Source organism: Echinicola rosea, assembly GCF_005281475.1.
In the GTDB taxonomy this organism is placed as follows: Bacteria; Bacteroidota; Bacteroidia; order Cytophagales; family Cyclobacteriaceae; genus Echinicola; species Echinicola rosea.
Window position 1 is genome coordinate 3,741,254 of the sequence record NZ_CP040106.1, and the last position, 115,343, is coordinate 3,856,596.

Here is a 115,343-nt window from a genome sequence, read left to right on the forward strand (position 1 = left end):
TGGATAGAGCTGCGAAATACCTGAAACCAGGGAGAAATATAATAGCTGTAAAAGTAGCAGCAAATCCCGGAGAAGGCGCTTTTGATATGGGGCTATACAGCACCGACATTATTGGGCAGTGAAAATTTACTGATGTGATTTGCTTTTTATTCTTGTGTGATATACCATAAACTGATCCTAACCATGAAACGTTATAATATTATCTACAGTACATTTAGCAGAGGTCTCTTTTCTTGGCCGTACCTGTTAACCCTGGTGATGTGTTTGGCGCCATTATTCAGCCATGGACAAATGGAGAGTTCCAAAAACGATAAGCCAAATGTCATCATGGTCTTTATCGATGATATGGGGTATGGAGATCTCAGCGCGTATGGAAATTGTGATATAGCCACTCCAAATATGGACAGAATTGGGCAAGAAGGAGTGACCCTTAGAAGGTTTTATGTTGGCTCGCCCATTTGTTCTCCTTCTCGGGTCACCTTGATGACGGGGCAATATCCCTCAAGATTTAACATTACCTCCTTTTTGGCCAGTAGGGAAAGTAATGAAAAGAGAGGAATGGCGAATTATTTGGACGATAAAGTGCTTACGATCGCAGATCATTTTAAGGCTGAGGGCTATTCGACAGCACATTTTGGGAAATGGCACATGGGAGGAGGTCGTGATGTAGGGGAAGCACCTTTGCCAGCTGCTTATGGGTTTGATGAATCCTTGGTTTCATTTGAAGGATTGGGTGATCGATTACTCGATAAGGATCATGGGCTTTCCAAGCAAAGTGCCGAACTGGGCAGAGGAGAGATCAGATGGGTAGAAAAGCATGAAAAAACACCGATTTACGTCGATCGAACATTGGAATTTATAGAGAGAAATAAGGATAAGCCATTTTATATCAATCTTTGGCCGAACGATGTTCATGATCCATTTCATCCCAAAGAAGACCATTTGAGCTTATTTCCTAATTACGCCAACAATCATTATATTCAGGAGTACTTAGCTGTGATTTACCAACTTGACCAGGAAATCGGAAGGTTGCTGAAAGGCTTGGAGGAAATGGAGGAACTGGACAACACGCTGATTATCCTCACCAGTGACAATGGCCCAACAGATTGGGGTTATTATTATAAAGAGAACTATCAGCCACCGGGAGACGCTGGTCCTTTCCGTGGAAGGAAATGGAGCCTCTATGAAGGGGGGATCCGGGTGCCTTTTATGGCCAGGTGGCCAGAACATATTTCGTCTGGAAAAGTAATGGAATCCACCGTTCATGCTACAGATTTGTTGCCCACTTTGGTTAATCTACTAAACTTGAGCAGGCCTGAGACGTCACTGGATGGAGAAGACAGAAGTCAAGTGCTTTTGGGGACGGAATCTGATCGATCTGAACCGATCTATTGGGAATATGGCAGTCCACATGATATTTCTCCGGGAAATCCGCGGTTTAGGAGTCCCCGCTTAGCCATATTACAAGGATCTTATAAATTACTGTTAAATGATGACAGCACCCAAGTAGAGCTGTACGATGTTTCTAAAGATATTGCAGAAACCCAAAATATAGCCAATAACCATCCTGAGCTGGTGGAGAAACTTTCGGCCAAATTGCTTCGATGGAAGCGGGATTTACCCTAGGGATAACGTTGATGCTTGATTGCCCATAACCCAAAATACCATGCGACGGATTATATTGTTCATAGTGGTTTTTACGTTTGCCGTAACCAAGGAAATTATAGCAACTGAAAAGCCGGTTTTTCATAAGATCACCACTCAAGATGGCCTTTCACATAGTACGGTATATACCATAGCCCAAGACCATAAAGGGTATATATGGATTGGTACCCGTGAAGGGCTCAACAGGTACAATAGTTATGGGTTAAAGACCTATTATAGTGGCCAAGAGCCTATAGGAGGATTGAGCGCTGATAGAATTCTATGTCTTCAGCCTGCAAGTCAACAGCGTCTTCTTATAGGAACCTCAGCAGGCTTGGATCGGTATGATTATGGAACTGACAGGATTGAAAAGATTCATTATCAAGGAAAACCCCTTGGCTATATAAAATGCATTTTCGAATCGAGTGATTCTTTGGTTTATGTCTGTGCCCAAAGTGGACTTTATCTTATTAACCAACAAAACAAAGCAACTCGATTAAGTGAGGAAAGGAATACCCTGGCCATTGCCGAATATAAGACAGGTGTATTTTGGCTGATGACAAGTAAGGGCGTCTATTTGGTAAATAAGTTTGGAGAGATCATTAAGGAGTACACCGATCTTAAGCCAAACCTAGGAGCAAGGAGTAACTTTTATTGTCTTTTTAAAGATAGCAAGGGAACCATGTGGGTGGGTACCCAGGAAGGGGCTTTTTGGTATGTACCTGAAAAGGACAAGTTCGAGCAGGTAAAAGCAGCTGAAGGAATCTCTGAGGTTACGTTGGTACGAGCAATTAATGAAGATGACCGCAATGGGATTTGGATTGGTACTGAGAAAGGAGTCTTCGTCTATGATAAAGCAAAAAGAAGCCTCGAACATCATTCACAATCTTTTGATCAGTCTCCCTACGACTTAAGTGATCAGTCGGTGTATTGTGTCCTTAAAAGCCGCGAAAATATCATGTGGATAGGGACGTATTTTGGCGGGGTAAATTACGTGAAATTGCGGGAATCGGGTTTTGTCAAAGTGGTTCCTGACGGGGGAGAAAAAGGTCTTAGTGGAAAAGCAGTCAGCCAGCTTACAGAAGACAGAAAAGGAAGATTATGGATAGGTTCTGAAGATGCTGGCGTCACACAGTGGAGCAAGGATCGCCAAAAATTCACTTATTTTCTTTATCGTAAAATGGGCAATAGCATCAGTGGAAATAATATTCACGCCATACAGCAAGATCATGAAGGAAATATCTGGCTGGGGACTTTTCTGGAAGGGGTGGACAGGTATGACCCCGATACAGGTAAATTCACAAACTATAGGCACGATCCAGCAGACAGTACCACCATTTCGCATAACAATGTATTTTCGCTAATGTCTGATTCTAAGGACAATTTATGGATCGGAACATGGAAGGGAATCAATATTTATGATAAAAAGAAGGAGCGCTTTAGAAAATTCAAACCACAGCAGATAGGAGAGCGGTTCATTTATGATATGTTGGAGGATCATTCGGGAAAGGTTTGGATATGTACCAGGAATGATGGGATTTTTAGGTATGACCCGGTCACCGACCAATTGGACTGGTTTAATAAGAATCATTTTGATAACCATGGGCTCACAGCAAATAAGGTCATCCATGTCTTTCAAGATTCCCAAAATAGGGTTTGGTTTGGGACACTTAATGAAGGCTTGCTGCAATGGGACAGTGATGCCCAGCATTTTAGCGCATTTACCAAGAGCGATGGCCTGTCAAATAATAATGTGTACGGTATTCAGCAAGACCAGAAAGGTAATCTTTGGCTCAGTACAAATAATGGCCTAACAGTCATGGATCCGGTAACTGGTAAAACGAAAATCTACGATAAATCCAATGGCTTACAGGATACGCAATTTAACTTTAAGTCAAGCTATAAGGATGGAGACGGTAGGATGTACTTTGGTACTGTAAATGGAATGTATCATTTTCATCCAGACAGTATTAATGCCATAGATACTCCACCCAACATCCATTTTACTGAACTTAAGCTGTTTAACAAGCCATTGGAAGTGGGAGGGGTTGACGGGATTCTTTCTTCGCAGATTGATGAGGCACAGTCCATAACATTAAAGTACAGCCAAAATGTAATTACCTTTGATTTTGTGGCCACCAATTATTTTTCGCCAGGAAAAAATGTGTATTCTTATTACTTGGAGGGGTTTGAAAAAGATTGGAACAAGCCAAATGAAAAGCACTCGGCTACCTACACCAACCTGTCTCCCGGTACCTATACCTTCCACGTCAAGGCTGCGAACCCTGATGGTGTGTGGTCCGGGGAAAGGACGTTATTACTTACTGTGGCACCGCCATTTTGGTGGACACCTTGGGCTAAGGTCATTTACGGATTATTGGTCATTACCGCATTTTTTGGCTATCGAAGATATCTTTATCTCAGGCACCAGGAAAAAATGACCTACCAATTGGAAAGGGTAGAAAAGGAAAAGATACAGGAGCTTAACCAGCACAAACTCAATTTTTTTACTTATATCTCTCATGAGTTCAAGACTCCATTGACATTGATCATAGCAGTAATCGATAAATTTCTGGATCACCAAGTGCATTCCAGTCATCAACAGGAGGATTTTAGATTGATCAAACGTAATGCTTCACGTTTACATTTCCTCATCGACCAGTTGATGGAATTTCGAAAGACAGAATCTGATCATACCGATCTAAGTCCGAAGTGGGGAGATGTGATTTTATTTTTACAAGATACCTTTTTGGCTTTTTTACCGCTTTACCATAAAAAGGATATTACCCATCATTTCAGGACAAATTGCCAGGGAATTGAGGTGCTTTTTGATGCCGATAAGCTTGAAAAGATCATTACTAACCTAGTATCAAATGCCGTCAAAAGTACTCCGAGGTTTGGTGAAATTACCATGGAAGTGGAAATGTCACCATCGGATATTCCAGGTCAGGCCTTATTTAGTATCCATGTGGTAGATAATGGCAGGGGCTTGACAAAAGAGGAGCTGGATAAAATTTTCATGCCTTTCTATAAAGGGAATAATCCTGCCCAAGCTGAAACAGGCTCAGGGATTGGTCTGGCCTTGGTGAAAAGCCTCACCAAATACCTTGGGGGAACCATTAGTGCAGAAAGCACTGAAGACCAAGGGATGCGCATTACCGTAAATCTTCCATTTCAGACGACTTCGGATAAACAGCAAGCGTACACTAAGGTTGAAGGGAATAAAGGGCTCCTGATCGATGAAGATTATTATTACTTGGAAGTACAAACAGATAATGCACAAGTTCAAAATACTGAAGGGGAAGTGACATATGAATTGATGATTGTGGAGGATAACGAAGAGATGCGGAAATTTTTGTGTTCCTATTTTTCACGATTTTATAAAGTAACAACAGCAAATGACGGGGTTACAGCCTTGGAAATAATAGGGAAGCGCGTCCCAGATGTGATTATTTCGGATGTGGTCATGCCCAAAATGGGTGGAGATCAACTTTGTACTACCATTAAAAATAATATTGATACCAGTCATATTCCGTTTATATTGCTCACGGCAAAATCTACGGTGGAAAATAGGATCGAAGGGCTGGAGGTCGGGGCAGATGCCTATTTGCCAAAACCCTTCAATTTGCAAGAGCTAAGACTTATGATTAAGAATACGCTGGAGTCCCGTAACAGCTTGAAGCAGCATTTTCTGAAATTTGGAAGTGTGGACAATTATGATCATCCTGTAAACAATAAAGACCACGAATTCCTTACCAAACTGATTGAGATTGTGCATCAGCACTTAGAAGATCCGGCTTTTAATATCGCTGAATTCAGTAGGGTAGCGGGTGTCAGTAGAACCCTCTTGCACATGAAACTTAAAAAATTGGTCAATCTCAGTGCTACAGAATTTGTGAAGGCAATCCGGTTGAAGAAATCCACCAATTTATTGATAGCAGGAAACAATGTCTCTGAGGTGGCCTACAAAGTAGGCTTTAATGATCCCAACTACTTTAGTAGGGCATTTAAAGAGAAATACGGTATTCCCCCATCAGAATACAAAGAAGAGAATGAGCCAAATGAAAATAGGCTCGGAGACTTATATGCATTTATAAACGATCAATCATCACTAAATTCATAGTTAATATTATGGTTCCAAAAACATTGAAAGGATACCTTGTAATGCTTTCCAATTTGGCGTTCCTGCTATGGTTACCACTATTTGCCAAAGGCCAAGACCGTCCGAATATCATATTGATCGTAGCGGATGATCTTGGATTTGGGGATGTGGGATTTAATGGGAGTGCATTTGCGACGCCCCATATTGATGATCTGGCCAATAAGGGCATGATTTTGAACAGGTTCTATGTAACACCGGTTTGCTCACCTACTCGGGCGGGACTGATGACGGGGCGTTATCCGGATCGTTTTGGATTGAGGGAAACGGTCATTCCTCCTTGGAGGGATTTTGGGGTGGATACTTCAGAGGTGTTTTTGCCTGAAGTGCTTGGTAAGTCAGGATACCGTCATCGCGCAATGTTGGGAAAATGGCATTTGGGTCATTCCAGAAAAGAATATCATCCCCTCAGTCGTGGATTTACCCATTTTTATGGCCATTTTAATGGTGCTATCGATTACTTTACACATGAGCGAGAAGGAGAACTGGATTGGCATGATGATTACGAGAGTAGCTATGAGGAAGGATACGCTACCGATTTGTTGGCAAAGGAGGCGGTGTCTTGCATTCGAAAATACAAAAGCGATGCCCCATTTTTTATCTATCTCGCGTTCAATGCGCCACATAGTCCGCTACAAGCCAAGGAAGAAGATTTGATTGCTTGCGGATTTGATCCTGATCAGCCAAGATTCCCCCATCAGGAAGCCTATGGAAAAGAAGGCAGGGGAAACACAAAAGAGCAAACGTATCATGCTATGGTGATGGCGTTGGACCGGGGGATAGGAAAGGTCATGGAAGCATTGGAAGATGAAGGGATCGCTGATAATACCCTAGTGATTTTTCATAGTGACAATGGTCCCGCACCAGGCTACGCAGGAAGTTCAGGTGGCCTGAGAGGTCACAAATTTCAAGAATGGGAAGGGGGCGTAAGAGTGCCTGCTGTGGTCTATTGGAAAAATCACATCAATGCAGGTCAAAAAAGTGAGCAGGTCATGGGCTATATTGATCTATTACCTACCCTGGCGGATATTGCAGGCTTTGATGGAGGATTTCCGAATGCACTAGATGGGAGGAGTATGCTCACTATTTGGAGTGGACAACGGGAAACAATTGAACGGAATTTCTATCTGGGATGCGGTGCTGCAGTGGGAGATCGATGGAAATTGGTCCTAAAAAATGGGGGAAATCCAAACATGGATTTAAAGAGTGATGCAATATTTGACCTATGGAGTGATCCTGCTGAAGCGAAGAATAAAAGCAATGAAATGGGAGAAGTATATCAAACTTTAAATTCATGGATTGAGGAATATGAGTCCATCAATCCGCCTATGGAGGTACCTGCATATCATGTCGGAAGAAAAGGATTTAAAGCACCCAAAGAATGGAATGTTGATGACTTTTAGCGGGGCAGTGATGTTTTGGAGTATTTGGCAAACTGAATTATAACATGTTATAGTACTTTAAATTTGGTGATGACCAAGCACCATTCCTATCATTGAAGCATATGTAAGATTTTATGATGGATTTGTCATATTTTGGATCTTTTGAATTCAGTAATATAGCACTAGCATTTCGCTTTACTAAAATGCCAAGAATAACCCATTATAATCTGAACAAAACATGAATGCTAAACACCGATTTTTGAGCTTATCAGTAGCCGTTTTGACTCCGGTTTTATCCTTCAGTAGTTGCCAAAAAGCGATCAAAGATGAGCAGGAGGAACCAAAGCGGCCAAATATTATATTGATCATGTCAGATGACATGGGATATTCAGACTTGGGGTGTTATGGCGGTGAGATCAATACGCCAAACCTCGATAAACTAGCAGCGAACGGGCTCCAATTTACCCAGTTTTATAATACAGCGCGGTGTTGCCCAACACGTGCAAGCCTGATGACGGGGCTTTATCCCCATCAGACAGGGATCGGCCACATGACCAATCCGCCTCAAAGTGATCATCACGACTACGAGCTTCCAGGTTATAGGGGTGCTTTGAGTCAGCATACGATTACCCTTGCGGAGCAATTGAAGGGGGCGGGGTATCAGACCATGATGACAGGCAAGTGGCACTTGGGAATGGAAGAAGAAAGGATGTGGCCGCTGCAGAGAGGCTTTGATAAATTTTATGGTATTTTGGCAGGAGCGGCTAATTTCTATTCGCCGACTTTTCCAAGGGGTATTACCGAGCAAAATGATACCACTGCTATCCATGATCCGGACTACTACACGACAGATGCTTTTACGGATAAGGCTATCGAGTTCATTGACAAGGGCCAACAAAAAGAACCTTTCTTTCTTTACTTGGCGTATAATGCTCCCCATTGGCCTATCCAAGCACCGAAAGAAGATGTGGACAAGTACCGGGAAAGGTATAGGAATGGCTGGGGGCAATTACGGGAGGAACGATATAAGCGCATGAAGAAGATGGGATTGATCCGTGAGGATTGGCCGCTATCTCCCCAAGATTCCAATGGCTGGGATTCACTTGATGGTGCAAAGAAAGATGAAATGGCCTTGAGGATGGCCATTTATGCAGCCATGGTGGACCGGATGGATCAGAATATCGGAAAGCTTATGGACTATCTGGAATCTCGCGGTGAGCTGGACAATACCGTGATCATGTTCATGAATGACAATGGCGCCTGTGCTGAAGGTGGGCCTTTGGGCGGCGGGCCTGCGGAGCAACTTGAAACGAAGAAAGGGTATTTTCTGACCTATGGCCGATCTTGGGCAAATGCCTCCAATACACCCTTCAGGGAATACAAGCATTGGATTCATGAAGGCGGGATCGCCACCCCTTTTATTGTCCATTGGCCGGAGGGGATCAAAGACACCCGGAAGGGCACCCGAGTAGATGCTTATGGCCATCTTCCGGATATCATGGCCACCTTTATTGACTTATCGATGTCCGAATACCCCGCTACTAAAAATGGCAAGGCACTTCCCAAGCTAGAAGGTGAAAGCCTACTGCCTTTGATCGCCGGGAATGGTGAGATGGACAGAGATAAACCGATATTTTGGGAACATGAAGGGAATAAGGGTGTTCGGGAGGATAATCTCAAACTGGTCATGAAATGGGACAATGAGGCAGAGCAGCATTGGGAGCTCTACGATATGGAAAAGGACAGGACAGAACTTCATGATCTGTCTGGAGAAATGCCCGATAAAGTAGAAGAAATGGCTGCGCTTTGGCAAGAATGGGCTGCAGCAAACCAAGTGGAGCCATGGGACAAGATCCAAAAGATACTAAGCTCGAAGTAAATGGCCGAAGATGCTGCCCAATATGGAATGAAGTCGATTTGGGTAAATTGGGTCTAAATCATCATGGCAAAAGCCATTACCTATTTTCTCATTTTCCCAAGATTTCGACCTTTGCCATTTTGGTGAGGGCTACTTTTCCTTTGGTGTCATATTCCAACTCGATATAGTTGATTTTGGCATCTTTATCAGGTACGGAATAGGGTAATGAAGACATGCCCTTGGTCATTACGCCCGAGGCTTTGGCGTCGTATTCTTTTTTTTCGCCACCTTTCATGACAATGGTGATTTTTTTAAGCTGTAATGTGCCTTGAATGCATTTGAGCTTGATCTTATCGACGTTTTTCTCTTCGCCAATTAACGTGACTCGGTCTGTTTCATTTTTAAACGAGACGGTTTTCTCTCCCAATTTGGTCCAGCCTTTTTCTTGACCATGGACATTTAATGCCAAAAGAAACAAAATCGAATAAACTAAAAGATATTTCATAGGACAGTAAATTGTTGATTTTATCAGGGAAATCACTTTTAAACTATTAATAACCTGAGCTCGACTTATTTTTAGTATAAAAAGCGTCTTTGCGACCCATTTTTAGGTGGATGTGGGTTGGAAAAGGGTGTGGCAACTCGCCGCGGCGAGCTGCCACTGCCTCCACCCGCTCAGGCCTACCTCTAAGCCTCGCAGTGACGGTTTTATAATCGAACTGAGGTTAATAGAGAGATGTCAGCCTGGGCGGAGTCGAAGGCTAGACGTTGGACCTCGACTCCGCTCGGACTGACGCTTTTTACCTGAATTAAATAACTTCATAAGATAAAAAGCGATTTTCCTAGTTTATTTTATAACAATTTACCAAAATTAAGTGAATTATCTAAATGTATTTTAGTCTAAAAAAATTGTTTTCTTTACTGAAGTTTATTGGTAAACATTGATAAAGTAAGGCTGTAATTTATGATTTGACGGATGATTATGGGAAAAGGTGCAGGGGTTTTCCGTATCCATAATTGTAAGATGGATGAAGCGCAATCCCTATATGACATAGGATAAAAAATGTAGTTGTGGAGATTTATGAGGGGGGCTTGGCACGCATAAACTCCTTTTGGGGCAAAGCTTAACAATAACTTCTTTTACTATTGATGGAATTTGAGGCTTGCTTATATAATTTCGTGGTTTTGAAATTGGGTAGAAGAAGATTAGCCATTACAGCTGATCGGATTATCCTGGGCAGTTGGATGCTAAAAGTGAAACTAAATAAAAAATGGACAGCTGTCAGCACACAGATATTGAATTACTAAAAGGCTTAAAGCAGGGATCATGGGAGGCTTTTGAAGGATTGTATCAAAAGTACTGGCAAAAAATCTATGCTGTCAGTAGGTCCGTTACCAGGGATGAGGAATTAAGTAAAGATTTCGTCCAGGAGATCTTTTTGGACCTTTGGAAAAGGAGAAGCCAGCTGGAGATAAAAAACGTGTATGCCTACCTTTACCAAGCCTCAAAATATAGATTGATTGCCCATATTCGCCGACTAGAGCAAGAGGAAATTTTTTTAGATGAATTTAACCAAATGCTTGCTCATAGCCCCATTGAGGACTATTTGCATTACAAAGAACTGGATGAGCATATCAAGGATTGCCTTGAAGTACTGTCCCCAAAGTGCAAGATGATTTTTTACCTCAGCCGATACGATCAGCTATCCAATCAGGAGATAGCCCAGCAGTTGAAAATATCAAAAAGTACCGTAGAAAACCATATCAACAAAGCACTGAACCATCTCAGAAACTCCCCTGAAGTGAAAATGGCCTTTATCATTGCAGCATCATTGTCTGTAGCGGTATAGTGTCAAGTCAAACCTAAACCTACGTGTAATCCAGTGCGTCTATTGGCCGATATCTGTGTTATAAAAATACTTGCTTGGCTACGGTTAAGGAAGTCATTTTGTGCCATGATCTTGTCCAAAACCCACCACCGCCTTCCCCATCATTTAAGTGTTGACTTGACACTAGTGTTAACCTATTTTTACCATTGTTATTTAATCGTTAAATCCGTCTAAATGACCATTTTTTTATAGGTGCAGTCCTCATTAAACACCACTATCAGGTCAAAGGACAACATGAATGGTGGATAAAAAACAACTCAATGAATTATTGACACGCTACCTGAGCGGTAAGACCAGTGATGAAGAAAACATGCTGGTGGACCGGTGGTTTGAAAAGACCTTTTCAGAGGAGGCCACGGAATCTGATCAGGACCTTTTGATCATTAAAGAGGAGATATTGGACCGAATCAAAGCGAATAAGGATAAGGTGAGCACTGGAAAGCAGTTTTACATAAACCAACTTTCTCTATGGTGGAAGGCTACTGCAGCCATTCTTGTTATGCTCGCTGGCGGATACTGGATTTATACGGTCCATTCACCCAACGAAAAATGGCTCACCCAATCGACAGGAAATGGTGAACAAACTAGCATCACCCTTCCTGACGGTTCCCATGTCATGATCAATGTGGCTTCAAGTATCCGCTATCCTGAGGAATTTGGAGATAGCAGCAGGGAAATAGTGCTGTCCGGAGAAGCTTTTTTTGATGTCGTCTCAGATCCAGATAGACCTTTTAGGGTGGTGACTGAAAAGGTCTCTACAGAAGTGTTGGGTACACAGTTTAATATCAATGCCTATCCTTCTGGGACATCTCAGGTCAGTGTGTTTGAAGGAAGTGTAAAAGTTCATGCTGCCAATGATCGGGATCAGTCAGAACTCCTAAGGGTAAACCAGGCGGTATCCATTGGCAATAATGGGGAGCTCTTAAAGCATCCCGTAAACCTGAAAATGGTCGGTGCTTGGAGAAAGCAGATAAGCTATCTTGATGGCACATCACTTAATGAACTGGCTACGCTCATCGATAGGTGGTATGGTTACAAGGTTCATTTTGTGCCAAAGGCTCTGGGAGACTGTGCATTTTCAGGCAAACTAAAAATGGGAGAGCTCGAAGTTTTGCTCAATCAAATCAAGTTTATAAAGGAAATAGATTGGCAAATAACAGCAGAGAACAAAATAGTATTTAACGGAAACCCCTGTAACTAACATGCCTATGTAACACGTTGTCTAACCTCACATCCAAAAAAGCCCATACCTGATTGCAGCAGGTACGGGCCAGATCGATTTCATTAACATCAGTTAACAATTACAAATTTATGTATTCCATTATCTTAAAACAATCGATTTTGATATCGAAACGACTATTTTATGCCTTTATGGTTCAGTTATTTGTGATGCAGGTGCTTGTGGCCAGTTCATCCAATGGCCAGGAGCCGGAGCAAATCACCTTTTCCCTATATGCCAATGAGGCGGCATTTACGGATGTATTTCATCAGGTAGAGCTCAAAACAGACTTGGTTTTTCTCTACGATAAACAAATTGCCGAGAGCGATGACCGGTTTAGCCTTCACCGTGACCATATTAGCCTGGCAGAACTGCTGGGGATGCTGGAGCGTAGAGGCCTTGAATTTAGGAAGGACGGTGATAATATTTCCGTAAAATCGATGGCCGACAGGTATGCCAAAAAGGAAATTACGGGCAGGGTGACCAACGAAAACGGAGAGCCTCTCCCTGGAGCGACCATTCTTATTAAAGGTTCCAATGTAGGAACCGTTACGGATATAGATGGTTACTACCGTATCCAAGCCGAGGAAGCGGGGGTGTTGATATTCAATATGCTCGGATATAAAAATCTCGAAGTGACCATTGATGGGCGAAGTGAAGTCAATGCGGTCCTTCGGGAAGAAAGTACCGACTTGGACGAGGTGGTGGTCATGGGCTACAATACCATCGAGAAGCAGCATGTGGCTTCGTCCATAGCCGAAATGGACATGAAGAGGGCTAAAATGCGTCCTATTTTTAAGTTGCAGGAAGCTTTTAGCGGTACGCTACCCGGCGTGACGATGCTCCAAGGAAGCAATCTTCCAGGAAGTGTACCCGGGACGATAAACATCCGTGGGATCAGTACCCTCCAAAATGCCGATCCATTGGTAATCGTGGATGGTATGGAGCAGTCCCTTACGGACATAGACCCCAATGAAATCAAGAGCATCAGTGTGCTTAAAGATGCTGCTTCTGCTTCGATGTATGGATCCAGAGGGGCGAATGGGGTCATCATCATTACTACCAACAGGGGCACGACCGGGCAGTTTAAGGTGGACTTGCATTCTTGGGCTGCCGTAAATGATCCCATTGATTTGCCAACTTTCGTAAATTCTGCTGATTATATGCGCCTGAATAACGAAGCACGAGGATATCAAGGGCAGACACCGCAGTTTACTGAGGAGGATATTGCCAATGCGGTCAATGGGAATTCTACGAACACCGACTGGCTCGATGAGGTAATGGAAAGAAGGGCGCATTCCTATAACATGTCCGCCAATATCTCCGGTGGTGGTGGAGTAGGTACCTTTAACCTGATGCTGGGGTACTTGAAAGAAAACGGTCTCAATACATATGAAGGATCTGAAAGGTTCAGTGCACGGTTCAATACTGATATCCACATTGATTATAAATTTGTACTTCTTGCGGATTTTTATGCGCGGAGATTACAGGTAAATAGGCTGCATGCCAATTCCGATGGGCACGGACTTTATAAAATCGCCTGGAGGATGAACCCCACCCAGCCTGTGTTTTATGATTCTGATCTTCCCGACCATTATATTCTCCACAATGAGATGAACCCTGTGGCATCCATTAACCACGGCGGTGAGCGAAACAATCTATACGATAGAAGTACCATCAACTTACGGCCACGCTACCATATTAACGATAACCTGCACATCAATGGCAACATTTCCTATATGATCAATAAATCCGCCAACAAGTATAAGCGGGAGACTTTCAAATTTTTTGATGGAGACGGTATCCCCGTGACCACTTGGGCGAATGATGTGGATTCGGATCAGGGCGTGAGTGTCAGCCAACTCACCGCAAGGGCCAATATCAATTATGAGCGGGACCTGAGAAAGGAGCAGGATAAGCTCTATCTCGTAGCCGGTACAGAAATCATGAACTATAACTATACCGATTACAGGGAAATTGCAAAAGCTTCCTTCTATTCAAAACTCAATTATTCCTTTGATGACCGTTACCTTTTGGAAGTAACTGCCCGGGGTGATGGTAGCAGTAAGTTTGCTCCAGACCATCGCTGGGGATTTTTTCCATCAGGGGCTTTGGCATGGAATGCCCACAACGAAAGGTTTCTGTCCGGGGTCACTCAGAATGGGCTGATCAGTAACCTGAAAATCCGGCTTTCCTATGGGCTAATCGGAAATGAAAATGTGGATCCATACCTGTGGCAGGAGGTAGTCAATAACTGGGGATGGACGATGAGGGTACCCAATCCGAGCTTTAGCTGGGAAAAGCAACGTCAGGGCAACATCGGAGTGGATTTGGCGATGTTTGATAACCGTTTCCGCTTTACTGCAGAAGTATATCAGAAGCATTCCTTTGACCTGATCTATTCTGAGTTTCCTGTACCACCTTTGACGGGATCACATAGTTTGGAATCAGCCGTCAATGTTGGAGAGGTAGAGAACAAAGGCTGGGAACTATCGGGATCTTGGAGTGATAATATCGGTGAACTGTCCTATACCGTGGGCGGGATGCTGTTTGAAAACAACAATAAAGTGCTCAAGGCAGGGTACAATGAATCGGATACCTTGATCTTTAAGGACAATAACGAAAAAATCTGGTATCGCGGAATTGCCTTGGACAATTACTATGGCTTCGAAAGCGATGGGTATTTCCAAAACGAGCAAGAGGTGGAAGAAACTTCTGCTAAGCTTCCTAACACCCGCCCAGGCGATATCCGTTACGTGGATCAAAATGGCGATGGTGTCATTAATGATAAGGACCGTGTAAACCTCGGTGATCCCTTTCCCCATATGAACTATTCGATCACCCTGGATCTGCGGTACAAGCGCTGGGATTTTAGCTTCCTCGGCCATGGTGTAGGGAGAAGGACCGGTAGGCTTGGAGGACAAGAAGGATTTCCAATCTTTATGGATGGAGAAAACAATGACCTTGGTGCTCCCCGCCAATACTATATGGACAATAGATGGACGCCGGACAATCCCAACAGCCGTTTTCCACGGGTGTGGACCGGAACCACTCCTAATTCCGAACTCAGCGATGTCTGGCTTGGTGATGCTTCCTTTTTCAGGATCAAGACCTTGCAGCTAGGATATACCTTCCCTCGGATCACTAAGGGAGTCAAGAACATGCGAGTGTATATCAATGCCCAAGATGCCTTCACCTTTACCAACTGGGAAGGACTGGAGCCAGAAAGAAACGGAGGCACTGGCAATTACCCAAGAATGGCCAGTTACAGTTTGGGCGTAAAATTCACAATTCTCTAATCAAGAAAAGACTATGAAAAAAGTAATTTATATCATCGTTTCCGTTTTCATTCTATCAGGGTGTGAAACCTTTCTGGACAAGACCGATCCAACGGCTACCTCTTTTACGGAATTCTTCAATGATGAAGACGACCTAAGAAGGGTTACCTATAGTAGTTTTTATGACGTCTTTACCCATCACAGCAATAGAAGGAGCTTACTGTATATGCTGGATGGCCGATCTGACAATGCATACGCCAGGGATTTTAGCGACCACCACCAGGCCATCGCCAATGGAACCCTGAATGCCAGTAACGTTGGGATGGAGTATTATTATGCGACCTATATGAAGCATGTGGGCCGGCTCAATACTTATATCGATAATATCAGCGAACCCTATGTAGAAGATGAAAGCATCAGGACCCGATATGAAAATATCCTGAAAGGTCTGAGGATGTGGCATTACTTTAGGCTCACGTTCTATTGGGGAGATGTTCCCTTTACGCTGGAGCCGGCTGACCTTGATGAGGCCAGGCAGCCTGCGATGCCCAAGGAGGAGATTTTGGAAACCATCTTTCCAATGGCAGAGGAAATAGCCAATCAGCTTCCCATGGATGAATACACCTCCAACAAATACATGTTTAACCAATTGTCCCTGAAAGCAGTGATCATGCGTTACGCCCTTTACCATGGTCGGTACGAGTTGGCTGCGAGACTGGCCAAAGAAATTATGGACAGCGGAAACTATAGCTTGCACCCAAATTACGGGGATCTTTTCCAGTATGAAGCAGCCTCCAACAACAATGAATTTATCGTGCACTTGGATGAGGAAAGCCACAGCGGTAGCACTTCTTATTCCTTTAGGGATTTGGGACCGCACTTCCGTACAGGTAATGGCCAGTCCTATTGCGTGCCGTTAAAATCCTTAGTGGACAGCTACTGGACCAAGCAGGGCCGACCTATCGAAAACTGCCCTCTTCATACCAAGGAAGAATATGAGCTGGATCCTAACCTGAACAGGGATCCCCGGTATCAAGCCTCTATCATGGGACATGGGGATGAATTCTACGGGGAAACCATCGATATCTACAATTCCAATAATCCGATGTTTTATGAAAACCAAAGAGCAAGTAAATCCGGTTATTGGTTTAAGAAATTTGTGTCAGAAAATGATGCTTTCCGAAATGGTAACATGGAATACGGTTTATTGCGGTATGCGGAAGTCCTGTTGACTTATGCAGAAGCCAAGATCATGTTGGGTGAGGTGGATGCATTGACCAAAGAATGCATCAATCAGGTCAGGGAGCGAGCTGGACTGGATATGAGTGTGGCCGATGTGACCCTTCCTACGTTCAGTAGCTTTGGCCAAGAGGAATGGATAGACTTGGTACGGAATGAAAGAAGGATTGAGTTTGCAGGAGAAGGCTTGCGCTACGCAGACATCCTCCGGTGGAGAATAGCCGAAGAGGTGCTGAACCAGTCGGCTTTAGGTCATACCCGGATAGAAAATGGACAAGTGACCAGTCTCAAAATAGAGGACAGGACCTTTTCTAACCATCAATACCAATGGCCATTTCCTGAGAGTAGTCTAAAAGTAAACCCAGGATTGCGTCAGAACCCTGGATATTGATAAGCAAGTAAGAAGAACGGTTTGGACTTATAGATTAAGCATCAGCCAGGGCCGATGTGAAGGTAACCGAGGAATGGGATGGATACGTCTGTTCCCATTGATCCCCAAATTAATGTTGTTTAATTTAAGCGAGGAGAGGGTATGTGTTTTATCCTTCGACTCCACCCATGGTGACACTCAATGAGTACCTTAACTAACCGGCATTGAATCCAGTTTTATGAGAACACAAAGCCCCTAAATGGTTTTTTTAGAGGGCTTTGTTTTTATTGGTGTTCACTACTTTGCCCAAGGATCATAAGACATCCAGTCCACCTCCATTTCATAAGGTTGTAGGGGTTTTTCGATAGACAGCGGATTGGTTTCCACAGGCCAAGTGGCGGTATGCCAAAAATTCATTCGGTAATGTGTTCGGTGCTGGGGTATGCCCACTTTGGATCCTTGATAGTCCCACAATATTACCTTGTTACCACTATCGGGATGAATTATCCACCAGCGGATGCGGTCCTCAAACCAGTCAAAACCATAGGTATAAAAAGCAGATGAGGCATCAAAGTCAGGAATGGCCATAATGGTTTCAGGTTGGTTTTGTTTGCCGGTTAAAGCCTTACGTGTACCTGTATGGCCTTCTCGATAGGTGGTTTCATAGATTATTCCTTTGGTTAGATTAATGGTTCTCCCAATTCGTTTTAACTTTCCTTTATGGCCTCCTGTCCACGTACCAATATAAATTACCGTTGGATCAGCAGGGAGCCACTCGAAATCAATTTCACTCAGCCCGGCCAAACTGTCATCATGGTAGGTGAAATACCCCACGACTGCTCCGATGTTCGGCTGAGTATCACTTACTTTTGGAATTTTCAACCGTGCTGAATAGCTTCCAAAATGCGTGAAGTCTTTGGAGATAATCTCAGGACCCCGACCTGCCCCGGCCTCATCCTCAGGGTCTATTTTAAAAGAAAGAATACGAGTCCCCGGCTCTGATGGGGAGTTTACACCCAGCTTGTATTTAAAACTCGCTTCGGTTCCCGTGGAGCCATACCTAAAGTAGTTGGAAACTGAATCCTCAAAATGCTCAACAAATGAAGAATGCTTATCATCCGTTTGGGAAAAGGCAAGAAAGGGAATGGAAAATAATAGTGCCAATAAGATGTGTTGTTGCATTATTGTTCCCGGTTGATTATAGTGGGCAATATACAAAGGAAGGCTAGTTAAATTATCGCCCATCCGAAGAATAGTTGGTCTTGCTGATTTCTGTTGGGGAAAGCTTGAGTTTTTGGGTAGGGAATTACGTAGGTAAGTTCAACTTAGTATGGTTTTTAACCCATCATAACCTTAAACCCGCATTATGCCCTTTGTACCTTTGTGTCATTTTTATGTATCGGTTTTTTCCATTAAGAAAACTGGCAGCTCGCCAACTTTTCCGCTTGATTCCTCAAAATAGAAAATTATTTTGGGTCACCGAATAGGTCTCATTTTCTTTGAAATTTTATGTGGTTTTTGCTGTATAAAAAACAAAAAACCCTTCAAATCATACGATTTGAAGGGTTTTGGTGGTAAATGTACCCGTTTTCGTCGGGGTGGCAGGATTCGAACCTGCGACCTCCTGCTCCCAAAGCAGGCGCGATGACCGGGCTACGCTACACCCCGATATTTTTTTGTTCCTCTTTTGGAACAACTATTTCTCCACGCTAATTCGATCCTTTGACCTTCCCGATCCTAATCGGGTCGCGATGACCGGGCTACGCGATCAAGATGGTATTGGCATTAAAAAAAGGATTCTATTTAGAATCCTTTTGTAGAGAGTGGGGGATTCGAACCCCCGGTACGGTTTGACCCGTACGACAGTTTAGCAAACTGCTGGTTTAAGCCACTCACCCAACTCTCTATTTGCCTTGAAACACGTCCTGTTTTCCCTAAAGGCGTTGCAAATATAAAGGATAATTTTCCACTAAAGCAAACCCCATAATGTAAAATAGTGGGATGTTTTGGATGTTTTTCCACACATTACACTTAAGTTTCTGTGATTCAATAAGAAAAAATTATGCGTTTTTCTATAAAAAAAATAAATCGTGATTTTTCCATTCAAATTCCACTAACAATAGGGAAGTGATTTGTCGCTACCCATTTATCCTTTTTGCCTTATGGTTTTATCATTGACATCATTTTACTGACCCCTATACTCGCACTATCTTCAATAGGAATTAATTTTTGGACATGACCTATATCTGGGATTTTGACATCAATGATATACTTGGGGATTTCTTTTGAGGCATACTGGATCAAACCAGCAGCAGGATATACAAGCATGGACGTACCGATTACTGCAAAAATATCCGCCTCCTGAGCAGCCCTGGCTGCCGGCTCCATCATGGTTACCATTTCACCAAACCAAACTATAAATGGCCTTAGTTGGCTTCCTTTTTCGCATTTATCGCCAAGTTTGATTTCCCAATGATTCAGGTCATATACCAATGAAGGATCCAATGTGCTTTGCGATTTACACAGTTCACCATGTAGGTGGATGACCTTGGAAGAGCCAGCCCTTTCATGAAGGTTATCTACGTTTTGGGTGACAATGGTGACATCAAAATCCTTCTCCAGTTCAGCCAGACCATAGTGTGCTCCATTGGGTTGGACTTCTAAGGATTGTTTTCTACGTTGGTTGTAAAAGTCGAGGACCAATTTCTTGTTTTTCTGCCAGCCTTCCGGAGTGGCCACTTCCATGACATCATGGCCCTCCCATAATCCATTGCTGTCCCTAAAGGTTTTGATCCCGCTTTCTGCTGATATACCAGCACCTGTTAGTACGACCAGTTTCTTTTTTGCCATAAATAATGTGTCTTACATGCTTCTTCTACTTTCCATAAAATAAGCTAATTTATTTTCAGTGTCGTCGGATTAAATTTCAATTACGCTGAAAACGTAGCTTTAAAAGAAAACTGATAAGATTTACGCGATTTCGTAAAACTACCCGCTCTTTGAATGGATGATAAGAAAGCCCTCATTAGGGAATCTAGGGGCAGATTTAGATGATTTTTTTCAATCCTAAAACCTTTACCCGGACGACAATTATTTGTTTTTAGCTTATTTATGAGGTTATCGGGCGTTATTAAGAATTGGGTATCTATTTAAAAACGGAGGCTAAGCACCCTCCCAGCTTCTATAAATTACATATTTTGATGTTAAAGCACCAAAAAATAGCGGGCATAATTTGCACCAATAAGCAGTTGACAGATTTGGTAAATAGCAAACAACAAAAAAATCCGGATCGAAGTCGATCCGGATTTTTCTACTTTTTCTTTTTAGCATACCTGCCTTTTTTCTTTTCAGGCTGATTTTCTATGATCTCAATGGTTTCTTCATAGCTGAGATCTTCGGCGACTTTATCCTTGGGGATTTTGAAGTTCTTTTTGGCAAACTTGATATAGGGACCCCAGCGACCATTTAGGATTTGGATATCCGGATTTTCATCAAATGTCTTGATGTGTTTTTTTGCATCGGCTTCTCGCTTATCCTTGATGAGCTGAATGGCTTCTTCTTCGGTTACACTTAAAGGATCATATTCTTTTCCCAGGGAAACAAATTTGCCATCATGCCTTACATAGGGGCCAAAACGACCGATGGCAGCCACTATTTTTTTGTCTTCAAACATGCCAACGTCCCTAGGTAATTTAAAGAGTTCGAGCGCATCTTCGAGTGTAATATTCTCGATAAATTGCCCTTTTCTCAGGCTGGCAAATTGCTTTTCCTCATCTTCCTGATCTCCTATTTGTACGAGTGGACCAAATTTGCCCAGACGCGCAATGATGGGCTTACCTGTTTTAGGGTCTTTGCCCAGCTCTCTTGAGGAGCTTACATTGGCCCGCTCTACTGTCTCTGCTTCTTCTACCGTATTATGAAATTTGCTGTAAAAGTTTTCAATCATGTTGTCCCATTGCTGGGCACCATGGGCGATGTCATCGAATTCCTTTTCAACTTTCGCTGTGAATTTGTAGTCAATGACATTTGGAAAATGATCCACCAAGAAGTCATTCACCACCATGGCTATGTTGGTAGGGAAGAGTTTGTTTTTATCCGAACCGTAGTTTTCTGTTTTTTCTGCTTTTGAAAATGTACCATCTTTAATGACCATTTCGGTATAGTTCCGTGGCTTACCATCCCGGGATTCCTTAATGACATAATTTCGCTTTTGGATAGTAGAGATGGTGGGCGCATAGGTAGAAGGACGGCCAATACCCATTTCTTCTAGTTTTTTCACTAAAGAGGCTTCCGTATATCGGGCTGGAGGCCTGGTGAAGCTTTGACGGGACTTCATTTCCGTAAGGTCAAGATCCTGTCCAATGGTCAGTGGAGGTAGAAGCCCCTTGTTTTCATTACGTTCTTCTTCGTCCTCATCATCTGTACTCTCCAGGTAGACTTTCAAAAATCCTTCAAACTTGATCACCTCACCGCTGGCACTAAGGGTGAGGTCTGAGTTGCTGATACCGATCGTCACGAGGGTTTTCTCCAATTGGGCATCAGCCATCTGGGAGGCGATGGCGCGCTTCCAGATCAATTCGTAAAGGCGCTGCTCATTCCTCTCTCCGGATATTTCTTCATTCGCAAAATTGGTAGGGCGTATGGCTTCGTGCGCTTCCTGGGCACCCTCGGACTTAGAAGTGTACTTTCTGGATTTATGATATTCTGCGCCAAAAGCAGATAGTATCTGGTTCTTGGCACTTTCCATGGCATCTTGGGACAAGTTGACGCTGTCTGTCCTCATATAGGTGATTTTACCGGCTTCGTACAGCCGCTGAGCCAAGGTCATGGTCTGGGCCACCGAAAAGCTCAGTTTTCTACTGGCCTCCTGCTGGAGTGTAGAGGTGGTAAAGGGGGCTGCCGGAGTTTTTTTAGTAGGTTTTTTCTCCAGATTTTTAATGGAAAAGCTCGCCTCAAGGCAGGACTTTAGAAATTCTTCCGCTTCTTCCTGCGTTTCGAATTTCCTCGGGAGTTCTGCATTGAGTTCTTTGCCTTTTACATTAAATAGTGCAGTAACCTTGTATGAGGATTTGGATTCAAATTTATCGATTTCCCGTTCTCGCTCTACAATAAACCTTACCGCAACGGACTGAACCCTGCCTGCTGAAAGCCCAGCTTTTACTTTCTTCCAAAGCACCGGGGAGAGTTCAAACCCTACCAGCCTGTCCAATATCCGTCTTGCCTGCTGCGCATTGACCAGGTCAATGTCAATGCTTCTGGGGTTTTCGATGGCTTTGGTAATGGCATTTTTGGTGATTTCTCTAAAGACAATTCGTTTGGTCTTATCCTCATCGAGCTTTAATACCTCCTTCAGGTGCCAAGAGATAGCCTCTCCTTCACGGTCATCATCACTCGCCAAGTAGATGGTATCAGAATCTTTTACCATTTTCTTTAGTTGCTTGATGACTTCTTTCTTGTCCGAAGTTACCTCATAGGTAGGTTGGAAGTGGTTTTTTATATCTATAGCCTTGTCTCCTTTGGGAAGATCCCTGACATGTCCGTAGCTGGAAGTTACTTTATAGTCTTTACCAAGATAGCCTTCTATGGTTTTGGCTTTGGCCGGAGATTCGACAATGACTAGATTTTTTGGCATAATGGTTTTCCTTTACTGTAAGTGCCGAGTGCTGTCCTCAACAAAATCCAAAAATAGAAGCGATTATATTCTCCTCCAAATAATAATCAATCTCATATTGCTTTTGGCACGGTTATTTTATTGTAATTTTGTATTAATTTTTAATCTTAATGCTTACCCAAATGACTAAGGTATTAACTTTATTGAGACACGGCGAATCGGAAGTGGGACTTGGCCAGAAGGAAGACTTCTCAAGAAAATTAACATCCACTGGAAAATTAAAACTGGAAAGGCTCACAAATGTTTTGGCTACGCGAAGTTTGGAATATAGTGCCGTGGTTTCGAGTACTGCCACTAGGACCCGTAAAACTACCGAGATCGTCATCAAGGCTATACAGGTCAAAGAATGCACGTTTCTTGATGCACTTTATTTGGCAGATGTCCAAACAATCGTTGATTTATGCGGAAATTTGCCGAACGAATGCAGTAAAGTGATGATAGTGGGACATAATCCAGGGTTAAGCGCTTTTCTTTCATTTCTTACTGGAGAATACCAACCGAGCTTGCAGCCGGGCATGATGGCCATGATAGATTTTGATGTAGATGCCTGGGAGGTTGCCATTACAAGAGGGATGGGAAACTTGGTAGAAATTTTGCAATAATCAAATCTATATTGAAACGAACCATTTTTTGGTTGATTATACTAATGAAAAGAGAAATTGTAAATATTGTTTTATTGTTTGGGCAAAAACCAAATTTAATGTAAATTATAGTTAAGATTAACTGTCGTTCAAAATGTATGTGACAGCATATCTGACAGTTATAAATTTGAAGTAAATTATGACCACGAAAAAACAAACAGTAATTGATGGATTTGACCCTAACGGAGTAGCCTCTGAGGGAAGTATTTTTGGATTGCCATTTGATGAGGAAACTGCCTCAATAGTTGTTTTACCTGTGCCATGGGAGGTGACTGTCTCTTATTCCCCCGGCACTGCGGAGGGCCCAAATGCCATATTGGAGGCTTCTTCACAAGTAGATCTTTTTCAAGATGACATCACGGATGCGTGGACCATGGGTATCTATATGCTGCCTATTCCAGAAGAAGTATATAGCAATAATACCAAATATAGGATATTGGCCGGAAATTATATTGATTGGTTGGAAAGGGGATCCCCAGAGGAAGAAATGGAGCGTTTCGGCGCAGTACCGGCATTGATCGATAAGGCCTGTGAAAGCATGAACCAATGGGTGTATCAGACAGCAAAAGACCAACTTAATGCGGGCAAGTTGTTGGCTTTGGTAGGAGGGGACCACAGTACTCCATTGGGTAATATTAAGGCCTTATCCGAGCGCTATGCGGGATTTGGTGTCTTGCAGATTGATGCCCATGCTGATTTGAGAAAAGACTATGAAGGATTTAAGTATTCGCATGCCTCCATTTCGCACAACTTTCTGAAAATTCCTCAAGTAGAAAAACTCATCCAAGTAGGAGTAAGGGATTATTGTGAAGAAGAATCCGATAGAATAGCGGATGATCAAAGAATCACGACTTTCTTTGATCACCATATCAGAGAGCAATTGTATGAAGGAATCACTTGGCGGACAATCTGCGATCAAGTCATCGCTTCTCTCCCCAGGGAGGTGTATATTTCGATAGACATTGATGGGTTTGATCCCAAACTTTGCCCCAATACAGGAACACCCGTTCCGGGAGGAATGGAGCTTGATCAGGTTTTGTATTTGATGAAACTAATTGTCAAATCAGGCCGCAAAATCATCGGTTTTGACCTCGTGGAAGTAGCTCCGGGAGAAGGAGACAGCCAATGGGATGGTAACGTGGGAGCTAGAGTGCTTTATAGAATGGCCAATCTCATGGGAGTATCTCAAGGAAAACTTTGGTGGAAATAGTCTTTTGTCCTACATCAGTCGCCTGTCATCCGTATTGATACATGATGACAGGTGACTATTGTACCTGGAATGGTTGGGCAAAGATAATTGGCAGGTGCTTTTCTGCATAATCCTACCGCTGAACGCAATCATCCAACATGGGACAGCTGAAGCTCAACAGGTTGTTGTTAAAGTGGAAAATAATTTACAGAAAAGCGTTGCATAAATTCGTCTTTGTTTATTTATTTGTCATCCCAAACGAGGATATAGTCCCAAACATGCGGACGTGGCGAAATTGGTAGACGCGCTGTCTTCAGGCGGCAGTGCCTTAGGGCATGAAGGTTCGAGTCCTTTCGTCCGCACTAAAAGTCCCTTTCTTAATTAAGAAAGGGATTTTTTTTGATCAAGCGGAAAAGTTGGGAGCCGCCAGTTTTCTTAATGGCTAAACCAACAATATAAAATGCCCCAAAGTACCAAAGGGACCAAGTGCATGTTGGAACTGCATTGAAAGATTACACTCGAAAGCTAGCCCCAAAGGAGCGACATGTTTATAGCCATGGATGAAGCCCGTGGTAATTTGCCCGTCCAATGTTTTCAGTTTTAGCTGTATTTCCCTCCCTATTCCCCCACAAATTCCCGCTAAAACCCCTTCGTACGGATGGAAGAGGCCCATCGCTTTAACAGCAGGAAATTTTCTTTCATAAGACCATGTCAACATTCGTACCCCTAGAAATATTGCTTGATCCTAAGTTCGTGCTCAAGATTTACATTAGATCCCAAAAGTAAACCTGCAAAAAAAAAGGTGCCATTTATATGGCACCTTGATAATTTTTTAATTCGTACTGATTAAGCTTAATTATTGACTTCTTCTTCGATTTCTTCTGCTTTTTTCTCTACATCATCAGCAGCGTCATCAACGGCTTCACCAGCATCTTCCATCGTATTTTCTACGGCGTCACCGGCTTCTTCCATTTTGTCTTCTGCGTCATCATTTTTGTCATTACCACAGGAATATAGAGATAGCATTCCTGCTACTGCGAATAATGCTAATACCTTTTTCATAGCTTCAATAGTTAAAGATTAGTGTTTATATTCATTTGCCTGAATATATACAAAGCTTGTACCAGTTTTTTATATCAACAGATAAATATTAAAATTATTAGGGGGTAATTGCTTTATAAAAACCTATTAATGAATTAAATACCGTGTATATGGTATTTTTTAATAGAATGAAATCACGTAAATTAGAGATAACATAACCACACGTTTAACACCGCACTTTTAGCTCAGGGTGGATCGCTTTTTCAATAATTTCGAAGTGTCCTGCCCTCAAAGTTTATGGATGTCATCCATTTTCAATGACGTATCCTTTTTGTATAGTTTTCACCAAATCCAAGTTAATATGGTAACCCGTTGGAGTTTAATGGAATACGTGGCCGACCGGTATGGAAAAGTCCAGCCTGTATTTGAAGAAGCAGCCAAAAAGCTACAAAAAGTAAAGGCGAAGGAAATTCCCCTCTTAAGTTTTGAAGATGACCTGGAGAGGGTGAAACTCCGTATGGCACGCGAGGAAGGGGAGATGCCCATTATTATGGAGCGGATAAACGGTGGAGTGGACTTCCAAGACAGCTATATCCTAGAGATGCTTTCTGTCCTGTCCAAGGCGGTCTGCCGAATCACCCAGCATGGGCGTCCAATAGGCACTGGCTTCTTGATATCCGATAATGTCATCATTACCAATAACCACGTCATTGACAGTCCTGAGCGTGCACGGGGGATGTTGGCGGAATTCAATTATGAATTGGATAGGAATAAGGAAATAAAAAAGAGCTTTTCGTTTAAGCTGGACGCAGAGCGGTTTTTCCTGACATCTTCTTATATGGCCGACCCTGAAGTACCCTATTCAGGTTTGGATTTTACGATGATCGCTTTGGCGGAAAAAAGTCAAGAGGATATCCCATTATCCACTGTTAAGCCAATTTACCTCGACGGAATAAGGGGAAAGATCATAAAAGGGGAATCCTGTGTGATTATCCAGCATCCAAGGGGGATGCCAAAAAAGATTGTCCTCAAAAACACCGCGTTTTTTTCGGAGACCAGGACCAGAATAGTCTATGAAAGTGATACGCTGCCGGGTTCTTCTGGATCTATGGTGGTGGCACTGGGCACAGGAGAAATTATCGCACTCCATCATGCCGGACTTCCCAGGACAGATAGTCAAAACAGAATCCTCACCCGGTCAGGGGCTGTTGCCACTGCCAGTACACCGGACGAAGAAATCGATTGGATAGGAAATGAGGGGATCAAAATCAGCAGGGTCATCAATGCCTTAAATAACCTTGACCTGCCTCCTGAAATGCATGAGATAAAGAAGAAATTATTGCATAAGACTACTTTGAGCCAAGAAGAAATCTCCTCGGATTCGGATCGTAAGGAAGCCTCTTTTAAAAAATATCCCGTTCCTGATTCAGGGAAAGAACAAAAGCCTCAACCTTCTATGAAACCATCTGACCGAAAGCGACAAGATTATATATTTACCGCAAAAAATAATCCGGAAGTATTGTCCACCATCAGTACTCTATTGAGTGCGCGATACGGTGAAGAACCCATTATCAAATTATCTATGCCCGCTTTTGCTGCCGCGGGCAGGGTCGAATTATTCACGCTAAATGTCCCCGTGATGGGCAATATTGAAGATGAGGCCAGAAATCTATCGACGATCCCGGGAATTATCAATGCGGAAACGGACATCCCCCTTCAGCTCAATACAGGAAGTGACCAAGGCGATTCTGCGCAGTCTAAATTTGAAGGAATAGTCGAAGACGGATATGGCAAACCCAATGAAGATGAGTTTCTAAAAAAATACCGGGACGAGCGACAGAGTATCTATGTCGTGGATAAGACTCCGCAATATCATCGCAAGTGGAATTGGTACGCCACTTCGTTTGATAGCGTTCTGGCAGATAAAAAAGTACCTTCTCCAAAGGGGCTGGGCATTAAGATCGTACAATTCGACACGGGGTTCACCGATCATGCCAAGGTCGCAGGTGGTTTTGATAAGGAACTTGATATGGATTTTGTCGATCAGGACGATGATGCAGCAGATAGCTTTACTTCAGGAATATTAAAACATCCTGGCCACGCTACCCGTACCGGCAGTTTGCTCATTGGCAATGAAGTCACGCTGATTGCAGAAAATGGAAATTGCGGTTTGCTTGCGCAATTTGACTTCAAATTGATTCCTTACCGTATATGCAAAAGTGTCATATTGATACGAAGACAGCAGGAGCTTGCTGATGCATTGAATTTATGTATTGCACAGCGCTATCCGATCATTTCGATGAGTTTGGGGCTTCCTCCGACGATGGCCACTGCAGCAATGGCCAAAAAGGCTTATGATGCTGGGATCATCTGGTGCTGCGCTGCTGGCAATGTCGTGCAGGTGGTCGTGGCACCGGCTGTGTATCCTGGTACCATTGCCGTGGCGGCATCAAATCCCATGGATGAAGAATGGGAAGGATCTAGTCGTGGCAGTACCGTAGATATTACGGCACCTGGCGAAGATGTATATGTGCCGATTTTTCTGGAACCGAAAGATGGCCAAAAGGCCGGTGAATCATTTTCATATGGAAATGGTACCAGCTACGCAACTCCTCATGTAGCAGCAGCGGCAGCACTTTGGCTGGCAAAGTATGAGGATATTTTGAACAATGGCAATTATAGGGGGTGGAAGAAGGTGGAAGCTTTTCGGAAAGCCCTGGATGTTTCGGCCAGAAGGAAGAACCGTCTCCCCAAGGTGGGGTTTGGCCATGGCATCCTGGATGTGGACAAGCTCCTCAAAACAACTCCAGAAAAACCGGACAAACTGATTTATGCTTATGAAAACATGGATGAAGGTAGGCTCGGAGAAGTGACCCAAGCTTATGGAGAAATGGCTAAGACGCTTTGGAATAAAATCCATGGATGGGCTTTTGGTATCGCCAGGGGCGGTCAAGAATCTTATGCTTCCAGTCATGAAGCTGAACTTTCCGATTACTCCAAGATGCTGGAACGGACCTTGGTGACCGGCAAACACGGTTCATTGGAATCATCGGGCGACTTATCCCAAGGAGAACTATTAAAGCTGTTTTCCAAAGTACACCAAAAAATTGAATCTGAAATAAAGAAATGAGCCATGCAAAAGCTATATGATTTCCATTTTCACTTGTTGTTTAAACATTATATCGCAGACCCGAAATTAAAACTTGATTTCAATAAGAATTTTCAAACCACTGGAGTAGCAAAAGTGCTGAATGATCTTGTGGGGGGTTCTTTTGACAGCCAGTCGTCACCATCACAGGTCAAGGACAGTTTGCTCCGCCTTGGCGTAGTTTCACTCAGCAGCGTGGAATATGCATTTGCCGAGCGGATTTTGCACATTTGTGACAAGGATTTCTCTTTCGTCCTTCCCGTAAACGACCGGATTTTTGATCGTGTAAAGCATCACCAGACCACTTATTGGAAGGATTTTTTGGAAATAGTGGAGCAGCATAAGAAGAGCTTTGATAAGCTATCCAAGGCTCCTTTTAACATTGAATTTTTGAAACGTAGTGATTTTGAGGGGAAGTCTATACATGAAATAGAGGCATTCCTTAATGCAGGGGACAAGCGATGTTTTACCTTGGCCATAGAAGGTGGCCATAACCTGTCCGATGTGCCCGCAGGCAATGAGGATGGGATCCTTTCGGAAACCCCCCATGTTCAAATGAAGACCGTTCAGGAGATGAAGGAGATGGATTTTATGTCCATTAACCTTTGTCACCTCAGCGATATTCCAGAACAACGGCTCGGAGGCTTTGCCCAAGGGGTCAATAAACTTTCACAGATAGCTTTCAGGAGTGATCACTTTATTCCTACCGTAGGGCTTGGATTGACAGAGATAGGTAAGAAACTGATTCGACAGTGTTTAGTACATCCTTCGCGCCCAGTACTGATCGATGTCAAGCACATGAGCTTATATACGCGCCTTGAGTACTATCGGTATAAGGACCAACTGGCAAAAGAGGATGCAAAGGTAAGGCGCTTGCCAATACTGTCCAGTCACACGGGTTTTACATTTACGTCCATTGACCATTACCTAAACCGCCAATCATATAGGTCATATGTACATGACAGCACAACTGGCAGGGAGGTGTCCATAGCGCCAGAAAACAGAAAAATTGGCCGGACCGACGACAAAATTAATAAAGGACTGTATGCCAATCCATGGACGATCAACCTGTTTGATGAGGAGATCATAGAAATCATGGCTGCTGGCGGCATGATGGGGATTAGCCTCGACCAACGCATCTTAGGGGCCTCAAATCCGGCATTGGATTCGGTGCGAGACAAGTATTATGAGAAGGAACAGGTATCCTACCATGAGTTCAAAAAATTGTATAAGGAAGGAAAGCTGGCAGGAGAAGAGGGGATATTCCAGAAGTTTGGACTTGTTCCGAGCAAAGAAGAGCGTCATATGATGCTACTGTGCCTGCATATCGTGCATGCGGTAAAACTGGGCTATGAAAAGCTGCCTTGGCATGAAGGAACCTCACCCTGGGACCATATTTGTATTGGTTCGGATTTTGACGGCCTGATCAATCCGATTAATGGATTTGAAGACATCATCAAGTTGGGAGGGATTCATAAAGCCCTTAGGCAATATTTACCACTTGCTGATAAGTATCATATGTTCAATGAAAATTATAAAGCATTGAAATACAATGGGAAAGGGTCGGTTGATGCACGTTTTTTAGAAGAGGTGATCGAAAAGTTTACTTTTACTAACGGATTGAGGTTTACGGCTCGCTTTTTAACTAACTGGTCCGAAGGGGAGTTGGAAAAAGTGAATAATCCTGCTACATCCGAAGCCGAACAATAGCAAAATGTAATTTACCTATTAAGGGGGCAAAAAAAAATGAGCCAGCCATTCGGCATAAAGAATGGCTGGCTCATTTGGCATATGGATTTCGAAAGACCGCCTGGTTTTTATAGATTATTTGGGAGCCTTGATTTATCCAATCCTATTACAATTCCCAACCTAGGCCTGTTTGAAGGACGTAATCCGCCTTGCCAGCACCTTCGACAGGTTGGTTATCAAAGTTCAGCGAAAATCCTACTTTAACGTACAAGTCCAACGGGAGATCATACTTGGTGTCAATATTGTAGTCAACACGCCATCTACCACCTTCGGTAATACCCGGATAGACCGTGCCACGGGTAAGCAGCGTCAAGTCACCAATATCATAGAGGTTCAGTTCAGCACCAAAGTAAGCTTCCATACTGTTTTTTCTAGGATCCTCAGTGGTATATACTTCATTAAGGTACGATACTCCTGTTTCTACACCGAAGTACGAGTCATTGGTGTGTACGATATATTTACCGAGACCAGCTGAGAAGGTACTCCTGACATCTATCAACTGTTCGGTATTGGAGAGATAGCCGTAGTTGGCAGGAACATAAAAATCCTTGGGGAGAAATTTTTTGTAATTGAGGTTGGCATCTTCCCTTCGTGTGGGCTCTACCTCATCCTGATTAGATCGGATAAGGTTATAACTTGCATTGGCCGACCAGCTGGAGGCCACATAGCCCAGTGCGCTCCTGATGCCCGCTTGCGTGAAGTTATTGGCTTTGGTAAAACTATAGCTAAAATCCACAGATGCAGATAATCGGCTCCAAAAATCGTTTTCATATGTTTTGAAATAAACGATTTCCTCTATCCTTACTTTCATACTATCACCGGAAGTCAGGTGAAGGGTAACATGTGTAGGATCATAGGTCCAAAGCGAACCATTGTGCCGTTCTCCAGACATCAAAGTGATGAGATAGTTTTGCTTGGAATATACTTCCTGTACTTCTTGCCATTCGATCTGAAAATCGCTGTCACTATAATCTGTTTCTATCGTGATCACACCTTTGTCGAGTGATTTTATCTCACCGACAATGACATTTTGATTTTTGAATACCAGCGAATCCCTAATATCGGCGATGGAGGTCTGATAAACACCTATCAAAAGAATAAGAAGGGTAAATAACTTTTTCAAAGCAATACGTATTTAAATTTTACTAAATCGGTAATATTGAATTATTGACAGTAATCAAACTGTACCTGAGGGCTATTTATTGGGGTTTTTTCTAAATCCCGGGAAGCGGTAGTTTAGGTTGAGCAAGAATTGACTTCTCTTGCCAAAAACACCGAGTTCACTTCTTAACATAATATTCTTGTTGAACTGGTACTGAGCACCCAGAATTAGATTAAAAGGGGCGGCCACTTTCTTGTCAAGCGTGTAATCAATGACAGCATTTCCGGGATCTATACCATTGGAGATGTCCTCCATTTTGTCAATGATCTGATTGGCCACGACACGCTGCCCAGGGGGTAAGGTAGTCGCCCAGTCACGCATATAATTGATCAATCCCCCTTCACCAATTTCAGGGAAGATTTCCTGAATGTTGATGCTTCCTTTGGTGTCATTGGAAATGGATTGATAAAATACCCCTGCCCATACGGAAAGTGATTTTTCGGGATCAGAAGGATTCAGAATGGAATGCCCCAACCGGAAGCTACTGTTAAAAGCCGGGATGGGCTCCACGACCACATCCACATCGACGAAGTTGTAGTTATTGTCCCAAGCCATCCAAAATGGACCAACGGCACCACTGAGTGTAGCCCCCAGCCCAAATGAAGTTGCCTTGAAATGTTGATTAGTCTCTAGACCGATGGGATCCAGTAAACTGACATTTGTGTCGGTAGTCCCTCCGCCGATCATCCCGTAAAGGTTTAAGAAAGGCAAAACCCAAATGTCCGGACGGATCGTGTAGGCGTTGGTCGCTGCTGTAGTGGGGCCAAAGGTGATGAAATCGCTAAAGTCCAACTGTTCACTTCCATTGAAGCCCAACAAAATGGACTGGATGACAATTTCCTGTGTTTGAGTGAAATAAATACCACTGATTCCGTATCCATAAGGGAGATCATAACCTTTTTTATAAGCTTGTTTTCCCAAGATTGGAAATGTATATGGCCATTCAAGGTTTTTTAAGCTATCAAAATAAGGCTTGTAATACGGATTTTCTGATTTATTGATTCCTTGGGCAGAAACAGCGTTAGCTGCGCAAATGAAGAGGAGAAATAATATTCCAAGTTTACACCATTTCATGATCATTGGTTTAGTTTACTAATAGTTAATAGGCTGTCTTGACGGCATCTTTCTCTGCTTTTCCGGCTCCAATGGGAATACCCACGCTTAGGTATAAAGAGCGGTTGTAGAGGTCATTTGGCATGGATTTATTGATGTTTACCATGCCAAGGTAATACCGGATGCCAAGGTTCATTCCATGTCCTTTCATAAGGCGGTATCCGATTCCTCCTGTCATGCCAAAATCCAGCCTTTTGATATTGTCTTTGATCTTGTGTTCATATAGCAAATCATTTTCGTCCAAAATACTGTCCGAAAATTCATCATACGCTTTGTGCAGCCACCCAAGTTGGGGACCAGCTTCTACGTAGAAATTGCTGTTTTTAAATCGGTATTTGAGCAATACAGGTACATTAAAATAACCAAGTTTCCGCCGGACAGTGGCCGTGGACAAAAGGTTATCCAAATCTTGGTTACCCAGCGCATAGGGGGGGATCCCTTTGGCGCCCATGGTGGATTTTACGATTACTCCAGTATGAAGCTGTAGCTGATTTTTCAAGTAAAAATCAAAATAAAACCCTAAATGCAGTGCATTGGTCATATCCGAAGCGGCAGGGCCTTGGAGTTGGGTGAATGCAATGCCTCCGTCCAGGCCAAACTCTATTTTGTCTGAATTGAGCTTATCACCAAAGAGTAGGGAAATGAGTACTTGGCCATGACTAACTTGAAACAATAGACATAGTAAAAGTGTAAGAAATAGTTTTTTTATATATTCTACTGCCATCCAGTTGATTTAGTATGTTATGTTTTAGTTAGTTATTTGAATAACCTGCTTCATTTCAGTTATGACCTGCCAATATGAAACAGGTTTGTGCCCCTGATTTTCTAGCTAAAGGTGGGCTATAAATCACCTGTTTTTGCATCTTCTTTCATGTCTTCATTGGCAAAAATGGCCATCTCTACCCGTCGGTTCTTGATACGGTTTTCTTCGCTGTCATTGGGATACTTGGGCTGGGTTTCTCCATACCACTTTTCCACAAGCCGGGACCTGTCCACACCGTTTTGTGCCAAAAAAGCTGAAACGGCTTTTGCCCTTTTTTCCGAAAGCTGCATGTTAAATTCATCCGATCCCGTATCATCGGTATGTCCTTCGATCAGGATATTGGTGTCGGGATATTTCTGGAATACCGGAATGGCGTTTAGAAGGTCTTCTTTGTAGCTGTCACTAAGGTTGGAAGAATTGATGTTAAAGACCAAGCTTGCATCAAAAGTGACGTTGATCCCTTCGTTTACCCTTTTTACCTCAGCAGTAGGGATGGCCTGTTGGAGCTCTTTGGCTTGTTGGTCCATTTTTTTTCCGATCAGGTTACCCGCGGTGCCGCCGATAGCTGCTCCAGCGAGTACACCCCAAATACTTCCCTTGGATACAGCTGCTCCCACCGCTGCACCACCTGCTGCGCCAATGGCCGTTCCTTTTTGTTGGCTATTCCAATTGGCACAGCTCGCCATAAGCAGGACAATGATTGCGTAAATGGTTAACTTTTTCATAATGAGTGTTTTATTTGTTGTGAGTTCATTGGCAAATCATAGCCGAAAACATGTCCATGCTCATGTCCTTCCAGCCTAAGTCCAGCCCTTTTTGGATATCTGAGCAGAGGGTGGATTTTTCCTCATCAGTCATTTTTTTTCTTAATTCTTGCACCTTGGTAGTACCATATTTGTTTTCCATCTTTTTTAAACCTACTTGTGTTCGGCTTTGATAGACATCAAGCGGCTCATGGCCAAGGGCCAAGGCCTGATCGTATGTGGTGTATGCTTCTTGGTATTCGTTGTAGTAAAGGTATAAATCGCCCTTCTGGATGATGATGTCGGTGTTTTCAGGTGCCAGGGCCATGGCCTTGTCCAAATAATACATGGCAGAATCCTCCTCGTTCAGCTGACGGGCATATACCCTCGCCATTAACGCGTAGTTATTGGCCCTTTCTGAAGTGTTTTGGTTTTTTTCTGTCAGCTGGATTACTTTGCCAAGCTCCTGTTTTGACCCTTCCACATCCCCTAGATTTTGTAAGGCGATGCCTTTTTGGAAGTGTCCTTCCAGACTTCGGTCCTTGGTGACATCAAGGGCATAATCAGCTTCTTTGATGGCGCTTTCGTATTGCCCTAGGTTATTATACGCTTCGGCTTTGTTTATAGCTCCTTGTTCCTTGGCATCTTTGGTTTTACAGCTGCCGCTAAATTCATCCAGTTTTGCCAAAGCCTCAGCATATGCCTCATTATTCAATAAGGTTTTGGCCTCATCGAGCAAGGCCCTGCATTTTTTTCCCATGGTAAATGTCTGGGAATAGCTGGTATGGCTTATTGCACCGCCAACAAAGATGAGCAATGCGAGAAAATATCCTTTCATACTGTTTTACATTTAGTTGGAAAACGCCATTTTTATGTTAAAAATCTTTGGGATGCGTTCCTGTTCGCTGATGTTAAGCTCATCATTGATCTGCATCTTGGACATCAGCTACCTCGTATTTATTTTTACCATCTACCTGAACGGGCTGGTAATAGGTGTCGCCGTATTTGACATATGTCTGATCACCTACCTTTACTTCTTCGGCTCCTTCAGGGAGGTTGGTCACCACTGATCCTGATGTGGGAGGGACGACCGTATATCCATCATCTGATTTTTCATAGTATGTGCCGCCGTAATAGTAATTATTGGTGGTTTCATTGATGACTACTTGTTCAGATCCACTCGGGATGGTTTTTACAGTGGCACCTGATGGAGCCTCCACTACCGTATAACCCCCGTTGTTTTCTTGGTAAAAGACCCCTTGATCGTAATGGTATTTTTCATTCTCAATGGATATCACGATCGCGGTAGCTGCCAATGAGGCTATAAAAAATCCCCACGGATGCCAAACAGGCCCCCAATAATAAGGGACGAAAGGATGGTAGAAGTAGGGTCGATAACAGTAAAAGCTGAATCCGCCATATCGATAGGGAGGTCTGTTGTATGGCCTAGGATTGCGGATTACCACTGTACTGCGCCTGTTTACATTCCTACGGACGTTTCTATTGACATTGATATTGGTGCTATTGTCAATGTTGATGCGATTATTATTGCCAGTCCTGTTATTGCTTTTGATATTGGAAACCCGGGTATTATTGTTTCTGTTATTCGTATTCCTTACGTTACTATTTCTGTTATTTTGATTTCTAAAATTATTGGTTTGGCTTCTGTTGTTGGAAAAATTCCGGTTTTGGAGATTGGAGGGCCGTGAGGGGGAGCGATGTGCTCCTCCGTTGATACTTCTATTTCCTGCAGGTCTGGACATAGCTCCCCCACGCGAGGAGCCTCCACCATGTCGTAGTCGCTGGGCTTCCGCCATGTCTGGAATCCAGAGCATGGCAACGATCCCACAAAATAACATCAGTTTGGATAAATTTTTCATCTTATAATTCATGGTGGAACAGTTAATGAGGTTTTGGAAGTATTGCGATCAGTCTTGCCCCGGGAGGTGGCGTGAATTCAAAAATCGTTGCTGGGAGATCCGGATTGATTTCCCAATCGCTGAAGGTCGCCTCATATTGAGGAGCCAAAGCTTTTTCCTTGTTTGTAATCAGAAACTTCACTGGCAAATTCATGGCATCATTAGCAATCCAAATTTGGACGCTTTGTTCTTGATTACTGGCGGCGATGTGAAAACAATCCTTGCCGTTTACATACTTGGTACCCAGGTAAACCAGCGTATCAAAGTGTGTCAAAAGATCATCGGTAAAGGTGGGATAGAAAAAATCTGCTGCGGGAAACTCGACACCATAATTATAGTTCATGGAGTCTATCATGGTGATGATATCGTCAGGAGCATGAACCGTGGTATAATTATTTTCACTATAAGAATAGTGGGTGAAGAATTCTCCATTGTAAAAAAAGCCACGATGGCCTTTGTGACCTTTTTGATGGACGAGCATTTTGTCAGGTCCCTGCATGAACACTTCATTGTCCGTGTATTCCTTCGAATATTTTACTTTAGCACTAGGGATGTCGCTAGAGGTGGACAACTTGTAGCGACAAGATTCCATGTCTCCGATCACCGCGCTCATATGATCCAGAATAAATACGGCGACAGAATCAATATCACTTTCCTGAGCAAAACTGCTCAGCGGAAGGATGAGGTAAATTGCCAATATTAGTTTTTTCATTTGAAATATACTTTATGAGGCAAAAGTTGCCCATTGATGGAGAATTCAAGCCATAATCTATATCTACCATTAAGTTACTAACTATTTGCCCACTGGACTTATCATAAAAATGTACACCTGCCAACTTTTATAGATTTTGGCATCCAGAATCTAGGAAGGGGTCAGAAGAAGTGTTTTATATAATCAGTGGGATTGTAGCCTGTGTGTTTTTTAAAAGAAGAGATGAAACTCTTTCTGTCCATAAAGCCACTTTGTTTGGCTAGCATATCCAGGGTCATGTCATGGTATGCCCTTTCCTTGATGATGTTCTGGCTAAAGAGTATTCGCTTGACATTTATAAATTCCTCAAAATTCACCCCTTTCTTTTTCATATAGTTACTCAGGCAATTCCTTGACACTCCAATTTGCTCAGCCATATTTCCGAAGGTGATATCCTTCATTAAATAAGGGTGGTGTTTGGAAATGTATCGTTCGATGTGTTGCTCTTCAAGGCTTAGGTTAACCCCAGGTCTATCTAGGTTTTTGGCCAGAAGGTTCAGGTGCATTTTGTCTGAAAAGTCCTTGGGTTTGATATCCCTGATTCCAAACAATAGTAAAGGCTGGAAGAATAATGAAAGGCATAAAAGAAAGCTGCCTACCATTGCCATAATTTCTGATTGGAGCAAAGGAGGTAAGGGGATTCCGGCTATGTTAACCAAGAGATAGGGTAAGAATAGCAATGTTTGGACGGATAAGAAAAGAATGGTCCACCGCAACCAATGGCTGTTAATGTGAATCAAACCTTGTTTGCTGATGGACAGTAATTTAAATACCAGGTTTATTTCCATGATCCAGTAGATAATCATCTGTAAATGGATCAGCAAAAACGGAAGGTCGGATGAAATGGCATTGCTTCTATTGCTATAATGTAAGCCGATTATGCCAATCGTAATAGGTAGTACCAAATGGATCAAAATGGATTTTCCGTAATGGGAAAAGGCCAAAGTGTAAAAATAGAGGTAAGTCAATGGCATGAACAAAGCCATGCTGATAAGCATTACTGTATTAAGAAAGTAGTAGTCGCCTGGCTCCAAGTACGTGAAAACAATGAATTGAAACACATGCCATATAGAAAGTGCCAAAAATGCAAGCGAAAGTATCCTTTTGGGATTCCTTTGTTCTTCGACCATATTCGGATACCACCAGAGGATACCCGCTATCATTATGGCAGTGACAGCCACCACAAATGAAACGATGGAGTACATTGTTAAGAGTTCTGGCATGTTTAACTATTAAACAAACTAATACAACACTAGTATTAATTAACGATGTCATGTATGTATTTACCAGGAAGGTTATACTTTAGCTCTGGTGAATGATCCAGAAAACATCATTTACCTAAATTTAAGGATATGTAAAATTAATGTTGACTAATAAAAAGTAATTGATGCAAAGAATTATAATGTTGTGAAAATCAATGATTATTTATATTCTTTTATAAACTCAGATGGAGTTTTACCAACCCATTTTTTAAATGCAGAGGTAAAGGAATTGCGATTGGAAAAACCACAATCGTAACCCAAAGCTTCCAAAGTAATGTTTTTCCATTCACCGTTTTTGATTTTTTCTTTACAATATTCAATGCGGTATTTGTTTAAAAAATCATTGAAATTCAGGCCCTTTTCTTTATTGATAAAGGAACTGATAATATAAAGGGGGACATTCAAGTCGTCTGAAAGGTCTTTAAGATTATAGCCTTGATTAAGATAAGGGGTGTTGTTTTGGATATGGTCGGATAGTTTTGAATCTAATTCAATGATCCTTGCCTCACTTAAAAATTTTGAAGAATAACTACTGGATTTTTCTGCTTTCGGACTTTTTAGGGGTTGTACTGAGGTCTCCTTGATGGGGGAAAGCACTTCTGAAAACCCATAAAGAATCTCTGGTTTACAGAATAGATATCCCGCACACAAAATTACACACAAGGCACCGCCTACTTCACTAAAATTGGCATATGCGGACATCTGAAAAGGATTGTAGCTATTTATAAAATAGGGATAGAACAGTAGGAACTGAATGCTGCAGAAGAAAAACAGCCAATTGACCGCATGGCTGTTTTCCTCCTTTACGTCCTCATCACCATGTTTGATAAACGAAATAATCACCCACACCTGAAGCAGCCAGTAGATACCAAATGCAATATGATAAATAAGGATATTTGCTTCATTAGGAATCGAGATCAGTGAATAGGTAGATAATTCTCCAATACCTCCATGAAGTATTTGTTCCTGAAGTAGGTTAAGCTGTTTTTCGTAAGGTAAAATTAAATAGGGGATGTTGTTGATTAGGAATAGAAAAAACGGGGCAAAATGCAATGAATCTTTGATTTTGGGATACTCTTTATTTAAAACTCCCCTCACATATAAGTAGGCCATTGGCATGAAAAGAAAACAAATGATACTGCCTACGCTGTAGGCAGAGGTAATATTGAGTATAAATTCGCTTTGGATAAGGGTAGCATATACCAGACTGCAGGTCAAAACGAAAAATGACCAACTTAACAGTTTCCGTGATTTATTCCGCTTATTGGGAAAAGCCCAAAGGATGATAATGGTAATCACTCCCACAGTAATGGCGAGTAAGTGGGTAAGAAGGATAGGGGTAAATTCTACGTTCATAAGTTCTAAAAAGCTAAGTGTTAGATAATAACAGTGGTATCATTAATAAATTGCAATTCTCACCGAATATAATCTCTCATAATAGAGAAAAATTGGCTATTTGTACTAATTTTCGCGTTGTATTTTATCTATTTTAAATATGCTTGATCACGTATATTTAATTTCCTTTCAAGCACAATTTGTAATCGGCTCTTTATGCTTTTATATAGTTAAAAATATCATTTTTTTTAATTTTATATACTTGAATATATTAATAAATACTAGTTATTGAAAATTTATTCGGGTTATTGATTATACGGCTAAAATTTCTTCGCAAATATACAACACTGTTAAGTTATAAAAAATATTTAAATTATTAATAATTTATGAAATAAAAGAATGAACCGAATTTCATGTTTAATTGGTGAAATTTGTATATGTAAAGGTGTTTTTGGTTTTTTTGTCTTTTAGCAAACAGTTGTTTTTTACCTATTTTGAGCGATAAGCTATGTTTTTTGCAAAAATTTAACGAATTGTTCCAAACCCGCGAAGAACTAATTTTTGAAATTCAAATAATAAAGAAAAATTGTTATACAGCTTTCTTTGGTTGCTTCTTTTTCATTTACTACAAGTTATTTTCTGAAAAATGGAGAGATGAATCATCCATAAAAGAAAAGTTGTGAAATAAAAACTACAGGTTCTAGATACAGAATTAATTTACAAGGATAATGAGATCATAAAAAAGGAGCCTAGTCTCACTTTTTTACAAAAACTATTTACGCTTATGAATGTGGTACGCCATACGTTAATACTTTTCACGGTACTTTTTGGCTTGGTAAGCATTCCTTCTGCTAATGCCCAGGTCATTACTACGGACATGCAAGTCAGCATGGTCGTCGATAATGTAACTCCCAATGTCGGCGAAAGGGTCGTTTTCACTTTAACAGTCCAAAATGATGGTAATTTACCGGCATCTGGGGTAATTGTGAACAGTACGTTACCTAATGGACTCACTTATGTAAGTGATAATGGTGCTGGAGATTACGATCCTTCATCAGGGAATTGGGGGCTGGGTATCATGGAATCCGGTGCAAGTGAGTCCCTGGAGATCACAGCTGAAGTGAATCCTGCGGGAAACTATACCACATCAGCCTCGGTAAGTGCTAACCAGAATGATAATTTCCCAGGTAATAATACATCGAGTGTTACACTATCTCCAATAGCAGTGGCTTCTACTACGCTAATTCAGACAGTGTCCGATGATTCACCGCAGTTTGGGGATGAGGTTACCTTTACGATCACGTTACGAAATGATGGTCCTTCCACCGCAACAGGTGTGGTGATGGAGGGTGTATTGAGCAATGGGCTGGAGTATGTGTCGAGCAATTCAAGTTCCGGCAGTTTTGATCTCGGGGAGGCAAGCTGGACGGTGAACGATCTGGCGGCAGGAAACCAAGCGGTGCTGAATATAGTGGCCCTGGTGCTGCAGCCCGTCAGCGAGGACTTTACCTACCAACTTGACGCTACCATTTCTTCACAGAATGAAGAGGATCCGATTTCTGATGATAACAGTGCTTCACTCAGCATATCCCCAGTAGCAAGTCCATCATGGTCAATTACCAAGTCGGCAACAGATCCTTCTTATGCTGCAGTAGGAGATGAGGTCCGCTTTGACATAAGTCTAGCGAATACCGGAAATGTAAATATTGAGGAGATTCAGTTGATGGATGGCTTGGTGGATGGGCCACCGGTGCTTGTCAGCGGAGATGATAATGATGATGGGGTATTGAACCCGGATGAGTCCTGGACGTACGAAGCAGCTTATACCGTTACCCAATCCGATATCGACAATGGAAGCATAACCAATGCTGTAAGTGCCTCTGGAAATCCTCTTCGAGGCGATCTTAGCGATACTTCAGATGAAGTCACGGTGGATGCGGAACAAGACCCAAGTTGGACCTTGACCAAGACAAGTAGTACCATTCCAAATGAATATACCACTCCTGGCGATGACTTGACCTATGAAATAACGGTCGAAAATACCGGAAACGTATCCATCAGTAATGTGCAGGTAAATGATCCTTCCGTAACCGGTGGCCCCACATTCGTTGCGGGTGATGAAAACGGGAATAATGTACTGGATGTAGGGGAGTCTTGGACCTATTCGGCCACCTATGATGTAAGCCAAAGTGATATTGATGCAGGAGGTTTTACCAATACCGCTACTGCCACTGGAGACCCCGCAGGAGGTGTGTTGGATCCAGCTACTGACAGTGAAACCATCTCGGGTGTACAAACTCCTTCCTGGACGCTCTCCAAAACCAGCTCCACGAGCCCCAATGAATACACTAGCCCTGGCGACCAACTTACCTACCAGGTATCCTTGGAAAATACGGGGAATGTCTCCATTGACAATGTAGAGGTAAATGATCCTTCTGCTACCAGTGGACCGGATTTAATTACTGGTGATGATAATGGAAACGGCGTATTGGATGTGGGGGAATCTTGGACGTATGAAGTTGGCTATACGGTTACGCAGGCAGACATTGATGCAGGTGCATATACCAATACCGCCACTGCTTCAGGTACGCCCGCAGGAGGAAGTCTGGATGACATCAATGATAATGAAACCATTCCTGCGGTTCAGACACCATCATGGACGATCAGCAAAGATGCTACAACGACCACAGGCTATACCAATCCCGGTGATGTCGTGAATTATGAGATCACCGTTACCAATACCGGTAATGTCTCTATTGATGATGTAGCAGTCCTCGATGCACAAGCTTCCAATGGGCCAACGTACAGTTCTGGGGACAGTGACAATGACCAGGTACTTGATGTAGATGAAGTTTGGATTTTCTCTGCTAGCTATACGGTGACTCAGGCAGATATAGACAATGGAAGCTATACGAACACGGCTTCTGCTTCCGGGGAACCTGCGGGAGGGGATTTGAATGATATTTCAGATGATGAAACTGTCCCTGCCAATCAAGAGCCGGCCTGGACCATTGAAAAAAGCACTGAAGAAATCAACTATACCCAAGTGGGGCAGGTATTGAATTATACCATTGAAGTGACCAATACCGGTAATGTTTCCATTTCAGGCATTGACGTAACCGATCCGCAAGCCAGCAGCGGGCCAAGCTATTTATCCGGTGATGATGGATCGGATGGTGTCATGGCTCCAGGAGAGACATGGCAGTTTTCAGCTACCCATGAGGTAAGCCAGGAAGACCTTAACAATGGTTCCTTTACCAATACCGTCACTGCAGCAGGAACACCCGCAGGAGGTGAACTCGACGAGGTCAGTGATGAAGTGACGGTACCAGCTGTAAAAGATCCCGCCATCCGAGTGCTTAAAGTGGCCGATAAAAGTGGTTATAGCCAAGTGGGAGAAGAAATCACCTATACCATTTATGTGCAAAACAGCGGAAATGTTTCCCTTTCTGATGTCACCGTGACTGATCCACTTACGAATTATTCCGATAATATTGAGGTGATCAATTCTGGAGAAACCATAGAATTCACCACCACCTATACCGTCACTCAAGAGGACATTGATAATGGAAGCTTAACCAATACTGCAGAAGTCATCGCTACGGACCCTGATGGAAATGAACTCCCAAGTGAAGACAGTGAAGTCATTAATGCATCCCAAACGCCTAAAATTTCATTAAGCAAAAATACCAGCCAAACAAGCTATAGTACGGTAGGAGAGGTGATTACCTATGAAATTGTAGTAGCCAATACCGGAAATATCACCATTGAAGATCCAGTAGTCGATGATCCACAGGCAACTACTGGACCAACGTACGTCTCCGGAGATGATGATGGGGATGGAACCCTTGATGTAGGAGAATCTTGGATATACACCGCCACCCATGAAGTCACTCAAGAAGATATCGACGCAGGAAGCTTTACCAATGCCGTTACGGCAAATGGTGACCCGGCTGCAGGTACACTTCCAGAAGAAACCGCCAATGAAACAGTGGATGCGGAGCAGTTACCGAATTGGACCATCGATAAGACCAATACAAATCCCTCCAATTCCTACGCACAGCCCGGTGATGAGTTGACCTATGATATTGTGATAGAAAATACCGGGAATGTCTCCATCAACAATGTGAGTGTTTTTGACCCCAAAGCTACTTCCGGCCCTACCTATGTATCAGGGGATGATACCAATCCAGATGTCTTGGATGTAGGTGAATCATGGACTTATTCAGTCACTTATACGGTTACTCAAAAAGACGTTGATAATGGTAGTTATACCAATACTGCTTCTGCCAGTGGAAACAGTATCGGTGGTACATTGCCGGATATTTCTGATGATGAAACCGTACCTGCCGAAATATTACCTAGCTGGACGGTCACCAAAACAGCCGGACAGCCTACTTACCAGACCGTAGGGGAAAACGTCACCTTTACCATAGCGGTAGAAAATACCGGAAATACCTCTATCCTTAATCCCGTAATAACGGATCCAATGGCTACTTCCGGCCCTACTTACCAATCGGGTGATTCGGATGGTGACGGACAAATCGATCCAGACGAAACCTGGACATATCAGGTGACTTATCAGATTACCCAAGAGGATATCAATAATGGCAGTGTGACCAATACAGCCACTGCGTCAGGAGATCCGAGCAATGGAACATTGGATGATGCCACGGATGAGGAAACCATCGATGCGGTACAAGTTTCCGAGGTGAACATTGACAAGTCGGTATCACCTGCCACGTATGATACCCCTGGTGAAGAAATCCAATTTACCATCGTGGTATCCAATACCGGAAATTTGCCAATAGACAATGTGGTGGTTACAGATCCGCTTTTAGGTATAGATGAATCTATCGGTACCCTTGAGCCAGGTGAGAACAGGACCATTACCATTCCTTATACCATTACACAGGATGATATTGATAATGGTAGTATTACCAACACTGCCACTACCAATGGGGATGACCTGGATGGAAACCCCGTGGATGATTCGGATGATGCTACCGCAAATGCAGATCAAAATCCAGCCGTTTCTATTGAAAAGTCACTTGTAGACCAAGGGTACACTGGTGTGGGGGATGAACTAAACTATACCCTCTCGGTTACCAATACCGGAAATGTCACCTTGACCAATGTGGTGGTAACGGACCCCCTTACAGGCTTAAATCAGACCATCCCTGAGTTGGCTCCAGGGGAGACGGTAGAAATTCCCGTGACCTATATTGTGACTCAAGCGGATGTGAACAATGGCTCTGTGACCAACACTGCTGAAGTGACGGCTGATGACCCTACAGGACAGCAGGTCGATGACGATGAAGTGACCATTAATGGCGGGAAGACTGGCCAAGTGAACATCATCAAAACCGCTGATGAAAGCGCTTTCTATCAAGCTGGTGATACCCTGCATTATAATATAGCTGTGATCAATACGGGTAATGTGGACATTACCGATGCCACGGTGACTGATCCATTGACTGGATTTACTCAAGATATTCCGCTCCTTGAGGTGGGAGATACACTTCAGTTTACAACAGCGCATATCGTCACCCAAGAAGAGGTAGATGCAGGTTCAGTGGTCAATACAGTAGATTTTGATGGTACCGATCCAGATGGGAATGATGTGGAGGATACAGATGAAACGACTACCAATGGTGCCAAAAATCCAGAACTGACCGTAAACAAGTCTGCAAATCCTGATGACTTTACCAGCGCTGGTGAGGTTATTACCTATACCATCACAGTGACCAATACGGGTAATGTTACGGTGACAGATGTCGTGGTAACGGATCCGTTGACTGGAATGAATGAAACGATCCCAACACTCGCTCCGGGGGAAACGATGACCTTTACCGAGGAATATACGGTGACCGAAGCGGATGTGACCAATGGATTCATTACCAATACGGCCACTGCAGAAGGCCAAGACCCTGACGGCGATGATGTGATCGATGATAATAGCCATACCATTCATCCTTCTGGTGAAGATAGGCCTGAATTGACCATCACCAAAGAACTTGAAGAATACGGATACAGTGATGACGGACAAATCCTACATTATACCATTACGGTAACGAATTCCGGAAATGTTCCCCTTTCAGACATAACAGTTACGGATCCGTTGACAGGACTGAATCAAACGATAGCCACCTTGGCCCCTGGTCAAAGTGAGGAGTATGACGTGACCTATACGGTCACACAGGAGGATGTCGATGATGCGGTCATATCCAATACCGCCTCAGCCGAAACCGACACTCCAGTCGTGCTGGCAGACAGTGACACCAAGATCATATATGGTACGCAGACACCTGATATTGAACTTAGAAAAGGGGTGCGAGAAAAAGGGTATAAGTCGGTCGGAGATGTATTGAACTATGCCATCCTTGTAAGAAATGAAGGCAACGTGACCCTCAGCAATGTAGAAGTGACGGATCCGTTCATGGGGATTGACCAGACTTTTACCACTTTGGCTCCTGACGAACTAGAAAGGATTGACTTCACCTATACGGTCGTGCAGGAAGATTTGGACAGGGGATATGTAGAAAACATAGCCAACGTTACCTCTACCGCTCCCATGGGAGAAATCTTGACAGATGTGGATACAGTCAGGGTATTTGCTGCCCAAAACGCACAATTGAGCTTTGAGAAATCCGCTGCGCAAACTTCATATGCGGCTGTAGGCGATGAAATCAATTATACCATAACCGTTAGCAACACCGGAAATACTTCTTTCTTTGATTTGGTGGTTACGGATCCTTTGACCGATTTAGACACCAATATTGGTACTTTGGCACCAGGGGATGAGGAGCAGTTGACGGCTACTTATACTGTGACGCAAGCGGATTTGGACAATGGGAATGTGACCAATTCAGCAGCAGTGGATGGGGTGGATTATGATGATAATCCAGTAAATGAAACCAGTACGGTGGTCGTGCCCGCAGTACAAAATCCTCAATTAACCGTTACCAAAACTCCTGATATCGAATCATTTGACCAGCCTGGTCAATTGATCAATTATGACATTACAGTTACCAATAGTGGTAACATTACCATCAGTAATATCAACGTCACTGACCCCCAAGCATCCAACGGGCCGGATTACCAATCAGGTGATATTAATGATGATGGCATCATGGAAGTGGGAGAAACCTGGAGCTATACGGCAGATTATACCACGGTTCAGGAAGATGTGGATAATGGCGGATTTACCAATACAGTGACTGCTACGGGAACACCCGCAGGCGGAAATCTCAATAACGGAACGGCGTCCGCTACAGTGCCGGCCGTACAAAGCCCTTCATGGACCATCGACAAATCCAGTACTACTTCACCTAATACCTACAGTACTCTTGGTGATCAGCTGACGTATGAAATTACCGTGCAAAATACTGGTAATGTTTCGATCGGAAATATTACTATTTCCGATCCTGGTGCCGATAATAGTCCTGTTTTGGAAGGGGGAGATGATGATGGGGATATGGAACTCGACGTGGGCGAAACATGGATTTTTGAAGCTGCCCACACCGTGACGCAAGCCGATTTGGATGCCGGTAGCTATACCAACACGGCCACTGCGTCCGGAAATCCGGCAGGCGGCAGCTTGCCAGACATCAGTGATGATGAAACGGTGCCGGCTACTTTAGATCCTGCATGGACCTTGACAAAAGTCAGCACCACCCAGCCAAATTCTTTCAATGGTCCAGATGACTTGCTGAATTTTACCCTGCAACTGGAAAATACCGGTAATGTGACGATCAGCAATGTCCAATTGATGGATGATCAAGTAAGTGAAGGGCCGGTTTATCGAGGTGGCGATACCGATCAAGACGATCAGCTGGATGTGGGCGAGATTTGGAATTATTCCGCCAAATACTGGACCATACAAGCCGATGTGGACAATGGTGAGTTTGTCAATGTCGCCACAGCAACAGGGTCCGTTAATGCAGGTACCTTAGAGGATGCTGTCGGTGAGGCTACCGTTCCAGCGGTGATCAACCCCCAATTGACCATTGATAAATCCGTAGAGGAAAGAGGGTTTACCGCACCAGGTGAAGTGCTCAATTACACGATAACCATCACCAATTCAGGAAACCAGACCATTTCCGAAGTTCAGGTAGTAGATCCTTTGACAGGCTTGGAAGAAAACATTCCGGCCATGGCACCTGGAGATAGCTTCACTTATAATGAGCTATATACAGTGACCCAAAATGACTTGGACGTAGGTACCATCGAAAATACAGCCACAGCAACGGGAACTGTTCCCGATGGAAGTCAGATATCCAGTGAGGATACCGAAGTGATCAATGGGTCCCAATCACCTGCTCTGGACCTAATCAAGGGAGTTTCTGAAAATGGATACATCAACGCTGGAGAGGTGGTCCACTATACCTTGGTGACGCAGAATACAGGCAATGTCACTTTGTTTGATGTCACCATCGTAGATACCTTGATCAACCAGAATATTGAAATTGGACAACTGGATCCGGGAGAAAGACAACGTTTCGAGGAGCCTTATACCATTACCCAGGAAGATGTGGACAGGGGGGAAATCGCCAATACGGCCACGATAACAGGTACCGATATCAACGGCAATGAATTGACGGATTCAGATTCGGAACTGCTTATAGGAACACCATTGCCTGGCATGTCAGCTGCTAAGGCCAGTTCTACCCCAAACTATGATGCAGTCGGAGATACCATTCACTATACATTTACGGTTTCCAATACTGGGAATGTCACACTCTCCGATGTTTTGGTGGATGACCCAAATGCAGAAGTTACCAGTACAAATCCTATTTCATCAATTGGCCCAGGAGATCAGGTCGTATTGGAAGGGGAGCATATTGTCACTCAGGCGGACTTGGATGCCGGGAAATATACCAATCAAGCCACCGCAATAGGTGACGATCCTTTTGACAACCCGATCAGCGCCACTACCAATAGGGTTACGGTGCCCGCTATACAATCGCCGCAATTGACGGTTACCAAAGCTACGACTACTGCAAATTATGACGAAATAGGGGATGAAATTGATTATACCATTTCCATAGAGAACACAGGGAATGTCACCATAACCAATATTAATGTCACCGATCCTAACGCCACGTTCTTGAGTGAAACGACCATTGGCCAGTTGTCACCGGGAGAATCCATTACCCTAAATGCTGAACATGTCGTGACGCAAGCCGACCTGGATGCCGGTGAGTATGCAAATACCAGTAAAGCCACTGGTAAAGATCCAAACAATAAAGATGTCACGGATAATTCCAACCAAGTCATCGTTCCTGCCATCCAGCAACCAGCAATGGAAGTGGTGAAATCATCCACGCAAACTACTTACAGTGCTGTTGGGGAAATTATCCCTTACACCATCGTGGTCACCAATACCGGGAATGTCACCATGCATGATATAGAAGTGACCGATCCGAAGGCTGAAATTATGTCTGGTAGTCCTATTTCCAGCTTGGCACCAGGTGCTTCTGCTGAAATCATTGCCCAGCATGTGGTGGTACAAGCCGACCTTGACCAAGGAATATACATTAACCAATCCACTGCTACAGGAAAAGACCCAAAAAACAATACCTTATCGGTGGTGTCCAATGAAGTCACGCTGACTGCCATTCAAACTGCTTCCTTCATTATTCGTAAAGCCACCACTACGCCTACTTATGATGCAATAAACGATGTGATCCTGTATGAACTTGAAGTGGAAAACACCGGTAATGTAACGCTTCATAATATAGTGGTCAATGATCCAAATGCCGAAATAACCAGTGGAAGTCCTATTGTCACCTTAGGGCCAGGAAAAATCGCTAAGCTTACTGCAGAGCACACCATTACACAGGCGGACTTGGATGCGGGCAGCTATACCAACCAGGCCACTGCCTCAGGATGGGATGTCAATGATGAGCAAATCACCAACACTTCAAATGAGGTGACGGTAACGGCCATTCAGTCACCAGAGATTAGTATTACCAAAACAGCTGATCCAAAAAATTATGAAACGGTAGGAGATGAAGTAGATTACACGATAGTCGTTGCCAACACCGGAAATGTGACCTTAAGCAATGTGACTACTGTCGATCCACTTACTGACTTGGACCAATCCATTGTAAGTTTTGCTCCTGGAGAGACCAAAACTTATTCCACTTCCATCATCATAACCCAGGAGGATATTGATACTGGGGAAATTACCAATACGGCTTCTACCACTGGCATTGATCCAAACGGGGATGAAGTAAGTGACAGTGATGATGAGGTGGTTACAGCGATCCAGTCTCCGTCCATTGTGCTGACCAAGGAAGGCGATAGATCGACTGTTTTCGAAGTAGGTGAACGAATCAACTATACGTTTACGATTACCAATAACGGTAACCTGACCCTTGCCGATGTGGTACTAACCGATCCGCTTACGGGTTTAAGTGAAAATGTGGCGAGCTTAAATCCAGGTCAAACTTTAACTTTTAATGATAGCCATGTGGTGACCCAAACGGATTTGGACAATGGTCAGATTCCGAACACAGCCACTGTCAGTGGTACAGCCGCCAACGGTACACTTGTCAATGATTCCGATGATTTCTTAGTAATGGCCGATCAGGTCAAAGCCATTGAGGTGACCAAAGCGGGAGATCGATTTACGTATGATGAGGTGGGACAGGTGATTCATTATGAGTTGACCGTTACAAATACCGGAAACGTTACCCTATTCAATGTCACCTTTACAGATCCACAACTTGATTTTGAGCAAAACCTAGGGGAATTAGCGCCTGGGCAGACCAAAACATACAGGGCGTTGGAATATGAGATTACACAAGCTGATTTGGATAATGGCAGCTTCTTGAATACTACTACGGCCACTGGAGAGGCTCCGGATGGAGAAGAACTCAGTGATGAGGACTTCTTCAAAGCTGATGCATTACAAGCTGGGGTGATCGGGATAGAAAAATTCGGAACACCAAGGTATTTTACCAAGGCCGGTGATCAGATCACCTATACCGTTAATGTGATCAACCAAGGTAATGTCACCTTAACCAATGTTCAAGTCACTGATCCCATTACCGGATTGAATGAGACCATTCCAAGTTTGGCGCCTGGGGAATATGAAACGTTCAATACCCTATATTCCGTAAGCCAAGCGGATGTCGATAATACCTCAATGCTAAATACGGCCACGGCCACAGGTGAAATGCCAGATGGCGATGAGGTCAGCGATTTTGATGAATTCCGCGTGTATGCCTACAGTGCGCCGGCCATAGAAATCACCAAAGAGGCGAATGTCAACACGTTTACAGCTGCAGGGGATATCATCGAATATACCTTGATCATAGAAAATGTAGGCAACCAGACGCTCACCGATGTAGAAGTGACGGATCCTTTGACAGGCTTTGGCCAAGATATCGATACCATGGAGCCTGGGCAGGTGGAAACTTTCAGCACCAACTATGTTACCACCCAAGCAGATGTGGATAGGCGGGAATTGATCAATACGGCTACTGCAACAGGAACTGCACCAAATGGGGATGCAGTTTCCGATGAGGACCGCGCAGTGGTGGTACCGCTGTGGTCTGCCAGTCTGGATCTTCAGAAAACAGCTGACCCGATTTTGATCCGTCAGGCTGGGGACGAAATCACCTATACCTTTGTGCTTACCAATACCGGTAATGTTACGCTTTCAGAAGTTAGGATAGCTGATTCATTGATTGGTGCGGAACAATTGGTAGGTACCATGGCACCAGGAGCGTCCCAGACTTATACGGTCACTTATCAGGCCACTCAAGAGCAGATCGATAATGGAAGAATCACCAATGTGGCCATAGCCACTGCAGTGGCTCCAAACGGCCAAAGTGGAACCGTAGAGGACCGTGCCATTGTCTTGGTACGGCGATCTGGGGATATCCAAGTGACCAAGACTGCCGACATTGGTACCGTCAATGCTGCTGGAGAAGTGATCAATTATGCTATTGAGGTGACCAATATTGGTAATGTCACCCTTTTGGATGTGGAAGTAACCGATCCGCTTACAGGCCTTACTGAAACCATCCCTAGCTTGGCCCCATCACAAAGCGAACAGTTTAACACGACCTATACCGTTACCCAAGACGATATGGATGCAGGTGAAATATCCAATATCGCCATGGCCACCGGAACCACCTCTTATAACCAAGAAGTAAGCGATGAAGATGAGGAAAAAGTACTCGCAAAACGGTCTGGGGAAATTACAATAGAGAAACTTCCCCAGATTCCGTCCTTTGCTTTGGCAGGAACCACTATCCCTTATGAAATCACTGTAAGCAATAATGGAAATATAACCCTTACGGATGTCATCGTAACCGACCCTTTAACAGGCCTTAACCAAACAGTGGGTACAATGGCCCCCGGTACCAGTCTTACCTACGAAACCGAATACTTAAGTACCCAGGCAGATTTGGACAATGGTGTGGTGACCAATGTGGCCACTGCCCAAGGCAGAACCCCCAACAGTTACCTTTTGATAGATAGGGATACAGCGAATGTACCAGGTGAGCAAACAGCAGATGTTACTTTGGTAAAAACTGCTGATAAAGCACAGTATGTTACCGTAGGTGAAGTGATTAACTATACCTTGACGGTGACCAATACAGGCAATGTTTCCTTGACCAACGGAAGCCTGACCGATCCACTGACAGGAGTAAACCTCAATGGAGGGGAACTGGCTCCTGGTGAAACCAAAGATTTTAAGGCTTCCTATACGGTTACCCAAGAAGACCTAAACAGGGGCACTATCACCAATACGGCCATTGTCATGGGCAATGCCCCTTCTGGTGAACGCGTGTCGGATGAGGATACATTAGTGCTCAATGGCGTACAGGATGCTGCTATTGACCTGACTAAAGCAAGTGACATAGACACATTCGATCAAGTAGGAGATGTCATTCGGTATGTGCTCACCGCAAGCAATACAGGTAATGTGACACTCTATGAAGTAACCATAACGGATCCTTTGACAGGCTTGGAGGAACCAATAGGTTCACTGGAACCAAATGAGCGGAAAAGCCTCGTTACACGATACACCATTACCCAGGAAGACTTGGATGGCGGACAGGTAGTGAATGAGGCCCTTGTTATTGGTTTGGCACCGAGTGATGAATCAGTGACGGACAGTGCTACCGTGACGGTAACTGGTGTACAATCACCGGCGATCGACCTGACCAAAACCTCAGCTGTCAATAATTACGATGCAGTAGGAGATGTGATCAATTATTCCCTAACCATAGAAAATACCGGAAATGTTTCGTTGACTGCTGTCCAATTAGAGGATCCACTTGTGGACATCGATCAGCCAATGGACGATTTGGCTCCTGGGGAATCCACGTCTGTGTCCGCAACTTATACGATTACCCAAGATGACCTTGATGCAGGTGCTGTGATGAACACCGCAATGGTAATGGGTGAAAGCCAATTGGGAGATCCTGTTTCTGATATGGATTCGGTAAATGTACCGGCCATTGTCCAGCCTTCTATTCAACTGGAAAAAACTGCCAATGTGGTAAGCTATGACGCGACAGAGCAAGTCATTTCCTATACCTTGACCGCTACCAATAGTGGAAACGTAACCCTTGACAATGTTATCATAAGTGATCCACATAATGATTTCGAGCAGAATGTCGGTACGTTGTTGCCAGGTCAAGACACTACCCTGACCAGTACTTATGTGGTGGTTCAGGAAGATTTGGACAATGGAAGCATCACAAATTTGGCCAGGGCAAATGGAGAAGATCCATTCGGGCAAGCCGTCAGCGATGAAGCGACTGTTGTCATTCCTGCCGATCAGGTGTTAGCATTGGATATTGACAAAACTGTTACTCCAAAAACATATTCCTCTGTAGATCAAGAGATAACATATACCTTGACGATTGTCAATGAAGGGAATGTTACCCTGAGCAATGTGCTTACGGATGACCCCAGGACCGGCTTTAGTCAAGTGACTCCAAAATTGGCTCCGGGAGATACCGCGACATTTATAGTGCCGTATCTCATTACCCAGTCCGACTTGGACCGTGGACGTGTTGACAATGAGGCTACCGCTGAAGGAACTGCTCCTGATGGCAGTAGGGTAGATGATTCCGATATGGCGACCATTGTTGCGAAGCAATCCCCAAGTATTGAGATCCAAAAATCCGCTGAGCCTAGAAGTTATATTGCCCCTGGAGAGGTCATTTCATACACCTTGGTAGTGACCAATGATGGTAATGTCACCTTGCAGGGAGTGAATGTAAATGATCCCCTTACCGATTTCAACCGTTTTGTGGTGGCATTGGCACCTGGGGAATCAAGGACATTCACGACCAGCTATACGGTCGATCAAGCAGATATCGATGGAGGAATCGTAGAAAATACAGCCACTGCGGACGGCAAAGCACCAGATGGAGAAAGAGTTTACGATACGGATACGGTGCGGGTATATGCCCTTAGAGCAGGAGTTATAGAAATAGATAAAACCGCTAGTCCAAAAATATTTGATGCTGCAGGCGACGTAGTTACTTACACTGTCACCGTTACCAATTCCGGTAACTTGACCTTAAGCGATATTGTCGTGACTGATGAGAAAATTGGATTTAGCGATGCGCTTCCAGTGCTAGCTCCTGGTCAGTCCCAAAGCTATGCAGTGGACTATAGTCTTACCCAAGCCGATGTCGATGGATTGGTAATGGTAAACACCGCTTCGGTAACGGCCGTGACCCCCGATGATGTGGAAGTGGAGGATAGTGATCAAGCTACGGTGGTCGCCAGAGGAGAAGGAGCAATAGAGCTGACCAAAACCTCGTCGGTAAAAGTTTATTATTCTCCTGGACAAATCATTACATATACCATTGAGGTAGAAAATATTGGAAATGTAAGTTTATCGGATGTATCGGTGGTAGATCCTTTGACTGACCTTGAAGAGCGTCTGGGTACCTTGGCACCTGGTGAGGTGGTGACCATTACAGAAGAATATACCATTACCCAGCAGGACATCGACAATGGCAGGGTTCTCAATACAGCCAACACAGTAGGTACTACTCCTTCGGGAAGGTTGGTGCAAAGTGAGGATTGGGCATTTACGGAGTCCTTTAGGTCCCTGGACTCTGGACAGATCCTGGTAAGTAAAGAGGCGGCCCAAAAGACCTATGATGAAGCGGGTAATGTGATCGAATATGAAGTCATCGTTGTCAACTCCGGAATTGTCACCCTTACCGATATCCATGTCACAGATCCGCTGACGGGAATGGAGGAAACCATTCCTACCTTGGCGCCCAATGACTCCCTTGTTTATACCACAAGCTACACCATTCTCCAAGAGGATATGGATGTCGGAGAAGTGACCAACACGGTCCATGCCGACGGAACAACACCAAACGGAAGGGTAGTAGAAGCTATTGATGACGCTATTGTTCGAGGTTTGCAGGCTTCTGCAATAGAACTGGTAAAAACAGCCAGCCCTAAAATTTACCATTTGCCAGGCGATGTGATTACTTATTCTTTGATCGCCCAAAATACTGGTAACACTACGTTGGCAGATGTGGAAATAACGGATCCATTGACCGGATTTACAGCTACCGAAGAAAGCCTAGCCCCTGGAGATTCGGCAGTTTACAGGACGACTTATACTATTACGCAAGCAGATATTGATGCAGGAAGGGTAGTCAATACAGCGAATGTCACGGCCTTTGATCCGGCTCAGGTAAGGATTTCCAGTGAAGATGATGCACGGGTATTAGCCTTGAGGCTTGGCAGATTGGATGTGGAAAAAGTAAGCAATACGCCAAATTACTCTGCACCAAATGATGTGATCGATTATACTGTCACCGTCTTAAACACAGGAAACGCTACGCTTATCTCTGTGAATGTGACCGATCCATTGACGGGAATGGCAGAAATTATTCCGCAACTGAATCCAGGGGAAAGTATTTCCTTCAATACTGCCTATACCGTCACCCAAAATGACCTAGACCGAGGTGAAGTGGCCAACACCGCCACGGCTATAGGATTGTCACCGATAGGAAGGAAAATAGAAGTTAGTGATGATGCTGTGGTACCTGCCGTGGAAATGGGTGCCATATCCCTATCCAAAACATCAGATGTACCGGATTATGACCAAGTTGGTGATGTCATTACCTATACGTTGGAAGCGACCAATACAGGAAATGTGACATTGAACAGCGTAAGCATAGCGGATCCACTGACGGGGCTAAACCAAGGAATAGGCAGGTTAACTCCGGGTCAATCTGCGGTCCTCGAAAGTGCTTACACGGTCAAACAAAGTGATTTAGACAATGGACAGATCACCAACACCGCTACTACTGCTGGCAATACACCAGCTGGAAATACAGTCAGGGATACGGCCAATGCTGAAGTAACGGCTGTCCAACTTCCGGCCATCAGCCTTACCAAAATCGCCAATAAGGATACGGTGGCTCAGGTGGGAGAAAGGATCAGCTATACCTTTACCGTAACCAATACCGGAAATGTATCACTGCACGAGCTTTCATTGATCGATTCCATGACCAATTTCTCTGAAACCGGAGCATTGATGGCGCCTGGACTTAGCGTGACCTTGGAAACATCCTATGAGGTAAACCAAGCCGATCTCGATGCTGGCATAATTCAAAATATCGCTTTCGTGGAAGGTTTTGGTCCTGATGAAATCCGTGTGGCATCTCAGGATACTGCTTGGGTGCAGGTCAGCCAAGTACCAGCTATATCCATTGTCAAAACAGCTGATAAGGATACCGTTTTGGAAGCGGGTGAAACCATCCAATATTCTCTAAACATTACCAATACCGGTAATGTAAGCTTGGAGGATGTCACCGTAAATGATCCTTTGACAGGTTTAAATGAAATGATCGGAGTATTGACTCCTGGTCAAACCACAAATGTACAAAGCAGTTATACCGTAACGCAGACGGATATGGACACAGGCAGTATTGACAATACTGCAGTGGCTTCGGGCTCGTCCTCTGCAGGCATTACGGTTGCTGATGAGGATTCGTATCAGGTAATTACGGCTCAGCAAGCTGCTATTTCACTGAGCAAAACGGCCACTCCAACAACCTATGATGAGGTGGGAGAGGTGATCACCTATACCTTGACCGCTACCAATACGGGCACGGTAAGTCTTACTGGAGTGACCATTGAGGATCCCAAAACTTTCTTCGTGGAAGATATAGGCAGTTTGGAACCCGGTGAATCGGCCATTACTGAAACCACTTACACAGTGACGCAGCAGGACCTCAATACAGGTAGTGTCAATAACGTGGCGAATGTAAAAGGTACAGCCCCATCAGGTGATGATGTCCAAGCTGAGGATAGTGCTCTTGTGACCGCTAGACAATTGCCACAAATTATCATTGAAAAATCTGTGGATAAGCAGGAAGTCTCCGAAGCTGGTGAGGTGATTACCTATACCTTGGTCGTTAGCAATGCTGGAAATATTGCGCTTACAGCAGTAACGGTCAGTGATCCAATGCTCAATTTAGAAGAAGTAGTGGGCAATTTGGCCGTTGGAGAAACCGTCACCTTAACGGCACAATATACGGTGACCATTAACGATCTTGCATCGTCTACAACATTGATCAATACAGCTACTGCAACGGGTGAAGGCATTAATGGTCAAATGGTGGAAGACACTGATCAGGCAGAAGTCCAAATCGGATGTGTTGACAATACCTTGGTGACCGGACGCATCTTTAATGAGCAGACGGATGCTCCCCTGATCAATGTACCGGTTATTCTGGTTCCTGAAAACAATGCTCCAGGTGAAGGTTTGATGGTGCTGACCGATGATTCGGGGCAATATAACTTTGAAGGAGTGGGATCAGGTCGCTATACGTTAATGGTCTTTGATAGGAACATTAATAAAACCCAAAACCTCTATCCTGTCAATGGTAATTCCAGAAACATTTCTGTGCAAGTCTGTTCTTACCTAACGTTTGACTTCCCATACGCAGCAACAGGCATTCCAGTAATCAATGGTTACGTTTGGTATGACCTGAACAGTGACGAGATACAAAATGAATGGTTCGATGCCAACGGGGACGGTGAAGTCACACAGAATACACTTGTGCCTGGAAGTGTTGTCAATATCAGCGATTGGGAGTGGTTTGACTTTAATGGGGACGGCAGCTATGAGGGTCCAGAGAATGAAGGAGAACTGAACAAAGCAGGCTTTGGTAATCCTCAAGGAGCCAATATCGAGATAGAAGGGCCAAATGGTTATTACCGTAAGGCTACTATAAATGCCTATGGTTTTTGGCAACATGCCTTGGAGAATGCTGATCCTTTCGGTGAATACACCATTACCTTGGTTCCTGACAGTACTTTTGCCCGAAACGGCATAGGGCTAGCTGCCACAGGACTGGTGACAATGCTGCCTAATAGCGGGGCAAGACTCTCTGCGGTCCAGGAAAATTTGATCTGTGAATTTACCACAGAGCAGGTACTGGCTAAAATGGTAACACCAAGTGACGTTCCGGATTTTGATTATGGTTTGAGCTGCCGATTGGAGGAAGAAGAGATTATTGCCAATGATGATGACTTTGGAGAATTTGTCCTTAGTTATGATGGCGTATTGGGCGATGTGCTGGACAATGACTTGTTTAATGGTGAGTCTGCGAGGCCAGAAGATGTCACAATAGTGGTCACCGATAATGACGGACTTTTGGGGCTCAATGTGGCCGCTAACGGAAACCTTACGGTGGTGCCTGGTGTCAATGAGCCAAGAAGCTATGAATTGGCTTACGATCTCTTGGAAACTGGTGATGAAGAGAACTTCGATTCGGCGATCATTATTTTCACCTTGGTGAACGATGAAGTGGACTTGACCATCACCAAAACGTCCTTTGATGCCGAAATTTATGAAGGCGATGAATTTGAATATGAACTGGTAGTGACCAATAACCATGATACCGACGCTACCAATGTGATCATCAGCGATGTGCTTCCAGATGAATTGACCTATTTAGGTTCTGAAATCACCACAAGCAGTGCTGATGTTGTCGTCAATACGAATGTGAATGGCCAGCAATTGGCCTGGGCTATGCCAGTCCTTCCTATGGGTGGCGTGGTGACCATTACGATACAAGTGGAAGCGGGGAATCCAGCGACCATTACCAATACAGCTGAAGTTACCTCCTTCGAAGATGATGTTAATCCAGAGGATAATACTGCCACGGACATCAATGAGATCAATCCGTTCAGGATACCAAATGTGATTACGCCAAATAATGATGGGGACAACGACACTTTTGAAGTCCTTGGTCTTGGCAAATTTGATACCAACAGGATTACGATTTTCAATCGGTACGGGGACCATGTTTTGGAAACAGAGAACTATCAAAACGACTGGGATGCCCCAGGGCAAGTAGCAGGTACTTATTATTATATCCTTTTATGCTATGATGAGGATGGTACCGAGCATGAGTTTAAAGGCTGGATTCAGGTTATAAAAGATTAAGCGATGAAAAATATTTTAAAAATAGTGGTGTTTTGTGGGGTCATCATGTCGGCAACTCCTGTTTTTTGCCAGCAGTTGCCGCAGTTTAGCCAATATATGTTCAATGGCCTGCATATTAATCCAGGGTATGCAGGCTACAAGGGAGAGTCCTACATCCAGTCCACGTATAGGAGCCAATGGGTTAATTTTCCCGGAGCTCCCAAGACCTTTACGGTGACGGGAGATTTTAGTGCAAACGAGGGCAGGATGGGATTTGGCTTTTCGGTTTTGAGTGACCGGCTGGGGCCAGTAACCACCAATGGGGTGTTGCTTACGTATGCCTACCGTATTCAGACAGGCATGCGCTCGTTTTTAGGATTGGGCGTAAGCGCTGGAGTATCAGAATATGCCATCGACGGCTCCATGCTCGATCCCAATGACCATCCGGATATCGATCTCCCAGAAGGCAGGGTCAACCTGTTTACCCCTAATCTGAATACGGGAATTTTCTTTAATACACCACGGTTTTATGCGGGATTGAGCATGTATAATTTGGTGGGCAAAAAATCCCTCGAAAGGGAAGACGTTGCTTTGGCCTACCATGACTTTCATTATTATTTGACAGCTGGAGTGATCCTTCCGCTGTCGGAAAAGGTCCAGATAAAACCTTCATTCCTGATCAAAGAAGTCAAAGGTTCTCCTACCAATTATGACCTGAATGCCATGTTCCTGTTTTTCGAACGGGTATGGCTTGGTGGTTCCTATCGCTCCAATATGAAGCTTGGAAAAGATAATCTTCCTGAAAATCTAAGTAATAGAAATTCTCTCGCCATGATCATTGAGTTTTTTGCGACCAATAACTTACGCATTGGATATGCTTATGACCATAACCTAAATGTCTTGGATTCCTACAGAAACAATTCCCACGAAATATCCATTGGCTATTATATCACGCCAAAAAATACAAGGATGCGTAATCAGCGTTGGTTTTAGTATAAGCAAAAAAATGGCTCTATATGGATTATAGTGGGTAAAGATATTATTCCGGTTAAATTAATGTTGATTCATGTTCCTTTTCAGTGGGCAATTTTCTATTCTGCCTTGAGGTATTTGACGTTAAGAAATCAAAGAAATGGGCTGGAAAAAGCGCAGGCTTGTTTGACGTGAATCAGTACAAAAAATTGGTATGCTGCACAAATAGAGGAGTTTGCCTGCGTGAGTGCTGGCTTTGATTTTAGTCATATAGCTCACCGCAGCGGGTTTTTTTGGTTACGTTTTTCACCTGAAGGAAAAAAGTAACAAGGCAACAAGATGAAAGGCAAGCTAGAATTTGACATGCAAAGTAATAGTTACCCATAGTAAATCCTATAGAACCAAAAAAATACCAGTTGTATCATTGTAGGAATAGGCTTTATTTATTTGGTAAAATATTGATGTTTAATGGTTTTATTTATTTGATCTATGGTAATTATTGATTAAATTTTCTTGCAATTAGGAGTTCGATTAAAAAACATCACGCAAGCCTGTTTGAATCCAAGTAGGGTGTTGGATGTTATTCTCGGCAGTTTGCCACGGAGAGCTGGCATGCTCTTTCTCTTCGTTCACTACATCAAAAAAGGAGCTTGTTGGACACCAGACAAGCTTTGGAGGGCAGTTTAACGTCCTTACAAGTGGGTAGGTAGCAGCCTTCTCGGTTTTATATGAGAGACAGGCAGGTTTCACTCCACTTGCGTTGAGCGTAAAAGGTGGAATAAAAATCGATTTTATGATCGAACTCATGTTAGCGCACGGTCTAGGGACTTTTCCAACTATTTTTCTTCAGCATCTTTCAATGAACGATTACTATGAAACGTTTTATAGGACTTTTGGTCATTGCTATGGTATTGGTGTTGATTCTGGTCTTTATTACCAATCCTGAATTGATTTCCAAAATCTGGCTGTACTTGGTAGGTTTTATCGGGTACATTGTTGCCTTAGCGGAAAAAGGATTTCAGTCCATAAAAAAAACCTTTAAGAATGTAGAAAAGACAAAAGAGGAGCCAACACAGAAAACCGTTACATCCACCTCGCTGGCGCCCATAGATCCTTTACCCGAAGTGGCACACTTGGAGCAAAAAATCCAGCAGCTAGAGGCCAAAATGGATTCAGCAAATATTGAAGGGCAATCCCTGGCAGGAGGTACAGTGACGGTATTGCGCTATATGGATGATGGCGAGACAACGCTGGGATTGCTATTTCTCCGTAATAAATTCTTTGCCTATACCTTAGAAGATACCTTCAGAATGGAAAAGGTAAAGCACGAGACTAGGATACCAGCGGGAAAGTACCTGCTGGATTTTAACCGGCAGCTTACGCCGATGACTGAGCGGTATCGAAATCGAATGCCATGGTTTGATTTCCATTTGGAGATCAAGGAAGTGCCTGATTTCAGTCAGATTTACATACATATTGGCAATACGCATTCCGACACGAGCGGGTGCATTTTGATTGCCGATGGGGTCAGTGCAGGGTTGCCAAGGTCAATCGTCCAATCGACCTTGGCCTATGAGAAGTTTTATAAAATAATCCACGGCTTGTTGCAGTCCAATGAGCAAGTAACCATCCAGGTTCACGACGAGGACTGGATCGAGAAAAGTAAAATTGCCGCCATATGATACAGTTTATTTCCAAACACCGTCTTCCAATCATTCAGATCATAGCCATCATTGTGATGATCTTGCTCTTGGGTATATTTGTAGCTCCCATTTTTAAAGGGTTTATGTCTTTGGCTATTGGGATGATCATTGTCATAGGGATGGGGATGATCTATGGGGTCATTGTACGGTACTTTAGATCTCCGGATGAAAAGCGAAGGATCTATCGGAATAAATACCACGATGTCTTCTTTAAAGGAACGGTGATTTTCGCCATTTTGCTGGCAGTATTGGGGGTTGTTTATGGCTTTATCTCCTATTTGGAGGGAGGAAACCCCTACCGAATTGTAGGTTTGCTGATCACGGTAATCTGGATAGCAGTTTTCATGATCTACTTCGTTTGGTCAGTCTATTTTTACAATATCAACTATGGTCTAACAGACGAGGAGTGGGAAAAAATAGCCAAGGCCAAAGAAATGAGTGCGTATGGTCTTCAGGAAGTAGAAGCGGGGATTGCTGAGCCCTTGTATAATCCCTACCGAAGCCAGACGTTTGGGCTTCCCCCGGGCACGGTTAGGGGGATGATTGCATTTACGCTTTTGATCGGCGGGATGTCGCTGCTAATCAGTAGCTATGGAATGGATTACGTCTCTAATGCAGAAATGGCGCTAAGGGCAAAACAATTTGAATTTTTTGAGACCGCTTTCTTGATGATGATCGCCTTTTATTTTGGTGATCGTTCCCTTAAATATTTGCGTGATAGATGGAATGCGCCATCCAAAGCAGATAAGCAGGACGAACGCGACACTACAGCAAAATCAAATGCACCGATGACTGCTTCCAGTGTACAGGCCTTTGATTTTCCTTCTTCCGATCCTGTTGGCCTTGATGACCAGGCCTTTCGAGAGGAGGATTTGGTTTTCAAGGAAATAAACCAGCCACAAAGTGTTTCCAAACCGTTGACAGGCTTAAAAAAAGCCTTGCAGAAGGGAACCGAAATGATGGAATCCATGGGGTCGGCCTATGTCCAGATCAGGGACAATACCACTCAGAAGGTCCTTGCTGACGAGGAAATAAGAGATGCCTTGGAAGGTTTATGGCAAGATAAGCAACTCAAACTGGCTTTTCCTGTCATCAAAGCAGTTGTCTCCGTAGAGTCATCCGGAAGGGGACACCTCCAGGACGGCAGGGCAAAAATCCTTTTTGAAGGACATAAATTTTGGTACTGGCTTTCCAAGGTCGGTAAAACAAAGGATGAATTGGAAGAGCTACAGCGGCAATATCCTGATATAGTCTATCCTAATTGGACACGGGAACATTACCGCTTGGGCACTGATGAATACGATAGATTGGAAAAAGCAAAAGAAATCTGTCAAGGCATTAACGATAAGGCTGCTGTGTATGCGACTTCTTGGGGCTTATTTCAGATTTTGGGCGAAAACCTTGATCATTTTATCAAAGCCAGAAATTATAAGGATTGGAAGGATTTTGAGCAAAAACAACATGAAGCTGAACTGTTTCATTTCTTGGACTTTCTGACCTTTATCCAAACCAAAAAGCTTAACGGCAGACCCTTGGCCAGTTTTATTTCAGAAGAAAATAAAGGAAACTATGACTGGTCCTCTTTTGCATATGGCTATAATGGCCGCGGCTATAAGCTGAATAAGTACGATGAGAAATTGGCAGCCGCCTATCATAAATTCAAGTCTCAAGGGTTATGACGATCCTCCGAAAATATTGTCTTGTAAGATGCCTTTTGGCGATGGCGTGGCTATTGGTCGGGTGTAAGGAAGACCATCGTGCCATGGTTGTCGGAAAAATACAGCAAGCCAAGGACCTTGCCACTACGGAGTTTTTGATCGATAAAGTGGTTTTTGGTACAAAAACAAAAAAATTGCTTTTTATCAACATCAGCGAATCCCGCTTTTTGGCCTATTCCAAAGCCACCGTAAAAACCGGCGTGGACCTTGGCAACCTCAGGCCCGAAGACATTACCATCAAAGGCGAAATGATATCACTAAAGCTTCCGCCCATAGAAGTAGTGAACTTTTCCTATCCTCCGGCATCTTTTCATGAAGATTCGCTTATTTCAGATACCAAGGCATTTTTAAATACCATTAAGGTGAGGGATCAAGAGGAGTTTTTCAGGCTGGCCGAATTGGACATTCGGTCCAATTTACAGTATATGGGGATCGTAAAAACCTCTCAGCAGCATACCAGGAAAATGTTTGAAATGCTGCTAAAGTCATTGGGGTACCGAGAGATTTACATCGCTTTTAAGAGTGATGAATTGATCATCCCGCAAGTAAACTTATTGGTAGATCAAGATCAAATCGTTTCACCATGATCGGGCTACTATTAAAAAACTGGCGATTCATTATCGATGTCTTATTGGTCATCGGATTGGTGGTTTTGCTTTTTTGGTGGAATCCCATGAAGATTTTTGGAGGGGGACTTAAGCTTGAAGAAACGGCTAATTTGGTCACCGAAGTAAATCAAATACAGGAATTGGTCACTGCTGAATATTACGGTGAAGTGATCACCTCTATCGAAGAAGCAAGGTTAAATCCTTTAGCGGAGGACAAAATCAGAAATGATGTACGATTACTATACGATGACTTGCTGGCGGCCCTCCAACACCTAAAGGATTACCAAGATATTCCCAAAAGCCAACGTGTGGACGAATACAGGGAAGGGGAGAAGACTAGCAATTGGAGAAGGAAAGTGAAGCATGAGGTTGACAGCCGCAATATCCTTGATAAATTGGAGTATTTGGAGCTTATGGTAGAAACTCAATCCGATCCCTATTTTCGGCCTCTGATGGGATTTCTGTGGAGAACGATCTATAACCAAGAAAAAGGAGAGCTGCCCAATGACCGTGATGAGGAAGCAACCTTATACGCCATTTATCGAAATCCACCTATCCGCAGCATGGCTACACGTGAACTGGACGAGTTTATGGAAGACTATTATTTCCATCTTCAGGAGTCCATCAGCCGGAGGGAGTCAAGAAAAAAATTGACTATGATCGGAAGAGGATGGGTAAAGGCTGGTTTTGATTTTAGTGATCTGGGCCCTGAATCTGTCGTCTATTACGAGGAAAGCGGCATTGTTCACCTGATCGGGATTGCTCCCAAAATCCTTAATGCCGATATCAATCCTTGGTTTATTCCCGAAAAGGGGATTCCCGGTTTTCAGATTTTGGACGAACGGGGTCCAGTAAATTTTCATGATGCCAAGAGGGTCAAGCAATATTGTATTGATAAATTAACGGTACAGGCTTACCAGGCCAGTATCCTTAAAAATGCCCATGACCAAGGCCAAGAAACCTTGAAAAATTTCTTTAGCCTTTTGACGGATAAGGAAATCAATCAGGTAATCTTTCATAGCAGCCCATTTACGACTTTTGCGAGGGAAGCGGCGAAAGATGAATGGATTAGCTATGCTGAAGCTTACATGTTGGACTCTCTATTGGAATTAGAAATCGGCACCATAGATTCCTTAAACCGTACTGTCCAAAACCAGTCCGTAAATAAGGGTTTTGCAAATGAACACCGCCAGATAGTACAGCATGCCCTCCATGACCTCGGTCAATATCCCTATCAGGATGGAAGGCATAATTTTGGTTTTCTATCCAAACTGTCATCTGATATAGCGCAAGACAGTTTGATCGACAAACAGGAAGAACAATTGATCCAAACATTGCGATATCAGGTGGCTTTTGATCACCAGGAAATGAAATTTATCCAAAGGGATTCCACGGAGAGGTTGGGCTATTGGATTGAGCATCCACTTCAATATTTAAAAATGTATAACACCATGCTCAGGGATTGGGAAGGGAATGGGGTCATCCCAGACAAGTTTGATACGGTGACCGTAAGTGCCAAGGATTTTGATCCTGAAATGTACCTTGATACGGTCAAAATAATAGATTATTTTAATATTGACCAAGAGTCAATAGAACTTGTTTATAGCTATAAAGCCCATTCTGAGACATTTTACTATAGCCTATATTATCCTTTAGAATTTGAATTATCAGCGTTGGAAGGCTTTATTACCTCCAAAGATGTTCCCTATGATTCAGTAGCTTACTCATCATATTCACGTTTATCGGTGGTAGAGGAAGGATTCTGGATAGTTGATCAGCGGTTAAACGAGCAATATGCCTTTCATATCAAGGTGTCTCCTGATCAACTTTTTCCAAAACATTTGACAGATAGACTACTAGGGCAGCAATTTCTCTATAGATCGGACACGGCGTATTTGGGATTTGGTGGTACAATGGGTGCTGAAACCGATAGTGCTGCGATCACTCGGGATCCACTTTCCATAGAACAGGTGAACACGGTTAGTGACTTTTTTGCTGCGTTATTGGATGCGAGAAAGAAAGAGCAAAATAAAGGTTTTGTGCAAAAAACTACCGATTGGCTTAGATCAAGGACTTCTTCCACAGCCCCAAAGACTTTATTTGTAGGCAGAAAAGGTTTCCGATTTCAGGAATAATTGTCCAAGTGGAATTTTAAACTTTACCATTATCCATTATCTTTCATATCAAAAACCAATGAATAATGTTTCCCGATGACAGCTATCCCTGAATGTTTTTATAGAATCAGTGTTAAGGCATTGATCTTTGACGAGCAAGGCCGATTTTTATTGATAAGAGAAGACAATGGAATGTGGGACCTGCCCGGTGGCGGGCTTGATCATGAGGAATCAGCTGAACAAGGTATCGAGCGTGAAATGCTAGAAGAAATGGGGATAAAGCCCTCATTTATTGCACCACATCCGAGCTTCTTCTTTTCCTTTTCCAATCCAAAAGGACTTCCCGCAGCCAATATCATTTACCGGGCAAGAATCTCACATCACCATTTTAGGCCATCGACAGAGTGTGAAGCTTTGCGTTATTTTCATCCAGCGGATATTGGGGATGTAAAGGTCTATCCCAATATTCCCATACTAATTGGTTTATTACAAGCCTGAGTTCTATCATAAAACGATATCAATTCATTGTGAGCCCTTTGTTATGAATGGTGTGTAGTAAAAGGGCGCGGCGAGTTGCCGCGACTCCTTCCCACCATCATGGATTAAGCGTAAATGTTAGGGACTGCGAGTTTTCTTAATGGTAAAATCAAGGATAAATAATTGCCACTAGGTCCCAAATTCACCAAATGTATGTTGTAACCTCCACAGATAGGAATTTTAAATCGCTTGTTGGCATATTATTGTTCCGATAAATAGAGAACTTTTTATCACTCATAAATCCAGCTTGATCCAAGGTTAGGCTTCTTCTATTTGGACAATTTTATCCTAAGTGCAGCATTTAGTCCTACGATAAGCTCGTCGTTTTCATCAAACCGTTCCCTGTAAAATGAAAAGGCTGGATCGATCACATCATAATCTTTTGCATACCAGATCCAAGAAACACTTGGCCCGACCACAAACTGTACATGAGAACTGAGGTTAGCCCCCAGGTTAAAGCTCGCCCTGGTAATGCTGTTTTCAGCGTTGAATTGGAAGAGGTAATAAGCTTCTGGGTTTAAGAAGAATATAGATCCCAGAGCAATATTGCTTCCCAGTCCAGCCCCCACAGCAAATTCATCTTCAAAATCAGGATTAAAAGATCCATTGACAGTAGTATAAAAAGCCGGTATGCCTATTTTTACGGACAGGTTATAAGGAAAGAGTTCATTATAACCCATCTCAATGGCCTGGTATCCTCCGTGCCTAACGATGGATAAAAAGCCGATTGGAAGTCCTCCTTTTTTGAGTGAATCAGCCACATTTACAAAACCCAACTGCAAGGTACTGAGGTTTCCAGTAGTGTTTACAAAACCAATTTGCGCTCCAGTAACCTCTACTGGATTAGTGTTCACGAAGCCCAGCTGGGCACCATTCAGCTTTCCGGTGGAAGTATTGATAAAGCCAGCTTGCAACCCAGTAGAGGTATTTGCCTGCGTATTGATAAATCCCAACTGAGTGCCGTTGACGGTATCAGTACTGGTGTTGACAAAGCCTGCCTGCATGCCGTTTACAGGGCCATTGGTAGTGTTGACAAATCCGAGTTGTAAACCATTTTGGTAATCACCAATGGAATTGACAAATCCAATCTGAGCACCAGTAAAAGCCTTCAGATTGGTGTTGATAAAACCAATTTGGGCGCCTTTATGGTTACCATGCCCATTATTCACAAAACCGATCAATGGATAATCAAAGCCTTCCGGAGCTTGATTGTACATTATGGTATAAATAGGAACGGAGTCGTTTTGCCCAAATGTCCACTGACTGATCAGTACCGATACTGCTGCTAATATGATTCGAATAGTTTTCATGAATATTGATTTTTATTGCTTTGTATCTAAGACACGCCAAGACGACATTACCCTGAGAGGTTTTGAAAAAAAGTATCAAGAAGGAAAAAAAGCAGCCTTCTTGGCGTAGAGGTTATTTTGACGGCTTGATGGCTTGCTTTATTGCCACGAGGACACGAAGTCACCAAGAGGGGAGTTGGGAGGTATCATGCATTCGGCGCCCTTATTTCAAAAAACCTTCGTGCCTTGGAGCCTTTGTGGCTTGCTTTATTGCCACAAAGACAGGAAGTCACCAAGAGAGGGAGTTGGGAGGTGTGATGCATTCGGAGCCCTTATTGCAAAAAAACCTTAGTGCCTTGGAGCCTTTGTGGCTTGCTTTATTGTCACGAAGACACGAAGTCACCAAGAGAGGGAGTTGGGAGGTGTGATGCATTCGGCGCCCTTATTTCAAAAAAACCTTCGTGCCTTGGAGCCTTTGTGGCTTGCTTTATTGCGATGAAGACACGAAGTCACCAAGAGGGGAGTTGGGAGGTGTGGTGCATTCGGCGCCCTTATTTCAAAAAAACCTTCGTGCCTTGGAGCCTTTGTGGCTTGCTTTATAGCGACGAAGACACGAAGTCACCAAGAGGGGAGTTGGGAGGTGTGGTGCATTCGGAGCCCTTATTGCAAAAGAACTTCGTGCCTTGGAGCCTTTGTGGCTTGCTTTATTGCCACAAAGACAGGAAGTCACCAAGAGAGGGAGTTGGGAGGTATCATGCATTCGGCGCCCTTATTTCAAAAAACCTTCGTGCTTGGAGCCTTTGTGGCTTGCTTTATTGCGACGAAGACACGAAGTCACCAAGAGGGGGAGTTGGGAGGTGTGGTGCATTCGGCGCCCTTATTGCAAAAAACCTTCGTGCCTTGGAGCCTTTGTGGCTTGCTTTATTGCGACGAAGACACTAAATCACCAAGAGGGGTGTTGGGAAGTGTGATGCATTCGGTGCCCTTATTGCAAAAAACCTTCGTGCCTTGGAGCCTTTGTGGCTTGCTTTATTGCGACGAAGACACTAAATCACCAAGAGGGGTGTTGGGAAGTGTGATGCATTCGGTACCCTTATTGCAAAAAACCTTCGTGCCTTGGAGCCTTTGTGGCCAAGCTTTAATAGCAGACGAAAACAGTGAAGATACCACTAAGCTGATCCGGTGAACGCCCCCTATTTTGTCTATGAGGTGAATCTAAAATCGTAAAAGTAAGTGGTATTGCGTTAAAAACTCAATGTTCGTGGTTCAGCAGCACAGCTGTCGGGACAACTGGCGCCAAGTGATTGGCTGCTAGATGATGACGAATTGAAGTCCTACACTCAACCCCATATACCAAGCCTGGACACGAGTGCTGTTGGAATTATCTTCGATTACCCAGCCGGGGATGTGGTTTTCCTCGGGGTTTTCCCGCATCAAAAAATTCAAGGAAGGGCCACAAAATAATTTGATATTTTTGTGCGGCGAAAAAGCAGGGAGCAACTTCATGGAAGCAAGGTTTAAGGTGGTTTCTGGAGGCCCAAACGAGGTTCTCGATACCAATTCCCCGTCCAAATCAAACCATTTGGTATTCACAAAATGGAGCCCTAAACCGGCGTCAATTGCCCAATTATAGGTGCGGTCTTCCATCGCATGGGCGAGGCCAAGAATCCCATAACTATAGGTTCCGCCAGTCCTAAAGGTAAACATGGAATACTTCGACTCATCAAAGCCAAGTGTAAAGCTCTTTTCACCCGTTTTGATAATATTGATAAGTCCAATGGGGTAGGCGCTGGAATCCGCTATATTCAGGAGGGAGGTAAGCTGGAAGCCTGTGACATCCTTACCTATATTGATCAATCCCGAAATCTGATTGTCGGTATGTCCTTCGCTGATGTTCATTAAGCCGGCCATTTGAAGGCCTGTTGCGGAGCTCGCCTCATTGTAGAGGCCGGCTAGCTGGAAGCCGGTAAAGGCCCCTGTATGGTTATAAAGTCCTGCAGCCTGAAAACCAGCGGCTTTTCCCAATGCCCGGTTGGAAATTCCGGCCAGCTGCACTCCGGAAACATCGCCTCCCACAAGGTTAAATACACCTGCTACCTGCAAGTAGTTGGCATCTTTACGGTTAATGTTAAAAATCCCCCCTAATTCCACGCCGTTGGTACCAGCAGTATATCCACCGATAATATTGAAAGAGGCATGGTTGATGGTTTGGCTATTCATCATGCCGTGGGTACTCAGCCGCGGAACCAACGACACCTGAGCAGGCATTTCTGCAAAGAAGTTTCCGATATTCAATCCCTGCATGCGCTGCCTTACACCGATCATCATTCTACCAAAAAACGTGTCCTGAAGGTTTTCTTCTCTAGTACCATTAGGATAATAGCGCAATTTTCCTTTTTTCGGGGAAGCCTCAATGTCATGAGGCGGCAGCAGCATAAAAGTGGTGTCCCGGTAGTCTTCCTTGCTCACTGTGACCATCACCGAGGAGTTAGGATCCTTCAGCTTTAGCTCAAAATAGCCATTTTTGTCGGTTATGGAAGAAGTAAGCATGCTTTGCTCATAGACACTGGCATAGGCGATCAATTCATCACTATCCAAATCTTTGATACGGCCCTTTAAGATCCAGTTGTTGCCGACCTGTTGGTCATCACCTTCTTCTAGATACAGTCGGTTTGGTGCATAGCGAATGACGATATACCCAGGTGTCTCAATAAATTCATACCCGTCTCCAAGCATTTGGTATAAGAGCTTTCTGACTGTTCCTGCATAGTTTCCCACCTGTACCAGGCTATCCTCGGGAAGGATGTTACTATTGTAGGAAAAAAAGAAGTCCTGGTCCTGAGAGACGTCCTTAAGTGCTTGGCCAATGGTGACTTCTTTCCGGTCTTTTAAGGAAACCTCCGTGTCCAAGTTACTTTGTGCTAAAAGTGTATGAATGCAGCCAAATAGCACCAAAAAAAGTCCTAAACTACATTTCGATAGCCTAAATACAGCCATATTTATTGATCATAGATTATTTAATAATGATTCTGTCAGGTTTTCTGATTACCGTTAGGCCAAAAGTAGCTTTGAGCACTTCGAGGTTGTTTTCCAACGAATCGTTTTTGAAGGTAGTCGTTAATGGTAAATTACGCAAGCGTTCATCCAAAAGGACAATATTGGCTCCATATGCCTCATTCAATACCTCTATCACACGCCAGAGCGGAGTCTGGTGAGCTTCAAAATAATCTCCTACATAATAGTTGTATAATTTGTCCTCGACAGCACTGCTGGTCAAAACCCCTTTTACCTGATTGATCAGCAGACGGTCGCCAGGTTTTAGGATACGGACTTCGTCCTCATAATTCACTTGCACGGATCCGGACTGAAGGATGACTTCGATCTGTTCCTCTTGTTTTTTGATATTGAACTTCGTGCCCAAGACAGTAACGGTAGCTTTTCCTACCTGTACTTGGAAAGGTTTACGTTCGTTTCTGGCGATTTGAAAAAAAGCCTCGCCGTCGATCAATTCGGCATTTCTAGACTTCTTTAGGATGGACTGATTAAATGATAATTTACTGGACTTATTTAACGTGATGACGCTGCCGTCATAAAGGGTATCGGTAACAGGCTTTTGGCTGGCAGCCAAGTGGAGATTGGATAGTAGTGCGTTGTCAGGTTCCATAAAGCGCACGTAAGCAAATGCTGCTACCAAGAAAACGCTTACCGTCGCGGCTATTCGGTACCACGAAGAGAAGCTAACTTCCTTTGGCTTATGGGATTTTCTTTTCTGGAAAGTCTTCCAAGCATCTTCTGTACTGATATGCTTGGAGGGCTTCAGGCTGAGGCTTTTTTCCCAAATGTATTGGACACGCTGATACCGCTTCCTATGATCGGGATGTGCCTGGATCCATTCCTGGATCTCCTGATTCTCCACTTGATCAGTCTCCTCAATGATATGTTTTATCAACTTACTATCTTCCATAAGATCAACTATTGGTAAACAAGATAAATAGGATAGGAAGGAAGTCTGCCAGTTCTATCCTGAGGTGCTTTAATGCTTTGCTCATATGGGTTTCCACGGTTTTTACGGATATGCCTAGCCGATCAGCGATTTCCTGGTATTTTAAGGATTCATACCTGCTCAATAAAAACACCTTTCGACACTTTTCGGGCAAGTCTTGCAGGGCTTTTTTGAGGACTTCCATTAGTTCACCTTCATGGCCTTCATCCAGTTGGATGCCATTGTCATTGGCTTCGTGCAGGGTGATATTCTGGTGCTTTTGTTTCACTTTTTGATGCCTAAGATGATTCATGCTATCCCTATAGACCATTTGGTAGAGATAGGCCTTGAGCGAAGATGTAATAGCGATATTTTCCCTTTTTTCCCATATTTTCAGAAATACCGTCTGGACGATCTCCTCTGCTTCATCTTCATCTTTCACCAGCATGCAGGCATACGCGTACAATGCCTGAAAATGACTTTTGAACGTCGATTCAAACAGTTCCTCATCTATCGGTGCACATATCGTATTTTCCGAAGAATATTCCACCTGGTCAATTGATTAAAAGTTTAGCTAAATTTAATCGTTTTCTTCCTTTTGTATAGGTAGGACACATGAAAAAGAAATTACCCTTACCGAAATTCTAAAAATAATTGAATTGAAAGGATGTTCTTGGCACATAGCAGATGCAATAAACACGCATGTCCTAGCCGTTTTTAGCCAATCTTCCCTACCAAATGCTATATGAATAGGGTAGCTAATCATAGTTTTCCCACCATGGATTGATTTTTAGTTTATCCTCTAATGTCCAAATTTCTCCCAATTCCGGTGTAATGACTGGTTGGGACTTTTCTTTTGCAGCGTTTACAAAGCGTTCGATCGGTTCTTTCCAATCGTGGGGAGCGAGGCCAAATCCACCCCAATGGATCGGTACTAAGATTTTGGCCTTGGCATCTATTCCTGCCTGCACACTCTGCTCTGGAAACATGTGTATCTGTGCCCAATGTTTGTAATATTGTCCACACTCCACAAACATCAGGTCGAATGGACCAAACTGTTCTCCTATGGATTTAAAATGGGTATCATAGCCTCCATCACCACTGTGATAAATGGAATGATGGGCAGTTTTGAAGATAAATCCTCCCCAAAGTGATTGGGCTCGGTCAAATGCTCCTCTACCCGAAAAATGCCGGCTTGGGGTATAGGTAATGTCGATGTCACCCAATTTGACACGATCCCACCAATCCAACTCCGTAATCAAGTTTTCATCCAATCCCCACTTTACCAAGTGCCTGGATACACCCAAGGCTACAAACCAGTTTTTTACGCGCGGAATAAGTTTTTTTATGCTTACCAGATCTAAGTGATCGTAATGATCATGGGTAATTAGAATAGCATCAATAGGCGGTAATGTATCGATCAGCTCCAAGGTGCCGTTGCTGAAGCGTTTTGTTCTTATCGGCGCGATGGGAGAGGCATCATCACCAAACATGGGATCAATTAAAATGTTCTTTCCTGCAAGTTGGAGCAACAGAACGGAGTGCCCGTACCATACGAATTTTGGATTTAGGTCACTTTTTTCGAACTTCGCTTTATCAAATTTTTTAACGGGTAATACCTCTTGGGGCATTTTTGATTTTCTTTTGGAAAAGTTGTCCTTGAGTACTTCCGGGAGGCTCCCAAGGCTAAAACCCATAAGGGTGGGAGAGAGGTTATGGAATTTTTTATCCTTCCAAGCAGGGGAGTTTTTGAATTTTTCTAAGTCTTTTTTGCGTAATGATGCCCCGAATTGTGCTTTTAATGACATATTTATGCTTATTTTAGGAAAAGTAATGAAATTGATCTAAGTTCATGAATTATAAACTAGAACCACAAATTTTAGTTTTTTCTCTAATTGCCGTTTTCTTATACGCCAACAATTTTTAATATGTTGTATAAAGCTTTAATAAAGAAAGGATATCGTCCGCTGACAGACAATATCAGGGAGCTATTATCCATGATGGGATTTGACGTGGTGTCTTCTAATTCGGAAAAGAACCAAGACACCGGTGCCCAAGAAAAATTAGATTTGGTTGTGGATATGGTAGATGAAGAAATTCCTTATGAGGAGTTTATGGAGATATACGGTGGGTATAATTCAACTGGAATACCTACTATCCTCATCACAGATACAGAATTCAACAGCAATATTGTGAACAATTTGCCGGATGGAAGTGACGTTTGTATTTTGTCAAGGCCTTTTACTTACGAAAAACTCAAAAAGGCAGCGATGCCTAAAGAAAAGAAAAATGAATAGGGGACCTTATTAAGTTAAAATAACAGTTATATCTTTTTGATCAATGGATTGAATGCCTTGGAGCCAACCATTACTTTATCGCCTAAATTTAGGCTTTTGCCTTCATCCATATCACATACTACTTTTACCAATTCACTTCCTATTTTGATATGAATAATATACACAACATCTTCCTTGTGAATGGCGATGACTTCTCCATGAAACTGGAACTTGGCACTGGTGAGACCGTTACCAAACAGCTCCTTCGGTGTGCATTTACGCTGTATTTTACCATTGTTCATTTCGATGACACTATCCGATAATTTAAGGATTTCACCCACATCATGACTTACCAAAATAGTAGTAAGGGCATACTTTTGGTGAATGGAGAGAATATATCCCTGGAGTTTTTTTCTCATGGCGTGGTCCAGGGCGGATAGGGGCTCATCCAACAATAGAATATCAGGCTTTACTGCCAGTGCCCTGGCCAATGCCGCACGCTGCTGTTGTCCTCCTGATAGTTGTGATGGACGAAAGTCCGCGAATGGTACGAGGTCCATGCTCTCCAGCAGCTCCATCAAAAAGTCCGTGTCCTTTGGATCAGCAAGGGCAAAGACGATATTTTCCTTTACGGTCATGTTTGGGAAAAGGGCATAATCTTGGAACAAGTACCCCAGTTTACGTTTTCCGGGAGGGACATGGAGATTCTTTGCGGAATCAACCCAACACTCACCTGCTACCGTCATGTATCCATCATCTGGTTTCATTAGACCACTGATCAACCTTAAGGTAGAGGTTTTTCCTGATCCAGAAGGACCAAACAAGGTGATAAACTGTCCTTTGGCTATAGCAAGCTGGATGTCCAGTACCATGGCTGCACCATCAGATGCCAATGTTTTTCGGAGGTTTAAATCGATCATTTGGTGAATTGTTTGAAATAGCCGCCGTTGTACAGGTAAACGCAGAGAAGTGTAACAAAAGACAATAACACTAAAATGATGGAATAGTGGTTTGCAGCAGCATAATTTAGGCTTTCCACCTCGTCATAAACCGCAATGGAAGCTACTTTTGTCCTTTCAGGAATGTTACCTCCGATCATCAAAACTACCCCGAATTCACCCATGGTATGGGCAAAAGTAAGAATACATGCGCTAAGGACAGCGGGTTTTATATTGGGCAGCAGTACCCTTCTGAGGATGGTCCATCTACTTTTACCCAGTATAACCGCAGCTTCTTTCATACTGGGCGAAATGCTCGACAAACCAGATTGTAGCGGCTGCACCATAAATGGCAGACTATAAATGCAGGAAGCAACCACTAATCCTGAAAAGGTAAATACAAGTTTAAGCCCAAAAACATCGTCCAGCCAGCTTCCAAAGGTATTTTGAGGACTGAAGGCCACCAGCAAATAAAATCCCAAGACCGTTGGGGGCAATACCAAAGGCATGCTGACAAGGGCTTCCACGACAGGTTTGGCCTTGATACGCGTTTCCGATAGCCAATATGCCAGTGGCAATGCAACGATAAAGAGCACTAAAGTGGTGATCAAGGCTAACCTTAGGGTCAATATAATGGGAAACCAATTCATGCAAGCGGAGCTAGAATAACTTCATTGGATTTTACCATAGCGGTGATCGTCATGCCCGGTGTCAATGCTTCCAAAACAGCAGATGTGCTGCTGATAAGGGCCACAAGATTGCCGCAAGACGTGTTGATGGATAACCTGCTAAGTAATTTCCCTTTTTTGATCTCCAGGATTTTTCCTGATATCCTGTTCTCAATGCTCAAACCTGAATGTCCTGCAGTTCCAATAATGGTTTCCGTTTCTTTAAAAAGTACTTGAATAGGTGTACCTTCTTTAAGGTAAGGAGCAGAAGCAGGGGTGTCGATGACCAAAGACTGCATTTCAACTTGTCCCGCTAACTGTATCGTCACAATGGACATTTGTCCACTACTGATGATTTCCTTGATATGTCCTGTAAGTTGATTCATGGATGACACCGCCAATTTACAAAGAATGGACGGAAGAAATATTATGATCAGCGTGGCATTTGATAGCCATATTCCTTTAATATTTTTTGGGCTTCCTCCGTAAATAGGTATTCATAAAAGTGTATTGCTCCACTATTTTCACTTTCATTTCGTTTGATGATCACCGCAGCTTGCTTGATGGGGCTGTAATCACCCTCATTCAAAAAAAACCACTTTCCCTTTCCGATCATCCTTGGAGATTTGACCACGGAAAGTGACGTGAACCCCATTTCAGCGGATTTGGACAATATATACTGGTTGGTCTGTGAGATACTTTCCCCAAATACCAGTTTATCGTTGAGCACTTCCGCCAGCTTGTTCTTTTTCAGCACCTCCATCGCTGCCAAACCATATGGTGCTGTTTTGGGATTGGCGATAGCAATATGGCTAATGTTCGGATCAGACAGCATTTCTAGGCTGGGGCTGAGCTCATCGTCCAGCGTCCACAGGACCAGTGCCCCATGGGCATATATTTTTGGAGGAGCGCTTGCCAGTCCAGCGTCATGGATGGCTTTGGGGTATTTTACATTGGCCGCAACAAATATATCGTAAGGTGCACCCCCTTTGATCTGCGCGGTCAATTTACCGGAACTGCTGACTACCATTTGACAGGCAATACCCGATTCGGCTTCGAAGGCTTTTATCAGTGCTTCCATGGCAAATTGCATATTGGCCGCTGTGGCAATGGTGACTTTTTCGTTATTCCCAGCTTGACAACCGGTCAAGGCCATCACGACCAGCAGTAAATAGTGAATGGGTTTCATGGATTTGCCAAATTAATGTTCTTTATTCCTGCTTCATAAATCAGTTCTTTGTTTTTTTCAATCAAGCAAGTTATGTCACCCTTAGAACCATACTTCCGATCATTTCATGCAAAAATACGCTTTATCCTAGGCGGGCAATAACTAATGACCAAAATTTCGACTACAAAAATAAAGTTCATCTGCACTATAATGGTGGATTGCCCTGGGGCTTCTCAGGGTAAAATCAATAGGAATATACTATTGATGGTTAAGGTACATTTCCAGATCAGCCAGTCGGTTATTGATTTCGGTAATTGCTTCTGAATTAAGCTCATCGAGGAGCTGTGTTGATGCTTGTGAAATCGCTTCCCGCTCCAATTTTGCAGAAATGCTGGCCAGCTGCTCCATGCACAGTGAATTGGCCGAACTGTAAAGCTTATGGGCAATTTTGGAAAGATCAGGGTTTTCTGATCCAGGAAGCATTTCCAATTTGTCTTTTGTTTTTAAAAGTTCTTTCTTACTTATGGTTAGCAATTGCCTGAATATAGGGTCTTTCATGTCTTTGAATCCCATCACTTGCTGTAACTTTTGGATGTCAAATAGCGCAGGGGCTGAAGAAGTAATGGGGTGTTCGTTTTGCTCAGTGGAAGCTGTGGAAAAATTCCATTTTTCCAAGAGACGGATAAGGTCTGCCTCTACAAATGGCTTTGCAATAAAATCATCCATTCCCGCTTCGAGGCACCTTTCTCGTTCTCCTTTTAAGTTTCCCGCAGTAAGGGCAAAGATCAATATGTTCTCATTTTTATAAGTTTCCCTGATTACCTTTGTGGCTTCATAACCGTTCATTTCAGGCATTTGTACATCCATCAAAATCAAATTTGGCAGGCGTTCTTCCATCCGTTCCAAGGCTTGCTTACCGTTGTTTGCTTCCATTACAGTGGTATCAGGGGAGATATTATGAATGACGGTTTTTCCTAATAGCAGGTTGATGGCATTGTCTTCGACAATTAAAATGGTGTTTTTCCCGTTGAGCAGTAGACTTTCATAGTCATTTTTATTTTTAGATGGTCTGGTATTACCATGGCTGTTTTGTTGTACTTTGAGAAGCGTGTCATACATTTCCTGCATTTTGATCGGCTTGATCAATCGCAGCGGAATGTTCAGCTCTTTGGATGCTTCACTGATTTTCTTATCCTCAGAAGAGCTGTGAAGAAACACGATAGGCTGCTTTTCAAAATTTCCCCGTATTTTTCTTGCGGTATCGATTCCATTGAGATAGGGCATTTGAAAATCTAAAAGGATGACATCATAGCGTTCCCCATCCACTAATTTCTGGATCGCTTCAAAACCATTTTTGGCCTGATCTGTTTGAATGCTTTTTAGGGCCAGCATCCGCTCTATGATCATGCGGTTGTTGGCATTATCATCCACAATCAAGACCCGCTGTAAATTAAGGTCATAGGCCTGAGGGGTAGGGAGTCCATCTTCACATTTGACGTTAAGGTCAAAATAAAACGTACTTCCTTTTCCTGACTGACTGGTCAGCTGTAGCTTGCTTCCCATTAATTCCAACAAACGATTGGAAATGGTAAGCCCAAGTCCTGTTCCCCCGTACTTTTTGGTGGTGCTGACATCCTCTTGGGTAAACGCCTCGAATATTTTGTCCTGCTTATCGGCCTTGATGCCTACGCCCGTATCACGGACGGAAAACCGGATGCCCATTTCCCCATTGTGATTTATTTTTGTTAGCGGGGTGATTTTGAGTTCTACCTCTCCCGTATCGGTAAATTTAGAGGCATTGCTAAGTAAATTCACCAATATCTGCTTTAACCGCACACTGTCAATCCAAGCATATCGAGGAATATTGGGAGAAATGTTGAGCAACATTTCCAAGCCCTTCTGATGGATGACATAGGTGATGATATCGCTGGCTTGTTCTGCCAGTTCGTACAGGTCATTCCGTTCCAAGTCCAAGTCGAGTTTGCCTGCTTCGATTTTGGAAAAATCCAATATATCGTTAATGATGTTTAGGAGCGAGTTGGCAGACTGGTTGACAATCGTTAGGTATTGTTCTTGCCTTTCATGGAGCTCTGTTTTTAAGACCAAATCACTAAATCCAATGATCCCATTGAGAGGGGTACGGATTTCATGGCTCATATTGGCAAGGAATTCTGATTTTGCCCTGTTCGCTTGTTCGGCATGAAGCTTTGATTTTTCGAGATCACCTCGCTGAAGACGAGCTTCGGTGACGTCTTCAGTGAGCATTAATATCCCTCCAATATCATCTTTTGAATAATACCAAGGTCTTATCTCCCATCTTACGTACTGGTCATATGACCAACCGTCTGGCCGCCAGACATCTTCGTCACAGCAGATAACTTTCCCGCTTAGGCCTCGTTTATGGATTTCTTTCCATCGATCAGAGGTGTTTGTGAAGATGTCATAGTAACATTTTCCTATAATATCCTGTCCTTCCAGTCCATACATTTCCAACCACCTGTCACTGTAGGCCACAAATTTCAATTCATTGTCAAGCATGGCGACTGAGGCGGGAACATGCTTGACAAAAGATTTTAGCCTTGCCCGTTCGATCAAGAGTTTCTTGGCAGCATTTTTCTCCTCCGTAATATCAGTGGCCACACCCAAATAGCCATTGATCTCTCCATGATCGTCCTTCATGGGAGTCAATGTGAGTTTTACCGAGATACGGCGCTTGTCTTTATGGATGTATGTCCACTCTTTGGATTCCGATCCTGCGATCCTTGCTTCATAGACAAAGGCCAATCTTTCGTCAATTTCCTTATCGTATTTTTCTTTTAGCTGATGGACTTGTTTTCGGATTTCTTCTTTACAATGGAATACTTCGGGCGTACCTATGCCGATCATCTCAGCAGCAGTATAGCCTAGCATCTTTTCCGCTCCTTTGTTAAAAAGTCTAATGATGCCTTTGGCGTCTGTAGAAATAATGGCCACATCTGTAGAGGTATTCAGGACATCCTCTAGGAGTTTTTTAGTATTGATGATATTCTCTTCGGCGATTTTGGCCATTGTGATATCTTGTATCGTACCGAATATCCGGATACATTTTCCGTCTTCAAATTTTGGTTCGCCAATGGTTCTTACCCATATTCGGTTTCCTTTAGCTGTTATCAGCTTTAATTCCAGGTCATACGGTTTATTCTCCTTTCGGGCAAGGGTAACCGCCTCCTCTATCACGTGTTGGGATTCTTCCGTATCGAAAAAATCAAACGCATTCTCCAATGTCGGTATGAAATCATTTTCCACCTCATGGATTTCACGAGTGATGTCTGTCCAAAAAAGTGCATTGGTGGTACAATCCATTTCCCATCCACCAACACGCGCCACTTCATTTGTCTTGTGATATATTGCTTCAAGATTCCTTTTAGGGAGGACTGCTCCTGTTGGACTGGGTTTCTCTATGATATCATCCAGCAATCCACCTATTGTGTTGGCGATGAATAGCAGGGAGTTTTGCTGTTTTGGCTTAAGTTTTACCTCTTCAGAAAAGAATAGGAGCAAATAGGCCTCGATTTTTTTATGTACCGCTATTGCATTCAATCGGTAGTAATATTGTCCATCAGGCATGGATCTGATAGGAATAGGCCGATCTTCTGGTTGCGTTGCTTTTTTGTTTATTCGATCTGCGACAATGACCTCATATCTATCCTTTTGATCTTCTTTTAATCCAATGGAACTAATGAGCCTATATTTACTTCCGTCATATATCTCCAAGGCCACCGCATGACTATTGGAGGTAAGCCTGGCCATCTCTAGCCATTTCTTAAGTGAATCATCGGAAAAAAAGAGAGGTATCTGTAAGGACGCTTTAAATTGCATTGAAGGAAGAAGATATGTTCATTTTTCTCCATTCAATAAGCACTTTTTTTACCTATTAAAAAAGCATTAGCTTAAGTATGGTTTGAAGTCCTTTTTTCTAGCATTGAAGCTCCAAAACCTGCTTTTAACCCACGTGGTGAATAATGGTCAAATCAATTGAATCAAGTTAAAGCAAGGAAGCGAATAGGAGATCGGCATGGTAGAAAGGGCATTTATAATGCCACCTAGCAGTAAAGTCCTCCCCGCAGGAATATAACTTGACACTAATAATAACCATAGTTATTGGTGACTAGTCTAAACTGGTTCATTACTTTATACGTAGCCCGGGTCAGGTCAAGATTAATGCTGGGAGAATTTACATCAAAATTAGCAGCTGTATATCCTTGCCAGATGGTTTTGTTCTTTTTATAATCGATGACATAGATGATCAGCATGCCTTCGTTTTCATAGTATTTTATGTTTTCATAGTCTTCGCCCTTTTTACGGTCTTCTTCATCCTCTTCTTCGTCTTCCTCTTCCTCTTCTTCACGCAGTTTCTCTTCTTTCAATATTTCCATTCCTCTCACAGACAGCCAATTGTCAAAATCTGGCTGGATGTATCCTCTATAGCGGATCTGATTGATAAAGAGTTTGTAATAGATAAGAATATCAGGCTTTTCTATTTGCTGACTAAAACCTTGTGAATTTAACCGTGAAACGATGGTTTTGTTGATGACAGGGATATGTTTGATCGAATCAGTCCCAGTATCTTCCATAAATGCAAAAGTCTTGTACTTCTTGAAGTTACCGCGATAGTCATAGTCGTATTCGGCCACAAAATCCTTGGATGAAAAGCAAGCCGTAAATAGAAATAGCGTCAGGGCGATGCATAAGTTAGCTTTTTTCATTTTGTAATAATTTTCGTTTTAATTTAAACCATAAGTACTCTGAACAATTTTAGTTTCTGGTTTCGTTTTGTTGTCAAAAAAATGGTAATTCGATCAAGGTGAAAACGTAAAATCCGATATTTCTAATATCACCCTCATACTTGCTGAATATTAGTGAATTACAGGCTTAAATCAAAATTAAAAATCCCTTAAGATGCTTATTATATTAAAAAATGTCAATTATTTTTTGCATATAACCTAATATAAAGTGCCAGTATGAAAAAATGCTGGCTTTACGACTTTTCACCATTCGGAAAGTGGCCGTATTGGCTATACTTCTTCTTCAGGACGGAAGCGCATGTACTCAGGATAGGGAAATGCGTGCAATAGTTCACCATGTTCGATACGTTCCTGAATGGCTTGCCAATGTTTTGGATCAAAGAGTAACTCGTGAAAATCAAAAAAGTGGGGCTTTACATCGGCCCGCCCAATCATAAATCGCCTAAAATCTTCTGGAAAAACATCGTTTTTGGCGATTTCATACCAAGGCCTCGAAGCATAGATCTGATCAAAAGTCACAGGCTTGGGCTTTATACGGAAATTCATCTTGGTCAAAAACTCAATTTCGTCGTAATCATAAAAAATTACTCTTTTTTGCCGGGTGACACCAAAATTTTTGGTCATCATGTCGCCAGGGAAGATATTTGCTTTAGCCAGCTGAAGAATGGCATTGCCATATTCTTCTACGGCAATTTTAGCATCTTCCAGGTTACAGGTTTCCAAGTACATGTTTAGCGGAGTGAGCCTCCTTTCTGTATATAAATGTTTGATATACAGCGTGTCACCTTTTATTTCTATCAAGGAGTTTACGGTGTTTCTAAGTTCTTTTAACAATTCCGGGTGCACCCTGTTCAGTGGGATCTGGAAGTATTCAAATTCATGGGTGTCAGCCATTCTTCCTACCCGATCATGCAGGGAAACCAAGCGGTATTTCTCTTTTACTTCTTGCCGGGTCATGTTTTTGGGAGGGTCAAAATGATCCTTGATGACTTTGAAAACGATGTTGTAGGAGGGTAGTGTAAACACCGTCATCACCATCCCCTTGATCCCTGGTGCTATGGTGAACAGGTCATCACTGGTATGGAGGTGGTTTAGAAAATCCCTGTAAAATTCAGTCTTGCCGTGCTTATTAAAACCAATGGCATTATAGAGCTCATAGACCTTTTTGTGGCGGATCACCGAATTGAGGAAAGCGACAATCTGGGAGGGGATTTCAGTTTCTACCATAAAATAAGAACGTGTATAACTGAAAATAGCACTCATGAGATTGGGATCAAAGATCAAGGTGTCCACATAGATTCCCTTAGGGCCATTGAGAAAAGGAATGATAAAAGGCATCCATTTTCCTCCCAGAAAAGTCCTTCCTATTAAATAGGCAGCTTTATTACGGTAAAAGACCTGCTTCAAAACCTGTGTGGTGGTGTTATCGTCCACTTGGTAGCGGGTCAGGATTACCTCCCTAATACTCCTTACCAAAAACTGTACATCCTTTTCACGTTGGTAATAGGGAGCTTTGAAGTCAAAATCCTCCAGGATTTTCCTGATGATCTTTTGTACGCCCCACTGTGAGGGGTAATTATGGAAAAGAGGTTCTTGGGGATGGATTTCACAGGAATCATATCCTTCCACCACAAACATCAGCTCCTCATCTATGGAAAGATCAGAGACCGCCTTTCGAATGACTGAATTATAAAAGGACTCTGCAAGTTCTTTGTCTTTACGCTGGTTGATATTTATGGAGAAAGCTGTTTTTACCTCCATCCAAAACTGCCTGTCCTTCAAATAATCCCCGTAACATTCCCTGCAAGAGGCAACTACTTCATTTACACAATCCTTATAAAGGCGAAGGCGCTGTCGGTGGTTCAGCTGTACGCCATCCCAGTCCCGTTCCCTAAAGTAGATTGGAGCTCGTTTGGTATGCTCATGAAAGGCAGTGATGTACTTATTGTAAGCCTTTATAATTTCCTGAACTACGAGCGGTTGGGTGGCTGTACGCATGAAAGATTATTTAGCATTCAAAACTTAATTTCGAATATAAATAAAAGTCTAGTGATTTACAGCAGAATGAAGTCCTTAAGTACGGATTTGGATAAAGATTTTTTTATGTTTTGCGGGACAATATTCTTGTAAGGTATTTTAACAAAAACCGTATATTTTTTGGCAAATTAACATATAATTAATATGGAAATACTGTATTTGATTGGCTACCGTATTTGGTAAATAATACTTGTTTAATGGCTATTGCAATCGTTTGTTTGCTTATTGGGAATTATTTTTTACCTTTCCATAACATTATTCAATCTTTTTGAATAATTCAACAATAGGTTTAATAGGTTTGATAGTAAAAAAAGGTCGGTACACTGTGCAGACCTTTTTTTTTGCCCATTTGGCAAGCTGATTAGAGGAGTAATTGGCGATCAAGCGGAAATGTAATGGGCTGATTTTTTTTAAACAGGAAAAGCCAATTTGTTTAACAAAGGTCTTGGTGAGCAGTTTGTTTCTGATGATATTAAGCGTAATCATTTTACTTTTTCCTCAATCATTCCATCTTTGACATGGTGTTGGGTTAACCATTCAAATTTGCATGGTTCTGCAGCCCAACTGTCGGAAACACTGTGCAATTGTCAATCTTTGTTCATCTTTATTGCTTTTCTAGTTCTGCATTTGAAGCACGAACTGCTGAGAAAGGCATTTGTGCCTCATTGCAGTGTAGCCCCCAGAATATGGCTTGATCCGGAATTTGGCACTTGTTCTAAATAAAAAACTTGAATAGTTTTAAGGTTATGAAATTGGAAGAGGTAATTCATAAGTTAGAAGAGAAGGTCAAGCGTCCACTGCCCGGGAAGGAAGGCCAGGTAAAGATGGCACCCCAGCCACTGGACAATGCGCGATTTGCCCAGCATGACCTAACGTACGCTCGGGAAGGGGCGGTTTTGATCCTACTATATCCAAATGGAAATGACTGCTGGATTCCTTTCATCAAAAGACCAGAGTATGATGGTGCTCACGGAGGTCAAATCTCTCTTCCTGGAGGGAAGAAAGAAGAAGCCGATACCAATCTCCAAGAAACAGCTCTTAGGGAAACAGAAGAAGAAATAGGGGTGCCGGCGCAAGATGTGCAGGTAATAGGAAAACTGTCCCAATTGTACATTCCGCCAAGTAATTTCTTGGTCACGCCTTATATTGGTTTTGTGGAGCAGATGCCTACGTTTATTCCTGATCCGCGTGAAGTGTCCAGGGTGATCCAGTGTGATTTCAAAACGTTGCTGGATCATAACGCCCGCAAAGAAACCACCATCCAGGCAAGAAACAATACAAAAATCCATGCGCCTTATTTTGATATTGATGCGGAAGTGGTCTGGGGTGCCACGGCCATGATCCTAAGTGAGCTGATGGTGATTTGGGAAAAGTGAAAAGCCGGTTTGTTATCACTTTTCGGTCAATTATCAATGCCTATACTTCAGGGGGTAGGAGCTTCGATATGTGTCAGATGATTTTTTTTTAAGGTAGGTTTTGTTTCTTTTGTACTACTTAATGTTCTATTGAATTTGATACTCCATGCAGGAAAGCACTCCTTTGATCACCAATGATGCTGTAGTATTAGGCATCCTTGTCGGCATTCTGGCCATTGTATTTGGTACTGCAGCCAGTAAAAATGCCCTTTGGCAAAAGTTTTATAGGGTGGTTCCTACTGTCCTATTATGCTATTTTTTGCCTTCTATTTTGAATACACTGGGGGTTATTTCAGGGGAAAGCTCTCAATTGTACAGAATTGCTTCCCGCTATCTATTGCCCGCCTCATTAGTTTTGCTTACGTTAAGCATTGATTTTAAGTCAATACTAAAACTGGGGCCCAAGGCACTTACCATGTTCTTGGCCGGAACTGTGGGCATCATCCTGGGTGGCCCCTTGGCTTTGTTGCTGGTTTCGCTGTTTGACCCAAGCGTGGTCGGCGGTGTAGGGCCTGATGAAGTATGGAGAGGACTATCGACCATCGCCGGTAGCTGGATTGGCGGTGGTGCCAACCAAACAGCAATGTACAGGACTTTTGAGCCTAGCGGTGAGCTGTTTAGCCAGGTCATTGCTGTAGATGTGGTAATGGCAAACCTGTGGCTGGCATTTCTGCTATATTGGGCTGCCAACCCCGGACGCATCGACAAGTTGTTCAAAGCAGATAGTTCGGCCATTGATGCCCTTCAGAAAAAAGTGGAAGCTTATCGGGGAAGCATTATGAAAATTCCAAGTATGGCGGATACTTTAATGGTGCTGGGCGTTGGGTTTGGTATTACTGGATTGGCGCATTGGCTGGCTGATTTTATCGCACCTTGGATAGGAACTAATTACCCTCAGCTGGAAAAATATTCTTTGGATTCGCCTTTCTTTTGGATTGTGATTATCGCTACGACCGGTGGTCTGATCTTGTCTTTTACAAAAGCCAGAAACCTGGAAGGAGTCGGGGCGAGTAGATTGGGAAGTGTGCTGCTTTATGTGCTTATCACTACCGTTGGGATGCAGATGGATTTGTTTGCGATACTGGACAATCCTACGCTATTTGTAGTAGGAGGGCTGTGGATGATTTTTCATATCACGATCATGCTGGTAGTGGCCTATCTGATCAAGGCACCGTTTTTTTATGTTGCTGTTGGGTCACAAGCTAACGTTGGGGGGGCTGCTTCTGCACCGATCGTAGCCTCTGCATTTCACCCATCATTGGCTCCTGTTGGGGTTCTGTTGGCCGTTTTTGGGTACGCTGCGGGTACTTATGGAGCTTATTTGTGCGGACTGTTGTTACAAATGGTGTCTAACCTTTAATAAAACATGGGAAAGTTCAGGAAATTTATATTCGTTTGTGCTGGATCTGATTGTAAAAAAAATGGCTGTAAGGGACTATTAAAGGATATCCATGAGCTGACCAAACTGGATACTCATAAAGGAAAATATAAAATTGTCAAGACCAAATGCATGGATTTTTGCAAAACTGGTCCCATGGTCGTAATCAACAATGAAGTGATCAAAAAGGGAACCAGGGAAAAGATTCATCAAATCTTGGAAGGAAAAAATACCCTGGATTAAATCATCCGTATCCTTCACTACTGCTCAGGACACGGATGACAGTCGATGTGGAAAACCCAATGGAAATTATTTGGGTTCGACAAAGACTGCTGTGCCGCTGGCGGTCACCATGAGCATGCCATCCCGGATCGTTTCATAATCCAAATCTACACCTACCACGGCATTTCCTCCCATCGCTTTGGCCTGCATTTCCATTTCCATCAAGGAAGTAGATTTTGCTTCTTTCAGTACTTTCTCATATGTGCCGGATCGGCCACCCACAATATCGGTAATACTGGCAAAAAAATCCCTGAAAACATTTGCTCCGATAATCGTTTCTCCTGTGACAATTCCACAATATTTTTTGATATCATATCCTTCCACTGAAGGAGTAGTTGTTGTAATCATACTATAGGTTTTTTAATTATTAAAGAGTTAAAAACTTAAACAGGAAAGTCAATATACTACAAAATCAAATATAATGTATTCATTTTGGCGCAATATCTGTGGTAGGTAAGTGGCTTAAAAAAGAACGGAATAAAGGTATGTTTAAAGAAGTATTGGTGCCGAGTACACCTAACAAGGAATTAAGCAGGGGTGGTTTAATTAATAAAATACCAGTTAAATTGTAAAAATCACATATTGACACTAAAGGTTTACCAGTGACAGGTGACCTATAAACATGATGAAAAGTTATCGTCTTTTAATATTAAAATGATATTTTTGAGCTGAAAATTCACCTGATGAGGACTATTGTTTTAATTTTTATCCTGCTAAGCTTTGCTGAAGGGGCCTTGGCCCAAGTTGCCAGGGGCTATCAGCGAACCTCCTTTAACGTTTACTATGGTACCTCGGGAGCAAATCTTCAAGGATTGAATGAGCTCCTTGAGAGCCATGGACAGGCACCTATGCCCAATAATTACAGGTCCTATGGCCTGAGTTACCAAACTAGGTTTAATGATTTTATCGTAGGGGCTGAGTTGTATCAAAACAATGGTGTAGCAACACCATTTAATGATTATGAATTGGATTACCGCACGACCCGGGCATTTATTAACTTTGGCTACAGCTTTACTGAGGAAGGGAAGTTTCACCTGATCCACTATATGTCCATTGGTATGGGCTATCTAAATGTGGAAATGCTCCAAGAAAGGGAAGGGGAGACCTTGGACCAGTTTTTGGCCAATCCGGCACATGGTTTTATCCTAAGGAAAAATGACATTAATAAGGGAAGCCAGTTTATGGGAGGGTTTTTGACAGAAATTGGCTTTGAAGTGGGCTATGACCTTAACCTCCTGCCAAGTGAAGAAGTGGTCACCATGATCGCAAAAGTTGGTTATTCCTTTAACCCATTTGAGGAATCCTGGAAGATTAACGGGATAAACTTTGACAACCTGCAAAGCGGCGCTTTTGTGCGATTGGGAGCAGGGATAAGCCTTCCCGAAAAAAACTATTTTTACAGGGATGCTTCGCTCGGGCTACACTTGCTGTATGGGGCGCACTTCACCAGACCCAACAAGCTAAACAGTCATTTGAAGGAAAATGGATTTGAGCCTTTTGAAGGGATTCCGAAGAACCTTGGGCTTAAGATTTTGGGCGAAAACAGAGGATTTCTTTACGGTATTGATTTGTATAACCTGAACATGGAAGGAACTGCTGATCAGGATTACGACCAAAGCCTGAGCAGCTTACGGATTTATGGGAATTTTGGTGCTAAACTTATTGATATTTATAACTGGGAAGTGGGGGCCGTGGGAGGCCTGGGATATGGAAACGTTCGATATAGTTTGTTACATCAGCGAAAATTAGCTTTTCCTGACTTGATTGACCTGCCTGATTATGACGGGGAGTTGCGCAATGGCGGATTAATGGCCAAGCCAGAAATCTACTTAAGCCGTGTATTTCCACTTTCGAAAAAAAACAAACTGGCCCTGGTGGGGTCGGTATTTGGAGGGATGGAAATTCCTCTTGGGAGCTATAAACTCGGTACTGTAAGCATGTCCCAGTTTATGTCAAATCCCTATTTGCAATTAGGCATAGGAATCCGGCCTTAACAGCCTTGAGCATAATCCAGAAAGGGTGGCAAGTTCATCCTCCAATTGTCCCAAAAAGTAACTAGATTGAAAATCTCCCGCCCTTGTATCTTTTCCTAAAGGATTATCCACTTTCTTAACTGTTAAAAAGTTTCCCACGGATTTCTCGAATTCTTGTGGGAGTACATGTTTTCCTAAATAAAATTGTGGGTTTGCAATTTTTTTCCACCAATTCATGTTAACTTTGGAATTGCTTATCGAGAAAGACCGAGGGAAGGGCCCTATGACGTCTTAGCAACCTGATCAGACAAGGTGCTAACTCCCATCCTGAGCTTGTCAGGAAAAGATGAGCGGTAGATTATTGTTTTTCTATCGGTTCTTTGCTCGGTACAGCTTTTCTTACTATTAATGAGCGCATGAATACACGAACCGACATATTACTTCAGCAAGTTGAAAAGAGAATCCTTATTTTGGACGGTGCCATGGGCACTATGATCCAGCGGTACACCTTGGAGGAGGATGATTTCAGGACGCCTGCTCTGGCCGGTCACCCCAAAGCACTTAAAGGCAATAATGATTTATTGTCATTGAGCAGGCCCAAGATTATCCGGGATATTCACGATACGTACCTGGAAGCCGGTGCTGACATCATCGAGACCAATACATTCAGCAGTACCTCTATTGCTCAAGAAGATTATGACCTTTCGCATTTGGCATATGAACTCAATGTAGAATCGGCAAAAATTGCCAAGGAAGCAGCCTTGGTCTATAGTCAGAAGACACCAGATCAGCCTCGTTTTGTGGCTGGGGCAGTGGGGCCTACCAATAGGACAGCCTCTATCTCCCCAGATGTCAATGATCCCGGCTACAGAGCCATTAATTTTGATCAACTCGCGGAAGCATATGCAGAGCAGGTGAGGGGGCTTTTGGATGGTGGTGTCGATATCATTTTGGTGGAAACCATATTTGATACATTAAATGCAAAAGCAGCATTATTTGCCATCCAAGAGGTCTTTGAGGAAAAGGATATGCCGCTTTTGCCAGAAGAAGGAGGGATCCCTGTTATGATTTCCGGAACTATCACGGATGCTTCCGGGAGGACATTGAGTGGACAGACGACCGAAGCTTTTTTGATTTCGGTTTCGCATGTACCTTTGATGAGTATTGGGCTGAATTGTGCTTTGGGGGCAAAGGAACTAAGGCCATATTTAAAAGTATTGGCTGAAAAAGCACCGTTTTATGTTAGTGCCTATCCCAATGCCGGACTTCCCAATGAGTTTGGTCAATATGACCAAACCGCTACGGAAATGGCCGAACAAGTAGAAGAGTTTCTCAAGGATGGATTGATCAATATCTTGGGGGGCTGTTGTGGCACTACCCCAGAACACATCCGTGTGATATCGGAAGTAAGTAAAAAGTACAAACCCAGGAAACTAGCGTTTATATTAGAAGAAGAATAGTGGGAATGGATAAGAATATTAGAAATAGCCAGCTCAAATTATCAGGGTTGGAGCCATTGGTGTTTACACCTGAATTGAATTTTGTCAATATAGGTGAGCGAACCAATGTTACCGGATCAAAGAAATTCGCCCGTTTGATCCTCAATGGACAATTTGATGAGGCCTTGGAGGTAGCCCTTGACCAAGTAAGGGGTGGGGCACAGGTCCTCGACGTCTGTATGGACGAAGGAATGCTGGATGGTGAAGCAGCCATGGTGAAGTACCTTAACTTAATCGCTTCAGAACCTGAGATCAGCAGGATCCCCATTGTGGTGGACAGCTCGAAATGGAACATTATTTTGGCTGGCCTAAAATGTATCCAGGGCAAAGGCATTGTCAACTCCATCAGCTTGAAAAACGGCGAAGAGGAATTTATCCATCAAGCCAAAACCATCAAGAAGTTTGGTGCCGCTGTGGTGGTCATGGCCTTTGATGAAGATGGCCAGGCAGACACTTACCAGCGTCGTATAGATATCTGCAAGCGTAGCTATGATATATTGGTGGATGTCGTAAAATTTAATTGCCAGGACATCATTTTTGATCCTAATATTTTTCCCGTGGCCACCGGAATGGAAGAGCACCGAAGCAATGCAATCGACTTTTTCAAGGCCACAAAATGGATAAAAGAAAATCTGCCAGGTGCCAAGGTAAGTGGCGGTGTCAGCAATGTGAGTTTCTCTTTCAGGGGAAACAACCCGGTCCGTGAAGCCATGCATGCGGCGTTTTTGTACCATGCTATCCAGCATGGAATGGACATGGGAATTGTCAACCCCGCCATGCTGGAAGTTTATGATGATATTCCGAAAGACCTATTGGAGCATGTGGAAGATGTGCTTTGGGACAGAAGAGATGATGCTACAGAGCGTCTTTTGGACTTTGCTGAAACGGTAAAATCCAGTGGAAAAAAAGAAGTGGCCAGCGAAGCTTGGCGTGCTGAGCCTGTTGAAAAGAGAATTGAGCATTCCCTTGTAAAAGGAATTATAGATCATATCGAAAGTGATGCTGAAGAAGCCCGCCAAAACCTAAGGAGTCCGCTAAAAGTTATCGAAGGCCCTCTTATGGACGGGATGAACGTCGTGGGTGACCTTTTTGGATCAGGTAAGATGTTTTTGCCACAAGTGGTGAAATCTGCTCGGGTGATGAAAAAGGCAGTGGCCTATCTGGAGCCCTTTATGCCCAAGGCCGGTGATGCCGATTTCAACGAGGAGAAGAGTTCGATCAAAAAAGTCCTGCTGGCTACTGTAAAAGGTGATGTCCATGACATTGGCAAGAATATCGTAGGAGTGGTCTTGGCGTGTAACAGCTACCAGATCATCGATCTAGGGGTCATGGTAGATGCACAGACGATCATCGATGAAGCCATTAAGAATGATGTGGATATTATCGGTCTGAGTGGGCTTATAACGCCGTCATTGGATGAGATGGTGAATGTGGCATCCGAGCTGGAAAGACAGGGATTGAAGCTGCCTTTGCTGATCGGTGGTGCCACTACGAGTAGGATTCACACTGCTGTAAAAATTGACCCTGTTTATAGTGGCACGGTGGTTCACGTATTGGATGCATCCAAGTCTGTTCCAGTGGCAGGGGAAGCGATCAGTGAAGAGACCAAGGAAGCCTATCACCAAAAGATAAAGGCTACCTATGCAGAGCTTAGGGAAAGTCACCAAGCCAAGCAAGAGGCCAAAAAATTGGCCACTTATGAAGAGGCGAAGGCAAATCCGGTCGTAATTGACTGGAAGGATTATGCTCCTGCGAAGCCTGTCAAACTGGGGAAAACTATACGTGATCTGGACCTCAATGTGTTAAGAAAATACATCGACTGGACGCCGTTCTTCAGTACATGGATGCTTTCTGGAAAGTACCCCAAGATCCTTAAAGACGATGTGGTCGGCGAACAGGCCCAAAAGCTCTTTGATGAAGCCAATGCCATGTTGGATAAGGCCATCGCTGAAGATTGGCTGCAAGCCAAGGCTGTCGTAGGCCTCTATCCCGTCAGGAGAAGCGGGGATGACTTGTCGATCTTGGATGAGCAGTTGCACGAAACCGGCACCACTTTCCATTTCCTTCGTCAGCAAGGCAAAAAAGGCAAAGGAGTACCAAATCGTTCATTGGCGGATTACCTTCATCCTGAACAAGTGGATTATTTTGGTGGGTTTGCGGTTACCGCGGGATTGAATATGGACAAAAAAGTGGACGCGTTTAAAGCAGAAGGCGATGACTATAATGAAATCATGTTCAAAGCCATCGGTGACCGACTGGCCGAAGCAGCTGCAGAGTACATGCATGAAGTGGTCCGGAAAGATCTTTGGGGCTATGCCACCAACGAGGAATTTGACAATGACGCCTTGATCAAAGAAGCCTATGCCGGCATCCGGCCTGCGCCAGGCTATCCTGCCTGTCCTGAACATTCAGAAAAAGTGACCCTTTTTGAATTACTTGATGCCCAAAACAGCATTGGTGTGGAATTGACCGATAGCTTTGCTATGCTTCCGACCTCTTCTGTCAGTGGTTTTTACTTTGGTCACCCAGAAAGCAAGTATTTTGGGTTGGGCAAAATAGGAGAAGACCAAGTGGAGAGTTATGCAAAACGAAAGGGAGTATCCAAGGAACAAGCAGAAAAATGGCTCTCGCCTAATTTAGCTTACAATCCCCGTTTAAATCCTGTATTGGAATAATTACGAATTCAAATCGATTAACCATTGCAGCACTGTTTTTCTGAAAGCGGTGCTGCGTTATACGATATCAACCTTACTTAACCGATGAAAGTAACAGAACACCTCAACCAAGCAAAAAAGACACTTTTTTCTTTCGAGATCCTTCCACCACTGAAGGGGCAAAGTTTAAATGAAATGTTGGATGGGATATCTCCCTTGATGGATTTTAATCCACCATTTATAGATGTTACCTACCACCGTGAAGAGTATGTTTATAAAAAACATGCCAACGGATTGTTGGAAAAGGTAAGCACCCGCAAGCGTCCTGGTACGGTAGGAATCTGTGCAGCGCTAATGAATCGGTTTAAGGTGGATGCTGTCCCTCATATCCTGTGCGGTGGGTTTGACAAGGAGGAAACCGAGAATGTGCTGATTGACCTAAACTTCATTGGTGTGGAAAATGTGCTTGCCCTACGTGGTGATGCTCCAAAATCGGAAGGAAGGTTTATCCCAGAGGAAGGTGGTCACAGCTATTCCAATGAATTGGTGCAGCAGATTGTCGGGATGAACCATGGTAAATACTTGCATGAGGAAACAGAAACAGGATTCCAAACTGATTTCTGTGTTGGTGTTGCTGGCTATCCTGAAAAGCACTTTGAGGCTCCCAGCTTCAAGTTTGACTTAAAATACCTTAAGGCCAAGGTAGATGCAGGTGCTGAGTACATCGTGACACAAATGTTTTTTGACAATAAGAAGTATTTTGATTTTGTCAAGCAAGTAAGAGACGCAGGCATCACCATTCCGATCATCCCTGGTCTTAAGCCGATTACGACTTTACGACAAATCACGGTGTTGCCGAGTATCTTTTTCTTGGATTTGCCGGACCAATTGATGGATGAATTGGAAAAATGCAAAGATAACGCCGCGGTTCGACAGGTAGGTATCGAATGGGCCATACAGCAAAGCAAGGAACTGATTGATTTTGGGGTGCCTTGCCTGCATTATTACACCATGAGCAAGGCCAGTACGGTTCATAAAGTGGCGAGTGCTGTTTTTTAGGTTTACTTGCTGAGAGGCAGGACTTATGAGGGCACCGTTAATCTTGGATTTTGCAATAGTATTCGTAATGAGGGCTAAAACTGTAAGAGACCCAAGCTGTTTGGAGACTGAGGCATCCACCGCTGCGGATGGTGAACCTGTCTCATGCTAGGTAGAATCGAAAACAGCACCGAAGCGACTGATTTATAAAGCAGTTTTAGGCCGGAATACTTGTGCGCTGTAGCGTAGATTTTTTGGGTTTAATGCCGTTTAGTTAAGTATATTTTCCAATACGGAAGGTCTATTGAGAGCGTTATTATTTTAATCCATGGCCTTTTAAAATATGTACAAAATGGATCCGCCTTGCAGGTATTGGGCCTTAAGTAATTTAAAACGGGCAGGCAAGAAGTCAGGCTTGTTTGACGAAATACTAGCCAAAAAGAATGTTGGCTGCTAGAAAAGGAGGAGTTTGCCTGCATGAGGGAAGGCTTTAATTGGCTCTATATGGATTATAGAGGGTAAAGATATTATTCCGGTTAAATTAATGTTGATTCATGTTCCTTTTCAGTGGGCAATTTTCTATTCTGCCTTGAGGTATTTGACGTTAAGAAATCAAAGAAGTGGGCTGGAAAAAGCGCAGGCTTGTTTGACGTGAATCAGTACAAAAAATTGGTATGCTGCACAAATAGAGGAGTTTGCCTGCGTGAGTGCTGGCTTTGATTTTAGTCATATAGCTCACCGCAGCGGGTTTTTTTGGTTACGTTTTTCACCTGAAGGAAAAAAGTAACAAGGCAACAAGATGAAAGGCAAGCTAGAATTTGACATGCAAAGTAATAGTTACCCATAGTAAATCATATAGAACCTTTTAATTTTAGGGTAATAGCTGCACAGCGGCGGGGGTTTTTGGTCACTTTTTGACCTGCAGCAAAAAAGTGACAAAGGTAAAGAGATGAAAACCATCTTGGAATTTAGCAGAAAAACAATAGAACCCACATTTCCAGGTACATACTAACTAAACGGCATTGATTTTGGGTTTAAACCATTCACATAAGGCTTCCTACTTTCCTTACCCAGGATTTTTCTTTCGAATTCAATGGGTTTAATTTTTTTGTTTCAATTGGAAAACATTCCGAGAAACATTTCCTTTCATTTTTTATATGAGTGGGAAGTCGCTTTTTAAAAAAGTTGCTATATTGGAGACCAATATTTATAACCCATTAACCCTATATGTTACTTCATAAGTTTGTAGTTTCTGCTATAGTAGCAGGTAGTATTTTGTTTTTTAACACTAACAGCAGTGTTTATTCGGAACCATTTGACCCATATACAGAAGAGATTCCAAATACCGATTTGGTTTTTGGGATGACTCCGATTGCTGCAGGAGAATTCATTATGGGAAGCTCCAGTGAAGAAGAGGGAAGAAAAGTAGATGAAGGCCCGCAGCGGAAAGTAGCCGTGGACGCCTTTTGGATGGGGACGCATGAAATGACTTGGGATATTTTTGAATTATTCTTAAATAAAAACTACGAGGCCTCCGTGAGTCAAAAAGCCCTTTCACCGGAAGTAGATGGCTTGACCAGGCCCACCACACCTTATTTGGACATGACTTTTGGTATGGGTAAGGAAGACAAGCCCGCTATTGGCATGACCCAATATGGAGCTATTCAGTTTTGTAAATGGTTATATACCAAAACAGGGAAATTTTACCGATTGCCCACCGAAGCAGAATGGGAGTACGCCGCCAGGGCTGGCGCGAGTACTGCTTATTTCTTTGGCGAAGACCAAACTGCATTAGCAGATTATGCTTGGTTTGCTGAAAATAGTGAAGAGACCACACACAAAATAGGCGAGAAAAAGCCGAACCCGTGGGGATTATACGACATTTATGGCAATGTCATGGAATGGACCAACGATGCGTATGTTCCCCAATACCCGGAAATGACAGATGTGGACGAGAACCCACAACAGACTTCAGAGGAATTGTACCCGAGGGTCATCAGAGGGGGAAGTTATGTAAGTGAGGCCCTTGATCTTAGGAGCAGCCGTCGTTTTGCATCAAATCCAGCATGGAAGCAGATCGATCCACAAATTCCCAAAAGCCGCTGGTGGTTTCCAGAAGCTCCTTTTTTGGGCCTGCGGGTGGTAAGACCATTGGTACGGCCCACTGAGGAGGAAATTATGGCTTATTATGACCAAGCGCCAATTGATGACTATTAATCACATAAAACCTATTCATATACAATGGACCTAAAAAATAAAAACCCTCGGAGGGATTTCCTCAAGACCTCCGCTTTAGTAACAGGAGGAATGATGCTTAGTCCCTTTTCCATCCCCGGCGCATATGCCTCAGGGAGTGATGAAATAAAAATCGCCTTGATCGGGTGTGGTGGTAGAGGAACTGGAGCCGCATTCCAAGCTTTCGGTACAGATCAGAATATTAAACTGGTGGCCATGGCCGACGCTTTTAGAGACCGGCTGGACGACAGCTATAAAGCCTTATCTTCAAAAATAGGCACTGATAAAGTAGTTGTGACAGAAGATAAAAAATTTGTAGGCTTCGATGCCTATAAGGATGCAATAGCAGAGGCTGACGTGGTACTATTGGCCACTCCTCCAGGTTTTCGTCCCATTCACTTTGAAGAAGCGATCCGTCAAGGAAAACATGTCTTTATGGAAAAACCCGTAGCAACAGATGCGAACGGTATCCGAAGGGTGATTGCCGCTGCCGAGCAGGCCAAAGCAAATAGACTCAATGTAGTGGTAGGGCTCCAGCGTCGGTACCAAGATAATTATATCGAAACCATCAAGCGGATAGAAGATGGAGCGATTGGGGATATTGTCGGAGGACATGTTTACTGGAATGGAGGAGGAGTATGGACAAGGGCGAGGACACCTGAGCAAACCGAAATGGAATACCAAATGCGTAATTGGTATTATTTCAATTGGCTCTGTGGTGACCATATTACCGAGCAGCATGTGCACAATATTGATATCGCCAACTGGATAAAAGGCGGGTATCCTGTAAAAGCAGAAGGTACTGGTGGCAGAATGGTTCGTACCGGATTGGACACCGGTGAAATTTTTGACCATCACACAGTGCGATTTACCTATGCTGATGGTACAGTGATCGACAGTGAATGCCGTCATTTCCCTGGTGCTTTCAATAAAGTCGATGAATCCTTTACAGGTACCAAAGGACGGGCGTATATGAATGCAGGAAATGTAGGGAAACTGACAGCCCTTGACGGGAGCTCTCTGTATGATCATGATGGAAAAGGCAATATCAACCCTTATCAGCAGGAACACAATAAGCTCTTTGCAGCAATTGTGAAGGGCGAATACCTTTATGAGGATGCTACGCGTTCGGCAATGAGTACCATGACCTCTATTTTAGGAAGGAATGCGACTTATTCTGGTAAGGAGATTTCATGGGATGAAGCATTTAACTCCAAGATTGACTTGATGCCGGAAAAATTTACCTGGGATGCAATGCCAAAAGTATTGCCGGATGACAATGGTATCTATCCTCATGCCATACCAGGACAAACCAAAGTGGTTTGATTTCGCCCTAAGTAAGTACACAATATCAGGTTTAATCCCGGATGATTCATTTTGTCCGGGATTTCTTTTATCGCTAAAAATCTTAAGCCGCTTATACGGTTATTCGCATAAAAGGATAAGCAAATTGATATCGGATAGAATAATTTAATGTATAAACCGGATTGTTTTTTTAGGAAGGGTGGTTGCGGACTAATAAATTTAGTGAGCCACAGGCCCAAGTTTATTAGTCCCTTAGCATAACTGGAGGGATCACGAGGACAACTGATCATAAGTGGACGATGGAAAAATTGCCCGTAGGCAGTAAATCAATACTTCAATCCATAGCAAATAAAAAGATCATGCCATGACCCTATAGCGCCATGGCATGATCCAAAACTATGTGCCAAATACTATTTAAATAGTAGGCTCGTAACCTTTTTCATAATCCCTAGACCATAGCTTTTTGGCAGCTTTGCTATTGGTGATATGGCCATTTTTGGTATCACACTCTAGGACTTCACCTGTACGGGAAGCGATATTTGCCAAGTGGCACAACAAGGTGCTTTTAGCTCCTTCATCAATTGGGGAATTTTGCTTTTCTTTTCCTCTGATGGCTTGGAAGAAATTGTAAACGTGTGTGGTGGATACATCACCGCCACCACCCAGGGCAGTACCGGCTTCCGATCCAGTTCCATAGTTTTCTTTCACCAATTTACCTCCTCTGTCGTACTGCTTATAGCCGCTTCTGTCGATGAATGCAGAGCCTTCCGTACCATAGATGATGGTTCCTCTGCCACCGCCGTAGGTATTCAAGCTATTCCGGCTCTTACCATCCCATTGGATGGTTTTATTGCCCTCAAATTTGAAGACCGCATCCATGGTATCGTACATGGTCCAGCCATCCTCTGGCCAGTGGTATTTTCCAGAATCTACCATGACACGGTTAGGGAATTCTACTTGGAGTGCCCATCTGGCAATATCCAGTTCATGTGTGGCATTATTACCCGTTTCTGCCGTTCCAAAATCCCAACCGTACCAGTGCCAGTTGTAATTCCATGTATCGTGCATGTACGCTTTTCGTGGTGAAGGGCCTTGGAAGAGGTCCCAGTCCAGGCCTTCCGGTACGGGAGCAGGGCTTGGATTGATGACTTCACCTCTTGCGTTGGAATAAAAAGCGGTGGCTTTGTAAGGATTCCCAATTTCACCATTATGTATGGCATTGATGATTTCTTGTGATGGGGACGAAGATCGCTGTTGGTTACCCATTTGGATCACTTTGTTGTATTTCTTTTGGTACTCTACCAGCAATTCACCTTCACGGGGATTGTGGCTACAAGGCTTTTCTACATAAACGTGCTTTCCAGCTTCTACAGCCATCCAAGTACCCGGTGCATGCCAGTGATCGGGCGTAGCGTTTATGATAGCGTCCACCTCAGGGTCTTCGATCACTTTAAAGATACTGTTTTCCAGCTTTGGGGTATGGTCTATGCGCTTGGAGAAATTCTTTGCCGCTTTTTCACGTTGTGATTTCATGACATCACAGAGATAGACCAGGTTAACATTGGATTGGGGGATTGAAATGGGATCATAGTAGGCTCCTAATCGTCTGCCCAAGCCACAGATGGCAACATTCAGCCGATCATTTGCACCCATGATCTTGCCGTAGCTTTTTGCACTGAAACCCATTGCTCCTAAGCTCGAAATTCCTGCCGTGGCAAGGGCTGATTTCTTTATAAATGCTCTCCTATTGTTGTTCTTTTTCATAAGGTTTTTAGATTTTCAATAGATTAATTTGGGTAGGGGCTTGCTAAAATCAAATGACCCTGCATACGCAAATTTGCGTCAGGGTCATTTGAAAGTTAGCTTATAGCATTGGTTGCTAGTGGTTTATTTTAATTCTTTTATTTTGATGCTTTTAAAGCTTACGAGGTTTCCATGATCCTGGAGAAGGATGTGTCCTTCCTCAGCCTCACCAAAATCCTCCCATTTAGCGTATTTACTACCTGCTACCAGGTCACGATACTCTTTGGATCCTCTTTCATATTCCAGCACCTTGATGCCATTTAAATAATGCTCTACATGGTTGTTTGGATAAACGACCACTCTTCCTTGATTCCATTCGCCGATTTTTTTGGTAAACCGGGGTTGTTTGTCCGCTGTGATCAGGTCATAGAGTGATGAAAGGGTTCTGTTACCATCTTTTCCTTTTTTCGCATCCGGGTGTCTTTCGTCATCCAGGATTTGGTATTCCAGGCCGATGGCCGAACCAGAGGTCTTCTCATCCAATGTAACAAAGTACTTCACACCACTATTCGCTCCTTCGGTCAATTTGAACTGGAAAGAAAGGTCGAAAGCACTGTATGTGTCTTTTGTCACGATGTCTCCATAGGATTGGGATTCACTACCGTCAGATTCTGCAATCGACAGGACACCATCACTGATCGACCATCCTTTTGAGGGAAATTCTTCTCCATTTGCAGACCTCCAGCCTTCGTTACTGCTACCGTTGAATAGTAATTTCCAACCATCTTCTTTTTCGTATTCAGTAAGCTTATTGTCCACGGTACTTACCACATAATGTCCTTTTTCAAAGGCCTTCGGTTGAAGGTTTTCTGTTTGGATCTTTATGTTTTTGAAATAGGTCTTTCTTCCAGCATGGTCAGGGTTGCTTCCGATGCTGTGTACTTGCAGGCCGATAAAACCTTGACTGTCCATATCATCCATCACATAGGCAACCGGCTGGCCATTTACCCATGTCTTGATTTCATTGCCAATCGCCTCAATACGGTAATGATTGTATTCGCCGAGTTTGAAGGCCTTTCTGGCTTCTGGATTTAAGCTCAGTGGATACAACCAACCTCGTCGGGCTTCGTCATAAATGCCTCCTGACCAAGCTCTTTCTTTGGGGTCTGCTTCTACTTGATAGCCAAAAACACGGTTTTTCTCAGCATTGTACTGTCCTCTCGTCATTACACCGGAATTGCTTGTCTCATCCTCTATCTTTAGATCAAGTTCCAAAATGTAATCACTAAAGACCTTTTCCGTAGAAAGAAAGGTATTGGGTGTATTTACTTTAGAAATACCCACGATGGCGTCGTCTTCAATAACAAATTCTGCTTCGCCACCCAGGGCTTTCCAACCTTCTAGTGATTCACCATCAAAAAGTGAGGTCCATCCGTCTGCAGTGGCAGTGCTTTCTTTTTTCTGCTCGCAGGAAAAACAAATTATTCCACTTAAAACAAGGGTAAGTGGGAAAGATAATTTCTTAAACATGTTTATCTTGGTTTTATTAATTTTAGCATGTTAAAAATGAGGATTTAATCCCTGCTTGTCAAATATTGTAAGTAGTTTAATTACGAAATCGATTCCGAGAAGCAGGGGGTGAGGTTGGGATGTGATTATATGCTTTCCCTCTTTCTTCCCATTAATAAAATTTCTCCGGATTTCACCATTAAACAGAATGAACGCCATTTTTCAGTTTGATCCGTAATTAGGCTATTCAAGGGCCGTCAAATGGAAGCGATACCTTTATGGGACTTATTAACTGAATCCGCCTTGCAGGTATTGGGCGTTAAGAAATTTAAAATGCGGGCGGGCAAAAAGGCAGGCTTGTTTGACGAAATGCTGACCAAAAAGAATGTTGGCTGCTAAAAAGAAGGAGTTTGCCTGCACGAGGGAAGGTTTTAATTTTAGACCGATAGATGCACACCTGTGCGCCGTGGCGTAGCGGCGTTTTTTTTTGGGGGTTACTTATTTGACCTGAAGCAAAAAAGTAACAAAGGTAAAGGGATGAAAACACCTAGGAATTTAGCTAGAAAAATAACTGCCCAAGGAAAAAAGATCGCACACATATTTCCAAATACATAATAAACTAAACGGCATTAAAATCGGGTTCAATGCAAAAAAAAAAACGCCCGAAGGCGTTTTTTATAATGTTAATCCAAAAGTCTCTTATTTGGAGTCTTTCATCTAGGTTATTAAAGCGACACTCCTCTTTTCCAAGGGATAAAGTCGTCCTGGTTTAGCAATTGTGCTTTGGCTTTTTTATTGCCGCTGGCGACCTCGATGATGTGTTCCAGGATTTCTTCCCCCATCTGATCGATGGTTTTGTCTCCAGAGATGACGCCCCCCGTATTGATGTCGATGATATCGTCCATCTTTTCAGCCAAAATGTGGTTGGAGCTTACTTTCAGCACCGGAGTTACCGGGTTACCGGTTGGCGTTCCCAATCCTGTAGTGAAGAGAATGACATTAGCGCCAGAACCGGCCATGGCAGTAGTACTTTCCACATCATTTCCTGGGGTACATAATAAGTTCAGGCCAGGCTTTTGGGCGTATTCTGCATAATCCAGCACATCCACAATAGGGGAGGTCCCTCCTTTTTTGGCAGCACCAGCAGATTTCATGGCATCGGTGATCAGTCCATCCTTGATATTTCCTGGACTTGGATTCATATCAAAACCCGATCCCACCGCTTCCGCTGAAGCCGCATAAGCACGCATGAGGGATACGAATTTATCTGCTGATTTGTCGGTCGTACAACGATTGATCAGCTCTTGCTCCACACCACAGAGTTCTGGGAATTCCGATAAGATCGTTTTTCCGCCCAAGGCCACCACCAGGTCGGAGGCGTGTCCCACGGATGGATTGGCAGAGATGCCCGAAAAACCATCTGATCCGCCGCATTCCAAACCAACGGTAAGCTTGCTCAATGGCGCCGGCTTGCGTTCCAATTGGTCTGCATCGGTAAGGGCGAGGAAGGTCTTTTGAATGGCATTGGTCAGCAGATTGTTTTCAGTGCCTTCTTGCTGCTGTTCCAAAATGAGCACTGGTTTTTCAAGTTCTGGATTGATATTGTCCAATTTTTCCCTCAGGATAGAAGGTTGTGCATTTTGACATCCCAAACTAAGAATAGTGGCCCCTGCTACGTTGGGATTGTTGATGTAGCCGGCAATTAGGCCACATAGCATTTCTGAATCCTGCCTGATTCCACCGCAGCCCGCTTGGTGTGTAAGGAATTTGATGCCGTCAATGTTTTTGAAAATGCGTGATTCACCTTCAGTTTCCGCCGTTTCCACATTTAGGGCTTCGATTTCCGATTTTTTCCCTTGGGTATAAAGGTCCTTCATTTGCTTTACAAAGCTTTTGTATTTATTGGGCTTGGCAAATCCCAATTCCTCAACAAAAGCATTTTTCATGATTTCGATGTTTCTGTTTTCACAGAACACCAACGGTATTACTAGCCAGTAATTGGCAGTTCCTACTTGGCCATCTTGGCGATGGTAGCCCATGAAGGTACGATCAGCCCATTTGCTGACATCGGGGGCACTCCAAGGTTTGAAATCCCGAACTCCGGTAAATTCTGAGGTTTTGTGGGCTACATTTTGGGTTGTCAATACTTCACCCTTTGCGATATGGTGCATGGCTTTGCCACAGATGATTCCATACATATAGATATCTTCATCAGTGGCAAATTCACCTTCTGCAAATTTATGCTTTGCCTTAACATCATGTGTAAGTGTGATATCGTTTCCCTCAAACTCAATTTTCTCACCAGCCTTAAGGTCAGTCAATGCCACCAACACATTATCTTTTGGGTGAATCTTTAAGATTTTATGTAACATGTGAATTAAAATTTATTATATTGCGCAATCGATTGCACAATTTAGGCAAAAAAATGCTAATGCAAATGAAAATTCCGGTTTTTTTCTTCTTGGAAAATATTTTAATCGGTTTTGGAGTCCTTTGTCTAAATGAAACACCAGTTGAGTGATCTAATAGAAAGAAAAATTTAATGGGATCTCTGAAAATGATCCATAAAATTTTTTTTGGAAATTTATTTGGGCTTAATTCGGTAGATGAAAACGGGGCTGCATACCGCTACGTGCTTCATGGAGGTGTTGTTTCTACCGTGTTCAGTGCAATAAGAATGTTGATTTTCAAGGTACAGCAGCTGGTCGGGGAGAGGATTTTAGGCTCTTGGAAAATCGACCATTATTACAATTAATAAATTAAATGACTTAAATAACCAGTAACCAATAACCGATAGATGAATAAGCGAGTAATCACGCTCGGAGAAATCATGATGAGACTCTCTACTCCGGGCCATGAAAGATTTGTCAGTAGTAATCAGTATAATATTGTTTATGGCGGAGCTGAGGCCAATGTCGGAATTTCGCTTGCCAATTGGGGAGTATCCACCGCACATGTAACAGCGTTTCCCAATAACGATATCGGAAAAGCCGCCCTACAGTATTTGCGCTATGCAGGTTTGGATACACAGTATGTGTTTTTTGAGGAAGGGAGAATGGGGCTATATTTTGTGGAGAATGGGGCGATGCAGCGTTCATCCAAAATTATCTATGACCGTTTTGATTCCGTATTTGCCAATTTTGATGGTGCTTCCATTGATTGGAAAAAAGTCTTTGAGGGAGCGGATTGGTTTCACTGGACAGGGATCACGCCTGCAATATCGGCCTCTGCAGCGAAGATTTGTGAAGCAGCAGTCGATGCGGCCAGTGAACTTGGAGTCAAAATAAGTGGCGACATCAATTACCGTAGGAACCTATGGCAGTATGGCAAACAGCCACTGGATATTATGCCCGGTCTGATCGGCAAGACCAATTTGATCATTGCCGGACTGACGGATTTTGAAAATTGCATGGACATTCACGAGAGTGATTATGTAGCAGCTTGTAAAAAAGCGCAAGAGACATGTCCGTCAATTGAATATGTCTCAACCACTCATCGAAAAAGCATTAGTGCCAGCCATAATGGGCTTTCTGGTGTACTCTGGAATGGTCAGGAACTATTAGAGAGCAAAAGCTATGACATGACGCACATTGTGGACCGAGTAGGAGGAGGCGATGCATATATGGCAGGGCTGATCTATGGATTGCTGACTGGGGATGACCAAGAGGCATTGGAGTTTGCCGTAGCGGCTTCTGTCTTGAAACATTCCATTCCAGGAGATGCCAATTTTGTATCTGTTGACGAAGTAGCTCAGTTGGTAAAAGGGGAAAATGTAGGAAAATTATTAAGGTAGTTAATCAGTAAATATCATATGAAATTTAGCAATAATGAGATCATTGAAGCAATGGAAAAAACAGGGATGATCCCCGTTTTCAACCACAGTGATCTGGAAGTAGCCAAGAATGTAATGGATGCCTCGTACAATGGAGGTGTTCGCGTATTTGAATTCACCAATAGGGGTGAGAATGCGCTGGAGGTTTTCCGTGAGTTAAAATCCTATTCAAGTAGGCACAAGGGGCTTATTTTAGGTATCGGCACCATTTTTACCCCGAAGGAGGTAGAAGACTTTATCGAGGCAGGTGCAGATTTTATTGTTTCTCCAGCCCTTATACCGAATGTAGCCGTAACTTCTACCCGGAACAACATCCTCTGGATTCCTGGCTGTGGTACCGTTACGGAGATTTTTAATGCGCAAGAGATGGGCGCACAGGTCATCAAAGCATTCCCTGGCAATGTACTTGGTCCATCGTTTATTGCTGCGGTAAAAGCTGTGCTTCCTTCCCTTAAAATCATGCCTACGGGTGGGGTAGAGCCCACTGAAGAAAACCTGAGCCAATGGTTTAAAGCAGGGGTTACCTGTGTGGGAATGGGATCTCAGTTGTTTAAGAAGGACTGGATTCGCCAAAAGAAATTTGATGCACTCGAAAAACAGATTTCGGATGCGCTGAATACTATTCAAGTGATTAGAAATACCCAATAGTACATGAAGAAGTTAATCAATTACCATAGACCCAATTTTCTTGTTAGTGTACTGTTATCCAGTTTTTTATTGTCTTTCATCTCATGTGGTGGTCCAGGTGAAAAAAAGGTGATCAAACTTGGACATGGGCTTGACACCAAGCACCCGGTACATGAGGCGATGCTTTACATGGCAGACCGCCTGGAAGAGAAATCTAACGGTCAATTGACCATGAAGGTATATCCAAATGCCCAATTGGGCAATGAAAGAGAATTGGTGGAATTGTTGCAAATCGGAAGCCTCGGTATGACCAAGGTTTCTTCTGCCGTTATGGAAAGTTTTGCTCCTAAGATTCAAGTACTTAGCCAGCCTTATCTTTTCAGGGACAATGCGCATCGTGAGCGAGTGCTCAGTGGTGAAATTGGCAAGATGTTGCTAAATGAAGGTACCCAATTCTGGCTTAAAGGCCTTTGCTTTTACGATGCTGGTTCCAGAAGTTTTTATACCAAAGACAAGCCAGTGAAAAGCCCTGAGGACTTAGTTGGAAAAAAAATCAGGGTGATGGAAAGTAATACGGCCATTAACATGGTCAATAGCTTTGGTGGGTCACCTACGCCGGTTTCTTGGGGAGAGCTATATACGGCACTTCAGCAGGGAATTGTCGATGGGGCCGAGAACAATCCTCCCAGTGTCATCAGTTCCAGACACTATGAAATCTGTAAGTACTATTCACTGGACGAACATACGGCAGTGCCGGATATGCTGATCGTCAGCACCAAGGTGTGGGACCGGCTTACCAAGGAAGAACAGCAATGGCTTCAGGAAGCTGCGGATGAATCTTCCAAATTCCAGTATAAAATTTGGGCGGAAGCAGAGGAGGAGAGCATGAGGATCTTGGAAGAGGAAGGAGTTACCATTACCCGTCCGGATAAGGAACCCTTCAGGAAGGCGGTAGAGCCCATGTATGAGCAGATCAAGCAAACACAGCCAGAAATGTACGAGATCATAGAAAAGATAAGGAACCATGAATAACCAAAGTAATTCACTCAAGAATCGTATAAACCATAATGTGGGTTACGTACTGATGTCTATCATGACACTAATGGTCATTAATGTGACCTGGCAGGTGCTATCCCGATATGTTTTCCAATCACCAAGTTCTTTTACGGATGAATTGGCCAGGTTTTTATTGATCTGGCTGGGGATGCTGGGTGCGGCATATGTGGCAGGACATAACGAACATTTGGCCATCGATATATTGCCCTCCAAGCTTACGGGCAAGGCCAAGAATAATCTGATGATCTTTATTCATATTATCATTATTGCCTTTTCCGTTCCGGTCATGATATTTGGTGGCAGTAACCTGGTGTACATCACGTATATGCTGGGGCAAAAATCCACTACCTTACAAATACCCTTGGCATATGTTTATACCATTATACCGATTAGTGGCGTCTTGATCCTGATTTATCAATTGTCTGATATCAAACTCCTTCTTCACCAAAACCCAAAATCATAATCATGGAATACATCACTATAATCATATTAGTACTTAGTTTTATCACCCTGATGGGATTGGGGGTTCCGGTGGCATGGAGCTTAGGATTTTCCAGCTTGTTGACGCTGATGGTGACGGTGGCAGCGGTGCCTTCTATGACGACCATCGCCCAACGAATGGGGGCAGGACTGAACAGTTTTTCGCTATTGGCGATTCCCTTCTTCATTTTGGCAGGGGAGATAATGAACAAGGGAGGTATTGCCAATAGACTCATTAATCTGGCCAAAGCGCTTACAGGAAGGCTTCCCGGCGGACTACTCTATGTAAATGTTATTGCAGCCATGCTTTTTGGTGCGATCGCCGGATCTGCGGTCGCGGCAGCGTCTGCCCTTGGAGGGATTTTGGGAAAAAGAATGGAGGACGAGGGGTATCCCAAAGAACTCGGGGTAGCAGTAAACGTAACTTCTTCTACCACGGGATTGGTAATTCCACCTTCAAATGTCTTGATTGTGTACTCGCTGGCCAGTGGTGGCGTTTCTATTGCGGCGCTTTTTATAGCAGGATATATTCCAGGGCTTTTTATGGGGCTACTTTTGATGTTGACTGCGGCATATTTCATCAGGAAGCATAAATTACCAGCAGGTGAACGTACTTCTTTTAAAGAACTCGGTAGGGTTTTCTTTTCAGCGGCACCTAGTTTGACTTTACTGGTGATTGTGATCGGTGGTATTGTGATGGGAGTATTCACTGCGACAGAAGCTTCTGCGATTGCGGTGTTATATTGCCTTGGACTTTCCTTTTTTTATGGAGAACTAAAGGTGAAAGATTTACCTGCTATTTTGCTAAAATCTTCTGCCACCACAGCAGTAGTGGCGATGTTGATCGCTACATCCATGGCGATGTCATGGGTAATGTCCAGTGAGGATATCCCCCAATCGATTAGTGCAGTGCTTTTGTCATTGAGTGATAATAAGTTTGTGATCCTTATTATCATCAACTTAATCCTTCTTTTTGTTGGAATATTTATGGATATGACACCGGCGGTACTGATCTTTACGCCAATTTTCTTGCCTGTGGTTACAGAACTGGGGATAGACCCCGTACATTTCGGTATCATTATGGTGCTGAACTTATGTATTGGACTGTGTACACCACCTGTGGGATCGGTACTCTTTATCGGGGTGGGAGTGGCCAAAACTTCCATTGCCCAAGTGGTCAGGCCATTACTTCCCTTCTTTATAGCCATGATTATTGGTTTGGCGATCATTACCATTTGGCCACAAATGACCCTTTGGTTACCAAGCCTTTTTGGATTATAATATCCTTTTTTAGTTTACAAAAACTGATAATAGAAATCATACAACCATTTGGCTTTTCAATTCATTGAAGAGTCAAATGGTTTTTTTTATAGCCGGTGTATCATCCCGGAATCAAGACCGAAATATGCATTTGACTATATCCGCCAATAGCTTCAAACCAACTGTTTTTGTGCACTTTCTGCTTAGCACGGGGATTTCTAGTCATTAGCGACATGACCCCCAACATGTACTTTCCAAATGACATGGTTAAACGCACCAAAAATATATGGTATAGTACCTAATTGCGCATGAAATTGCTATATTTAAGTAGTTTTCGTGCAAATAGCCTATTTTAATTTGATTAAGTTTTCATTCAAACGATAGGGGTACCACGAAGAAAGGCCTTGGATGATTGGGATTTTTATTGTTACCACAGATGTCATTTAGTACTTGCAATTAAAACGTTAGTATTTCAATATCGTTGAATACTACTGTAGTCCATTTCGATTGCTACCACCAATTATATACCCGTCCATAACTTATCTTTAGGCTTATTAGGTCATTATGTGAATCCCTGATTTTTGAATTATGAAAGATGTACTGAGCTTTTCCAGAGACAATGTATTTTCTACAACCAAAGTGGTAGAGGATGACTTCACGTCGAGTAAAAATTATTTTGTGAGCGATAAGATCCTCGTTCATTTTTTACAAAAGGAATTTTCATCAGATGTCTGGTCATTTATCCAGGCACGTCTAAGCAGACTGGGTAAATCTGCTGCAATGGATATGGATGAACTTTCCTTAGCCGCTGATAAAAATCCTCCAAAGCTAATCAGAAGGGATCTTTTTGGCAGGGACATTCAGAAAATCGTCTATCATCCCGCTTATAACAAATTACTAAAAATCGCTGTAAACGAGGGCATTCTTAGCATAAAGTGGCATCCCAAATATCGGATGGAGTATAAAAATCAACTACACCGCATGGGGTTTAGCTTGGCTTTTATTTACGGAATGGGAGAGAGTGGTGTATCTTGTCCTCTATGCATGACCGATGGTGCTGCTACAATCCTCGATAAGCACCTGCCGCCGCAGGACAGTAAGCGATTGATCGAGCATATTTATACCGCCGATTTTGATGATTTCTATACAGGAGCCATGTTCCTGACCGAAAAATCGGGGGGATCAGATGTTGGCGCTAACCAAGTGCTGGCAAAAAAAGTCGATGACGCTACTTACCTTCTCAACGGGGAAAAGTGGTTTTGCAGCAATGCATCGGCAGAGATTAAACTGGTACTGGCTAGAACGGATGCTGCTATAAAAGGAACCCAGGGATTATCACTTTTCTTGGTAGAAAACACACCTTTTGATAAGGAAGTCGGAAGGATGGATTATGTCCGGCTTAAGGACAAAATGGGGGTGAAATCAATGGCGACGGCAGAAATAATTTTTAAGGATACCAAAGCGACCATCATAGGAAATGAAGGTGAAGGTTTTAAGATCATGACCGAAATGATCAATCTCTCCCGGCTTTGGAATGCGGTCATTTCGATCGCTGGATTCCGAAGATGCATGATCGAAGCTTACCAATTTTTATGCTATCGACAAACATTTGGAAAAAAGGCACTGGAACATGCGCTGGTAAGGAATAAATTATATGAATTGGCTTCTCGCTATGTAGCTGATTTTTACCTTACTTGGAAGACGATCGGAATGTTGGATAAGTTAGAAGGTGGAGAGGAAGAATATAGGAGCATGCTCCGTGTGCTCATTCCTATGGTAAAGAAGCAAACTGCAGAAACAAGCGTGTATGGCATTCGCGAATGCATGGAGCTGATGGGTGGATTGGGATATATGGAAGAAGGGGTGGTGCCAAAGTTTATGCGTGATAGTCTGGTGCTGCCTATTTGGGAGGGAACCAGTAATATGATGGTCTTGGACACTTTAAGGGCATATGCAAAAGGAGAGGGGCTCGAAAGACTTGTCAACCAAACCAAGGATGCCCTCAACAGAAAGTCCGGCATGGAAAAGGAACTAGCAAACTTAAATTATGTTTTGGGCCAGCTAGACACCTTAGAAGTGGTCGATAGGGAAACCGCGGAATACAACTCAAAGGAGGTTTTTGAAAAGATCACTCGTTATATCCAATTAGGAATGCTTATTAATCAAGAAGACCGCGAAAGTGCTTCTTGGATACGTCCCACCATCCATTGGCTTAGGCAGGCCCTGTCGGACAAAAAAGAATTGATTAAATCTCCAATTACTACTGAGGAGATCATCAGGATGATTGCTTGGGGATTTTAAGTGATGCATTGCTTTTGATCTTGGTCATTCAGCGGAGGAAGATCAGGGAAATCACTTTTAACCCCATGAAGTTATTTAATCCAGGCAAAAATAGTCAGACCGAGCGGACCTGTCTCTTTCGCCAAATAAAGTCAAGGTCCAATGTCTAGCCTTCGACTCAGCTCAGGCTGATGTCTCTCTACTATTAGTTTAAAAGCGGATTCCCCGGGAGGAAGATGAACTATTTTTCGAAATTATTTCAACACTATTATAAACCATAAGGGCTGAAGGTGCGTTATTAACCCAACCTTTTATGATAATTGGATGAAAATAAACATTCTAATTTTCTTTTTAGTAGGCTGTTTTAGTATTGAAATGGCAGAAGCTCAAGAAAATGATCCTCGAAAATCCTCTAACAAACTTGAAAAAAGAGGACTTATTTATCGATATATTAATGGGCTGATCAATGATACCAGTGATGTCGCCGAACCTAGGTTTTTATTTTATCCCACACTGGCTTATGCTCCTGAGACGAGTTGGGAGATTGGGCTGAGCTCTTTATATGTGTTTTATGCAAAAAGGGACACCTCCAATCGGCTAAGTGAGATCAATGGATTTACATTTTTTACTTTGGAAGGCCAATATGGATTATGGTTTGATCATGCGATCTATAGTGACAAGGAGGATTGGTTTTTTCTTGGCAAACTCCGCTTTCAGCGATTTCCCATGTACTATTATGGAATCGGTCCCGATACACCGAAGGAGTATATGGCAGTGGTCGATTCCCGTCAAGTATTGATCAAGGAACGGGTCTTACGTAAACTGAGGAAGGACTTCTATTTGGGTATGGAACTCGACCTGAATAACTTCGGATCTGTTGAATTCAATCCCAAAGAGGAAGGTGGAGATATCGACTATCCAGTGGGGGCAGAAGGTTCTACAAATCTAGGACTGGGGGTCGGGCTGGTTTATGATAATAGGCATAACGTGCTCAATGTCCGTGACGGACTGTTTTCGGAATTGGCCTATATCAAATATGCCCCTTTTTGGGCCGGTAAATATGAATTTGCCACGATCATCACGGACAATAGAATCTACCGCCCAGTCAGCAAAAACAATGTCCTGGCCGCTCAGCTGTTTGGTCAATTCAATACAGGAAATGTTCCATTCAATATGATGAGTGCTCTGGGCGGAGAAAGTATGATGCGGGGATATTACTATGGTCGTTACCGGGACAACAACTACCTGACCACACAGGTGGAAATGCGTTTCCTACCTTTGCCTTTAGGATTTTCCAAACGGATAGGCGCAGCCGTTTTCGGTGGAGCAGGAACTGTATTTGATGACTTCAGTAACCTGTCGCTCGATAAAATAGTGTGGTCGGCAGGTGCTGGACTTCGGTTTTTGTTGTTCCCTTCCAAGGATATTTATACGCGAATTGATGCTGCTTTTACCCAAGAGGGCCACGGTTTTTACATTTATATTGGTGAGGCTTTTTAATGCTCCATGCAATGATGTATGGTTAAGGAAAATTTTTCAGAAGGAGGATCCGCGCTTATTCATTGATCAGGTTAAAGAGCATTTCTGGCTCATCAGTAGTGATGAAGTCCACATTTTGTTGTAATAGCCACTGCATATCTTCTTTGTTATTTACCGTCCAGGCATTTACTGTCAATCCCAGCGCTTGTGCTTCTTTAATCCACTCTGGTTTTTGACGGAGCAGTTTAATATTGTAATCAAAGCCAAAGAATCCAGCATCTTTTAGTGCTGCCGGGGATTTATCTCCACTTAGATATGCAACGTTAGCTGTAGGATCAAGCGCTATGGCACGTAGCCCACCCTCATAGCTGAAGGTGATATAATCGACCCACTTTTCGGCATTTAGATCTTGTACGGTCCTAACGGACTTCTCAGCAATGTATTCACTTCTTTCAGTGCTTATTTTTGAAGGCTTTATCTCAAAAATCAACTTGGTAGTAGTTTGTTCCATGCCCTTTTTCAGGTACTCTTCTACCGTTGCAATGCTTTCGCCATTATTATGCTTCTTGCTAAGGAGTTGTTCATAAGTAGATTCCTCAATAATTAAGCCTTCAAAATCGGCGTCATGGTTTACCACCAACACACTATCAGCTGTCATCCACACGTCAAACTCAGAACCTTCACAACCCAACTCCACGGCCCTTTCAAGGGAAGCCAGCGAATTTTGGGGAAGGTCTAAATTTTTCCAAGCACCACGGTGTGCAATTATCTTATTGTGATGAAAATCCATTTTTGATGTACAGGACAAAAGTAATGTGAAAAGAAAAACAGTAGTAATTAACGTTTTCATGAATGATGATAGTTCTAATATTAAAATAATTCCAAGTAAATCTAACTAAAAACAGAAGTTATTAATTATTCCAGGAAATAATTAATATAAAAATAATCTACTCTAGCAAGCTTACTTTTAGGTGTCATATTCCTTGAAGCTTATTAACATTAAATTAAAAATCCGTTACCTTGTCATGTTCAAAGGCGTTTTTTATCTATTCAATGATCTTAAAATGCATTTTGTTTCGTAAGTTTAAAAAGTTTGATTGTGATTTGGGATGATATCCCTAAAGCAATTAAGTATTGGATACAAATCACCCATCCACAAGAATATCCTTTACTTGTGCTCCTTGATTCGCCGAATCCGATCAGATAAAGATTGACACTTAATCACCGTAATTAGTAAGGTATGTCCAAAATACTGATCCTTGAGATAGATAACAGTCTATCTGATAATATCCGGGAAATCCTTCAAATGGAAGGCCATAAGCTCTTGGAAATAGATGACGTGAGTGACTTGAAGGATACTATAAATCTATTTGAGCCAGATTTGTTCATTATTGGAGCCTTTTTGGAGCGTAAAGCCTCCGGACCGGCGGCTGTGAATATAATGCGTGAGTGTCATCAAATTCCAGTAATGTTTATTTCCGATGTGTATTCTCAGGTACATTTTGAGAAGGACATCAGTGAAATCGCTAACTCTACCATTTTGACCAAGCCCTTCAAAGCAAAAGATTTGGTCAAGAAAGTCGATGAAATTTTGATTTCTCCCGAAAATCAAAGATAGAACTCCAGTTAATTACATTAAATATTGGACTTGCAAACCTATTGCATGGCTAAATTTGGTAACTTTGTTTCAGATGAAAGTCATGCAGGTCATATTGAGATATTACTTGCTGGTGTTGGTCGTACTTCCATGTGCTGATGAACATCAGACGATGGTTTCTGAAAATCAGGATACTGTGGTGGCATTGGAGAATCAAGGTCATTCCCATGACTCCGATGAGGACCACTGTTCCCCGCTATGTGTGTGCCATTGCTGTCATATTCATTATGTGCTAAGTGATAAGCCGCAAGTGAATTTTGTCAGGCAATTTACATCCATACATCCTTCACTTTTTAATAATTTCAAAGGAATCCATTCTTTTGATTTTTTGAAACCGCCCAAAGGTTTTTCTCCCTTTACTTACTTCGGATAAGCTGTTGGCAATAGTGTGTGTTTTCCCTTTTGAGATGATCAGTGGGGAGCGGTTCCGTATGGACTGTTTAATAGGCTATTTTTGTTTTGGTGATGCTATCTCCATAGCTACCAAAAGTTGATTGTAATAGCCTTTTACCGTATTGACATCAGCTAGTGTGCGCGCCAGCAGCGTGCAAAATCCCCTTTACCCAATTAAGATCTGCAAAAGGACCATGGAGCAATTTGACTTCATATTTGCCTTTTTCAACTATAAAATATCAGTAAAATGATCAATCAGCTTATTACATTTTCTATCAAAAATAAGCTCATTATCGGACTGTTTACCTTGGCCTTGGTAGGACTTGGTACCTGGAGTATGCTGCAAGTACCCATCGATGCGGTGCCTGACATAACCAATAATCAGGTACAAGTCATCACCCAAGCGCCGAATTTAGGAACAGAAGATATCGAGCAATTTGTCACTTACCCTGTGGAATTGGCAATGGCCAACCTACCGGGGGTGAAGGAGGTCAGGTCCGTTTCGCGGTTTGGACTGTCTGTGGTGACGATCGTCTTTGATGATGATAAGGGAACCTATCTGCCCAGGCAGCTGGTATCCGAAAAACTAATTGAAGTCCGCGACGAAATTCCAGAAGGCTTTGGGAAACCTAGCATGGGGCCTATAAGCACTGGTCTGGGGGAAATTTATCAATACACCTTGGAAGTGGACAGTGCCTATCGTGACCAATATACCATCACCCAGCTCCGTACTATACAGGATTGGATCATCAAACGCCAGATGGCCATGGTACCCGGTGTGGTAGAAGTGAATGCCTTTGGTGGTAAAATAAAGCAATATGAAGTAGCCGTAAACCCGGAAGATCTGAGGGCTATTGGTCTCAGCATAAGTGATATCTATACCGCATTGGAGCAGAATAACCAAAACACTGGTGGTGCTTATATCGAACGGAACCATCAAGCCAATTTTATCCGTGGAGAAGGCCTGGCCAGGAGTTTGGATGACATCCGAAATATCACCATTGCCAACCAGAATGGCATCCCAATCACAGTAAATGATGTGGCAGATGTAAGGTACGGACATGCCGTCCGATACGGAGCATTTACCAAAAACGGCACCGGTGAAGCGGTCGGAGGAATGATCCTGATGCTGAAAGGAGCAAACTCCGATAAGGTCATCGAATCGGTGAAAGAGCGGATCGAGCAGATCCAGCTTAGTCTTCCGGATGGAGTCAGCATAAAGCCATTTCTGGACAGGAGTGATCTGGTCCAAGAAACCACCTCTACCGTCACATCGAATTTATTGGAAGGCGGGCTGATCGTTATTTTCGTATTGGTACTGCTGCTTGGCAATTGGCGGGGAGGTTTGATCGTGGCCTCGACGATTCCATTGAGCTTGTTGTTTACATTTATTCTTATGAATGCCTTCGATGTCTGGGCAAACCTCATGAGTTTAGGGGCTATAGATTTTGGGATTATTGTGGACGGAGCAGTCATTAT

General features: G+C 43.2%; 75 protein-coding genes, 3 tRNA genes and 1 riboswitch (2 of these 79 running past the window's edge). Of the genes, 44 read left to right on the forward strand and 34 right to left on the reverse strand.

The genetic code is table 11. The features are described from left to right. The 5 genes from FDP09_RS14885 to FDP09_RS14905 form a co-directional block, all read left to right on the forward strand. A protein-coding gene (locus tag FDP09_RS14885; protein ID WP_137403427.1) for a glycoside hydrolase family 2 protein crosses the window boundary here: on the forward strand, positions 1-122 show its final stretch. The gene continues 2,200 nt to the left of window position 1, outside the view; only the last 122 of its 2,322 coding nucleotides appear in the window; its start codon lies beyond the left edge, outside the window; the stop codon is at positions 120-122. A 61-nt stretch (positions 123-183) separates the two neighbouring features. Beyond that, on the forward strand, positions 184-1,626 hold the full coding sequence (locus FDP09_RS14890; RefSeq protein ID WP_137403428.1) for a sulfatase-like hydrolase/transferase: 1,443 nt from the start codon (positions 184-186) through the stop codon (positions 1,624-1,626). Positions 1,627-1,666: 40 nt separating this feature from the next. Then, a complete protein-coding gene (locus FDP09_RS14895) occupies positions 1,667-5,767 on the forward strand; it encodes a hybrid sensor histidine kinase/response regulator transcription factor (RefSeq protein WP_137403429.1) in 4,101 nt (1,366 codons plus the stop codon). Positions 5,768-5,790: 23 nt separating this feature from the next. Continuing rightward, positions 5,791-7,206: an arylsulfatase B gene (locus FDP09_RS14900; RefSeq protein WP_222840288.1), complete on the forward strand. Its 1,416-nt coding sequence runs from the start codon at positions 5,791-5,793 to the stop codon at positions 7,204-7,206. Positions 7,207-7,423: 217 nt separating this feature from the next. Then, positions 7,424-9,064, forward strand: coding sequence for an arylsulfatase (locus FDP09_RS14905; RefSeq protein ID WP_137403430.1), 1,641 nt, complete (start codon positions 7,424-7,426; stop codon positions 9,062-9,064). Positions 9,065-9,152: 88 nt separating this feature from the next. Here FDP09_RS14905 and FDP09_RS14910 read toward each other — a convergent pair whose 3' ends face one another. Continuing rightward, positions 9,153-9,548: a DUF2541 domain-containing protein gene (locus FDP09_RS14910; RefSeq protein ID WP_137403431.1), complete on the reverse strand. Its 396-nt coding sequence runs from the start codon at positions 9,546-9,548 to the stop codon at positions 9,153-9,155. A gap of 766 nt (positions 9,549-10,314) precedes the next feature. Here FDP09_RS14910 and FDP09_RS14915 point away from each other — a divergent pair. From FDP09_RS14915 to FDP09_RS14930, 4 genes are all read left to right on the forward strand, one after another. Continuing rightward, positions 10,315-10,893 carry an RNA polymerase sigma factor gene (locus FDP09_RS14915; protein ID WP_137403432.1) on the forward strand — a complete coding sequence of 193 codons (579 nt, stop codon included), beginning with the start codon at positions 10,315-10,317 and terminating at the stop codon, positions 10,891-10,893. 277 nt (positions 10,894-11,170) lie between these two features. After that, entirely contained in the window at positions 11,171-12,133 is a 963-nt protein-coding gene (locus tag FDP09_RS14920; RefSeq protein WP_137403433.1) for a FecR family protein, read from the forward strand. A 140-nt stretch (positions 12,134-12,273) separates the two neighbouring features. Then, positions 12,274-15,450 (forward strand): SusC/RagA family TonB-linked outer membrane protein, encoded by a 3,177-nt coding sequence (locus tag FDP09_RS14925; RefSeq protein WP_229683378.1) that lies wholly within the window; start codon positions 12,274-12,276, stop codon positions 15,448-15,450. Positions 15,451-15,463: 13 nt separating this feature from the next. Further along, complete coding sequence (locus FDP09_RS14930) at positions 15,464-17,059, forward strand: RagB/SusD family nutrient uptake outer membrane protein (RefSeq protein ID WP_137403435.1); 1,596 nt, start codon at positions 15,464-15,466, stop codon at positions 17,057-17,059. Positions 17,060-17,335: 276 nt separating this feature from the next. Here FDP09_RS14930 and FDP09_RS14935 read toward each other — a convergent pair whose 3' ends face one another. The 5 genes from FDP09_RS14935 to topA form a co-directional block, all read right to left on the reverse strand. Continuing rightward, positions 17,336-18,220 (reverse strand): glycoside hydrolase family 16 protein, encoded by an 885-nt coding sequence (locus FDP09_RS14935; RefSeq protein WP_137403436.1) that lies wholly within the window; start codon positions 18,218-18,220, stop codon positions 17,336-17,338. 411 nt (positions 18,221-18,631) lie between these two features. Continuing rightward, positions 18,632-18,706 (reverse strand) — tRNA-Pro (locus tag FDP09_RS14940). A 149-nt stretch (positions 18,707-18,855) separates the two neighbouring features. Next, positions 18,856-18,944 (reverse strand) — tRNA-Ser (locus tag FDP09_RS14945). 254 nt (positions 18,945-19,198) lie between these two features. Beyond that, positions 19,199-19,888, reverse strand: a complete 690-nt coding sequence (locus FDP09_RS14950; protein WP_137403437.1) for an SIR2 family NAD-dependent protein deacylase — start codon at positions 19,886-19,888, stop codon at positions 19,199-19,201. 460 nt (positions 19,889-20,348) lie between these two features. Continuing rightward, the gene (topA, locus tag FDP09_RS14955; protein ID WP_137403438.1) at positions 20,349-22,670 is read right to left on the reverse strand and encodes a type I DNA topoisomerase; all 2,322 of its coding nucleotides are present in this window, start codon (positions 22,668-22,670) and stop codon (positions 20,349-20,351) included. A 161-nt stretch (positions 22,671-22,831) separates the two neighbouring features. Here topA and FDP09_RS14960 point away from each other — a divergent pair, with 161 nt between their 5' ends. From FDP09_RS14960 to FDP09_RS14970, 3 genes are all read left to right on the forward strand, one after another. Continuing rightward, a complete protein-coding gene (locus FDP09_RS14960) occupies positions 22,832-23,311 on the forward strand; it encodes a SixA phosphatase family protein (RefSeq protein ID WP_187328682.1) in 480 nt (159 codons plus the stop codon). Positions 23,312-23,489: 178 nt separating this feature from the next. Continuing rightward, on the forward strand, positions 23,490-24,560 hold the full coding sequence (locus FDP09_RS14965; RefSeq protein ID WP_137403440.1) for an agmatinase family protein: 1,071 nt from the start codon (positions 23,490-23,492) through the stop codon (positions 24,558-24,560). Positions 24,561-24,819: 259 nt separating this feature from the next. Beyond that, positions 24,820-24,901: transfer RNA gene (locus FDP09_RS14970), tRNA-Leu, on the forward strand. Between the two features lie 490 nt (positions 24,902-25,391). Here the strand turns inward: FDP09_RS14970 and FDP09_RS14975 are convergent. Next, positions 25,392-25,601 carry a hypothetical protein gene (locus FDP09_RS14975; RefSeq protein WP_137403441.1) on the reverse strand — a complete coding sequence of 70 codons (210 nt, stop codon included), beginning with the start codon at positions 25,599-25,601 and terminating at the stop codon, positions 25,392-25,394. A 340-nt stretch (positions 25,602-25,941) separates the two neighbouring features. Here FDP09_RS14975 and FDP09_RS14980 point away from each other — a divergent pair, with 340 nt between their 5' ends. Together FDP09_RS14980 and FDP09_RS14985 are read left to right on the forward strand one after the other, a co-directional pair. Further along, the gene (locus tag FDP09_RS14980; RefSeq protein WP_187328683.1) at positions 25,942-28,710 is read left to right on the forward strand and encodes a S8 family serine peptidase; all 2,769 of its coding nucleotides are present in this window, start codon (positions 25,942-25,944) and stop codon (positions 28,708-28,710) included. Between the two features lie 3 nt (positions 28,711-28,713). Beyond that, positions 28,714-30,438, forward strand: a complete 1,725-nt coding sequence (locus tag FDP09_RS14985) for an amidohydrolase family protein (RefSeq protein ID WP_137403443.1) — start codon at positions 28,714-28,716, stop codon at positions 30,436-30,438. A gap of 145 nt (positions 30,439-30,583) precedes the next feature. On the opposite strand, the gene FDP09_RS14990 is transcribed toward FDP09_RS14985, so the two are convergent. The 9 genes from FDP09_RS14990 to FDP09_RS15030 form a co-directional block, all read right to left on the reverse strand. Further along, a complete protein-coding gene (locus FDP09_RS14990; RefSeq protein WP_137403444.1) occupies positions 30,584-31,600 on the reverse strand; it encodes a DUF481 domain-containing protein in 1,017 nt (338 codons plus the stop codon). A 72-nt stretch (positions 31,601-31,672) separates the two neighbouring features. Continuing rightward, positions 31,673-32,713: a hypothetical protein gene (locus tag FDP09_RS14995; protein ID WP_137403445.1), complete on the reverse strand. Its 1,041-nt coding sequence runs from the start codon at positions 32,711-32,713 to the stop codon at positions 31,673-31,675. Between the two features lie 25 nt (positions 32,714-32,738). Then, positions 32,739-33,476, reverse strand: a complete 738-nt coding sequence (locus FDP09_RS15000; protein WP_137403446.1) for a porin family protein — start codon at positions 33,474-33,476, stop codon at positions 32,739-32,741. A 116-nt stretch (positions 33,477-33,592) separates the two neighbouring features. Further along, positions 33,593-34,240, reverse strand: coding sequence for an OmpA family protein (locus FDP09_RS15005; protein ID WP_137403447.1), 648 nt, complete (start codon positions 34,238-34,240; stop codon positions 33,593-33,595). Positions 34,241-34,265: 25 nt separating this feature from the next. After that, on the reverse strand, positions 34,266-35,096 hold the full coding sequence (locus tag FDP09_RS15010) for a tetratricopeptide repeat protein (RefSeq protein ID WP_137403448.1): 831 nt from the start codon (positions 35,094-35,096) through the stop codon (positions 34,266-34,268). Between the two features lie 82 nt (positions 35,097-35,178). After that, the gene (locus tag FDP09_RS15015) at positions 35,179-36,138 is read right to left on the reverse strand and encodes a DUF6515 family protein (protein WP_229683377.1); all 960 of its coding nucleotides are present in this window, start codon (positions 36,136-36,138) and stop codon (positions 35,179-35,181) included. A 22-nt stretch (positions 36,139-36,160) separates the two neighbouring features. Further along, positions 36,161-36,889, reverse strand: a complete 729-nt coding sequence (locus FDP09_RS15020) for a DUF2092 domain-containing protein (RefSeq protein WP_137403450.1) — start codon at positions 36,887-36,889, stop codon at positions 36,161-36,163. A gap of 161 nt (positions 36,890-37,050) precedes the next feature. After that, entirely contained in the window at positions 37,051-38,151 is a 1,101-nt protein-coding gene (locus FDP09_RS15025; protein WP_137403451.1) for a helix-turn-helix domain-containing protein, read from the reverse strand. Positions 38,152-38,349: 198 nt separating this feature from the next. After that, positions 38,350-39,546, reverse strand: a complete 1,197-nt coding sequence (locus FDP09_RS15030; protein WP_137403452.1) for a helix-turn-helix domain-containing protein — start codon at positions 39,544-39,546, stop codon at positions 38,350-38,352. A 763-nt stretch (positions 39,547-40,309) separates the two neighbouring features. On the opposite strand from FDP09_RS15030, the gene FDP09_RS15035 reads away from it, so the two are divergent. From FDP09_RS15035 to FDP09_RS15065, 7 genes are all read left to right on the forward strand, one after another. Next, a complete protein-coding gene (locus tag FDP09_RS15035; protein ID WP_137403453.1) occupies positions 40,310-58,996 on the forward strand; it encodes a DUF7507 domain-containing protein in 18,687 nt (6,228 codons plus the stop codon). Positions 58,997-58,999: 3 nt separating this feature from the next. Beyond that, positions 59,000-59,968: a PorP/SprF family type IX secretion system membrane protein gene (locus tag FDP09_RS15040; protein WP_137403454.1), complete on the forward strand. Its 969-nt coding sequence runs from the start codon at positions 59,000-59,002 to the stop codon at positions 59,966-59,968. Between the two features lie 851 nt (positions 59,969-60,819). Continuing rightward, a complete protein-coding gene (locus tag FDP09_RS15045; RefSeq protein WP_137403455.1) occupies positions 60,820-61,629 on the forward strand; it encodes a DUF5675 family protein in 810 nt (269 codons plus the stop codon). Continuing rightward, entirely contained in the window at positions 61,626-63,329 is a 1,704-nt protein-coding gene (locus tag FDP09_RS15050) for an N-acetylmuramidase domain-containing protein (protein ID WP_137403456.1), read from the forward strand. Before FDP09_RS15045 ends, FDP09_RS15050 begins: the two co-directional genes overlap by 4 nt. A 41-nt stretch (positions 63,330-63,370) precedes the next feature. Continuing rightward, positions 63,371-63,955, forward strand: a complete 585-nt coding sequence (locus FDP09_RS15055; RefSeq protein ID WP_229683376.1) for a DUF4230 domain-containing protein — start codon at positions 63,371-63,373, stop codon at positions 63,953-63,955. Further along, positions 63,952-66,111 (forward strand): DUF4230 domain-containing protein, encoded by a 2,160-nt coding sequence (locus FDP09_RS15060; protein ID WP_137403458.1) that lies wholly within the window; start codon positions 63,952-63,954, stop codon positions 66,109-66,111. Before FDP09_RS15055 ends, FDP09_RS15060 begins: the two co-directional genes overlap by 4 nt. Before the next feature lie 75 nt (positions 66,112-66,186). Beyond that, positions 66,187-66,588 (forward strand): NUDIX hydrolase, encoded by a 402-nt coding sequence (locus tag FDP09_RS15065; RefSeq protein WP_137403459.1) that lies wholly within the window; start codon positions 66,187-66,189, stop codon positions 66,586-66,588. A gap of 308 nt (positions 66,589-66,896) precedes the next feature. Here the strand turns inward: FDP09_RS15065 and FDP09_RS15070 are convergent, their stop codons facing one another. Beyond that, positions 66,897-67,937: an LA_2272 family surface repeat-containing protein gene (locus FDP09_RS15070; protein ID WP_137403460.1), complete on the reverse strand. Its 1,041-nt coding sequence runs from the start codon at positions 67,935-67,937 to the stop codon at positions 66,897-66,899. Between the two features lie 62 nt (positions 67,938-67,999). On the opposite strand from FDP09_RS15070, the gene FDP09_RS15075 reads away from it, so the two are divergent. After that, positions 68,000-68,344: a hypothetical protein gene (locus tag FDP09_RS15075; protein ID WP_137403461.1), complete on the forward strand. Its 345-nt coding sequence runs from the start codon at positions 68,000-68,002 to the stop codon at positions 68,342-68,344. Between the two features lie 359 nt (positions 68,345-68,703). Further along, positions 68,704-69,102: a hypothetical protein gene (locus FDP09_RS15080; RefSeq protein WP_137403462.1), complete on the forward strand. Its 399-nt coding sequence runs from the start codon at positions 68,704-68,706 to the stop codon at positions 69,100-69,102. A gap of 125 nt (positions 69,103-69,227) precedes the next feature. Here FDP09_RS15080 and FDP09_RS15085 read toward each other — a convergent pair whose 3' ends face one another. From FDP09_RS15085 to FDP09_RS15100, 4 genes are all read right to left on the reverse strand, one after another. After that, on the reverse strand, positions 69,228-70,913 hold the full coding sequence (locus tag FDP09_RS15085) for a peptidase associated/transthyretin-like domain-containing protein (RefSeq protein ID WP_137403463.1): 1,686 nt from the start codon (positions 70,911-70,913) through the stop codon (positions 69,228-69,230). Positions 70,914-70,929: 16 nt separating this feature from the next. Then, the gene (locus tag FDP09_RS15090; RefSeq protein WP_137403464.1) at positions 70,930-71,880 is read right to left on the reverse strand and encodes a FecR family protein; all 951 of its coding nucleotides are present in this window, start codon (positions 71,878-71,880) and stop codon (positions 70,930-70,932) included. 4 nt (positions 71,881-71,884) lie between these two features. After that, entirely contained in the window at positions 71,885-72,448 is a 564-nt protein-coding gene (locus FDP09_RS15095; RefSeq protein WP_137403465.1) for an RNA polymerase sigma-70 factor, read from the reverse strand. 208 nt (positions 72,449-72,656) lie between these two features. After that, positions 72,657-73,706 (reverse strand): MBL fold metallo-hydrolase, encoded by a 1,050-nt coding sequence (locus FDP09_RS15100; protein WP_137403466.1) that lies wholly within the window; start codon positions 73,704-73,706, stop codon positions 72,657-72,659. Between the two features lie 120 nt (positions 73,707-73,826). On the opposite strand from FDP09_RS15100, the gene FDP09_RS15105 reads away from it, so the two are divergent. Further along, positions 73,827-74,195, forward strand: coding sequence for a hypothetical protein (locus FDP09_RS15105; RefSeq protein WP_137403467.1), 369 nt, complete (start codon positions 73,827-73,829; stop codon positions 74,193-74,195). Between the two features lie 26 nt (positions 74,196-74,221). Here FDP09_RS15105 and FDP09_RS15110 read toward each other — a convergent pair whose 3' ends face one another. The 7 genes from FDP09_RS15110 to aceK form a co-directional block, all read right to left on the reverse strand. After that, positions 74,222-75,094, reverse strand: a complete 873-nt coding sequence (locus tag FDP09_RS15110; RefSeq protein ID WP_137403468.1) for an ABC transporter ATP-binding protein — start codon at positions 75,092-75,094, stop codon at positions 74,222-74,224. Further along, the gene (gene modB / locus FDP09_RS15115) at positions 75,091-75,762 is read right to left on the reverse strand and encodes a molybdate ABC transporter permease subunit (protein ID WP_137403469.1); all 672 of its coding nucleotides are present in this window, start codon (positions 75,760-75,762) and stop codon (positions 75,091-75,093) included. The genes FDP09_RS15110 and modB overlap by 4 nt, the downstream gene beginning before the upstream one ends. Further along, positions 75,759-76,166: a TOBE domain-containing protein gene (locus FDP09_RS15120; protein ID WP_137403470.1), complete on the reverse strand. Its 408-nt coding sequence runs from the start codon at positions 76,164-76,166 to the stop codon at positions 75,759-75,761. Before FDP09_RS15120 ends, modB begins: the two co-directional genes overlap by 4 nt. 47 nt (positions 76,167-76,213) lie before the next feature. Next, positions 76,214-76,969 (reverse strand): molybdate ABC transporter substrate-binding protein, encoded by a 756-nt coding sequence (gene modA, locus FDP09_RS15125; RefSeq protein WP_137403471.1) that lies wholly within the window; start codon positions 76,967-76,969, stop codon positions 76,214-76,216. A gap of 237 nt (positions 76,970-77,206) precedes the next feature. Next, positions 77,207-80,806 carry a response regulator gene (locus tag FDP09_RS15130; RefSeq protein WP_229683375.1) on the reverse strand — a complete coding sequence of 1,200 codons (3,600 nt, stop codon included), beginning with the start codon at positions 80,804-80,806 and terminating at the stop codon, positions 77,207-77,209. A gap of 263 nt (positions 80,807-81,069) precedes the next feature. After that, positions 81,070-81,693 (reverse strand): DUF4136 domain-containing protein, encoded by a 624-nt coding sequence (locus tag FDP09_RS15135; protein WP_137403472.1) that lies wholly within the window; start codon positions 81,691-81,693, stop codon positions 81,070-81,072. A 309-nt stretch (positions 81,694-82,002) separates the two neighbouring features. After that, positions 82,003-83,730 (reverse strand): bifunctional isocitrate dehydrogenase kinase/phosphatase, encoded by a 1,728-nt coding sequence (aceK, locus tag FDP09_RS15140; protein WP_137403473.1) that lies wholly within the window; start codon positions 83,728-83,730, stop codon positions 82,003-82,005. Positions 83,731-84,515: 785 nt separating this feature from the next. Between aceK and FDP09_RS15145 the strand changes: the two genes are divergently transcribed. The 3 genes from FDP09_RS15145 (at position 84,516) to FDP09_RS15155 (ending at position 86,805) form a co-directional block, all read left to right on the forward strand. Then, a complete protein-coding gene (locus tag FDP09_RS15145; protein ID WP_137403474.1) occupies positions 84,516-85,145 on the forward strand; it encodes an NUDIX hydrolase in 630 nt (209 codons plus the stop codon). Positions 85,146-85,290: 145 nt separating this feature from the next. Further along, the gene (locus FDP09_RS15150) at positions 85,291-86,544 is read left to right on the forward strand and encodes a DUF819 family protein (RefSeq protein WP_137403475.1); all 1,254 of its coding nucleotides are present in this window, start codon (positions 85,291-85,293) and stop codon (positions 86,542-86,544) included. A 6-nt stretch (positions 86,545-86,550) separates the two neighbouring features. Next, on the forward strand, positions 86,551-86,805 hold the full coding sequence (locus tag FDP09_RS15155) for a (2Fe-2S) ferredoxin domain-containing protein (RefSeq protein ID WP_137403476.1): 255 nt from the start codon (positions 86,551-86,553) through the stop codon (positions 86,803-86,805). Positions 86,806-86,871: 66 nt separating this feature from the next. On the opposite strand, the gene FDP09_RS15160 is transcribed toward FDP09_RS15155, so the two are convergent. Then, positions 86,872-87,192 carry a YbjQ family protein gene (locus tag FDP09_RS15160; RefSeq protein ID WP_137403477.1) on the reverse strand — a complete coding sequence of 107 codons (321 nt, stop codon included), beginning with the start codon at positions 87,190-87,192 and terminating at the stop codon, positions 86,872-86,874. Between the two features lie 335 nt (positions 87,193-87,527). Between FDP09_RS15160 and FDP09_RS15165 the strand changes: the two genes are divergently transcribed. Then, positions 87,528-88,838 (forward strand): hypothetical protein, encoded by a 1,311-nt coding sequence (locus FDP09_RS15165; RefSeq protein WP_137403478.1) that lies wholly within the window; start codon positions 87,528-87,530, stop codon positions 88,836-88,838. On the opposite strand, the gene FDP09_RS15170 is transcribed toward FDP09_RS15165, so the two are convergent. Then, positions 88,815-89,054, reverse strand: a complete 240-nt coding sequence (locus FDP09_RS15170) for a hypothetical protein (RefSeq protein WP_137403479.1) — start codon at positions 89,052-89,054, stop codon at positions 88,815-88,817. The two genes, FDP09_RS15165 and FDP09_RS15170, sit on opposite strands and share 24 nt — an antisense overlap. A 14-nt stretch (positions 89,055-89,068) precedes the next feature. Next, positions 89,069-89,170, forward strand: a riboswitch (SAM riboswitch). A gap of 63 nt (positions 89,171-89,233) precedes the next feature. On the opposite strand from FDP09_RS15170, the gene FDP09_RS15175 reads away from it, so the two are divergent. The 5 genes from FDP09_RS15175 to FDP09_RS15195 all read left to right on the forward strand — a co-directional run bounded on the left by FDP09_RS15175 (position 89,234) and on the right by FDP09_RS15195 (position 97,569). Continuing rightward, the gene (locus FDP09_RS15175; protein ID WP_137403480.1) at positions 89,234-90,277 is read left to right on the forward strand and encodes a homocysteine S-methyltransferase family protein; all 1,044 of its coding nucleotides are present in this window, start codon (positions 89,234-89,236) and stop codon (positions 90,275-90,277) included. Positions 90,278-90,282: 5 nt separating this feature from the next. Continuing rightward, complete coding sequence (gene metH / locus FDP09_RS15180; protein WP_137403481.1) at positions 90,283-92,991, forward strand: methionine synthase; 2,709 nt, start codon at positions 90,283-90,285, stop codon at positions 92,989-92,991. Between the two features lie 84 nt (positions 92,992-93,075). Continuing rightward, positions 93,076-94,029 (forward strand): methylenetetrahydrofolate reductase [NAD(P)H], encoded by a 954-nt coding sequence (metF, locus tag FDP09_RS15185; RefSeq protein WP_137403482.1) that lies wholly within the window; start codon positions 93,076-93,078, stop codon positions 94,027-94,029. Positions 94,030-95,235: 1,206 nt separating this feature from the next. Further along, positions 95,236-96,225 (forward strand): formylglycine-generating enzyme family protein, encoded by a 990-nt coding sequence (locus FDP09_RS15190; protein WP_137403483.1) that lies wholly within the window; start codon positions 95,236-95,238, stop codon positions 96,223-96,225. Positions 96,226-96,249: 24 nt separating this feature from the next. Beyond that, positions 96,250-97,569: a Gfo/Idh/MocA family protein gene (locus FDP09_RS15195; RefSeq protein WP_137403484.1), complete on the forward strand. Its 1,320-nt coding sequence runs from the start codon at positions 96,250-96,252 to the stop codon at positions 97,567-97,569. 393 nt (positions 97,570-97,962) lie between these two features. Here FDP09_RS15195 and FDP09_RS15200 read toward each other — a convergent pair whose 3' ends face one another. From FDP09_RS15200 to FDP09_RS15210, 3 genes are all read right to left on the reverse strand, one after another. Then, complete coding sequence (locus FDP09_RS15200; RefSeq protein WP_137403485.1) at positions 97,963-99,312, reverse strand: Gfo/Idh/MocA family protein; 1,350 nt, start codon at positions 99,310-99,312, stop codon at positions 97,963-97,965. A gap of 123 nt (positions 99,313-99,435) precedes the next feature. Continuing rightward, positions 99,436-100,821 carry a 3-keto-disaccharide hydrolase gene (locus tag FDP09_RS15205; RefSeq protein ID WP_137403486.1) on the reverse strand — a complete coding sequence of 462 codons (1,386 nt, stop codon included), beginning with the start codon at positions 100,819-100,821 and terminating at the stop codon, positions 99,436-99,438. A gap of 704 nt (positions 100,822-101,525) precedes the next feature. Continuing rightward, entirely contained in the window at positions 101,526-103,172 is a 1,647-nt protein-coding gene (locus tag FDP09_RS15210) for a UxaA family hydrolase (protein WP_137403487.1), read from the reverse strand. A 185-nt stretch (positions 103,173-103,357) separates the two neighbouring features. On the opposite strand from FDP09_RS15210, the gene FDP09_RS15215 reads away from it, so the two are divergent. From FDP09_RS15215 to FDP09_RS15250, 8 genes are all read left to right on the forward strand, one after another. Continuing rightward, entirely contained in the window at positions 103,358-103,555 is a 198-nt protein-coding gene (locus FDP09_RS15215; RefSeq protein WP_137403488.1) for a hypothetical protein, read from the forward strand. Between the two features lie 42 nt (positions 103,556-103,597). Next, complete coding sequence (locus FDP09_RS15220) at positions 103,598-104,593, forward strand: sugar kinase (protein ID WP_137403489.1); 996 nt, start codon at positions 103,598-103,600, stop codon at positions 104,591-104,593. A gap of 18 nt (positions 104,594-104,611) precedes the next feature. Beyond that, the gene (locus FDP09_RS15225) at positions 104,612-105,280 is read left to right on the forward strand and encodes a bifunctional 4-hydroxy-2-oxoglutarate aldolase/2-dehydro-3-deoxy-phosphogluconate aldolase (protein WP_137403490.1); all 669 of its coding nucleotides are present in this window, start codon (positions 104,612-104,614) and stop codon (positions 105,278-105,280) included. A 3-nt stretch (positions 105,281-105,283) separates the two neighbouring features. After that, the gene (locus tag FDP09_RS15230; protein ID WP_137403491.1) at positions 105,284-106,291 is read left to right on the forward strand and encodes a TRAP transporter substrate-binding protein; all 1,008 of its coding nucleotides are present in this window, start codon (positions 105,284-105,286) and stop codon (positions 106,289-106,291) included. Beyond that, the gene (locus FDP09_RS15235) at positions 106,284-106,778 is read left to right on the forward strand and encodes a TRAP transporter small permease (RefSeq protein ID WP_137403492.1); all 495 of its coding nucleotides are present in this window, start codon (positions 106,284-106,286) and stop codon (positions 106,776-106,778) included. The genes FDP09_RS15230 and FDP09_RS15235 overlap by 8 nt, the downstream gene beginning before the upstream one ends. Positions 106,779-106,780: 2 nt before the next feature. Continuing rightward, a complete protein-coding gene (locus tag FDP09_RS15240) occupies positions 106,781-108,076 on the forward strand; it encodes a TRAP transporter large permease (RefSeq protein WP_137403493.1) in 1,296 nt (431 codons plus the stop codon). A 567-nt stretch (positions 108,077-108,643) separates the two neighbouring features. After that, positions 108,644-110,356 (forward strand): acyl-CoA dehydrogenase family protein, encoded by a 1,713-nt coding sequence (locus FDP09_RS15245; RefSeq protein ID WP_137403494.1) that lies wholly within the window; start codon positions 108,644-108,646, stop codon positions 110,354-110,356. 303 nt (positions 110,357-110,659) lie between these two features. After that, a complete protein-coding gene (locus tag FDP09_RS15250; protein WP_137403495.1) occupies positions 110,660-111,835 on the forward strand; it encodes a BamA/TamA family outer membrane protein in 1,176 nt (391 codons plus the stop codon). 55 nt (positions 111,836-111,890) lie between these two features. Here FDP09_RS15250 and FDP09_RS15255 read toward each other — a convergent pair whose 3' ends face one another. Beyond that, positions 111,891-112,664 carry a glycerophosphodiester phosphodiesterase gene (locus FDP09_RS15255; RefSeq protein WP_137403496.1) on the reverse strand — a complete coding sequence of 258 codons (774 nt, stop codon included), beginning with the start codon at positions 112,662-112,664 and terminating at the stop codon, positions 111,891-111,893. A 390-nt stretch (positions 112,665-113,054) separates the two neighbouring features. On the opposite strand from FDP09_RS15255, the gene FDP09_RS15260 reads away from it, so the two are divergent. From FDP09_RS15260 to FDP09_RS15270, 3 genes are all read left to right on the forward strand, one after another. Then, positions 113,055-113,432, forward strand: coding sequence for a response regulator (locus tag FDP09_RS15260; protein WP_137403497.1), 378 nt, complete (start codon positions 113,055-113,057; stop codon positions 113,430-113,432). Positions 113,433-113,505: 73 nt separating this feature from the next. Then, positions 113,506-113,844, forward strand: coding sequence for a DUF6660 family protein (locus tag FDP09_RS15265; protein ID WP_137403498.1), 339 nt, complete (start codon positions 113,506-113,508; stop codon positions 113,842-113,844). Between the two features lie 267 nt (positions 113,845-114,111). After that, positions 114,112-115,343 carry the 5' end (the start) of a CusA/CzcA family heavy metal efflux RND transporter gene (locus FDP09_RS15270; RefSeq protein ID WP_137403499.1) on the forward strand. It continues 3,121 nt past the right edge of the window, so 1,232 of the gene's 4,353 nt are visible here — the first part of the coding sequence; the start codon lies at positions 114,112-114,114; the stop codon falls past the right edge of the window.

Excerpts from the sequence above, each read along its gene's own strand:
- FDP09_RS14890 (WP_137403428.1), top strand. The coding sequence starts at position 184 with ATGAAACGTTATAATATTATCTACAGTACATTTAGCAGAGGTCTCTTT.
- FDP09_RS14895 (WP_137403429.1), top strand. The coding sequence starts at position 1,667 with ATGCGACGGATTATATTGTTCATAGTGGTTTTTACGTTTGCCGTAACC.
- FDP09_RS14905 (WP_137403430.1), top strand. The coding sequence starts at position 7,424 with ATGAATGCTAAACACCGATTTTTGAGCTTATCAGTAGCCGTTTTGACT.
- FDP09_RS14910 (WP_137403431.1), bottom strand. The coding sequence starts at position 9,548 with ATGAAATATCTTTTAGTTTATTCGATTTTGTTTCTTTTGGCATTAAAT.
- FDP09_RS14915 (WP_137403432.1), top strand. The coding sequence starts at position 10,315 with ATGGACAGCTGTCAGCACACAGATATTGAATTACTAAAAGGCTTAAAG.
- FDP09_RS14920 (WP_137403433.1), top strand. The coding sequence starts at position 11,171 with ATGGTGGATAAAAAACAACTCAATGAATTATTGACACGCTACCTGAGC.
- FDP09_RS14930 (WP_137403435.1), top strand. The coding sequence starts at position 15,464 with ATGAAAAAAGTAATTTATATCATCGTTTCCGTTTTCATTCTATCAGGG.
- FDP09_RS14935 (WP_137403436.1), bottom strand. The coding sequence starts at position 18,220 with ATGCAACAACACATCTTATTGGCACTATTATTTTCCATTCCCTTTCTT.
- FDP09_RS14950 (WP_137403437.1), bottom strand. The coding sequence starts at position 19,888 with ATGGCAAAAAAGAAACTGGTCGTACTAACAGGTGCTGGTATATCAGCA.
- topA (WP_137403438.1), bottom strand. The coding sequence starts at position 22,670 with ATGCCAAAAAATCTAGTCATTGTCGAATCTCCGGCCAAAGCCAAAACC.
- FDP09_RS14960 (WP_187328682.1), top strand. The coding sequence starts at position 22,832 with ATGACTAAGGTATTAACTTTATTGAGACACGGCGAATCGGAAGTGGGA.
- FDP09_RS14965 (WP_137403440.1), top strand. The coding sequence starts at position 23,490 with ATGACCACGAAAAAACAAACAGTAATTGATGGATTTGACCCTAACGGA.
- FDP09_RS14975 (WP_137403441.1), bottom strand. The coding sequence starts at position 25,601 with ATGAAAAAGGTATTAGCATTATTCGCAGTAGCAGGAATGCTATCTCTA.
- FDP09_RS14980 (WP_187328683.1), top strand. The coding sequence starts at position 25,942 with ATGGTAACCCGTTGGAGTTTAATGGAATACGTGGCCGACCGGTATGGA.
- FDP09_RS14985 (WP_137403443.1), top strand. The coding sequence starts at position 28,714 with ATGCAAAAGCTATATGATTTCCATTTTCACTTGTTGTTTAAACATTAT.
- FDP09_RS14995 (WP_137403445.1), bottom strand. The coding sequence starts at position 32,713 with ATGAAATGGTGTAAACTTGGAATATTATTTCTCCTCTTCATTTGCGCA.
- FDP09_RS15000 (WP_137403446.1), bottom strand. The coding sequence starts at position 33,476 with ATGGCAGTAGAATATATAAAAAAACTATTTCTTACACTTTTACTATGT.
- FDP09_RS15005 (WP_137403447.1), bottom strand. The coding sequence starts at position 34,240 with ATGAAAAAGTTAACCATTTACGCAATCATTGTCCTGCTTATGGCGAGC.
- FDP09_RS15010 (WP_137403448.1), bottom strand. The coding sequence starts at position 35,096 with ATGAAAGGATATTTTCTCGCATTGCTCATCTTTGTTGGCGGTGCAATA.
- FDP09_RS15015 (WP_229683377.1), bottom strand. The coding sequence starts at position 36,138 with ATGAAAAATTTATCCAAACTGATGTTATTTTGTGGGATCGTTGCCATG.
- FDP09_RS15020 (WP_137403450.1), bottom strand. The coding sequence starts at position 36,889 with ATGAAAAAACTAATATTGGCAATTTACCTCATCCTTCCGCTGAGCAGT.
- FDP09_RS15025 (WP_137403451.1), bottom strand. The coding sequence starts at position 38,151 with ATGCCAGAACTCTTAACAATGTACTCCATCGTTTCATTTGTGGTGGCT.
- FDP09_RS15030 (WP_137403452.1), bottom strand. The coding sequence starts at position 39,546 with ATGAACGTAGAATTTACCCCTATCCTTCTTACCCACTTACTCGCCATT.
- FDP09_RS15035 (WP_137403453.1), top strand. The coding sequence starts at position 40,310 with ATGAATGTGGTACGCCATACGTTAATACTTTTCACGGTACTTTTTGGC.
- FDP09_RS15040 (WP_137403454.1), top strand. The coding sequence starts at position 59,000 with ATGAAAAATATTTTAAAAATAGTGGTGTTTTGTGGGGTCATCATGTCG.
- FDP09_RS15045 (WP_137403455.1), top strand. The coding sequence starts at position 60,820 with ATGAAACGTTTTATAGGACTTTTGGTCATTGCTATGGTATTGGTGTTG.
- FDP09_RS15050 (WP_137403456.1), top strand. The coding sequence starts at position 61,626 with ATGATACAGTTTATTTCCAAACACCGTCTTCCAATCATTCAGATCATA.
- FDP09_RS15055 (WP_229683376.1), top strand. The coding sequence starts at position 63,371 with ATGGCGTGGCTATTGGTCGGGTGTAAGGAAGACCATCGTGCCATGGTT.
- FDP09_RS15060 (WP_137403458.1), top strand. The coding sequence starts at position 63,952 with ATGATCGGGCTACTATTAAAAAACTGGCGATTCATTATCGATGTCTTA.
- FDP09_RS15065 (WP_137403459.1), top strand. The coding sequence starts at position 66,187 with ATGACAGCTATCCCTGAATGTTTTTATAGAATCAGTGTTAAGGCATTG.
- FDP09_RS15070 (WP_137403460.1), bottom strand. The coding sequence starts at position 67,937 with ATGAAAACTATTCGAATCATATTAGCAGCAGTATCGGTACTGATCAGT.
- FDP09_RS15085 (WP_137403463.1), bottom strand. The coding sequence starts at position 70,913 with ATGGCTGTATTTAGGCTATCGAAATGTAGTTTAGGACTTTTTTTGGTG.
- FDP09_RS15090 (WP_137403464.1), bottom strand. The coding sequence starts at position 71,880 with ATGGAAGATAGTAAGTTGATAAAACATATCATTGAGGAGACTGATCAA.
- FDP09_RS15100 (WP_137403466.1), bottom strand. The coding sequence starts at position 73,706 with ATGTCATTAAAAGCACAATTCGGGGCATCATTACGCAAAAAAGACTTA.
- FDP09_RS15105 (WP_137403467.1), top strand. The coding sequence starts at position 73,827 with ATGTTGTATAAAGCTTTAATAAAGAAAGGATATCGTCCGCTGACAGAC.
- FDP09_RS15110 (WP_137403468.1), bottom strand. The coding sequence starts at position 75,094 with ATGATCGATTTAAACCTCCGAAAAACATTGGCATCTGATGGTGCAGCC.
- modB (WP_137403469.1), bottom strand. The coding sequence starts at position 75,762 with ATGAATTGGTTTCCCATTATATTGACCCTAAGGTTAGCCTTGATCACC.
- FDP09_RS15120 (WP_137403470.1), bottom strand. The coding sequence starts at position 76,166 with ATGAATCAACTTACAGGACATATCAAGGAAATCATCAGTAGTGGACAA.
- modA (WP_137403471.1), bottom strand. The coding sequence starts at position 76,969 with ATGAAACCCATTCACTATTTACTGCTGGTCGTGATGGCCTTGACCGGT.
- FDP09_RS15130 (WP_229683375.1), bottom strand. The coding sequence starts at position 80,806 with ATGCAATTTAAAGCGTCCTTACAGATACCTCTCTTTTTTTCCGATGAT.
- FDP09_RS15135 (WP_137403472.1), bottom strand. The coding sequence starts at position 81,693 with ATGAAAAAAGCTAACTTATGCATCGCCCTGACGCTATTTCTATTTACG.
- aceK (WP_137403473.1), bottom strand. The coding sequence starts at position 83,730 with ATGCGTACAGCCACCCAACCGCTCGTAGTTCAGGAAATTATAAAGGCT.
- FDP09_RS15145 (WP_137403474.1), top strand. The coding sequence starts at position 84,516 with ATGAAATTGGAAGAGGTAATTCATAAGTTAGAAGAGAAGGTCAAGCGT.
- FDP09_RS15150 (WP_137403475.1), top strand. The coding sequence starts at position 85,291 with ATGCAGGAAAGCACTCCTTTGATCACCAATGATGCTGTAGTATTAGGC.
- FDP09_RS15155 (WP_137403476.1), top strand. The coding sequence starts at position 86,551 with ATGGGAAAGTTCAGGAAATTTATATTCGTTTGTGCTGGATCTGATTGT.
- FDP09_RS15160 (WP_137403477.1), bottom strand. The coding sequence starts at position 87,192 with ATGATTACAACAACTACTCCTTCAGTGGAAGGATATGATATCAAAAAA.
- FDP09_RS15165 (WP_137403478.1), top strand. The coding sequence starts at position 87,528 with ATGAGGACTATTGTTTTAATTTTTATCCTGCTAAGCTTTGCTGAAGGG.
- FDP09_RS15170 (WP_137403479.1), bottom strand. The coding sequence starts at position 89,054 with ATGAATTGGTGGAAAAAAATTGCAAACCCACAATTTTATTTAGGAAAA.
- FDP09_RS15175 (WP_137403480.1), top strand. The coding sequence starts at position 89,234 with ATGAATACACGAACCGACATATTACTTCAGCAAGTTGAAAAGAGAATC.
- metH (WP_137403481.1), top strand. The coding sequence starts at position 90,283 with ATGGATAAGAATATTAGAAATAGCCAGCTCAAATTATCAGGGTTGGAG.
- metF (WP_137403482.1), top strand. The coding sequence starts at position 93,076 with ATGAAAGTAACAGAACACCTCAACCAAGCAAAAAAGACACTTTTTTCT.
- FDP09_RS15190 (WP_137403483.1), top strand. The coding sequence starts at position 95,236 with ATGTTACTTCATAAGTTTGTAGTTTCTGCTATAGTAGCAGGTAGTATT.
- FDP09_RS15195 (WP_137403484.1), top strand. The coding sequence starts at position 96,250 with ATGGACCTAAAAAATAAAAACCCTCGGAGGGATTTCCTCAAGACCTCC.
- FDP09_RS15200 (WP_137403485.1), bottom strand. The coding sequence starts at position 99,312 with ATGAAAAAGAACAACAATAGGAGAGCATTTATAAAGAAATCAGCCCTT.
- FDP09_RS15205 (WP_137403486.1), bottom strand. The coding sequence starts at position 100,821 with ATGTTTAAGAAATTATCTTTCCCACTTACCCTTGTTTTAAGTGGAATA.
- FDP09_RS15210 (WP_137403487.1), bottom strand. The coding sequence starts at position 103,172 with ATGTTACATAAAATCTTAAAGATTCACCCAAAAGATAATGTGTTGGTG.
- FDP09_RS15215 (WP_137403488.1), top strand. The coding sequence starts at position 103,358 with ATGATCCATAAAATTTTTTTTGGAAATTTATTTGGGCTTAATTCGGTA.
- FDP09_RS15220 (WP_137403489.1), top strand. The coding sequence starts at position 103,598 with ATGAATAAGCGAGTAATCACGCTCGGAGAAATCATGATGAGACTCTCT.
- FDP09_RS15225 (WP_137403490.1), top strand. The coding sequence starts at position 104,612 with ATGAAATTTAGCAATAATGAGATCATTGAAGCAATGGAAAAAACAGGG.
- FDP09_RS15230 (WP_137403491.1), top strand. The coding sequence starts at position 105,284 with ATGAAGAAGTTAATCAATTACCATAGACCCAATTTTCTTGTTAGTGTA.
- FDP09_RS15235 (WP_137403492.1), top strand. The coding sequence starts at position 106,284 with ATGAATAACCAAAGTAATTCACTCAAGAATCGTATAAACCATAATGTG.
- FDP09_RS15240 (WP_137403493.1), top strand. The coding sequence starts at position 106,781 with ATGGAATACATCACTATAATCATATTAGTACTTAGTTTTATCACCCTG.
- FDP09_RS15245 (WP_137403494.1), top strand. The coding sequence starts at position 108,644 with ATGAAAGATGTACTGAGCTTTTCCAGAGACAATGTATTTTCTACAACC.
- FDP09_RS15250 (WP_137403495.1), top strand. The coding sequence starts at position 110,660 with ATGAAAATAAACATTCTAATTTTCTTTTTAGTAGGCTGTTTTAGTATT.
- FDP09_RS15255 (WP_137403496.1), bottom strand. The coding sequence starts at position 112,664 with ATGAAAACGTTAATTACTACTGTTTTTCTTTTCACATTACTTTTGTCC.
- FDP09_RS15260 (WP_137403497.1), top strand. The coding sequence starts at position 113,055 with ATGTCCAAAATACTGATCCTTGAGATAGATAACAGTCTATCTGATAAT.
- FDP09_RS15265 (WP_137403498.1), top strand. The coding sequence starts at position 113,506 with ATGAAAGTCATGCAGGTCATATTGAGATATTACTTGCTGGTGTTGGTC.